This window comes from Algoriphagus sp. A40, assembly GCF_002002735.1.
Taxonomy (GTDB): domain Bacteria; phylum Bacteroidota; class Bacteroidia; order Cytophagales; family Cyclobacteriaceae; genus Algoriphagus.
In genome coordinates this window covers 1-115,343 of sequence record NZ_MUNY01000035.1, presented here as the reverse complement: position 1 = coordinate 115,343, position 115,343 = coordinate 1, and the positions used below count along the sequence as shown (strand labels likewise).

Here is a 115,343-nt window from a genome sequence, read left to right as displayed (position 1 = left end):
TGATTTTTCCGAAAAAGGTTTGGGATTGGGCTTTCAGCTCCGCAAGTTCTTCCTCCAGCAATTTAAGTTCTTCGGAATCATCAGAAAGCTTCAATTCCAATCCCAAAATTTCCAACAGAGCTTGGCTCAGCCAGTTTTGAATTCGGTTCAGGTTTTTGGTTTCCCCAGACTGAAACGTCAGATAAAGGGTCTTTACAGGATTTGGAAGCTGATTTAAAGAGGCTTTGAGCCGGAGGATCAGTGCAAGTTGGTCACCAGAATGAAAGTTTTTGGAAACAATTTCCTTCCACTTTTTGAAATCAACTTGCGTAGGAATCAATTTTCGGAATTCCTCAATTTTGAGCAAGCTTTGGTAAATTCTTCCAAAATCGGCAGGCTCGACTTCAGCAAATGACAGCCTATTTTCCCAAAAACTTCCCATGAATTTTTGGGAATAGGCATGATAAACCCTGAAATTCTCTTGAAATCCAATGGATTCGCCAGCGTCCAGTTTGAGAAGTTGTGAAGAAGCCTTTAAAGCCGGAGATTCAAGATTGGCATGGAGGTACATGGCTTTGATAGGCATTCCAGCGGGCTTGTCATCAAAAAGTTCTTTCCTCAACCCTTCAAATTTCTCTGAAAGCACACTGATTGTCCCTGAAAGGCGGGAAATCTCCCGCTCCAGGTGGATGGAATCAATGCTCCGATTTTGATCCAGATACGTATCTACTGCTTCGATCTGGAAGCGGATTTTTTCGAAAAGCAATCGCTGATCAGCCCTGAAATCATGAACCAAGGCCAAAAAATCCCCAAAACCCGCTTTTCCCATCCGCTCATACACCACGTCAAGGGCTGCACGTTTTTGGGATACGACCAAGACTTTTTTTCCTCGAGCAATGTAATCCGAGACCAGATTGGCGATGAGTTGGGATTTGCCCGTACCAGGAGGCCCCTCCACCACCAGACTTTTCCCTTGCCTGACTTTCACCAAGACATTTTCCTGGGATGCATCCAGCGGAAAAACCGGAAAAAGCTGTTCTTCCCGTGGTATTATCCCGGACTCATCAGGTGCAAAAAACCGCAGAAACAAGTCCTCAAGTGAATAATCACCAAATTCTGAAATCAACTCTTCATACTCCCGAAACAAAAAACTGTCTTTTTGAATATACTGCCCAAGGACCGCATAGGATTTCAGGGACAGCCTGCCATCTTCAAAACGGCTTTGGTCTAAGATGATTTGGGAGTGGGGGAAAGGATTGATTTGATCTTCGAAAAATGCCGAGCTAAGTTGAATGGAGAAATTTTCGGAAAGGATTTTGGTGAGCTGGATTCGGACTTCAGTCGAATCCTCAGACAAATCTTGAAGCGCTTCCTCAAGAAATTCCAAGTCAAGTTCCTTTCCATAGGCATGTCGGTAAGCCAGCAAAAAGGCAGGGTTCCATTGCCAGGAACTCTCAGATTTCAGGCACCATTGGCCATTTTTCACTACCAAGCCAACTGGCCTGAGCAGGATTGGAGCCCTTAAAAGTTGGCTGTTGATCAATTTCCCTTCCAGAAAGGGCCAGGCCAGATAAAGGTTCTCCGCGCCGGTTTCCTCCCGAATCAATTCCTCCCGAAAACTTATTTTTGAAAGGCTCCTTGAAAGTTGATTGGTCTCACCGATTCTCGGATCGGTCTCAGGAATCAAGGAAACCAGCTTTTTGCCCTGAATTACTTTTCGAAGAATCTCAAAAGCCGGCTCTCCATTTAAAAAATCAAACTCCCGGATATCCAACATTCCCGCTCCTTCCAACTTGGGCAAATAGAGAGACCGGTTTTTTGAAGAAAGGTCTGTCAGTCTGTTTAGGTAGGTTTGAAAGACGGATTCTACCATTTATCTGAAAGGAGAGTCCTTTTCTTTGGCCATTTCGCGGTATACTACCCCATCCATGATCCCGGGAATCCACTTGTTCAATAGCACAACAAGCTTACCTTGTTTGGTCAAAACAAGGTCTCTTTTCCTTTTGAGGGATGCTTTCAAGATTTCTTGGGCGACTTCTTCGGCAGTCATCATTTTAGCCTCGTCTCGGGGGGATTCTCCCTGGGTTTTTCCATCAGCTGTCAAGGCGCTGTTTCGGATATTTGAAGCAGTAAATCCCGGAGCCACCACCATCACATGCACTCCCTGATTCATGATTTCGGTGCGAAGGGATTCAAAAAAACCGTTCATAGCGTATTTGCTGGCCGTATAGGCCGTGCGTGCGGGAGTACCTCTGAATCCATTGATAGAGGAAATACCGATTATAGACCCTTTGGATTTCAAAATTTCCGGCAGGCAATATTTTGTTGCATAGACAGTCCCCCAAAAGTTGGTATCCATTACTTTGTGGAAAACCTCCAAATCCAAGTCCTCAAAAAGTGCTCGCATAGAAATCCCGGCGTTGTTGATCAGGATGTCTATTTTACCAAATCTGGCAAGCGATTCCTCGGCTATCTGCTTATTGTCCTGCTCTGACGCAGCATCTGCCAATACAGACAAAACCTCAATTCCATTGTCTAGTAACAGTTTCGAACTTCGGTTAAGTTTCTCTTTATTCCTTCCGGTAATGACAATCTTAGCTCCCTTTCTTCCAAAAATAAGTGCGCAAGCCTCTCCTATTCCTGAGGTGGCACCAGTAATGATCACTACTTTGTCTTTGAGATTCATGGGTCTACTTTCACCTGCTAAGATAGGAATTTGAAAATTTATTGGCCGAAAATATCGGTGTTCTATTCGGATAGAAATTGACAGAATTTAAATCCCAAAATGCGGTCTTCCCATTTTTCCCTAATTTTGCGGCCATGTCGCGAAAAATGAAAAACAAGGTCGTCACCAATCTCACAATTGAGCGGATCGCTTCCGAAGGAAAATGCGTCGGGCATCACGATGGCAAGGTCGTGTTTGTAGCCAATGTCGCTCCGGGAGACGTGGTGGACGTACGAATTACCAAAGGAAAAAGCTCGTTTATGGAAGGAGAAGCCATCCATTTCCACGAATACTCTAAAGACAGGATCGAACCCTTTTGCTCACATTTTGGAACTTGCGGTGGGTGTAAATGGCAACATATTCACTATGATCTTCAAAAAGAATATAAGCGGCAGCAGGTGGTGGATCAGTTTCAGCGGATCGCCAAAGTACCCATACCGGAAGTAATGCCGATTTTGGGCTCCTCTAAAACCCAGTACTACCGAAACAAGCTCGATTTCACCTTTTCCAATTCCCGCTGGTTGACACGCGAGGAAATCAACTCCGGGGCGGAATTCGAACGAAACGCTTTGGGCTTTCATATCCCAAAGATGTTTGACAAGATCATCGACATCGAGCATTGCTACCTGCAAGGCGGAATTTCCAATGAAGTAAGAAACGACCTCAGAGCTTTCGCAAGAGCTAATCAACTCAGCTTTTACGATATCCGAAATCAAAAAGGGTTGTTGCGGAACCTGATTATCCGTTCGACTAGTACCTCACAAACAATGGTAATTGTTCAGTTCGGAGAAAATGACCCAGAGTCAATTCAATCGGTAATGGAGTTTTTGAATAAAAAATTCCCCGAAATCACCTCCCTACTCTATGTGATCAACACCAAAGGAAACGAGACCTTCAACGATTTGGAGTTAGTAACTTTCGCCGGATTACCCTTTATCCAGGAAGAAATGGAGGGACTTCGGTTCAGAGTCGGACCTAAATCCTTTTATCAAACCAATTCCCAACAAGCGTACGAACTCTACAAAGTTGCCCGTGATTTTGCGGACTTGCAGGGTGATGAGGTAGTCTATGACCTTTATACCGGGACAGGTACTATTGCTAATTTTGTCGCAAAAAAGGCCAAACAAGTCATAGGGGTAGAATATGTCGAAGCGGCAATCGAAGATGCCAAATTGAATTCACAAATCAACGGCATCGAAAACACGCTCTTTTATGCCGGAGATATGAAGGATATTTTGACCGAGGAGTTTGTGGCAAGCCATGCCGCACCGGATGTGATCATCACTGATCCACCACGCGCCGGAATGGATGAAAAGGTCGTCCAAATGCTACTCCGATTGGAAGCTCCGAAGATCGTTTACGTCTCTTGCAATCCAGCCACCCAAGCAAGAGATCTTGCACTTCTGGGAGAGAAATATCAGGTTGAAAAAGTCCAGCCTGTGGACATGTTTCCACAGACCTACCATGTCGAAAACGTCGTACTCTTAACTCTTAAAAAATGATTTCAGACTTCAACGATCCGGAACTGAACGGAAAATATCTTGGCACAATTACCAGTGATTTCGTGAAAATTTCCGACCTCCTAAAAGAAGCCTCTTACCAAATCCGCACCCGGGGATTTTCGGATTTTCCTGTTTTCCCCATTTCTAAAGAGATGCAGCCAATCGGAAAAATCTTTATTGGAAAGGCCGAAAAAGACCTCGATTGGAATTATTTCATCACCTATTTGGATGAATTTATCCAAAGGAAATTGATCCCGGAGGAGGCAAGGGAAGAGTTCAAAAAGACTTACAAAGACCCTGATGAGTTTTGTTGCCTGTTTGTCATGGACGGTGCGTTTACCCGATTTGTCTATATTCCGTATCCCAATGATTGATCAAAATAAAGGCTTTATCTAAAATTAAGTTACATCCTTTATTTTAACTGAAAATCAATAGTTTAAATTACATTAAATCAAGTAATAGAATACCTAGAATTCTTAACCAATTCATTCATTTTATTACTTTTTAAACTTCTTCCCGAAGCGGTAGCCGATCAAAAATTGGTAGCGATATCCTATCCCCAGGACGTCGATTTTACCGGAGCTGTCCAATTCTTTGTCGTCGAGCAAATCGTCCAATCCCGGAAATTTATCAATCAACCCCTGCAAGATCTCATCTTGAACATCTTCAGGATCAAATTCAAAATCACCTTCCAGTCTCATGTTTGCATTATATCTGGTCAGGGAGGGGCCAACTAAAACTAGATCCAATGACCACCTGTCATTGAACACAAACTGGTATCCCAACTGGAGACCAAGACTGTACAGCCGAAACTTCGCATTATAGCTTGCATCCTCAGGTGTCTCTCCGCCGGTATAGGTAATGTCCCGTGAGGTTTTAAATCCTAAGGATGTAAAATATGGACCAATATAAACTCCACGTGGTGCTGAAAATTTATTTTCCTTCTTGAGGTAAAACCGGTACTCCGTACCGAATTTATAGCCTCCACTGTCATTTTCCCTTTTTCCCTCGATATTCTCTCCCAAATTGAAAATTTGGGGAAATTCTTGATATCCGACCGTAAATCCCAAAGTCTGATTCTGCTTTGTAATCCCCTCCCAGGATAAGTTAACCGCATTTCGATAAATCAAGTTGTGGGTCAAATCCAACTTGATCGTATTTTTCCTGTAAGCGGTCTGGAGGCTATCCTGAGCAAAGGCCGAAGGGATAATGACCATTAAAATCAGGTAAAAAAAGATAGTTTTCATAGGTCTTGACATTAGTTGAAATTTTCGTTGGATATCCCAAATTTCGGCCTTTCCTTACTATTTCTTTGAAATCCAAATCTTTATCAGGCATGATTAATATCATATTTCGGCCCAGGAAGAATTTCAATTCTTTGATTCAATGAAGTTCTCTATTTTTCAAGAAACAAAATCCCGTGCCGGCTAGCGAAATCCTTTTTGAAATCAAATCTGCAAAAGTTCTCCAGAGTGGAATCCAACTTTTTGACAACCTGAATTTCACCTGGAAAAAAGGCCAGCATTGGGCAATCATTGGAAATTCCGGAGAGGAACTTACAGCCTTTTTAGAAACCCTGAGAGGTCATACCATTGTATCCTTTGGCGAAATCTCCCGCGAATTTTCCAAAGAGTATACCCTCCAAAAAAACACAGATGGTCAGGTTCACAGTTTTCGGGATTTGATTGCCTATGTATCTCAGAAATATGAATTAAAAAACAGATCCAATCTGCAAAACTTCTACTTCCAGCAGCGCTTTAATTCATCAGAATCTGAGCAAACCTCAACTGTCCATGAATCCCTTAAACAGATTCAGGCAAAAGTTTTGGGACCTTGGACTGTTGAAAAAGTTGCGAAAGTTTTGAACCTTGGTCATTTGTTGGGTCAATCACTTCTGAAGCTATCCAATGGAGAAACACGAAGGTTGGTTTTGGGCTTAGGTCTGATGAGGCAACCTTTGATTTTCCTGATGGATCAGCCAATGACAGGCTTGGATGTGAAAAGCCGTTCTGAGTTTGGAGAGATTTTAAAAGTAATGATTTCCGAAGGGGTCCATGTGCTGCTAACAACTTCAGCATATGAAGTCCCTGAAGGAATTACCCATGTGGCTAGGTTAGGAAATACCGGAATCAAAGAAACTTGGTTGGTGGAAGACTTCCATTTGACAGCCAAACATGAGAAAAAGTTGGCGTATGACTGGGAGTTGTTGGATTCTCTTTTGCCAAAAATAAACATTGGAAACACCGAGGTAATCCGTCTGGAAAATCTCACGATCAAATACGGAGAAAAGCTGATTCTTAAAAGCCTGAATTGGGAAGTGAGATTAGGAGATCGCTGGCTACTCAAAGGTGCCAATGGCTCCGGAAAATCCACCTTGATCAGTTTGCTAATCGGAGAAAATCCACAGGCCTATTCCCAGAATCTTTGGCTTTTTGGCCGCAAGCGTGGAACTGGCGAAAGCATCTGGGATGTGAAGCGACCCACAGGTTTTGTGGCGCCGGAACTCAGCCGGTTCTTTCCTGCCAACCAAACTTGCCACAAAGTGATTCTTTCCGGGCTTTTTGATACGATGGGCTTGTTCAGAAAAGTGACAGAAGAGCAAGAAAATCTGGCTAAATCCTGGTTGAAGTTATTTCACTTGGAAACCGTGGCAGACATTCCTATCAACCGTCTCTCCCTAGAAAATCAACGCTGGACCTTGCTTGCCCGTGCGCTGATCAAACAACCAAAATTATTGATCCTCGATGAGGCTTCTCAGGGTATGGACGAGTTTCAGCGGAGACTGTTCAAAGACACGGTACAGCAAATCTGCGAGCGAAGCACTATAACTCTGATCTATGTAAGCCATTATGCCGAGGACGTGCCGGAAGCAGTGGTGAAGGTGATGGAGTTATCATAGCTTCTATCCAAATACACCGTAATCAGGCAACAAGCTGCATTTACCTATCCTTTTTTTTGACCTCAGAAATCAAATTTACCAATCAGATTGTGCCCAATCCTGCGATAAGCCTAATCTTCTTTTGCCTAAAGGCCGAAAGCCGATGACGGAGGGGTAGCCCAAATACTAGTGTTTGCCGGACTTTCTAATTGCTTTTGCCTTCTTCTGGATAAAAGCGAATATTCATCCTAACCGATCAGGTATTGTATTAAGGAATTAATTTTCTGTCAAAAATTGAAGATGCTTTTCATTGTGAATTATTCATTGTCAACCCCCAGCAGGGGATATCGTAAAGGCATTTCCAGGAAGAAATCGTACACAACAAAATCCGCCCGAGTGGATTACAAAGTTGCAGATCACATATTAGAGGTCTAGAAATTGATCTTATACATGGAAATTTCAATTTCCATGACTAGTTTAGTGCAAATGAATAAATTTTTAAATTCAATTTTTAGTATTTTAATTTCATTATTTCAGAAGCAAAATATGATTAAGAACTTAATTTTTGTCTTTTTTGCAATTTGCTTTTGCCACACTGTTTCGGCTCAAGGAAATTACCTGTCTATTGGAGTTGGACCTTCAATGATTTATGCAGAAAATTCTGGCCACTACAAAGAATTCAAATTTAAGATAGAACCCGCTATCACCCTTTCGGTCAACAAACAATTAAATGAATTTATGGGAATTAAAGGTTCAATTGGAGCCCAAAGCTTCAATAGTGGTGGTTATGATCCCTTGAACTCGAAGTATGTAATTAATTGGGGAAACAACGATCAAGCGTTTGATTTTAAAGGAAGGGGCTATTTTGCTGACTTAATGCCTGTATTAACCACTAATCCTAATGCAGCCGGTATGCTTATGTCTTCCGTTCAATTTTATATTGGATTAGGTTTTGGAGTTATTTTTGTTGAAAGAGAACAGGAAACCTTAAAAAATGGCGTTCTTAAAAATGGTCAATTGGTCGAAGGAGAAATAATTACAACAAATGAAACCAGTACTCATCCTTATATTCCTGTAAGAACCGGAGTAAGTACTAATTTAAGCGGGGATTGGGATTTTGCCTTGGAATTTGTTTTAATCACCACAACGAATTCCGAATTGGATGGAAATAATTTGAAATTCAAACTGATATCCCCTGATATGTCAGGTCAAATCCTAATCACCGCCAAGAGGTATTTTGGAAAAGCCTGGTAAATAGGATATTTGGCGCGCAAATTCTGATTTTCTTTAATAATGGATACCTAGGTGCCATTTTAGAACTTCCATTTTTTGAAAAGTTTCAAACTTCGGTTTTTGGAAATAATTCGATGTAAATTTATTTAATACCTATTCACCTTTACATTCTTAAACATCACCTCATTGTCACTAAGCCTTAGCTCTTTTCCGCTGGAAATGGTCACATTTTTAAGGCTTACTTCTTTGGTTAAGACATAAGGAAACTTTTCCTTATAAGACTCATTGTTTCTTCCCGGATTGAAATTTCCGAATAAAGCTGGCCCTTGATAATTCTCAGGATGATTTGAATCATCGATTTTAAGATTTTCTATTATGATCTGTTCCGGCATAAAGCAGGTGTAGCCGAAGTCATGTTGGCCGGAATTGGATCCGTTGATCATCGAGGCGCTGATTGCTTTGCCGCCTGCGGGCACAAACATACAATCGCGGATAATTAATTTTCCCTGCCAGGTACTGCCGTAGTCTGAGCGTAGGTTGATCAGGCTTCTGCCTCGGATCTCGGAGTTCTCCACAGTAAATGTTCCACTGCCAATCGCATTGATCCCCATGTGTCCAAGTGTTGAATTCCGAATAGTAGCATTGGCTACGCCCATGTGAGCATCAAAACGGGACAGGGTACAGTTATCGAAAAGAAGATTTTTGCTGAAGTTAGAGCCCATTATTCCCCAAAAAGTATTGTCATCGATGCCATTGGTCTGAGTGCAGTTGATAAAGGAGACGTTTAAAGCCCTGTTCACAATGATATCGTAAGAACCCATAGAAACTTTCGTGCCTGCACTCCCAATAGTTTGATAGGTCTTGTGGCCTGTCAAGACGGTGTTTTGAACCCTGACATTCGTGCTGTTGCTGATATTGAGGAATCCGTTATAGGGAGCTCCCTGGTCACCTTCGCTGGTGATCCGATGCTCCAGGCCATCGACGATGACATTGGATCGCTGGATTGAAATATTTCTGCTGTAATAGTTATACCTCGATTCATCTCGGTTGGCAATGGTGGTAAAACGGCCTCCTGTTATTTTCAAGATTTCCTCATCAATTGGCCGCACAGATATTTCCGTGATCTGATCAAAGTCCCAAATGATCGGGGCATTTCCATCCACATTTCCATTTTTATCGACCAGAAAAATATCAGTTTGGGACGCACCATTGTTTTGGTTGGGACCAAACCGAATATATCTTTTCGTATTTGAATCAGTGACAGTGATCAATGCCGGGCCGGACAATTCGAGGTCAACTTTATTCTGGTCTTTCTTCAGTGATTTGATTCCTTCCACTTCGTAAGATTCAAGACTGGAACTGACCAAGAAAACAGGCGCGTTCCTGTTTTCTACTTCGGTATCGTCAATCAGGAAGTTTGCCGTACCAAAATCTGTATCTGTCTTAATGATGGCTGTGAGGTCCTTCCCTCCGATGAAATAAGTGGCTCCTTCGTCGGCTTTCACGGGCAGTTCTTGCGCATTGGCAAATTCATGTGCTGCTACGATGGCCTTCATATCATCCGTTTTTCCATCGCCTTTGGCTCCAAAGTCACTGTATTGAACCTCACCAGCTGCGATAAGTTTTGAAGCAAGTTCAGCATTGAAAATTGAATGCCCCATAGCTTTTATCTCTTCCCCTGAAAGCCAAAGCAGGGGAAATCTTACCGGCATATTTCGGATGACTTCTGGCGTATCGAAGTTGGCATCAAGCGTATTCCAAAGCGCTAGGTATTTTTCCTGACCAAAGGCAAGCCCACCAAAAAGCAGAAAGGAATGCCGCACAGGCCACTTATCCCAATACATCACATCCTTTTGATAAGGCCAAGATTCCTTGTCCGCAACAAATGGATAGAGAAATGAAATCCCTTTTGCCAATGATTTCCCATCGGGTGTTTGATAGGTGAACAGGTTCTCGGCATCTCCAGAATAAACCTGACAAAGTGTAGCCATGGCATCTAAGGTGAAAAGAGAATAGCCGTAAGGTTTGGTGCGCTTGCGTTCCAAAGGAAAGCTACCATCCGTAGCCATTTGCTCAGGAAGAAGCACGGTTTTATACATTTCTTTGCAAAAGTCAAGCATCTCCTGATTTCGGACTAGCTGGGCAAAAACAGCCGCCTGCATCGCCCAACAGACGCTGTGGTTATTGCCATGATCCCGCTCATCAATCCCATTAGGATGCGTAGTAATCCAAGTGAGGTAGGCTGCAAACCAGTCTTTCATCTGCCGGATTTCCGAATCGGAAATCACTCCCGATCCCTCCACTGCTTGTATCGCTTTGGCTACTTCCATCAATTGAATGGTGTCGATGATCCCAATCCCACGCCCGGTTACTTTGCCTTTGATCGCTTGTGCATAGAGCAGGTTTGGATTCATCTTCGTGTCTTCATCGACAAACCAGGCTCTGAAATGTGGTGCTAAAGCTGTGACATATTCTTCGTCTTTGGTTACCAGATAGGCTGAAGCCAAAGCTCCGGAAATTTGGCTAAATCGGATCATCGCTTCACGATGCGCTGTGAAATTGTCCGGATTAGTCAGTCCATCCCGCTGGATGTAAGGCTCATCTGGATTTGTCGGATCCGGCCACCAATAATCTCCTTCCGAATAAAAATCATGGATTCCCCCGGCACTTCTGGGGCTACTTGCTGCTGTTACAGTGATTGGTTTTAGACTTTTATATTCCTCCGCCAGACGCACTACTCTTGCCCTTTCCTTTGCAAATAGGTCTGTTTCATTGAGTTCAATTTTTTGCACAATAGAAGAAAATGAGCTAAAAACAAAAAGTAGAATTGAGATATACTGGATCATTTTGGGTTTTTAAGAATAACTGGAACGAGGTCTTTTAAGATGCAATTTATTAAAGTGAATTGAAAGTCCAGAATTATGGCAATTACCCTCCGGTTTTTCCTGTTGCCTTGAATACGAATCCAGTCAAGTGAATAGGAAAGGTTTTACGAGCGAAACCAGGCGACTTTGAAAATTTGGATCCTTCAATTCAGGATTGGAGGATTTTTCGGAACCCAGGAAAAGCGCTAATTTTTTTTGAAAAAATTACATTAGTCACCTTTGAATTTCTAAATTCCAGTCAGTCCTTTTTCCAGAATTACAACTATTTCCCTTTCCAGCATGAATAGCAGGCGTCAATTTATTCAGAAACTCGGGGCGGGGATCGCTATTCCAAGTCTGGTTTCTTTCATATCTCCCAATGGATTTGACACGAATTGGATCGATTCCTCTATTAAGGGAGAAGATTTCTGGACTCAGGTCAGAGCCCAGTTTCCTCTGACCAAAAACCGGGTTTACATGAACAACGGCACTTTTGGACCGGCTCCTTTTCCTGTTCAGAAAGCAATGGTGGAATCACTTCAGGAAATCAATACCTCCGGAGAATATGGAATCACCGATCCGGAAAGAGAAAAATTGGCTGCTTTTCTCGGGGTCAAAACTGCCGAAATAAGCCTTACCCACAACACTACCGGAGGAATCAACATCATGGCTTGGGGAGTTTCTTTGAAAAGTGGAGATGAGGTCATTCTCACCAATCATGACCATGTTGGAAATGCCTTGCCTTGGCTCAACCGTGCAAAACTTCATGGAATTGTGCTTAAACCATTTACTCCAGCTTCCAATTTTGAGGAAAACCTGGATTTGATCAAAAGTCTCGTTACTCCAAAAACCAAAGTCATCGCCATCCCGCATGTCACCTGTACCACCGGGCTTGTATTTCCCATCAAGGAAATTTCAGAATTTGCCCGAAGCAAAGGAATAATCACTGCAATCGATGGGGCCCACGGCGCCGGAATATTTGACTTGAATTTAAAAAATCTAGGCTGCGATTTTTATGCGGGTTGTTGCCACAAATGGCTTCTTGGACCGAGTGGAACAGCTTTTCTATATGTCAGAGAGGACATGTTGGAAAAACTTCAGCCTTTCCATGTAGGTGGAGGAAGTGACTTGGGATGGGATTTATTCAGTGACCCACCGATTTTGAATGGCTATGCCGCCTCTGCACACCGCTACGATTATGGCACCCAAAGTACCTCTTTGATGAAAGGCGTGTCTGCCGCTTTAGATTTTCACCTGGAAATCGGAAAAGGGAAAATCGAAACCCGGGTTAGGGAATTGAACCAATACTTGTTCGAAGGGCTTTTGGACTTGGGAAGCCAAATCCAACTCCTAAATTCTGAAGATCCCCGATCGCGCATTTCTATGGTGACTTTCCAGCCAAAAAACACCACTTTTCAATTACTCGGAAATGAGCTTATGAAAAGCGGATTTAGAATCAGGCAGGTTCCTGAAGGCAACGTAAATGGAATACGGGTTTCCACCCATATTTATAATTCAAAAGAGGAAATTGACCTGTTTCTTCAAGAACTCAAAGTTATCCTTGACTAGGATTTCTTCTTTTTCTTTGGCTTTGCCTCCACTTCAAAAAACCGGAATTGAACAATATCAGCTATCAAATCCAGCGGCAATGGCCGATCATGAGGAAACTGGATTGCACCCTTGCTAGTCTGGTAGGATTCCAGTTCTTTTTTGAATTCGCTAACTCCACTATTGGTCGGGTATAGGCCGATGTGATTTTTGGCAACGGCATAATAGACCAGTACCTCGGAAGTCTTTATAGCTGGCATACTGTAACTGACAACTTCCTTGGCATTTGGCACCTCCTTTTTCAATAATTCCCGGATGAGTTGAAGGCGTTCTAGGGTTTCGCCCGAAAACCAGCTAAAATATTCATCGACCGATTGGGGTTTTGGATTCATCATCTTGGTTTGGATTTAGATTCACATGAAACTCGGTGAAAATTTGAATTTTATTCCTCAAATTATTATAAACCTTAAGTTGAAATTTTTCCGTATCTATTCCATTCATGCTTTCAAATTTTACAATTCAATACTCCTGAAAATCAGATTATTTAAGCAAAAATCAGAACCTCCTAACCAATTTATTCTTGAAAAACATTGGGTGTTCACCGAGGAAATTTATAAAATAAAATGACTTTAATCATGTATTTCAATTCATTCAACTACTTACTTTACCATATCAAATCCAATAAAAAATTGTAAAAAAACCTACACAATGATGATTAAAAGAAATTTTTCAAGGCTTCTCCTTACTATGGTAAGTGGCCTTGCACTCTGGGGCTGCTACCCTGATGGAGCAGAGTATTACGAGGATACAGATGTTATTTTCACTCAATATGATGTTGATTTTGATTTTGGATCCAGAAATACCTACGCCATGCCCGACAAAATCGTCGTGGACTTAGAAATTGAAGATGGCGACACCACTTTTGTCTACATGAAAGACATCTATGCAACGCCTATTCTTCAGGCTATTGAGACAAACATGTCTAATTATGGCTGGACAAAAGTTGCCATCAGTGCAAAACCTGATATGCTTCTTACCCCAGCTGCTATGAAAAATACGACGGTATTCTACAGCTACTGGTATGATTGGTGGTACGGCGGCTGGTACGGTGGCTGGGGCTGGTATTACCCTCCATACTACGCGGTCTCAGCATACACCACAGGTACAGTGGTCATCACCATGGCTGATCCCAATGTAGACAATGCTGTCAATCAATCTGAACTTTCTTGGCTGGTAGTAGGAAATGGGCTGGTTTCCGGAGCAAATAATGTAAGTAGAGTAACATCCGGAATTGATCAGGCTTTTGAACAATCTCCATACCTGAAAATCAACTAATAAACTGACGAAGCGATGAAAAAATTTATAGTTATATCCGCCTTTTTGGTGATGGTGATTGCTACACAGGCTAATTCTCAAAGTATGACCACTATTTCCTATTCTATGGGATTAGCCACCGGTGATCTTGGAGATTATGTTTCCACATTTAGTGGAAGAGGGTTTACCATGGATTACCGAAAAATGGTACAACCCAACGTAGGTGTGGGATTTTATACAGGATGGAATGTTTTCTTTGATGAAAGGCCATATGACACTTATACTATTGACAACAGATCCTTAACAGGTAAGCAGTTTCGAACTGTAAACAGCTTTCCGATTATGTTTGCAACAGATTATTACCTGAAACCAGGCGAGGATTTGAATCCTTTTATCGGATTGGGTGTAGGTACAATTTATACCGAACGAGCAACAGACATGGGAATCTATAGGCTGACTCAGGATGCCTGGAGTTTTGCATTCACGCCTCAGGTTGGTTTTTATTATTCAGTCAACCGCTATTCCGGTATTTCTTTGGCAGCAAAATACAATTTAGGTTTGGCAGGGGGTGATTTCGACACCACTCAATCCTACTTGTCCTTCAATATAGGATACATGTTCATGGGAAATTAAATTAGGTTAGAACTTTTATTTTCAGAGGATGGTCAATGGCTATCCTCTGATTTTTTTTACCCATAAACATTCCCTTAAAAATGAAAAAAACCATTATTGTCTCCTTTATGATTGGTGTGGCACTCACACTATATTCCTGTGGCACCATCATGCAAACCTACTCCTACAAAGCCAAAGGAGTGGATCTAGACAATTACAAAACCTATGCTTGGGTCAATCTGGAGCATTTTGTTGACGAAAATAAGGAAGGGGAAAAACGCTATGCCCGATACATTCTGGACTTAGCGAATGAACAACTTTTGAAAAAAGGCTTCAAATTGGATGTGGAAAATCCTGACGCGGTGTTTCAGTTTGATACCAAAATCGAAAACAAGTTGAAGTACACCCAATCTCCTACTGTCAGTGTTGGAGTCGGGTTTGGTGGGCCAGGTTACTATGTCGGTGGAGCTGTGCCGGTTTCAGGTGGGCAAGTTTCGGCTTATCAATACGAAGAAGGGGTATTGTCCATAGAAATGCTGGAACCAAAAACAGGAAAGTTGATCTGGAGAGGCTGGGCCCAGGAGGAAATTTCATTTGAAACAGACATAGAATCTGACTTGCAAATGGCCGTAAAAAATATCTTCATGAAATTGCCTGTGAAGCACAAGGAGAAGTAGGAAGTTGGGAGGTTGGAGGTTGGAGGTTGGAGGTTTTTGTAAATCGTAAGTAGTAAGCAGGTAAAGGCCAATCCTAAATCATTTAACTCTACTGTTTGATAGATTGGATTTCCGATGCATAGGCGACGATAATCTGAAGAACTTCGTTTCTTTTTCCGTGAAATTCTTTGGGCAAAAATTTAGCATTGCAAATCAAAAAGCCGGATTCGCATCCGGCTTTTTGCTATTTTTTTGACTCTCCAGACAGCGGGACAAACCTCGCCGTCAGATCCGGATCTGCCATATCCTTGTCCAGAGGAAACATCGGTCGGTGGATCCGCTTATAGCCAAGCCGCTCCAAATCCTGATCCACGCCTCCAGGTGTCTGGGCCATAACCCAATCACCCCGCATGTCATATAATTCCGGAACCAGATAGCCGATCTTAACGACCACGATATCCGCTTCTCTTGGCTTCAGATCCAATTCGGTGAAGTCACTTTCATTATGGTAGGGCTTCCGCTTTTTTGTCACGATCACACGAACAGAGCCTACTTTCAACACCACTTCGACCTCGGCTTCTTCATCTCCCTCTTTGATAGCTTCCACAGTTCCTTTCAACATCACCGGCGGGGCAAATCTGTTGTCTATGGCAGCACCAACAGTACCTTCAACCTTTCCTCCTACGCCGGCAGCAATCGCTTTCTCGACCAACTCGGGGCCCGGGATCGACGCATAGATTAAGGTCGGGCCATTTTCGGTTTTGAACTCCGCTCTTTTGAGGATTTCTGTCAAAGTCCAGGTCACGTCTCCGGCACCACCGGCAGTGGGATTATCACCCATGTCACTGATCATAAACGGCTTTTTGTCGCTGACAATCGCCATATCAATACTCTCATCTAATGAAGCGACAGGAGCGACAAATTCAAATTCATTTCGTACGTCCCAAAAGCTCTTGGCAAGTTCTTCGGCGGATTCTTTGACCGCTTTCTCGTCATCACCGGTCACCATCACAACAGCGTGGTTTCGAGGTTCGTCAGCCCAGGCATACCCTATCCAGATCGCAGCATCGATAATTCCCTCCTTTTTGGTCATAGGATCTACTTTTGCATAGAGACTCTTTCCCGGGTCAATTCTCGTGCTGGTCTTTTCGCCGGGAAGCAAGATCGGAACCGGGATCCAGGCTTTGTAGGCAGGTTTTCCTTTTCCGCTTTCCAGTCGATCCAGGAGGTTTTCTACAGCCCTTTGTTTTGACTCCAAGGCATCCTCGTGCGGAGCCATGCGGTAGCAAGTGATCAGGTCGGAGTTTTCCGCAAGGATTAGGGAAACATTGCCATGCAAATCCATCGAGGTGGAAATCAGGGTTTCAAATCCCACCACTTCACGCACTTTTGTGATAAAATCTCCTTCCGGATCGTCCAATCCCTCCACGCTCATCGCACCGTGAATGTCGAAAAAGAGACCATCATAAGGAAGGTTGGCTCTAAGCATTTCCAAGGTTACACCCACAAGTGAATCGTATGCAGGACGCGTCACCATACCACCGGGAATCGCATGGCCCCTCAATGTGGGAAACCAGTTTGCCCGAGCTCTGTCCGCAGCCGCAGAATCCAGAAAGGGATAATAGGAAAATATTTCCTCCCCAACTCTTACTCTGAATGAGGCAGTAGTAGATCGGGCTGGAGAAAATGTACTTGATTCGATCGCAAGTCCGGCTATGGCAATTCTTGGAAGTGGCTTTTTCTGCTCCTTCTCAGAACAGGAGAGTAAAGCCAAAAAAAGAAAAATGAACAATGGGTAGTTTTTCATTTGGTTGGGGTTTGATTCTTGAATTAACTTAGAAATCCCTTTGGGCCAAAATAAGAATTGGAATTCCTTTAGTCTTTCGCGAAGAACGGTCAAAAATCAATGTCTTTGCAGGCGCGAAATCACTTAATCCTTCTTTTCCTGAAGCTAAATCACCGCAACTATGACGAAAACTGAAATCACCCTTTCCGAAGCCCAAACTCAAGTTGACCAATGGATTAAGACCGTCGGCGTTCGATACTTCAACGAACTAACCAACATGACAATATTGATGGAAGAAGTCGGGGAATTGGCCCGGATCATGTCTCGAACTTATGGAGAACAATCCTTTAAGGAATCAGACAAAGGCAAGGATTTAGGCGATGAAATGGCAGATGTACTTTGGGTACTGATTTGTCTTGCCAACCAAACCGGAGTGGACCTGACTGAAGCCATGAAGAAGAACTTCGAAAAGAAAAATATCAGGGACATCAACCGCCATCGGGAAAATGACAAACTGAAATGAAAAAGCAGGAATCCCCGGCCTTTTCTCTCTTAGTATTCTTTCAGAAACTTATAAATCTCGTCTTTGAGCCGGAGTCTGGCTATCCGAAGCTGATTGGCAACTTCATCCGAGGAGGGTTCTACATCTGACTCAACTCTGTATATATGGTGGTCAACTTCATCGTATTGGTCATACAGTTTTTTAAAATGGTCATTTTCGACTTTCAATGTGAGGATTTTCTCTTCAAACTCTGGGAATTCTTCGGAGAGTGGATGCTTCCTGTTCATGTTCTGGGTTGTTTTGTCTTTGCACAAGACTACCTCAAAATCCACCCAAAAAATATGACCAGGATCAGAAAGGTTCAGGATATTTGTTTGGAAATGAATTAAGTACTGAAAGCAATTGCCCCTCCAACTGAACCAGAAGAGTTTTCTAGCTTCAGAGCTATCTTTTAGAAAGAAAAATTTAGGATAAAGTAACGGGGAGCATTTTTCCCTCAATCCAAAGTGGATTCTGCTCGGGCTAAACTTTCACCAAAAATCCTCTCTCATCCACTTTCACCACAAAATCATACAAATCCAGAGTCAGACAAAAATCGATGTCCCGTTCGATTCCGTGATTTTGAAGCCGCTTTGCATGGGAAGCTTGGGAAAGAAAATCCTTGAGTTGGTGACCCGAGTGCTCGAAAAGGGATTTCATGGCCAAAGCACCGTCTTCTTCAGCATGATGGGAGGACTCCAAAGCTTTGATCAAAGCTCCCGCAAAAATCGAATCCTCGAGATTGAAGTGGCCTTTCCAACCCGCACAATGAATCAGGACATCTTTGTCCTGCGCCTGGATGTAAGAAACAGAAGCCTGTAGATTCGGAAAAGCACCGATTAGGATCTCATCGGCACCTTTGGATTTTTCGATGGCTTGCGTTCCGTTGGTCGTGGTCATGGCTAGTTTTCTGCCAGAATGGTCACTGTTGAGATAGGCAATGGGCGAGTTACCCATTTCAAAACCCGGAGCAGTCAGACCATTTCGCTCTCCACCAATCAAGTAGCCTTTCTCCTTCATCAAGCGGCATTCTTCCAAATCAGCACAGGGGAGAATTTCTATTATTCCATTTGCCAAGGCGGCAACCATGGTGGAAGTGGCACGGAATATATCCACTACCACCACAGTTTTACCAGTTAATTCATGCAAGTGAATAAGTTCGGGACTGAAGCAAACTTCTACTTTTCTCATCAAGCTTTGAGCAGGGGAAGTTTTTCGATTTGGGCCTTGAGGTTTTTGTTTCGGATCTGGATAAAAATCTCCGTTCCGGGTTTGCTGAATTCGGTCTTCACATAACCCATCCCGATCCCCACTCCCATGCTTGGAGATTGAGTACCCGAAGTCACCTCTCCGATCACCTCACTAGCAGCGTCTACGATCGGATAATGTCCTCTTGGAATACCTCTTTCCTGCATCACAAAACCAACCAATTTGCGCGACACGCCTTCTTCTTTCTGCTTTTTCAAGGCCTCGGAATTGGTGAAATCTTTGGTGAATTTGGTGATCCAACCTAGCCCGGCTTCTATTGGGGAAGTGGTATCCGTGATGTCATTCCCATAGAGACAATAGCCCATTTCAAGTCTTAAAGTATCCCGAGCACCCAAGCCGATTGGCTTGATTTCAAAGTCTTTTCCTGCTTCAAAAATCGCCTTCCAAACCGCTTCGGCATCGGCGTTTTTCACATATATCTCAAACCCACCAGCTCCTGTGTAGCCAGTTCCGGAGATGATGACATCTTTTACCCCAGCAAATTCACCTACTGTGAAATGGTAAAACTTAACTTCGGAAAGATTGACAGGCGTCAGGGATTGAACCGCCTCAATGGCTTTTGGACCTTGTACTGCAAAAAGTGAATAGTCATCAGAGACGTTGGTAAGCTTTGCTCCCATCGTATTGTACTTGTTGATCCAAGCCCAATCTTTGTCGATGTTGGAGGCATTGACCACAAGCATATAAGTTTCTTCACCGAATTTGTAAACGATCAGATCATCTACAATTCCTCCGGTTTCGTTGGGAAAGCAGGAATACTGCGCCTGCCCAATTACCAGCTTGGAAGCATCGTTGGAAGTAACTTTTTGGATCAGATTGAGTGCTTCCGGTCCTTCGACCATAAATTCTCCCATGTGGGAAACATCAAAAACCCCTACCCCATTTCTCACACATAGGTGCTCTTCATTGTCGGAACTATAGCGCACGGGCATATTGAATCCGGCGAATGGCACCATCTTGCCTCCGAGGGCAATGTGCAGGTCATTGAGAGGGACATTTTTGATTTGCTCTTCCATATTTGGGGATTTTTTATCGCTGGCAAAGGTAAGGATTGGCTGCAATTTAGGTCAATCAACTTTTAAAAAATGCCCCGACAAACCTCCTCTTCCCGGGGTTTTGCACAGCTTTGATTTATTCAAAATAAAAAAAGCAACCTATTACAGCTGCTTTCAGAGTCGTATTACAGATGAGAAATTTATACCGAGAAGCTTTCCCCGCATCCGCAGGTTCTGCTAGCATTGGGATTGATGAATTGGAAACCTTTCCCGTTCAATCCGTCGGAAAATTCAAGGATTGTTCCAGCGAGATACAAAAGGCTCTTTCGGTCCACCAAGATTTTCACCCCTTTGTCCTCAAACACATGGTCGGTCTCCACGATTGTGGCATCAAATCCCAAATCATACATTAAACCGGAACACCCGCCGCCTTTGACGGAAACCCGTATATTTTCATTTTCGGTGCGGCCTTCCTCTTGTCTGAGTTCGAGAATTCTCTCTTTGGCCTTATCAGAAACGACTATCATAAATTTTACCTTTACTTTAGATGATTGAAGTTAAGTACAAAACAGACCTTCTTCTAAAAAGATTCAGCCACAAAGATACAAAATAAAGGGATGAGGAAAATCGAACATATCGGAATAGCTGTCTCAGATCTGGAAAAATCCAATCAGCTCTTTACCAGATTGTTGGGAAAAGCGCATTTCAAAACAGAATCTGTGGACGGAGAAGGGGTGGAAACAAGTTTTTTTCAAGTGGGTGAAACCAAAGTCGAACTGCTGCAAGCCACACTTCCAGACAGTCCGATTGCAAAATATTTAGAGAAAAAATCAGAGGGCGTGCACCATATCGCCTTCGACGTGGAAGACATCCGTTCAGAAGTACAAAGGCTCAAAGAAGCCGGATTTGAAATCCTGAATGAAACACCCAAACAAGGTGCAGACAATAAATTAGTGGTATTTTTGCATCCCCGAAGCACTAATGGGGTGCTGGTGGAGTTGTGCCAGGAGATTTGATTGGAAGATTTGAAAATTGAAAAATTGGAAGATTGAAGTCCCTTACGATTCCAGCTTAGTGAATCTGATGTATTGTCAGACTGAGCGAAGTCGAAATCATCTCTCGTAAAATAAAACATCGTAAACTACCATGTCAGACGTAAGAACAGAAATCAGAGAATTGGGTGAGTTTGGCCTGATAGATCATCTAAACGAGAAAGTAATTCTTAAAAACGCATCCTCACTCAAAGGGATAGGCGATGACGCAGCAGTCATCGAGGCAGGAGATCATGTCAAAGTGGTGACAACGGATCTGCTGCTGGAAGGAGTTCATTTTGATCTGTCCTACGCGCCTTTGACTCACGTCGGGTTCAAGGCCGTGGCCGTGAATGTCTCCGATATTGCAGCCATGAATGCTATTCCGAAGCAAATTACTGTGAGCATTGCCCTCTCCAATCGTTTTTCTGTGGAGGCTGTGGATGACCTGTATGCCGGCATCAACGCCGCTTGTGAGCATTACGGAGTGGATTTGGTAGGAGGAGACACCACTGCATCCCGGGGTGGATTAGTGATTTCAATCACTGCAATTGGGGAAGCTCAAAAAGATCAGATTACTTATCGATCAGGTGCCAAAGTCAACGACATTCTCTGCGTGACTGGCGACTTAGGCTCAGCCTTGATTGGTTTACAGATTCTTGAGAGAGAGAAGCAAGTCTATCTGGCAAACCCAGACATGAAGCCCGAGCTGAGCAAATACGATGTCGTAACCGGCCGTCAATTGAAGCCGGATGCCCGGATGGACATTATCCACGAATTGCGTGAAATGGGCGTTGTGCCCACCTGCATGATGGACGTTTCCGACGGATTAGCTTCGGAGATCTTCCACATCTGCAAAGCTTCTGGTGTTGGTGCCACAATCTACGAAGACAAACTCCCAATCGACAAGCAGACCTTTGACACGGCTGTAGAACTCAATCTGGACCCAATCACCTGCGTGCTCAATGGTGGCGAGGATTATGAATTGCTCTTCACGATTGATCAAAAAGATTTTGCGAAGCTGGAAAAACATCCCGATATCCACTTCATCGGCCACATGACGAAGGCGGAAGAAGGAAAGTTTTTGGTGACCAAAAGCGGAACTGCGGTGCAGTTAAAAGCCCAGGGCTGGAAGCATTTTTGATTTCGGATTGCGGATTTCGGATTTCGGAACCTTCCGACATCCGAAATCGCAAATCCGAAATATTAAACTTTGTTTTTGCTATCAATCACGATCGTCACCGGACCGTCGTTAACCAAACTGACTTTCATATCGGCTCCGAATTCTCCGGTTCCGATTGGTTTTCCCAATTCTGTTTCTAAAGCCTGAATCATCTTTTCGTACATAGGAATGGCAAAATCCGGCTTGGCGGCTTTGATGTAAGAAGGGCGGTTTCCCTTTTTGGTACTGGCATGGAGTGTGAACTGCGAAATCAGCAAAATCTCCCCTCCGACCTCCAACACACTCCTGTTCATCACGCCATTTTCATCCGGAAAAATCCTCAGATTGACGATTTTTTTGCTCAACCAATCAATGTCCTCCTGAGTATCGGCATCTTCAATTCCTACTAAAATCATCAAACCGACTCCGATTTGAGCTTTGATTTTTCCCTCGATTTTCACCGAGGATTCTGATACACGCTGGATGACTGTTATCATTGAGTTAAGTCTTGCATTTCACCGGAAGAAATAATTTCCACAGGATGGATACTGGTACCCAACCCCTTTTTCACCATTGCTTTGGCTACTTGATGGTCATGGATAGGTCGGACGTTTTTTGCCAATTTCAGCCAGACGAGTGGCTTCATGAAAATGGTGGCGACGAGCTCTCCGAACCTGAATTCGTGACGGTTTCCCAGTAAAAGTGATGGCCTAAAAAGGCCTAAATAACCAAATTGGAAGGTTTTCAGATCTTCTTCGGTCTCCCCTTTCACTTTATTGTAAAAAATAGAGGAAGCGGAATCCGCCCCCATCGCTGAGACGTAAAGAAATTTGGATGCTCCGATTTTCTTTGCCCAACGGGCGAATTCTATCACCAGATCATGGTCAATTGCATAGAATTTTTCCTTTGAACCAGCCACTTTGATCGTTGTCCCAAGGCTGGAAAAAGCATGGATTTCTGCAGTTTTTCCAGAAACAGCTTCAATAAAAGTATGATACTCACCTGCAAGCGACTGGGCTTTCACTTTTTCCTCCCAATCCCATGAATTGATTTTGGAAAGTTCACCGTCGATTTGGATCAATTTCCCGTGCTTGAGTGCGAGTTTTCTCCTCCCTACACTCAGCACTTGGTCGTAGTCTTTGCTTTGCAAAAGCTGATGCAGCAACTGCATTCCTACCAGACCGGAGGTCCCAGAAATTAGAGCGATTTTCATTTAATCATTTGTTTCTCAAATGCCATATAAGCCATCCCGAAATTAATATAGGTGAAGCTTGCCCTGTTTCAATAATTCATATGGAAAACCAAGCTGATCAAATCCTTGTTTTTTCCCAATCCAAAAAATTATCCACTTCATCCTTCACTTTGGCATAAACTGCCAGGACGATGGATAAGTCATCTGCAAACCCAAAGAATCCCAGAAAATCCGGAATCAGATCAACTGGAGAAAGGAAATAAACCATAGCCAATACAATCAAGCCCAGGGTGGAGAAGGCAATTTTATGCTCTCCACTGAAATGCGCTTTGATCATCCGGATAAAAATCTTGACAGGTTCAGTCAACATTTTGACTCTGGGATTTTCAGCGAGTTTTGCCAGTTTTTGACCAACTTTTTGAAGTAAGTCAACAACCTTTTGTTCCTGCTGGATGATCACATCGACTTGCTTTCCAAAAAGTGCTTTGGCTTTATCAATGATTCCTGTTGACTTGTTGGTGTAAGTTTCCATGAGTTTAGAAATGTAGTTGGATTTCTGATTTTACTTTTCGAAGCGCATAGGTTATCGCGTCATTTTTTTGATCCAGAGAATTCGAGAAAATGGCCTTTGCCAATTCCATCCCGCTGGCCTCAGGCCCCAAAGTCTGCCTGCTAAGGTTCAATAAGGTAACCACATCTTCTACAGCGCGTTTCACTGCTTCCCAAGTTTCTTCTGAAAAGTAAACCTGTTGGCTGAAGTTGTGATTAAACTCCTCTCGAACCTCAGCCAAAAGCAGCGGATGCAGCTCAGCGGCGGTAAACTGACTCGGATTGGATCGCCTGACCAAATTATTTGGGGTAATGCGCTCCAGAAGCAAGCACAATCGCTCGGCAGCCTGAAGGCGAATGGGAAGGATCACTTGGGTGTTTTGGGTTTTGAGTTCCACAAGCAGTTTTTCACGATCCTTGGAAAGAAAAGAAACAACTACCAGGTACATTCCATAAAGAACAATGCCCGCAGGCAAAATGATTTTCAACAAATCGAGTATATAGTCCATTGCAATTAAGTGTATTCGAATATCAGCAATTATGACTTGTCAAAAAACCGGCCGATTCGATAATTTTGAACCAACTTGCGAACCAAAATTCCTAATAATTGATTTTCTCCCCATGCTGATTCCCATTTCCATCACCGAAAAAGCCGAAGCTGAAATCAAGCACATCATGGCTAACAAAAACATCCCGGAAGACTATTTCCTGCGGGTCGGTGTCAAGGGTGGAGGCTGTGGGGGTATGTCTTATGCACTGGGATTTGACAAGCCCAAGTCTGAGGATCAACAATTTGAGATCGACGGAATCCGGGTACTGATAGAGAAAAAACATTACATGTTTCTGATAGGGATGCAGATAGATTTCTTTGAAGGAGACGAGGCCAGAGGGTTTACTTTTATCAATCCCGATATCCCCAAGCGCCACGATCTGTAATTTTTTATAACTTCATAGCAACTCCCTAAATACTATGAAGTCATTTGTTTTTATCGCGATTTTTCTGACAATTAGTCATTTTGCCACAGCACAAGTCCGTCAATTGGAACCTGATCAATCTCCCGGCAAAGGAAAAGTGGAAGACCTCGCCTGGCTTGTGGGCTTTTGGTCCGGAAGCGGTCTGGGCGGGGAATGCGAAGAGGTATGGATGCCGGCTAAAGACGGTCATATGATCGGCACGTTTCGATTTTGGAATGAAGGGAAATTGGTCTTCAGCGAATTCATGAATATCGTTCAGGAGGGGGATACCTTTTCGATGAAACTGAAGCATTTCAATCCAGACCTCACGGGATTGGAGGATAAGGAGGAATGGACGACATTTCGGCTGGTTGAAGTTGGTGAAAACACTGTCTGGTTTCACGGCTTGACTCTCGAGCGAAAAGGAGATGAGCTGGTGATCTACCTTGCTTTGTCCGAAAAAGGAGAGCAGAGAATCGAGGAGTTTAGATTTATGCGAAAAGAACTTTGATTAGTGCTCAAATCCCGACTTGAAATTGTCTCCCAGTTGGGTTAAAACGGCTCTATCCATGATCAGCATTTTTTTTCTGAAACCCCAAGAAACCGGAAGTATATTATTCCATTTAAAACAACTTCATGATTATTTTATTCCCGACTTTCAACCATACCCAAAACAAGGAAACAAACACCAATGACGTAAATGGAGTAAATAACACTAGTACCAAAAACCCCTTTATCCCATAAACTGATTCATCATTTAGGTTAACTGGATACAATCCAAACAATGAGAAAAGACCTAAAATTATCATAAAGAATAAATTCCCAAAAAGAAAATTCACATACAATAACTTAAATAGGCTAACCGGTAAACTTGACACTTCTTTCAATTTCATTTTTGTTATTTATTTAATCCTGAGAAACAGCAATACTAACACCCCTTCAGGTGTAGACAAATCATTTGGACTGTGTCAAGCTTATAACTTCATCTTAATCCTATACAAACTACCTAATGCGACTGAAAACTGCGACTGCCCACTGAAAACTAATCCTCAAATACAGGCTTCACATTGTCCCAAAACTCATCCAAGGCGATGATTCTGGGTTTAAGAAAAGAAATGATCTTTGGCCAGTCTTCCTGCTCTATCACATTCACGTCAGGAAGGATTTTTTCGATTTTCGAAACGGTCTGTCCCATTTCATTTTTAGCATGGAGCTTCCAGTCCCACTCTTCGCCTAAGCTGGCTTTCAGGAGATTTTTCAATTCCCGAAACTGGTCAAAAAACAGTTCCTGCATTTCTTCATCAGGATGTCCTATTTCTATTCCGACAGAGGCAAACTCCTGCTCAGCTTTCATCCGGAAATAGACGTTTTTGATCCCGGTGCGGTAGTTGGGCCAATTGATTCTTCGGCCATGGGCGTTGGGAACGGGCTTCATGTATTGCCCAAAAGTGATCCAGAATTCAGTCCTGATTTTGGTGGTTTCAGCTCGGCTGTACATAAAAAATTTCAGGCAAAATCCTCCGGATAACAAACCGTCACTGCCGAATACTGGACAATCCCTCCAAGTGCCGGATGATGCTTTTTAAGAGTGAGCCGGACAGTTTTGACTTTGGGGTAGACTTTCAAAATATCCGTGATAATTCTGTGGCCGAGATGCTCCAAAAGTTTCACTTTCACATCCATCCGGGCTTTGATGAGTTGGTAAAGCTTGGCATAGTCCACCGTATCCTTCAGGCTGTCGTGGAGCATGGCTTCTTTGAAATCGGTTTCCAGTACCAAATCCAGGGTAAAGCGGTTGCCCAGGATGGACTCCTCAGGATAGGCACCGTGGTAGGCGTGAAATTCGATTCCCTCAAGAGCAACTTTTCCCATCAGTCAAACTGGTCAAAGAAAGAACCGGATGATTTTTTGGGATCCTCTGGTTTTGGAGCTTCAGCTTGACTTCTCACTTCAACTTTTACTGGAACCTCCTCCTCTATTTCAATTTCTTCTTCATCTTCTTCTTCCTCAACTGGAATTTCAGCTTTTACAGGCTCCTCTTCTATCACTTCATTTTCCTCCTCTTCCTGCGGCAATTCTCCCTCCTCTTCAAGTTCGTGCTGCAATGCCTCCACAGTTTCCATGGTTTCCTCATCCAAAGTGGCGGTGGACATTTCCTCTTCAAACTGCTCTTCGGGTTCAGCATTTACAGGCGGATCAGCTTGTGTGGCGAGTGCAGAGATATTTCCAACAGTGAAATGACTGGATCGGCTGAGTTCCTCGATTGCCCGCTGGTAAGCCTTGCCATCGATGCGAAAAAAGTGTGCGTCCGAAAGATCAATTTGGTTCAAGGCGTCCTGGGAAAGACGCTTCAGGCTTTTCACCAAAGCCTCCCGCTGCTCAAGCAACCCCTCATAACTTCTTACCAGGCTTTGCATACTTTCCCGGATTTCTTTAATAGTCGATTTGGCCTTTGCTTCGGCAGCTGAAGTAATGATTCTGGCCTGATTTTCTGCGTGTGTTTGAACCTGCTGGGCAAAATTATTGGCCTCTTTGGTTGTTTGTTCAGCGATGGAATTGGCTTCTGAGATGATCTGATCTGCAGCATCGGATGCTTCAGTAATGATACTTGCCCCGGTATCTTCGGCAGTTTTTAGAGTTCGGAAAAGTGAGTCTTCTACATCTTTCAGCCTTTTGGCCTCACCTTCCACCTGCTGGAGTCTGGATCGAAGGTCCAGATTCTCCTGGTTGATCTGCTCCATGACAACACTCATTTCCTCAAGAAATGCAGCAACTTCTTTTTTCTCATAGCCTCTAAAGGCTGTTTCAAATGCTTTTTGCCGGATGGCTGTTGGGGATATCTTCATAGATTTTCTGCTACAATTTGCCAGATAGAAATAGTACGGTCATCGGAAATGGACACGACGTCACCGGAATAAGTACTCCAAAGGACTTTGTTGATGGAGGTGCCATGACCTGCATTTCTAGCCTTATCAATGACTTTCAGTAGTTTATGGTTTACGGCATCCCAGACCTTGATGGATTTGTCCATTGAGCAGGTCACGAGGTACTTTCCGTCCTCATTGAAAGATAAAAAATTAATGGCATACATGTGCGCCACAATGTTTTCGGTCAGGGTATAATTATCCGAATCCCAGAATTTCATATGGGCATCCCTGGCACCTGAAACGAGTTTTTGCTCATCCGGCGAGTAGCTCAACGCAAATACGGAATTGGAATGCCCAGCCAGATTGGCGATGGGTTTAAGGTCGTTTGCCAAATCCAAAATCTTGATCGAATGATCACTCAGACCGATGGCAAGCTGTCTTTTTTCAGGTGCAATGGTCATCACCCGAATGCTTTTTGAACTGAGCTTGATGTGTTTTTTAATAGATCTTTCCTCCGTGTCCACTACCACCAGCACCCCGTCTCCTGTTCCGACCAGAATCTCATTTCCAAATACTTTGATATCAAAAATGGCCTGATCGGTCATTTTCAGACTCCAAATTTCCTTGTTTTCATTGAGATCTATGACGTGGATTCCTTCAAAATTATGTCCGATGACGAGCTGATTTCGCTCTCGGTCCACTGCGATCGCATAGACCGAATGCGGCAATTTGGCGATGAGTTTTCCGTCTTTGGGACGGTCCAGGTCCCATTCTACCACCATGCCGTCTCCGGCACCGGTATAAAAAAATCGGGGATCACTCCCCTCCGCAAGTGCATAAATGCAGTCGTTGTGCCCGGTAAGCGTGTGTAATTTATTTACTTGGATATTTGACATATATTGGACGATCACTCAGCAGCGCCCGTTTGGCTTATGCAAACAAAAATAGAAAAAATTGATTCTTCGTCGGCCCTTGCGGTGAAGATTATCGAGAAGCAAGAAGATCACCGGCTGGATTTCCTGAGTTTTCGAGAAAAACTCTCTTTCGCCAACATTTCACATCCCGAAAAAAAGAAAGAATGGGCAACTGCTAGGCTTGCTATTTACGATGCTTTGGAGGCATTAAAAGTTCCGTATCCAGGCTTTTTCAAGGACGAGCACGGCAAATCACAAACTATGAATGGTCACGGATTTGTCTCCCTTACTCATACGCCAGGGTTCGCCGGGGCCATTTTCCATCGGGAGCAACCTGTGGGAATTGACATGGACTTGATCCGGGAAAAAATCCTCAAAATCGGATTTCGGTTTTTAGATCCTTCTGAGCTAGATTTTTTGGAAAAAGACCCGGCGCATTATACGATGGCCTGGTCGGCAAAAGAGTCGATTTTCAAGTGCCAAGGCAAAAAGGGGGTGTCATTTAGAGACAATATCCTACTTGAGCCCTTTGAAAAAGATGCCAAGAAAATCAAAGGAAAAATTCGGGGAACGGACTTTGCAGACCATCATTATACAGTGGATGTGAGGCGATTGGAAAATGTGATTTTGACCTATACGATTTGGTAACGAAATGAAAAAACTAGCGACAGCATCCCTTTTATTTTTGTGTGTCATTCTCACATGCGCCGCCCAAAATCTCAATGAACTTTCAGCGACTGATGCGGTTACAGGTTCTCCAAAATCACTGGGCTCGATGGTCAATGGAAAAGGAATTGTACTTGTTTTCCATTCCTTGAATTGTCCTTTCACAAAAATGTATGAGGGCAGGCTAAAAGCAATGAAATCAACTTTTCAAAATCAGGGATTTGCTTTTGCCTTGGTAAATCCTGAAGTCGGAAATGCGGAAGCTGACCAACTTCCTTTGAGAACTTTTATTGACCAAACCGGGCTCAAAATGGCCTATCTGATCGATGCCGGACAGGCCTGGACCAAGGCTTTCAACATTACAAAAATCCCGGAGGTGATTGTCCTGGTGAAAGGTGAAAATGGTCTCGAAATTCAATACCGCGGAGCAATCGACAACAATCCTCAGGCTGAATCGGCTGTGAGTGAAAAATACCTGGAAAGGGCTTTAAACCAGATTTTAAGGGGAGAAACTACCACTCCGGGACAAGTCAGAGCTGTGGGCTGCAATGTCCGGACCTATTGATTTTCGAGTATTGCGATCATTTCTCTTACTTCCTCGACCTTATTGGCTTCCCCCAACTTTTCAAAGGCATTCCCCAGATTCCTGAGTGATCTGAGGATAATATCGAGGTGGGCGCAAGGCTCAAAAAAATTGTCCTTGGGCTCAATTTTCAAATGCTCTAGGTAATTGAAAATATCCTGTCTGCTGAAAATCAATCCTTTGTTAAAAGCATTGATATAAAATGTAATTTCAGCCGACTTGTAAGTCAACACAAAAAGATTGGGAAGATTTACGCCGTAAATCGGTAAACCCAACTTCTTAGCTACCAACAAATAAATCGAGCAAAGGCTGATCGGGTTTCCTTTTTTGGTGTCCAAAACAGTAGCTAGCATGCTGTTGGCCGGAGAATGGAAGTTCTTGGTATTGGCAGAAAAGCGAAGCGTGTTGAACAGCACGTTGTTGATGATCCGAATCTGATCGTAGGGTTGCAGGTCGTTTTTGAAAGAAGTCCATACCTCAAAGTAAATCTGATGCATCTCAGCATTCAGCTTCGCAAAATCAAGATCAGGATATTGATACGTATTGAGGATCCAAAGTCCGGTCAGCAGATCCCTGTCTTCGGTATCCCGCCATTCGGCAAATCGAGTTTTTACCAGAGAAAACTGTAAATCGTGAACCAGTTCTTCAATTTCCTTTTGAACTTCCGGATTGAAGCTGGTTTCCCATTTTTGCTCCAAAAAAGGAATGACTTCCGCTCCCAGCGAGATGATTTTGTCACGAACGTGGTTCTTGACCTCATAATCCGGATCGTCCAACAAAGACACTAATGCATCCAACTGCGCTGGGGTAAGTTCACTCATACTTTTTTTCTTGGCTTTCTTTAAGTTAATAAAAAGGATCAGGTCTGAATCACCCCGACATTAAATCTTTCTGTAATCTCTGCGTGGTTGGCCGCTTCGATTCCCATGCTGATAGCTTTTCGGGTGTCCTGTGGATCAATTACCCCATCTACCCAAAGTCTTGCAGCAGCATAGTAGGGACTCAGTTCCTCATTGTATTTGGTGGTTATTTCTTCCAAAAGCTGGCTTTCTTCTTCCGGTGAAATGACTTTTCCGGTTTTCTTGAGCGAGGCCACCTTGATCTGAAGCAAAGTCTTAGCTGCCGAAGCGCCTGACATGACCGCCATTTGAGCTGTTGGCCAAGAAAATATCAGTCGCGGATCGTAGGATTTGCCGCACATGGCATAATTCCCCGCCCCGTAAGAATTCCCCAGAATGATAGTAAACTTGGGAACCACTGAGTTGGCCATGGCATTTACCATTTTTGCCCCGTCTTTGATGATACCGCCATGTTCAGCTTTGGAGCCAACCATAAACCCGCTCACATCCTGAAGGAAAACCAATGGGATTTTGCGTTGGTTGCAATTCATGATAAACCTTGCAGCCTTATCCGCAGAATCGGAGTAAATCACTCCTCCCATTTGCATTTCGCCTTTGGCAGTTTTTACAATTTTGCGCTGATTGGCGATGATTCCCACAGCCCAGCCTTCAATTCTTGCAGTTCCGCAGATCAGCGTTTTACCGTAATCTTTTTTGTATTCATCCAACTCTCCCCCATCGACCAATCCTGCAATTACCTCCAGCATATCATAAGGCTTCACCCTTTCTGCGGGGAAAATTTCGAGCATTCTATCTCCGGAAATGCCGGACTCCTTTTTCTCTATCCGGTCAAATCCGGCTTTTGGATTTTCTCCCAGAGTGGAAAAAATCCTCCGGATGGCATCCAGACAATCCTGATCAGAATCGAATTTATTGTCGGTTACGCCGGAGATTTCACAGTGGGTAGTTGCGCCGCCAAGCGTTTCATTGTCGACATTTTCACCGATTGCAGCTTTGACCAAGAAGGACCCAGCGAGGAAAATCGAACCTGTTTTGTCCACGATCAGAGCCTCATCCGACATGATTGGCAAATAGGCTCCTCCTGCAACGCAGCTTCCCATAATTGCTGCAACCTGCACGATTCCCATGGCGGACATTTTCGCATTGTTCCGAAACTGACGTCCAAAGTGCTCCTTGTCCGGAAAAATCTCATTTTGCATAGGAAGGTAAACTCCTGCGCTATCGACCAAATAGATGATCGGCAGGTGATTTTCCATGGCGATTTCCTGAGCGCGAAGGTTTTTTTTTGCGGTCATCGGAAACCAGGCACCGGCTTTGACTGTGGCATCATTAGCCACAATCACACACATTCTCCCACTCACATAACCTAAACCAGTAACCACTCCTGCGGAAGGGCAACCTCCCTCCTCTTCATACAATCCGTCAGCTGCAAATGTGCCAATTTCCAAAAACCGCGAATCCTTATCGATCAGATAATTGACTCGTTCTCTGGCTGTAAGCTTTCCTTTTTCATGCTCGGAATCAATTCTCACTTGTCCTCCACCAAGACTAACTTCGATGGTTTTTTGCTTAAGCTGATCAAGTAATTCCTGCAAAGTTGGGTTAGTTTTTTCCATTCCGGAGCCAATTATTCAATTTGGGTTTGTAGCTGTTAAAACTCCATTTTTCCAGGAGAAGTTTGAAAGCTAAGATACAGAAAAGCCCTTCTCTTCACAGAAAAGGGCTTAAATGCTTTTGAAGCAAATTGAAAATCAATTGATTTCTACCTGCTCTTTGTATGCCTTGATAGATCTGAAGATTGCCGAGGCCATGTATTCTTTGCCTTCTTGGCTCATCAAGAACTTTTCTTCCTCAGTGTTCGACAAAAATCCCAATTCCACTAGGACGCTCGGCATGGATGGTGTCCAAAGGACATAAAACGGTCCCTGCTTCACCCCGCGACTTTTTCTCCCAACTCGATCCCTAAACTGTGTCTCAATATGATCGGCAAGGGTTAGACTGTTCTCGATGTAAGCTTTGGACATGAGGTTAAACATCATATATGATTCCGGTGAGGTAGGGTCGAATCCTTCGTAGTTTTCCTCATAGTTTTCTTCCAAAAGGATCACCGAGTTTTCCTTCTTCACAATATCAAAATTGGCTTCGAAATGCTTGGTTCCCATCACAAAAGTCTCGGTTCCGAAGGCAGATTTGTTCGCAGCTGCATTGGAATGAATAGAAACAAATAGGTCAGCCTTGTTAACATTGGCAATTTTTGGTCTTTCATAAACTGTCGGAAAACTATCATCCTCCCGGGTGTAGATCACTTCAACATCCGGCATATTTTCCTTAATGTACTTGCCAACGAGAAGAGTAACAGCAAGATTGATATCCTTTTCTTTGGACTTTGAACCGAGATTTCCCGGATCTTTCCCACCATGCCCTGCATCCAAAACGATTTTTTTCATCCTAAATGCCGGCATCATCGTTTCATTGGGGATAAATCCACCAAAGAAAAAAGGAATTGCTAAGAGAAAACTTAAGAGAATTTTTTTGTTATTGAACCGTTCCATGAGGGCAATCGAACTAACTTTACGCAAAATTTTCACCAAATTAATCAAAGCGCAAGCAGCAGTGTCGGGTTTCAGAATCCTTTTTTTGATCGTTTCAGGGCTTTGGATTTTCCCGCAATTGGCATTGGCGCAGCGGCCTGCCCAACCACCGCGGGAAAAAGTCCTGATTGCTCCGGATACTTTGACCCCTCCTTCCCGTAATCTGATTGCTGATTCCCTTGTTGCACAACAAGACACTTTGAACATCTTGGATTCGGCAAAAATTATGCCTACAAATGCCATCCAAACAGATATTCTTTATTTCGCTGAAGACAGTATCATCACCGATTTTGCCGAAAACAAGGTTTACCTCTATAAAAACGCCTGGTTTGAATATGGGGAAATGAAACTCGAAGCGGATCGGATTGTCATCGACTGGAAAAACTCCGAAATCTATGCGACAGGAGTTACCGACAGTTTAGGTGCCATTTCCGGAAACCCATTTTTTACGGATCAAGGAACTTCCTATGAGATCCGCAAGGAGATGAGGTACAACTTCAAGACCCAAAAAGCGATCATCAAAGATGTGGTCACCGAGCAGCAGGACGGTGTCCTCCGCGGAGAAACAATCAAAAAAACCGAGGATGGCAGTATTTATCTAGACCACGGCTACTATACCACCTGTAAGCTGACTGATCCGCATTGGCATATTTCTTCCTCCAAGATCAAGTCCATTCAGGGAAAACAGGTGGTCTCGGGCCCTTTTAATCTGTATTTCAACGGCATTCCAACTCCCCTTGGACTCCCTTTTGGATTGATCCCGGATACACCGGAAGAAAAAGCTTCCGGGGTGATTTTCCCAAGATATGGAAAGGAACAAGTCCGTGGAATTTTCCTGCAGGATTTGGGCTATTACTTTGCTATCAATGACTACATACACGCAAGGGTGACAGGGGACATTTATTCCAAAGGCGGTTGGGGTTTAAAGTCTCAGGCCATTTATACCAAGCGCTATCGCTTCAGCGGAGGATTCAACATTGACTTCCAAAAATTTAAAAGCCCAGAAACAGAACTCAACCCAGCTGATTATAATACCTTCCGGGTTCAGTGGAACCATACCCCTGTAAGCCGGGGAACGAGCCGTTTTTCCGCCTCAGTGAATGCCGGCTCTACCAGCTACTTCAACAATGTGGTGAGCCAAACAAATTTCACCAATAACGTCACGGCAGACCTGAACTCCAACGTTTCATTTTCCAAGACTTTCTCTGGCACTCCTTTTACGATGTCGGCGAATTTCAGACATTCCCAAAGTGTGCAAACCGGTGAAGTAAGGTTGGACTTACCGACAGTTGCGGTGAATATGAACCGGCAAAGTCCATTTAAAAATGTGAAATTCGAGCCGCTGAAAACCCTGAATGTCGCATGGAATTTCAATATGCAAAACACCATTTCTAACCGTGTTCAGCAGCAATTTGGAGTCAACAATCCGGAGATCGGTGATGGTCCCACCACGATTCCTTTCACCCTAGACAACATGGGCTTGCTCTTCAAAAATGCCAATAATGGGGCCCGAAACACCATTCCGCTTTCCTCAAACTTTACGCTTTTCAATTACTTCACCGGCACGGCATCGATCAATTACAATGAGCTCTGGTACTTGCAACGGATCAATTACTATTATAATCCCACAGAGGAACGGGTAGACCGGATTGTCGAAGATGGTTTTAACCGTGTCGGTTTTTACAACAGTTCATTTGCAATGAACACCAACTTCTATGGCTTTTACAATTTCAAGCCGAGTAGTAAAATCCAAACCATCCGTCACCACATCGCTCCTACTTTTGGCTTCAATTATACTCCTGACTTTTCCGACCCATCGTTTGGATATTACCAGCGGGTCCAGGTTGATAAATCGGGAAGAACCCAGCTTTTCTCAAGGCATCAGGGCTTTGTCTATGGCGGAGCACCTTTGGGAGAATCTCGCGCATTGAGCATAGGACTCCGAAATGTTTTGGAAGCCAAAGTGTTGAATGCCAAAGACAGTACCTCCGAAAACGCAACTAAGAAAATTCCGCTTCTGGAATCCTTCAATATCAATACTGCTTACAATTTTGCTGCGGACTCCTTTAGACTCTCCCCTTTTCAGATTTCAGCGCGAACGAGCTTCTTTGAGCGGAAGCTCTCCGTCAACCTAACGAGCAGCATCGACCCTTACGCTGTAGTCACCTCCCAAGGTGAAAACAATACCCTCCTCTACGACCGTGTCAACCAATTTGCTTGGTCTCTGGGTCAGGGAATCGGGACAATCCGCAATGCTTCGCTAAATATGAATGCATCCATAAATCCACGAAGCGGGCAAACACCAGGAGAAGTAAGAGATGAAATCACACAGGATTTCATCCAACGAGGCGGAGTTGTGGATGAATTTGCTCAAAACGAGATCAACCGGATCGTATCAGATCCAAGTCAGTACATCGACTGGGATATTCCTTGGAATCTATCTCTGGGCTACAACCTGGCCTATTCCAAACAACTAGACAACCGGGAAAACATCACCCAGACGATGAACCTGAGTGGAGATTTGTCTATATCGGAAAAATGGAAGATCAACTTCAACACCGGCTTTGACTTTCAGGCTGCGGAAATCACCCAAACCATGATCGGAATTGCACGTGACCTGCACTGCTGGCAGATGAATGTGAACTGGGTTCCTTTTGGAAAATTCACCTCCTACAGCATCGACATCCGGGTCAAGTCGAGCATCCTTCAGGATCTGAAAGTGTCCCGAAGAAGATCATTTTATGATTTTTGAGAGATGCCAGATGACCGATGTGCGATGTTTGATGCCGGATGGTTTATGCAGGAAAACTTATACTCGTGCACGACTAAGCGGCATGGTCATACACCTCGGTCCTCCTAGTCCACGGCTTAATTCGGACGAAGGAATCTCCAAAACCTCCACGCCCATGTTGCGCAAGGCCCGGTTAGTGTGAATATTCCTGTTGTAAGAAATAACCCTTCTCGGCCCGATAGCAAAAACATTTGCTCCGTCAAACCATTGCTCGCGCATCGCATATTCGGTGTTTCCATCGCCTGTGCTCAGGATTTCCAGATGGGGAATTTCCCTTGCCAATACTGTCAGTAGAGACTCTTTCAACACTTCCCGTTTGATGGTCACTTTGTCTCCATTTGACTCTTTTAGGGTATAGAGTGAAGTCTGCAAAACCGAATTCATCGCATCAGGATAAGTCAGAACGAGATTTTCATCCAGTACCGTAAAGACGGTATCCAAATGCATGAATTGACGCTTTTTGGGCAAATGAACCTCATAGACCCGCTTGACCGAACCCTCACCCAAGAGCGCCTTTGCAGCATGGTAAATTGCCTTTTCATCCGTCCTTTCCGAGTTGCCGATGGCCACTGCTTCGTGCGAAAGGATAATGACATCTCCTCCCTCGATACTTGGTGGTGCATCGTGCCCATCGATGGGATAAAGGGTGTTGACATAGGCTTTGAATTCAGGGTGATTTTCGAAAATGGTCCTCAGCAGATCCGCCTCCCGCTGTCTTCCTTCCATTTTCATGGAAGAAAAAATAATCCCCCCGGGGGTCAAAGCCATCGGATCCCGTTGGAAATACAAGTTGGGGCAAGGAGGGATTGCAAAAGCAAAGTCATACAATTCCCCGGCATTGAGGTTGGGAAGCTTTCGTTTCAACTCATGGATTTTCAGGCCTGCGGTCAAAATACCGGCACATTCAGCAGTGGAATACCGCTCCAAAATATCCTCTGCAATATGGGAAAGTCCCGATCGAGTCAGGGATTCCCTCATCAGCCGAAGCAGGATTTCCTCATCATACAGCACCCGGATCAGCAATTCCCGCAATTGATATACTTGTGCCCCGGTCGAATCCCGGACAAGACTCGAAAAGATATCATGCTCTTTCTGAAGTGCTTCCAAATATGGCACATCCTCAAAAAGAAGGAAATCTTTGTTGTAGGGAGTCAATCGATCGATTTCCTTTCCCGGCCTGTGCATCAAAACCGCCCGGAGTGTTCCAAATTCTGAGTTTATTCGAAGATTCATGATTTCTAAAATTTCAACAAAAATGTGATTTCATTATGATATTCAAAATAATAATTTAAAATCATTAATATATTCATAATAAAAAAGCAGTAATACTCAATAATTCAAGATATTAAAAAAAACTGATTTTTGGATAGAAAGAATAGTTTTTGATTACCACAGAATTTTAAATCTTTTTTTAACGCTCAGAAAAAATCTTATGGCACGCTTATTTCGTTGCCTAAGGGAATCACCGAAAAATCAATTTATGCTTTCATTCAAAAGACTTTCCATTGGAATTTTATTCACAGGAGTATTTTTATTCCAGGCAAGTTGTACAACCGCCCAAATCACTGACATTCTAAAACAGGTTAATTCAAACCCCAGTACATCTGAGATTACATCGGGGCTGAAAGAGGCTTTGGAGAAAGGCACAGGGATCAGCGCAGACCGGCTTTCGCTGCAAGATGGCTATCTGAAAAATCTGGATGTCAAAATCCTGTTTCCCGAGGAAGCCAAGCAAGTGGAAAAAACCTTGAGATCGATTGGACTAGGCTCAATGTGTGACCAAGTGATTACGAGTCTCAACCGGGCAGCCGAAGATGCAGCACAGGAAGCCAAGCCGATTTTTACCTCAGCTATCAAGCAGATGAGTTTTCAGGATGTTCAAAAGATCCTCCTGGGCGATAAAAATGCGGCAACGATGTATTTCAAAACCACCACCACGGATTCACTTTCTGCCAAATTCTCTCCCATCATTGATAGCAGTTTGAAGAAAGTGGATGCCACCAAATATTGGAGTGACGTGATGACACGGTACAATAAGATTCCATTGGTAAAAAAAGTGGATACCGATCTGACGGCCTACGTGACACAAAAAGCAATCAATGGGCTTTTCCTTGAAATAGCCAAAGAAGAATTGAAAATCCGGGAAAACATAAGCGCCAGAACTTCACCGTTGCTTCAGAAGGTCTTCGGGTATGCGGAGAGTCAGAAGAAGTAAGTATTTGATAATCAGAAAAAAAAACCGGGCCTCTCAGCCCGGTTTTATATTTTTATAACAAAAAGGAATTAATCCAAAAGAAAGACATTCAGATCGTCTCCTTCTTTAACGACAGAAACAAGACCTTTCTGTGTCAGTCCTTTTATTGACACATCCCACTTTTTCCCGCTTAGTCCGGCTTTTCCTTTCAGGGAAGGCAAAGCTACTGGGGACTCTTGCTTCAATAGTTCGAAGATCAATTTTTCCTCATCGGTCAGTTCTACCGCCTTTTTCTCCGGTCGCATTTGAGGGAAGAACAGCACTTCCTGGATCGTGGTTTTATTAGTCAACAGCATAGTCAATCGGTCAATCCCGATTCCCAAACCGGAAGTCGGAGGCATGCCGTATTCCAATGAACGAAGGAAATCCTCGTCCATCGCCATGGCTTCATCATCACCTCTTGCCGCCAGTTTCAACTGATCCTCAAAGCGCTCCCGCTGGTCAATCGGATCATTGAGCTCGGTGTAGGCATTTGCGATTTCTTTTCCATTGACAAACAGCTCAAACCGCTCCACCAATCCCGGTTTGCTACGGTGCTTTTTCGCCAAAGGCGTCATTTCAATAGGGTAATCCGTGATGTAAGTCGGCTGGATCAGGTGCTCCTCGACTTTGGCGCCGAAGATCTCATCGATCAACTTGCCTCGACCCATCGAATTATCCACCTGGATTCCCAGATTAGCACATACATGACGGATTCCGGCTTCATCCAGTTCACTCACGTCAACTCCTGCATATTCCTTGATGGAATCATACATCGTCAGCCTTCTGTATGGTCCGGCAAAATCAATCTCACGGTCACCGACTTTGACGACTGTCTTGGCATGAATGGATTCGGTCACTTTTTCCAGCAGTTCCTCCACCATTTCCATCATCCAGATGTAGTCTTTGTAGGCTACGTAGATTTCCATTGAGGTGAATTCCGGATTGTGAGTGCGGTCCATGCCTTCGTTTCGGAACATTTTCCCAAACTCATATACGCCTTCAAATCCTCCAACAATTAACCTTTTCAGGTACAATTCATTGGCAATTCTCAGGAAAAGCGGCATGTCCAGGGTATTGTGATGCGTGGCAAAAGGCCTTGCCGCGGCTCCACCATGCACAGCCTGCAGGATCGGCGTTTCCACTTCCAGCCAACCGTGATCGTCGAAAAAGCGACGCATATTGGTTATGATTTTGGAGCGGGTTATAAAAGTCTTTTTGATTTCCGGATTGACAGTCAAATCGACATAACGCTGTCTGTAGCGAAGTTCGGGATCGGTAAACCCATCGTGCACCTTGCCCTCTTCGTCTCTTTTCACAACAGGAAGCGGCTTCACTGACTTGGAAAGAATCTTGATATCAGTGACGTGAAGGGAGATTTCGCCTGTTTGGGTAGTGAAAATGTAGCCTTTCACTCCTACGAAATCTCCAAGTCCCAGCAGCTTCTTGAAAACAGTGTTGTAAAAAGTTTTGTCTTCGTCCGGACAGATATCATCGCGTCGCACATAGATCTGAAGAATCCCTGTAGAATCCTGGATTTCGGCAAAAGATGCAGACCCCATTATTCGACGGCTCATCAGACGACCAGCGATGGAAATGTCCTTGTAATCGGTCTTTCTGTTTTCGTAGTTTCTATGAATGTCCTCCGCAGTGACGTTGATTAGGAAAGCCTCAGCCGGATAGGGATTGATCCCCAAGGCCATCAGTTCTTCCCTGTCTTTTCTGCGTTCGAGTTCCTGTTCGCTCAGAAGTTGCATTTTTATGATTTGATATTTGAAATTCGATATTTGAAATTAGGTCTGTCACCCTGAGCACTTACCTGACGAGAGTCAGGAAGTTCGAAGGGTACTTCTCACCACTCACTTTTTACTATTTACTGTTTACTAAACTGGCCTCTACTCCTGTCACACTGAGCGGAGTCGAAGTGTCAGCCTGACACAATTGACGACTGCCAGCTGCAAACTGCCTACTGATCACTGCCTACTAGCCTTCCTCCTCTTCATCTCTCTCTTGATCAGCTCAAACTCCCTGCTGCTTTGTCCGGCTATTGAGGTATTTTCAGAAGCCCGGCGAGTCAAGTAAGGCATTACTTTTTCGACTGGACCATAGGGTACATACTTAAAAACCCGATAGCCAGCCTTAGCCAGATTAAAGGAAATATTATCACTCATGCCGTACAACTGGGAGAAATACACCCGATCCGACTTGGGATCAATGGCATGCAAGTTCATCAGCTTGGTAAGACTAAGCGCACTTATTTCGTTGTGCGTTGCACAAACCAGGTGAACGCCATTTTCTACGCAAAACTCAATCGCGGCATTATAATCTTTGTCTGTGGCTTCCTTGTTTGGCTGGATCGGATCAGTATAGCCCAATTCCTGAGCTCTTTCCCTTTCTTTTTCCATATAAGCACCCCTTACTGGCTTAGCTCCGAGAAGGTAGCCTTTTTCCAAAGCCACGTCCTGGGCCTTTTTCAGGCGATCAAGCGAATCGTGCCGATACATCTGATAGGTATTATAGACCACACACCGCTCCTTGTTGTACCGCTCCATGGCCTCATAGGTCAAGTCATCGATCACATTTTGAAACCAGCTTTCCTCCGCATCGGACAGGATCTTCAGACCCAAGTCATGCGCTGCTTTACAAAGCCGATCCACTCGGGCTTTCATCCGATCAAAAGCTGCCTGCTCCTCGCCTTCCAGTTTTTCTCCGTTCTGGACTTTGATCATCAGGTGATAATCTCCCAAACCAGTAACTTTAAAAACCCCAAACGGCATGTAGTCGGTTTTTGCGGATTCCACCATGGTCTGGTAAATCTCTTCTGAAGTGGCATCGAAGCTGGCTTCATCACCTTTACCCTCCACAGACAAATCCAAAATCGAGTGAACTCCGAATTTGGCCAAGTGCTTACAAGCCTGAATGCTTTCGGCGATGGTTTCTCCCCCGCAGAAATGCCCAAACATGGTCCGTTTCATGATTCCTTTGACCGGAATCTTGAGTTTGAAGGCCAGATTTGCCAAGCCAATGCCCAGGTCAGAAATCAGATTATTGTTAAGCGTGGCAAAAATCAGGTACATTTTCCTGAGCTCGGCGGTACTTTTGGAAGCAAAAGCTACTTCCAGATTCTCGAAAGAAATATTGGGCAAAACGGGCATATCGCTCAAATAAGGTGGCAAAGATATCAAAAAAACCACTTGGACAGGGAGTTTGTTGCCAGAATTGACCTGAGTTTGGTTGCCTATCTCTTTCCCTTTCAATTAAAAAAGAATCAAACGAAAGCCCAAACTACTGCATAATCTGAAATTTATCCAGATGATTATTCAAAATTCCTTCTATCCTTAAATTAAGGTTCATGAAAGTGACCACAGATTTTCATTCTTCCATTTCAGCTTCCCATATATTTGAAAGAAATCAAAAAAATAATTATCAATATTTAAAGCATGATTTAAATAATAAAACAAAACATACTTCTGTTTCGGTTTTAAAAATTCAACTTTTTGGAGAAAAATCAAGAAAATCAGGCCTTAGTTACTGATTAATCAAAAATCTCTCGAAAAATTAATTTTGTTTTTAAGCTTCCGCATTTTACTTTTGAAACATGTTAATCACAGCAGCGATCTATTTTACCTTCTTTTACTTTTACTTTCGAAGCCAAAATCGAATCGGAGCTGTGTACTGCCTAGCCAAAAACTAAAAGAAAATAAACACACAAAAGCCCGATTCGAAAGAGTCGGGCTTTTTTCATTTCAAACGCTCAGAACTATGAAGCCGCACAAACAAATCAAAGATTGGGGAATGGGATTGACCACCCCGCTGATCATCGCAGGACCTTGCTCCGCTGAAACTCCCGAGCAGATCGAACAGATCTGTAAGGAAATGAAAGAAGAAAACATGATTCCTCAGGTGTTCAGAGCCGGAATCTGGAAGCCAAGAACTAGACCCGGATCTTTTGAAGGTGTGGGTGAAGAAGGTTTGAAGTGGATGGAAATCGTCCGTCACCACCTCAATATCCCGATCACTGTAGAAGTTGGAAACGCTTCTCACGTAGAATTGGCCCTCAAACATAAAATAGATGTGCTATGGATTGGGGCAAGAACTACCGTCAACCCATTTGCAGTGCAGGAAATTGCTGAAGCGCTTCGTGGTGTGGACATTCCCGTGATGGTAAAAAACCCGATGAACCCCGATCTGGAACTTTGGATGGGTGCTTTGGAGAGAATGTACGCTGTTGGCATTGACAAACTTGCGGCTATTCACCGTGGATTCTCTGACGCTTATGACAAGCGATACAGAAACAAACCAAACTGGTCCATGCCGATTCACCTGAAGCGTGAGTGGACTGGAATGGAAGTCATCAATGATCCATCTCACATCGTAGGCCGTCGCGACGGATTGCTGGAAGTAGCTCAAAGTGCCATGAACTTCGGCTTGGACGGCTTGATGATCGAGACTCACCACGATCCAGACAAAGCTTGGTCTGATGCCAAGCAGCAAGTGACTCCTGCGAGACTGAAGGAAATGATCAGCTCCATTGACTTCAAGGAATCTTTGGAATCAATGAAACCAGACGAGAAGCTGCAGGATCTCAGAAGAGCCGTGGATCACCTCGATGATCAATTGCTGGACATTCTTCAGGAAAGATTTGCGGTAATTGACCAGATCGGTGCACACAAGCGTGAGCATCACTTGACTGTATTTCAGTCTGACCGCTGGAAAGATGTGATGGAAAGCCGCACCAAAAAGGGCGTTGCCAAACATCTGAGCGAAAAATTCATGAAGGAGTTGCTTTATTCTATTCATGAAGAATCCGTAAAGCGCCAGGAAAAGCAACTTCGTGAAGGAGAACCTTTGAAAAAATAAATCTGCTCTCAACACCGGAAGGCAGTCCCTCCTGGCGACTGCTTTCCTTACCTTTAGACCAGTATCAAAATCCTACACACTTTGGATCCCGTCATTTTCACCTCCGAGGCTAAACAAACACTTTCCGCAGTTTTAGCACAACTTTCTTTTTCAAGATTGGTCGTTTTGACTGACACAAATACCCAATCCAATTGCCTCCCTTTGATTGGCACTGTATTACCTGAAGGAACGCTTTTTATCAGTGTCACTCCGGGTGAAATTCATAAAAACCTTGAAACCTGTTCCGTTATCTGGAGCAAAATGACCGAAGCAGCCCTCGATCGAAAGGCCCTCATGGTGAATCTTGGAGGTGGAGTGATCACTGATATGGGAGGTTTTTGCGCAAGCATTTACAAAAGAGGAATCCGGTTTATCAATATGCCCACTACTTTGCTTTCTCAGGTAGATGCAAGTGTGGGGGGGAAATTGGGAGTTGATTTCAACGGATTGAAAAACCATCTGGGGGTTTTTAATGAACCTGAGACGGTCCTTATCGCACCGGAATTTCTCGAGACTTTATCCAAAGCGGAGCTTAGATCCGGATATGCCGAGATTTTGAAACACGGATTGATACGGGACAAAGTTTATTTCTCAAGCCTGAAATCAGCCAATTGGGAAGATCAGGATTGGGAAAGCCTAATCTACCATTCCGTCGCGATCAAAAATGCCGTCGTAACAGCCGATCCCAAAGAGGCAGGACTCCGAAAAATCCTGAACTTCGGGCATACTATCGGTCACGCTTTTGAGTCGTTTTACCTAGACACTCCAAATCACCTTCTCCACGGAGAAGCGATTGCATTGGGAATGATCTGCGAAGGGTTCCTGTCTTTTCAAAAAGTCGGATTCAGTTACGAAGAATTGGACCAATTGACCAAAACACTGCTTCAGATTTACGGAAAAGTTGACTTTTCGGTAAATGAACTTGACCCGATTTTGGACCTCTGCTTACAGGACAAAAAAAATGAAGGCAGCACTTTGATGTTTTCCCTGCTCACTTCCATTGGTGATTGCACTTACAATATTCCTGTCACCAGGGAAGAAATCCGGGAAGCCATCATTCACTATCACAATTTAAAAACGGCCTGAGCCTTGACTCCTCAAACCATGACCTTACTTCGCCTAAGCCAAAAAAGCGAATTCAATCCTAGCCGAATACCACTTCCCTCCTCCAAAAGTGAATCCAATCGCGCCTTGGTGATCGATGCTTTGACCGAGGGAGAAAATAAAATCACCAATCTTGCTGAGGCCCGCGACACTCAAACCATGATCCGCTTGCTGAAAAGCAATCCGGCGGTATTTGACGTGCTGGATGCTGGTACGACCATGCGCTTTTTGACGGCCTATGCCTCGGTGACCAATCAGAAAAAAGTAATGACCGGCACAGCCCGCATGTGTGAGCGTCCGATCGGGATATTGGTTGATGCTCTACGGGCTATCGGTGCAGATATCCATTATTTAAACGCCGAGGGCTATCCTCCCCTGGCGATTCACGGACTTCCTGAGCAGAAATCCGACAAAGTAAAAATCCGTGGTGATGTCTCCAGCCAGTATATTTCCGCCATGCTGATGATCGCCCCAATTCTTCCTCAAGGTCTGGAAATCGAGCTGGAAGGAAAGGTCGGAAGCCGTACTTACATTGAAATGACCCTAGAGCTCATGGCTCAGTTTGGAATAAAATATACCTGGGAGGGCAACAGAATCAATGTTCCGCATCAAGCTTATCAGTCTACCACTTTTGCCGTGGAAAGCGACTGGTCTGGCGCAAGCTATTGGTTTAGCTTGTTGGCTTGCTCAGATTCCGGAGCGCTATTTTTGGAAGGTTTGAAAGAAAACAGTTTGCAGGGTGACTCCAAGATCGTGGAAATCATGGACTACCTAGGAGTAAAAAGTACTTTCGAAAAAGGCGGTGTTTTGCTAAAAAAACAAGCCGTAAAAGGGCTGAAAAAATGGGATTTCACCCATTGCCCTGACTTGGCCCAGACAGTTGCAGTGACCTGCGCCATCCTCGGACAAAATGCAATCTTCACCGGACTGGAAAGTCTGAAAATCAAAGAAACCGACAGAATCTACGCCTTGCAGCAGGAATTAGCCAAGTTTAACGCGGATCTGAAGGAAATCGAACCGGAAGTTTTTCAGGTGATACCGTCTGTGACCATGCCTAGAAAAGTCCAGATTCACACCTACGAAGATCACCGGATGGCGATGGCTTTTATGCCACTCTTGACCAAAACAGAAGTCATCATCGAGGATCCTGAGGTGGTGAATAAATCCTATCCAAGTTTTTGGAACCACTGTGAACTACTCGGTATTTCCATCGAAAAACAGACCGGGCTATGAGCTTGAAAATTGCAATTCAGGGCGTCCCGGGTTCTTTTCACCATCAGGTAGCTTTGAAAAACTTCGGCTCCGATGCTGAGATTTTAGCTTTCAATACCTTTGAACCCGTAGCCAAATCTGTCGCGATTGGCGAAGCAGATTTTGGGGTGATGGCTATCGAAAACTCAATTGCAGGAGCTATACTTCCTAATTACGACCTGATCGACCGGTACGAGTTGAACATTCGGGATGAGTTTTATTTGCCGATTGCGCATCAGTTTATGGCCTTGCCTGGACAACAGATCGAGGATATTCTTGAAGTTCGATCCCACCCGATGGCGCTATTGCAGTGCAAGGCTTTTTTTGCGAAGCATACCCATATCCAACAGTTTGACGATGTGGATACCGCTTCAGTAGCCAAAAGGATCGCAGATGAAAAACTGACCGGAATGGCCGCCGTCGCAAGCGAAATCGCTGCGGAAATTTACGGTTTGGAGATCTTGGCCAGAGACATTCAGACTGTCAAAGACAACTTCACCCGCTTTATTATTTTACAAAAAGAAAAACCAGTTCAGGATATCGTTCCCAACAAGGTTTCCTTTAAAATCACCATCCGAAATCAAAAAGGCGGATTGGCAAAGCTACTCACTATGTTCTCTGACAAGGATCTGAATCTGAGCAAAATTCAATCAATTCCGGTTATTGAAAAACCATGGGATTATGCATTTTTTATCGACGCGGAATTTGATAATTACGGGCAGTTTCAGGAAGCAATGGAACTTGCGATCAGGGATTTTGGCGACTTAAAAATTTTCGGAGAATATACCAGTAGAAAGGCATGAAGGGATTTGCACAACGAGTGGACACTGTCCAGGAATATTACTTTTCGGCCAAATTGCGAGAGGTCAACCAATTGATTGCTGATGGCAAGCCTGTGATCAATCTTGGAATCGGAAGTCCAGACTTGGCTCCTGATAGGATGGTTATCGATGCTTTAAAAAGCGCAGCTGAAAATCCAAAGGCCCATGGCTACCAAAACTATCAGGGAATTCCCGAATTGAGGATTGCAATGGGGGAATTTTATGCCCGCGAGTACAAAGTCCGGCTCAACCCAATGAAGGAAATTCTTCCGCTGATGGGTTCCAAGGAAGGGATTATGCATCTCAGCATGACGTTTTTGAATCCCGGAGATCAGGTGTTAATTCCAGATCCAGGTTATCCGACTTATACTTCCGTGACAAGTCTGCTCGGCGCTGAACCGGTATTTTATGGATTGGATTTGGAGAAAAAAGGAAGGCCAAATTTCGAGGAGCTTGAAAAACTCGACCTCAGCCGGGTCAAGATCATGTGGATCAACTATCCCCACATGCCTACCGGAGCTGCAGGAAGTAAGGAAATTCTGACTGAACTGGTTTCTTTTGCCAAAAAACACAGCATCGTATTACTCCATGACAACCCCTACAGCCACATTAGCAATCCCGAGCCTCTGAGTATTTTGGCTATTCCCGGAGGAGAAGAAGTGGCTTTGGAATTGAATTCGCTTAGTAAAACCTTCAACATGCCGGGTTGGAGAGTGGGAATGCTTTGCGGAAGGGCAGACTGGATCGAGGCAGTTTTGAAAGTGAAATCCAACATGGATTCGGGAATGTTTCTAGGAATTCAAAAAGGAGCAATAGCAGCATTGAGTTTAGGCAAAAACTGGTTTTCAGATCTGGACGAACTCTACCAAAACCGCAGAAAATTGGTCTGGAAAATGGCAGACCACCTGAATCTGAGCTATCCAAAAGACTCTGCCGGACTATTCGTTTGGTGCAAAGTTCCTGAAGGAAAAACAGCCGACGAATTGGTCGATTGGCTGCTTTACGAGAAAAACATCTTTATCACTCCTGGAAAAATCTTTGGCCCAGCCGGAGAAAAATACGTTCGTATTTCTCTCTGTATGCCCGAATTTAAAATCCTGGAAGCTATCAATCGCATCAAACCTTAACCCTGTTATGCAAAAAATACACATCATCGGACTCGGACTTTTAGGAGGTTCTTTTGGCTTGGGAGCCAGACAAAAATTCCCCGAACTAATCATCACCGGGACGGATACCAACGCCCAAAATTTGAAAGATGCTTTGACTTTGGGAATCATCACCGAAGCAAAAGAAACTCCGGATGCAGATACAGATTTGGTGATTTTGGCCACACCAGCGGATACTTTGGGGAAAATCCTCCTGAGCACCTTGGATCAGATCGGTGACAACACCCTGGTTTTTGATGTGGGTTCGACGAAATCCAAGCTTTGTGCTTTGATGGCTGAGCATCCAAAACGAAACCAATATCTCGCCGCGCACCCTATCGCCGGTACCGAATATTCCGGTCCAAAAGCCGCTTTTGTCGACCTGCTGGATAGAAAAGTCCTGATCATCTGTGAACTTGAAAAAACTGATTTACACCTGAAGGAAAAGGCCTATCAACTGTTTGAGGCTTTGAATCTAAAGCTGAGGTTCATGGATCCGGAAGAGCATGACCGGCACTTGGCTTTTGTCTCGCACCTTTCACACATCACGTCATTTATGCTCGGGGAAACCGTCCTTCAGAAGATGGCAGACGAGAAAAACATTTTCGATATGGCCGGTTCTGGTTTTGCTTCCACAGTCCGTCTGGCCAAGTCCAGTCCAGCGATGTGGGCCCCGATCTTCACCGAAAACAAGGAAAATATCCTCAATGCATTGGATGGCTATATTGCTAATCTGACAGCTTTCAGAAACAAAATAGAGGCGGAGGACAGCAAAGGTCTTTTTGACGAGATGGCGGAAATCAATAAGATTCGGGAGATTCTCGACTTGGGGAAATGATTTGAAATTTGAGATTCGAAATTTGAAAACCACGGAGCAATTCGTGGTTTTTCTGTTTAATCTTTACCCCTGCAGATAGGTACAAAAAATTGCAGAGTACGCTGACTATCTCTGCGATAATCTGCGCCCTTTTCTGCGGTTATCGTCGGGAAATTTATTTTCTATGGATTTATTTAACTTAGTTCAAATGAAAATCCAATAGCCATGAAAAACCTAATCTTTACTTTTCTGTTCCTTTTTAGCCTTCCGGCCTTCTCCCAAGACTCCTGGACTATCATCCAACCCAAAACTGAAGCCACCCCCCGCCATGAAAGCTCCTTTGTGGAGTGTGACGGCAAGCTCTATGTTCTTGGTGGACGCGGGGAAAGACCGGTGGAAGAATTTGACCCAAAAACCAATTCTTGGACAAAACTTGCTGATGCTCCGATGGAAATCAATCACTTTCAGGCAGTCGCCTTCCAAGGTGAGATTTGGATATTGGGTGCCTTTACCGGTGGTTATCCGCATGAAACTCCCATTCCCAATGTTTTAATCTTTAACCCCAAAACCAAAACATGGAGAGACGGCCCCGCGCTCCCAGCAAATCGCGTTCGGGGATCTGCCGGTGTATTCGTCAGAAACGACAAAATCTATATGGTTTGCGGAATCCAAGACGGTCATTGGGACGGGTTTGTAAGTTGGTTTGACGAGCTCGATCCCAAAACCGGGAAATGGACTTCTTTGACCGACGCTCCACGAGCAAGGGACCATGTAAGTGCCGCCATGGTTGGGGACAGATTGTATTTGGCAGGAGGACGAACATCCAACGCCAAAATCGGTAAAGTCATCGACACCACGATTAAAGAAGTGGATTATTACGATTTCAAAACCCAAACCTGGAATACCATCGAATCAGGAATTCCGACAGAAAGAGCCGGAAACTCCAATGTGGGAATCGGTCCATACCTAGTAGTGCTCAATGGTGAAAGCGGAGTTCAGGTTCCTGCCCATTCTGAAGTGGAAGTCTTGGATACCCGAACCCACACCTGGAGCAAGTTATCAAACCTAAATCAAGGCAGACACGGAACAGGAGTAGCATTTTTGGATGGTAAAATCTACGTGGCCGCAGGTTCAGCCAATCGCGGCGGCGGTCCAGAGATCAATATGATGGAAGTGTTGGAATGGAAAAAGTGATTTCGGATTTCGGATTTCGGATTTCGGATTCAGAATGATATTAGTGTCCAAACTTCAAAATTTGAAATTCGATGTTCGAAATTTTAAAACTTCCATTCTACTCGCTACTTCAAGAGTATTCTTGCCCTCGTATTTCGTAAATCGTAATTCTTAAATATTGTAAATTCTTCCTAACTCAAATGGATAGAATGTAGCATCTCCATTTCTGGTTCGTCTTTTGACAAGTACTAATTGAAACTAAACTGAGATCACCATGAAACGAATCCTGATTTTATTCCTTGCGGTTGCGATGGCTACCCCTGTTTTTGCGCAGCAAATCCAGCAAATCCCCCTGATCGAAGTGGAGGGATATGCTGAGCGAAAAATCGCGGCGGATGAGGCGGTTTTTTCCATCAATCTTGAAGAAAAAGCCATGAAGGTAAATGATGCCGTCAACGTATTGAATAAGAAGACGCAGACTCTTGCAGATGCCTTGAAAAAGGCAAGAATAAAAGACTACAAGTTGGTAGCTGATAATTATTCTGTGGATGTTAATCGTGTTTACCAAAATGGAACCTCCAGTGACAATGGATATGTGGCGAGGCAAAACCTCCGAATCGTCACTTCGGCGACCAATGAAGATTTGCAAAAAATCGTTGACGCCATCCAGACTTCCGGTGACATGAGCTACAACCTTCATTTTGGAATTTCAGAAGCCACTCAGAAATCTTTGGAATCCGCACTGTTGACTGATGCGTTGAAAGATGCTGAAGCTCGGGCGATGCTGATCGGTAATACATTGGCGCTCCGTGGTCTTCGGGTTTTCAGTGTGACGATGGAGCCCAACTATCGACCACAGCCGATGTATAGCATGAACGCAAAAGTAGCCACTCAAGAATCCGCAGACATGCTGGTAGAAACTGATGATCAAACTCTCACCAAGCGGGTTTATGTGAAATACACATATTAAATACCCTGATTTACAATAAGAAAGCCACTCAAAAAGTGGCTTTCTTATTTAAAAAAAGAGTCTGACAGTTAATTGCTTTCTTTGATATACCCCCACCCTTGCTGCTGCTTTTGGATGATTTCCAAAATTCCGTCCGGCACCATGATTACGCCGGGAATCAGCTGATTTGAGGCAACATTCTTTCGTTTCATGGTTTGCTCACAAATCGCAAAAGAGACATTTTTATTGGGGGACAAGGCTTGTATTTCCTTCAAAACCGAAGATTTTTCACTGACTACCATATCGATTGACCCACCATACAAGACCACTTCAAACATGGAATTGGGATAATTTTTGGCCATTTCAGTGACATGGCGAAGGGTAGCCTCATGGACTGCCGGATCTGCGCTGGTGACATCAAAGACGATTTTCACAGGTTTTTCCTGAGAAAAGACCTGGGTAGACCAAACAAAAACCAACAGGAAAATCAGATAATTTCTCATTGTTTTTTTTGTATTTGTTTCAAACTCAGCCTCCCGCGAAAATATAACCGCATCCAGCTTTTTGTGCTCTGCTCAATGCCCAAACCCCAGATGGTACAACCTGAATACCCGGAAGAACAGCATCAAGCCAATCCTTATATACAACTCCGGGGCTCAACCCGGCTCCATTTGCAACTACCCCACTGTAGACAGTCAAGGCCAAATTGCAAACACAAAACATCGCTCCTCTCGATTGGAGATCCTTGATCCCCTGAATCGTGGCAATTGGAAAATCCCCTTCCTTTGGTTCATAATAGGGATTTCGAAGTGAAGGGGCCTTAGTGGATTTGTCAGTCACCGAAAAGACCTCGCCCAACTTGTACTTCTCCCAAACACTGCTGTTAAGGGCAAAAGGGATAGCGGAGTGCCGTAGCACAGTCATGGCGGTCATGTCTCCATCTGTAACTCCGGTTTCATTGTTGGTATAATAAAAGGCCCAATTCCAAATGATCGGAAATCCATCATGGGGTGTCGAACCGTCATAAACTACCCGGTGAGTCCCTTTGATTCCTTCAAACCATTTGTCTGCTTCGTGTATAGATTCTGGATTAGAATCCGCCGGATTTACAATCGGACTTGTAAATGCTGATAAACTTCCGGTAGCTGTGCCTAAGGCCAGAGCACCGAGAAAATTCCTTCGTGAATTACTGGTATTTGGTTTCATACGTGTTTTGGATTAGGTTGATTTAAAAGAATAAACGCTACTATATACGCCAAACACAATTGCCAGGATAAGTTAAAAAATTACAGAGCCAAAATCCATAAGTTATTGATTTTTAATATTTTATTCCTAAAATCAAATCAATAATCTTTTCATTCCTGAAATGGAAAAATCAGCTTTTTCAGAGGATTCAGTTCAAAGAAAGTGCTGAATTAGTTTGCTTTATTTTCAGATTCCTTGGTATATCTCTCTTTCGGAATCAAAAAATAATTAGATGAATGGTTTCACGGATACCGCGCCATTTCAGCAAATTAGCTCACCAAACAATTACCCAAAATGAGACCCATTCTATTCCTTTTTCTGATTGAACTGTTCGGCTACTCTTGCTCCCAAAACGATCCTTTAGTGGGGCAAACTGAAATCACAAAGTGGCAGGGAAATAAAAAAGGAGCAATTTCAGTCACTTATGACGACGGCATCATCAATCAGCTGACCATCGCCAAGCCCATAATGGACAGCCTTGGGCTTCCTGCCACTTTTTACATTATCACAGGAAAAGTGGATGGATCTGGCGAAGGAAAATTCATAGGGCGAAATCCACAGAATATCATTGACGAAACAGCACACATCCGGACCGACTCCACCAACTTTTTTGAACGGGCATCCCTGATTGCATTTACAGGCACCAGCGAAGCAGAGGATTACCATGCACGGGCAGGTTCTCTTTTTGAGCAGGGAAAAGTTTCCGAAGCTCATACCCTAATCGATGAAGGCTATGCCAAAATCCGCAAAGGCACTATGAAAAACACCGAGGAGGTGGTCTTTCACAACAATGTAGAAGACACGACTACATGGGAGCAATACCGGTCCTATTCTGCTCAAGGACACGAAATCGCATCGCATACTGTCACACATCCCCGTTTGGCGGCTCTGGACGAAGCCAACTTGTTGTATGAATTGGAACAAAGCAAAGCAGATCTTCTCAAGTTTATCGGCCCGGAATCAACCTTCAGCGCTGAGGGACCTTATGGCACCGAAAACGAACGGGTGATGGAATATGCCCATAAAGTCTACCCCTCCCTCCGCAACCGAATGCCTGAAGAATGGCTGGAAGAAATTAACCGCGGCAGCAAAATGACTCCCGGTGAGTCCTCCAAGGAATACGTCCAATGGCAGCGTGGTCCTGTCACCCGCATCCAACTAGATCAGATGAAAGCCTGGGTCGATACGGTGATGAACCATGACAATACCTGGCTCGTCCTGGTTTTCCACGGAATTGAAAACTTGGGCTGGGAACCCAAAACCCGTCCGGAACTTGTGGAATATTTTTCCTACATGAAAGCGAATGAAAAGGATCTCTGGATTGCCACTTTCCGTGATGTGACCAAATATCTTAGGGAGCGAAAAGCTACGGAAGTGAGCACCAAAGTAGAGGGAGAAGAAATCACCATTAGCTTGGTTTCAAACCTTGATTCGGAGATTTATGCAGTTCCATTAACTTTGAAAACTTACATACCAGCTGATTGGACTTCTGCTAAAGTCACTAAAAATGATGAAATCCTATCTGTAGAAATTCAAAAAGACGAGCGAGGGAACTTTGTAGTTTATGACGTAAAGCCGGGAGTTGGTATAGTGAAATTAGGAATGTAGGATTCGCTTTTCTTCTTCCTGAAAATAATCCAAAAATACCCTCAATAGGGTATTTTTTCAGTTTTGGGAAATCAGCAAATTGCCCGCTAAACATGAAGAAAAACTCCCAACTCGGAATCGAGAATTTGAGCAAAATCCGGGTTAAACAAAATTCAACTAGTCAAAATGATAGAAATCTACAAACATCTAGCTACCAGTGGTGAGCGATTAATTGCCTACTTAATTGACATCCTCCTGATCGTTGTCATTGTCACAGGATTCTTTTATTTCTTCTTGGGCTTTGACGGAGTGCTTGAGAATTACTTCAGTCAAAAAGGAGATCTATTAGCAAGAATCGAGTTTTTGAAGCAAAGAAACTGGATCAGGAATATTTCTTTCATTGCCTGGATTCTATATTGTATTCCTCTGGAAGCATCGCCAACCCAAGGTACACTTGGAAAAAGGTTAATGGGTATCAGAGTAGTTGATGAGTTTGGCAACAGAATGGATTTAAATAAATCGGCGAGGAGAAATGTTAGCAAAACAGTCTCTATCGCGATTTTTTCCCTAGGTTTTATTTGGATCCTATTTGACAAGAAAAAGCAGGGCTGGCATGACAAACTGAATAAAACTTTCGTCGTTGACAAAGGCTTCACATCCTTCAACATTGAATGAACAGCACTGAAATATATGATCCGGAGTTCGTGAAGGGCATGTTTGACAGAATGTCAAAAACAAATGGTTTTGCCAATATCATCACTTCATTTGGCTTCACAGAAAGATGGTGAAGACAATGCATCGGCGAACTTCCATTTTCACCTTATCCCCCAAACTCCTCCCTCATCACCACCCTGAAAGTCGTTCCTTTTCCAAATTCACTTTCAACCAGAATTTCGGCACCGATAGTCTCGGCAAATTCCTTGCTCAGCATCAGACCGATGCCGGTTCCGGATTCACCTTCTGTGCCTTTTTGGGAATTGATCCGGTCAGAAAAAAGCTTGGAAACCATCTCCGGCGTCATGCCTTGCCCACTGTCCGTGATTCGGATTTCTCTGCAATTCGGGTAATCAACGGAAAGCTTCCCTCCTCCCGGGGTAAATTTGATGGCATTCATCAGAATGTTTCTGAGAATAAAACTCAGACGCTCCCGATCAGAATTCACTTTCAACCCGGATTTAATTTCATGGGTGAATTCCAGATTTTTCTGGCTGACTTGAGGCATAAACAGCTCGGAAATGTCATTTACGAGGTCTCCCAAATCAAAGTCACTCAGTTGAACTTCGTCAGCACCCAACTGCGATTTTGACCAGATAAGCAGGTTATTCAGCATTTGGGAAAGGGAATTGGTTTCTCTGGCAATCAAGGGCATGACTTCATGCAGTTCCTCTTCGGAGAGCATGTTTTTATCCCAAAGCTGAATGATACTATGAAGAGAAGAAAAAGGAGATCTCAAGTCATGGGAAATCACTGAGAAGATTTTGTCCCGAAACTGGTTGGCTTGCATTAAGGCCAAGTTTGTGATATTAAGTCGATCAGCTTGTTGCTGTATTTGGGCATTTTGGCTTTTCGCTAACTGATGGGCTTCCTCAAGTTGGTCATGCGCGAGTTTGAGTTTTCTATGATTCTGTCGCTGACCCCAAAACAAGGCGATCAAAATGCCTATCAAAACAGCAGTTCCGAGTAGCAATTCATTTCTTCTCTGAATGGAAAGATCCAGGAACTCTTGTTCCTGAATCAGTCGCTGGTTCTCGAGTTCTTTGGTTTCAGTCTCGAATTCTATCAGCAGCTCTTCGCGGATTTTTTGGCGATTGTCATTAAAGACGGCCCGGTCAGCGTCATTTTTTATCACCAAATATTCGTAGGCACTTTTAAAATCATTCTGACCCAAGGCTGATTCTACCAAGTACTCAGCAGAAACAGAGACATAGAAGTGTGATCCTGCACCTTTTGCAATTCTATATGCCTCCAAAGCGTATTGTTGGACCAAAGCGAAGCTTTTTTCCTTCAGGTAATAGTTGCTTAGCTCATTCAGGACCGAGAGCTTGTTTTCAATATCCTGATTGGCCTCTGCTATATTCAATGCCCGAATCAGGTAACCTTTAGCTTTTTCCGGATCCTCTTCAAGATAAAGTTCTGAGAGCTGGGTCAAAGTTTTGACCAAACCATTGTTGTCTTTTAATTCCTCCTTGATTGCCAGGGATTTTTCAAGGTAATCCATCGCCTGGTTATAATCCTCCTTCTTTTTGGTTTGAGCCCACAAGTCTTTGTGATAGTTTGCCAGATTGTTGTAGATCATGGATTGGCCTCTGAGATTTTTGGTTGCCAAACCATAAACAAGGGCTTTTTCATACATCGTTGCCGCTTTTCCCATTTCGCCGTTGCGGTAATAGACGTTGCCGATATTCAGGTTTGACTCCAGCATCCCTGTGGAATCCTTCAGATTTTCCCGGATTTTGAGCGCATGAAGGTGGGTTTTCAAAGCCTCTTCATAGTCTGACTTGATCAGTAAAGCCACCCCCATGATATTGAGGGCATTTGCTTTGACCTTTTCAAGTCCCAGTTTTTCGGCTAGTTCGATCGACTTCTGGGCATAGAGGATCGAGGTATCCTGTTCGTAACCATAATAATGCTTTCCCAAGTCGTAGTAAAGTACGGCCTTTGCAGAATCACTTTCGGTAGTTGAGATAATGTGTCGAATGCTGTCAGGAAAAGACTGGGGTGCCTGAAAACTCGTCCAGATTGTCAAAAAAAGGGTTAGCATTAAATAGATCTGATTTTAGGTAATATGGGTACAGGGTAAATATGCACCCTTAAAGTATTTATCCAAATACCGTTCAGAGGAAATTGGGCTGTCTGCACTGGAATCAAATTCAAATGGGACAAAAAATTACTATTTCTCCGATTTCACTCAGCCAAACCCAATTTTAGGAGAATATTCTCTAATTAGCCTCAAAGGGATTAAAGCACTAAAAACCCGATAAAAATCAAAATCCCAAGAGCCAGTCCAAGGACAAATACCTCATAGGATTTACGGATTAATTTGTATTTACGATCCAATACCTTTCCCTGATAATAAAGTGAAATGGACATATGATCCTGAATGGTCTCTTTTGCACCCAACATCTTTCTCGACTCTTCCAGGTAATCCTCCATCGAATACTTTGAGCTTTCCCCAAAAAACATCAAACTGGATTTGGGCTGGATTGTCCCGCTTTTGGCTTTTCCGATTATGGAAGGCTTTGCTGCCTGAACTGCCAACATGGTGGAAGTAAGAATAACAGCCAAGAATAAAACGATTGGTCCTATCGTAAATCCAGAATTGATGGAAATCAAATGGGACATCGACCCATAGCCTAGGATCGCTATTGTGGAAGAGATCACCAGCGCGTTGATACTGATGATGATATTGGCCTTGTTGTCAGCGATTTGAAGCAAATTACAGTTGTTTTTGAAAGTAACACGGTAAAATGTCTGTCGCTCACGCTCCGTTTTATCCTTTTCTTTCTTTTTTTCTGTAATTGAATTTTCCATTTTTTGACGTATTTACCTCCAATTTAGGCATTATTTAAACCTCTTCAGCCTCCTGTTCATTTGCAATTTGGGAAGCTAAGAGTTTTTTTGAGAGTGATTTTAAGGTCTATCGATATTTTGTAACTGAAACCTTAAAAACATTCTTGATTTTCAATAATTTGGAAGGCAAACCTGCCTTTTTATGCAAAAAGATTCCCACTTACGGACCCAGTTTGGGTTGATTTCTTTCCGCTTCGCTTTTATCTACTACCTCATCTACTTCAATCCCTTGTCCATATTGGGTGGCATTCCTTTTTTGACTTGGCTTCCTGCACTGATTACGATTCCTTTAGATGCGTTAGTTTATTTTTTGAATGACCATTTGCTTCAGATCCGGCCCACTCTTGTGCCAATGGGAGGCAGTGGTGATACCAGCTTTGGATGGGCTCAACTCTGCACCTACCTGATTTTAGCAGCTGTTGGAGCCCTGATCTGGACAATTTTTGACCGAAAAAAAACCGCCTACCCTGTTCTGCATTATTGGCTGTGCCTCATTGTCCGGTATAGTCTTGCAGGGATTGCATTCAGCTATGGCATCCTGAAAGTATTTGCCATGCAGATGTATTTCCCCAATCTGAGTCAGCTTGCCACACCACTTGGAGATTACCTGCCGATGCGGTTTTCCTGGATGTTTATCGGCTACAGCGAACCTTATCAAATTTTTTCCGGGGTAGCGGAGGTGACGGTTGCTCTGCTGTTGATATGGAGGAGAACGGCACTATTGGGAGCCTTGTTGGCAATTGGGGTATTTGCCAATGTAGCTATGCTCAACCTCAGCTATGATATTCCTGTAAAAATTTATTCCCTCAACTTGCTCATAGCGAGCATTTTCCTGGTTTGGCAGGAAAAGGATCGGCTTATTGCCTTTTTCATTCAAAATAAAGCCGTTTTACCTTCTTCACTTTTTGAAAAAAGATTTGAAGAAACTTGGCAGAAAACTGGCAGGTTCGTCCTCAAAGCTTTCTTTATCCTGATGAGTTTTGGCTTCACAACTTACAATTACTACAACTATTTCGTGCAATACCACGCTGAAAACTCCCGGACCTTGGAGCCGATAAAACCCGGAATGTATCATGTGGAACTTTTTGTAAAAAACGGCGACACCATCCCTGAAAGTCTCGCCGATTCGCTGCGTTGGAGAGATGTGATTTTTGATTACAATGGGGCTGGGAGCATCTCAGCCAATGATTCGAGCCTAAGAATGCGCTATGGCCGCGCTCATTTCAATTACAAACCAGATAGCTTGGGAAGCCAACTCGAATGGAGATTAATGGGTTGGGACAGCCTACCGTTGGTAACTTTTGACATGGTGATCCCAGAGGAAGGGCGGATGGTATTGAAGGGGAAAAAGTCGGAGGATTCACTCCATGTTGTTTTGAAAAAGCTGAACCGGCATTTCCCGCTTACAGAAAGGCAATTTCACTGGATCAGTGAATCGAATCGATGATTTGATTTCGGATTTGCGATTTCGGATTTCGGACTTCGGATTTCGGATTTCGGATGCTTCGACAAGCTCAGCACATGTTTCGGATTTCGGATTTGGCAAAGCCTAAATTTTGAAGGCAATAGGTTTTTCCCTGATTCTGTTTAGAGAAAAATTGCCTTTTCTTTTCAAGACCTGACCATTTTCAAAATAGTCCCCAAATTCTTTTCCGGGATTTCTTTTTACACCAAAACTTTGAAAAAATGGCTCAAAGTCTTGAAAAAACAGCTGTGGTTTGTCGTATGTCGTCCGTTGACAATTTAAAAAACCAACAATCCGTGTTCCTTCAGGATTTCCCAAACTTCAGAATCCAACATGGCATCGAACTCTCCCAATTCCTCCTCGTATTTTAGCCGGATTGGTTTAAGAGTTTTCAATTCCTGGATATAGCTGACTTCAGCCAAAAGCCAATAAACCCATTCCCCAAGCTCCATAGGAAGCTCAATGGCAAAGTCTTCCTTTTTCCCAGAGAAGATCAATTCACATAAGCCTGGTTCGGTTTCCTGAAGATCCGGAAGTGAACCTATCCAAAGGATGCGGTTTTGATCTTTATATGTTGGCGCAGGTTCACTATGGATTTGATTTTCAATGTATTTTTTGGGAATGGAGGTAGGTGGCACCTTGACATCGAACCAGTTTTTCAGCGGAACCTCAAATCCTACCCCATGCATGTAATTGAACAGGGATTTTCGAAGTCCTTCAGAAAAAAGCGTATGGTCCACTCCTACCGAATCTTCAAAATCCAGTTCATTGTTGGCGAAAGTGCCCTTATCCAAATTTGTTCTTTTAACTCCAAAAGCCATAGGATCAATTCCCACTGGACTATGGGCAGTCATGGCAAAGCGGTGCCAAAATCCCGACTGCAGGACTCCGACCTCAAAAAGCTGACGGACCATTTCCAGTGAATCAATCGTCTCTTGTGCCGTTTGTGTCGGATAACCATACATCAGATAGGCGTGAACCATGATGCCCGCTTGGGTAAAATGACTGGTCACCTGTGCAACTTGAGCGACCGTCACGCCCTTTTTGATCAAAGCCAAAAGCCGATCCGAAGCCACTTCCAATCCTCCTGAGACCGCAATGCAACCCGAAGCCCGAAGCAAACGGCACAAATCTGCCGTGAAACTGCTCTCAAAGCGGATATTGGTCCACCAGACCACCACCAGTTCTCTTCTCAGGATTTCTATCGCCAAATCCCGCATCAAGGCAGGTGGCGCAGCTTCATCGACAAAATGAAAACCGTTGGTACCGGTTTGTGCCATGATCTCTTCTATGCGATCGCAGAGAATAGCCGCATTGATCGGTTCGTAGCGTCCGATGTAATCCAAAGAAATGTCGCAGAAAGTACATTTTCCCCAATAGCAACCATGCGCCAAAGTCAGCTTATTCCATCGACCGTCACTCCAAAGCCGGTGCATGGGATTGGCCACTTCGATCACCGAGAGGTAATCCTGAAGCCTCAAATCGCTGTAATCAGGCGTACCTACTTCCCGCTGAGGCAAGTCTTTTATTGCGTGATTATTCAGGAACATTACCTGCCCATTGAAGCGCACAAAAGTCCTTTTAAGCTCAGAAAGAGGAATTTTTCCTTCCAAATGCTCCAGCAGCAAACGAACCGGCGCTTCTCCGTCATCTAACGTAATAAAGTCCACGTAATCAAAAACTCGTGGCTCCTTCAGTGAGCGGAGTTCCGTGTTGGGGTAGCCTCCACCCATCCAGATTTTGATCCCGGGATGGTATTTCTTAAGGTATTGTCCACACTTGAGCGCTCCATAGAGATTGCCGGGAAAGGGAACAGAAAACGCGACCGATTCGGGCTGATAGGCCTGAATTTTCTCCTCCAATAGCTCCAACAAAATCGAATCAATCAGACTCTGAGGTTGATTCAAGGCCTCCTCCATTTCGTCAAAAGTCAAGGCAGACATTCCCAACCGTTCGGCATAGCGACTGAATCCAAAATGCGGATCGACGGCCTCTGTGATCAGATCCCCAATATCCTCGAGGTAGAGTGTTGCCAAATATCGGGCTTTGTCTCGGACACCCAGAGACCCAAATGCCCAATCCAGGTCATCCAACTGCTCAAATCGGCCAGCTTCGGGAAGGAAATCTCCTTCAGCAATACGGTAGGCCAAGGTTGGATTTTTGTCCTGGAAAAAATCAATGACAGTTCCGATCGTTTGCAGGTAAGAATCTTTCATTCTCAGGATTCGGGCAGAATTTTCCGAAAGTCCGTCTGACTTTTGAGCAGCAATTTCAAAAACCTGAGTCAACCCTTTTTTCGAGAAAAGCCTCAAAATCACCTCGATTCCCAAATCAGCCTGCCTGGAAGGAATCTGAAGGGTATTCAGAAAACCTTTTAGATATGCCGTAGCCGGATAGGGAGTATTGAGCTGGGTAAAAGGCGGAGTGATGAAAAGGACTCGAGTGGGCACGAAATCGATGGTTTTGACTTTCCAAAGATCGGATTATTCACCTCAAAGAAAAACTCACCGTACTTGAGCGGAGGTCGAATAGATTTATTCACCGCAGAGTCGCAGAGAACGCAGAGAAAAATTAAAGATTGTTTGCTATACGTTTGACTCCATCGATCAATCTTACAGAATTAAAATTGATTAATAATCCAAGTTTAAGTTTTGTCAACTTTAAGTAGGTCAACAGCTGTGCTGTATGGATTCCATCAAATTGATCGACTGATTTGATTTCGATGATTACCCTGTTTTCAACCAAAAGATCGATTCGATACCCAATTTCTAATTCAACTTCCTTATAAATTACTGGAAGTGGAATTTGAGATTTTACGGTCAAACCACGCTGTTTTAGCTCATATAATAGGCAACCTACATAGCTACTCTCTAACAAACCAGGACCGAGATGCTTATGCACCTCTATTGCAGCACCAATGACTTGAGCAGAAATGTCATTTTCAAGCATGAAAAAGAGGGTAAAAATTAGATAAAAAGGACTGATATTAAATTTAGTTCATTTTCAATAATTCTTGAAACTTTTTGAAAATCAATTAATTTTATCGAAAAATTATTCTCTGCGGTCTTTGCGACTCTGCGGTGAATTTAAAAAGTGAAGCTTTTTTCTGCGCCACTGCGGTGAGTTATATATTTGCAGTCATGAGCAACAATGACATCCTTCGCACCCTCCGCTATACCTTTCACTTTCATGACCACAAAATGTCCGAGATTTTCGCCCTTGGCGGTGTACAACTTTTTGCAGAGGAAATCGCACACTGGCTCAAAAAAGAAGACGAGCCCGAATTCAAAAAGCTCTACGACAAGGATTTGGCTGCTTTTCTCAACGGACTTATTATCCACAATAGGGGCAAAAAGGATGATCAAATCCCCGTAGCCGAAAAATCCATCAATAACAATATGATCCTCCGCAAACTCAAAATCGCACTCAACTTCAAGGAAGAGGACATGCTGGAAGTCTTTGGCTTGCGAGATTTCCGCATCAGCAAACATGAACTCAGCGCCTTTTTTCGTAATCCCAGCCAATCGCAATTCCGTGAATGCAAAGACCAAGTCCTGCGTAATTTTCTGATGGGTTTGCAGATGAAATACCGTCCAGCTTAATTTTAAAAACTTCCAAGACAAAGCGCTTGGGAAGTTCGATCTTGCTGTGTCTTTTTTCACCGAATCCAATACCACAAATAAAAAAACCTGCCTGGAATGAATTCCTGACAGGTTTTTTCTTTTAAAGTAATTCAAGTGAAATCCGGAACTTATACGTTTTCCGGAACCTCAAATCCCTTTCTATAATTCCGGCTCAGCATAGCATCTGCCTCAGGATCATTTACAAACTTCTCTGATTTAGGGTCGAAATTCAACACTCGGTCAAGTCTGTAGGCAATATTTCCCAAATGAGCCAGTGCAGAGGACAAGTGGGCTGTTTCAACCGGTCCGTTTAGGATTGAGCTGTCACGGGCACGAACGGCATCGATGAAATTGGCAAAGTGGCCGTCTGTTCCACCCAAACCACGATCGACACCTGCAGCGCTTGGTCCACCGTCTTCTCCGGATAGACCCGGAGTTCGGTCATTACCCAAATAGGTCTTGAACTTGTCGTATCCATCGATCACCAGGACACCCTTATCACCATAGAAGATATTACCCACAGTAGCTCCTCCTTCGTCATTGGTATGCCAAGGTCTTACTTCAAATTGGATGATTTTTTCTTCCTCAGGGTAATGATAGATAGAGGTCAGCAATTCCGGGGTTTCCTTGCAGTCTTTCCAAAGGAATTTTCCACCCATTGAAGTGATTTTGGTAGGCAGTCCTACATTCAATCCCCACTGGCACATGTCTGTTTCGTGGATACCCTGGTTTCCGACATCACCGTTGCCATAATCCCAGTGCCAATGCCAGTTGTAGTGAACCAGATTTTTGGTAAAAGGACGCTTCGGTGCAGGACCGGTCCACAGGTCGTAATCAAGACCTTCCGGAACTGGAGAAAATCCTTTGTCACCGATATCTCCTCTCATTCGAAACACCAAGCCCCGAGCCATGTAAACTTTGCCGATATAACCCTCACGCATCAATTTGACTGCTTCCTGAACTGCCGGAGAGCTTCTCAATTGTACGCCGTGCTGGACAATTCTATCGTATTTGTAAGCCGCTTCGATCATTTTGCGACCTTCGGCAATGTTGTGTGAACCCGGCTTTTCCACGTAGACGTCTTTTCCGGCTTGGCAAGCCCAAATGGTCGCCAATGCATGCCAATGATTTGGCATCGCAATACTTACCACATCGATGTCCTTGTTTTCAAGGACTCTGCGCAAATCCTGCTCCAGCGCAACGTCTGCATTGTACTTTGACTTGAAATCACTTTGTTTTTTTCTTAGCAGATCCATGTCCGGGTCGCACAGGGTCGTCACTTGGACATTCTTTTGCGCCATCAAGCTGGAGATATGGCTTCCGCCTCTTCCATTTACACCCAAAACTGCGGCATTGATTCTGTCGTTTGCCCCGAAAACTTTGGAAGAAAGAATGGTTGGGGCAAAAATTGCCGCTGTCCCGGCAAGCGCAGTTTTTTTGATAAATGTTCGTCTGGTTGGTTCCTTTGACATTTTGTTATGGTTTTATTTTGAGATTAAAGTTTTAATTCAGACTTTATTTTTTATTTGTTCGCCTGATTTCCAGACCTGGAATTAATATGCGTTCTATGATGAAATTTGAAGGTATGCCATTCACAAAGGCATCAATTAAAGACTGGGCAATTGGTATTGAAACCTGTTTCGGACCAAGGATATTATTTTTGGTTTTAGAGGTTGATCAAGATACTTCATTCTGTGAACACATATTTTTTCCCAATATTCTAATTTAAAGAACCTAATCGCACCTAGTAATTTTCCGCTACCTAGCAATATTTTTCCCTTTTTGAATCAATCATACTATGGTCCCGGGTAAAAGGGGGACTTTTTACCAACTACACGATCGTAATACTCTAAATTGAGGGTGGAAGGACTACTCAAAACCGCAGAAATCAATGAGAAGGCTAATACCGAAATGCAAGTTTTTGGAAACACCAGGAAAAGTGGATCAGATAGCAAGTTAAGTGTTCCCAGAAATCTGCCATTCTATCGGTTTAAATTATCTTTTCGGTCTTTTTAAATAAAAAAGCATGTTGGAAGGTTGTGGAAACAGATTTGTAAATTCCATTTTTCCAGCCAAGTTCAAGGCCTTAAGCATCCTGATTTCAAAACTTATAGAAAGCATCTGAACTGTTTCCAATTCCATCTTGACCATTTGCCAAAATAATAGACCGTCATTACCTATTTCATTTTTTTCATCTTGATTTTGAATAACTTATTCATACTAACCAAACCGATAAAATGGAAAAACTCAAAAAAGAGGATATTCCTCAGGAAGTATTTGATCTCTATGATTACTACTGTCACAACCGAATCGACAGACGGACTTTTGTGGAAAAGCTATCTCTCTACACTGCCGGGGGGATCACTGCCGCTGCTCTGATGAGTGCCATGATGCCAGACTATGTCAATACCCGCACCGTCGAACCCAACGACGAGCGGATGCAAAGCTCCGACTACGTCATGTATGATTCTCCCAAAGGTGGCGGTCAAATCAAAGGTTTACTTTCCAAACCAGCTGGAAACGGAAAATTCCCCGGAATCGTAGTCATCCATGAAAACCGTGGCCTCAATCCATATATCGAGGATGTGGGAAGACGCTGTGCTGTAGACGGATTTATCTCGATAGCACCCGATGCATTAACTCCACTGGGAGGCTATCCGGGAAATGACGATCAAGGTCGGGAAATGCAGTCCAAACGAGACCGGAACGAAATGCTTGAAGACTTCATCGCCGCGTACGATTACCTCAAAAAACATCCGGATTGTGACGGCAACATCGGAGCAGTTGGATTTTGCTTTGGTGGCTGGATTACCAACATGATGGCTGTCAGGATTCCCGATTTAGGAGCCGCGGTGCCGTATTATGGCGGTCAGCCGCCCGTAGAGGAAGTTTCAAAAATCAATGCTCCCTTGCTGGTGGTATATGCCGAATTGGATGAGCGTGTAAATGCCGGATGGCCAGCGTATGAGGAAGCACTTAAAGCCAACAACAAAAAGTACGAAATGGTCAATTATCCCGGGGTCAACCACGGGTTTCACAACAATACCACACCTAGATTTGATGAAGCAGCCGCCAAACAGGCCTGGGACAAAACCATCGCCTTTTTTAAGGCAAATCTCAAATAAAAGAAGGGGGCGACAGCCTCCTTTTCTTTTTGAACACAGTGTTTTCCCGCCTTTTTATTTATAAAAATTCGACCAGTTTAAGGCGCTTGCATCTAACCTTATAATTCCGAATATTTGATGGGCCTTTTTGAAAAATTCGCAACAAATGAAACACATCATCCCTTTTAAATCTTTTCAGGAAGCACTTGAGGCTTTTGACAACGGTGGTAAATTCTTCAATCTCTTTAGCCATGCTCATGACGGAGTAGTCTCCCCCGCGGAATTGGGCAAGGTCGCCGGAGCGGCCAACGACAAACAGGCAATGATTCTATTCTTGATCATGTCTATTTCCCAGCTGGACAACCGATCCAGAGAACGAGTGCTCGCAAGACTTGATACCCAACTTTTTGATCTGTATGAAAAATACCGGCCTGTTCACATGAGTTTGGATCAAATGGCCGAGCATGGCAAAGCCGGAATCAGTACCACTTTATTGGGAACTCCAAAAAAAATCAGCACCTCCACAGAATTTGGCGGAACAATCCTTGTCCCTGTGGTAGTGGGTGCCGTGACGAGTTTTACCATGGTACCTATAGTCACTTCCTATGAAGTTTACGAATTAAGCTCTGAGGATTCTGATTCAGTGGTACTGATAGCCCACCAAAAAGATAGAGACCCACTTCCTGAAAGAAAGCTGAGGATTGGAGGCATGCTCACTGCATTAAACCATTCTGAAGACCAACCTGAACAGGTGTTTTTGGAGGTGCAATATTATATGGAAGAGGATTAAATGGACTTCCACTTCCCTATTTGCTGAATTTTGGAAACATTAATTATAGATCAGGATTCCTTCCAGCTTAGCCAGGGAGATTTTATCATCCGATTGCTTGTAGCAGTTGGGATAGGTTCAGTGATCGGCCTGGAGCGGCAATACACGGCCATGAAGGAGAAATCCCAAGGCTTTGCGGGCATCCGAACCTTTGTCTTTTTGGTTCTTTTGGGATTTGTAGCAGCCGTATTTAATTTTTTGTTTTCTCCTTGGGTTTATGTGGCGATTTTCTTGGGAGTAAGTATCATGATTGCGTCTACTTATTGGTTTACGGCTTCACAGGGTGACCGGGGCTCTACGACAGAATTCAGTTCACTTTTGGCATTTGTACTGGGATCTCTGACTTTGATCGGTCTGATCGAAATAAGTCTCATGATCACAGTCCTGACCGTTTTGGTGCTTTCCTCCAAATTCCGGATCAGAACAATCGTGGGAATGATCACGGCGGAGGAAATGTATGATTTCATCCGATTTGTGGTGATTGCCCTTTTGATCTTCCCCTTTTTACCGGATCAAAACTTTGGACCCTACAATGTCCTAAACCCAAAAGAAATCGGCTGGGTGATTATCCTGACTTCGGGGCTTGGCCTAGTTGGCTATATTTTGACCAAATTCCTTGGTGCTAACAAGGGAATTCTTCTTGGCGGAATTGTGGGTGGACTTGTATCAAGCACGGCAGTGACTTGGGTTTATGCCAAAAAAAGCAAGGAAAACGAAAGTCTTTCTGCCAGCTGTGCCACTGCCATACTCGCTGCTTCTTCGATCATGTTCATTCGCGTTTTGATTTGGACTTTCATTTTTAACCAAACGCTTTTCAACCGGCTTCTTCCGGCAATAGGATTGGTTTTCCTCAGCGCTATCGGTATAACGCTTTTCATTTTTTTCAAAAGGCAAAATCAAAAAAATACCGAAACAGAAATCCCTCTGAAAAAGCCTTTAGATCTGAAAAACGCCTTGGTTTTTGGGGTGATTTACTCTGTGATTTTACTGGTGGTGAGTTACGCAAATGAAAATCTGGGGGAAAGCGGCACTTTAGTTTCCAGTGCTGTTGCAGGTTTTTCGGATATAGATGCCATTACGATTTCAATCTCCAAAATGACAGGTGTCAAATTGGATCTGGGAATTGCAGCTCTGGCAATTTTGATTGCTTCTATTTCCAATACCCTGGTAAAAATGGGGATCGGCATCTATGCAGGTAGCAAAACTCTTCGAAAAAATCTCCTAATCGGTTACGGAACAATGTTTCTAACAGCCTTGGCTACCTTGATTTTTCTTATTTGATTACTAACCGCCACCATGAAAATTTGCCTTCAACTTAGTTTTTTAGCACTTACACTCTTGAGTTTTGCCTGCCAGGAAAAGATATCTACCTCCACTGCTCCAAGATCCGAACTCATCGCGGAGTCCTATCTCTCATGGAACGGGGACTCTCTCCCTGCTTATCCGGAGGGGAAACCGAAAATCACGATCATCAAAGTCACCATCCCTCCCCACTCCACGCTTCCCAACCACTATCACCCGGTGATTAATGCCGGAGTATTGCTAAAAGGGGAATTGACTGTAGTGGATGTTGAAGGAAATGTGCTGGAAATGAAAGCCGGTGATCCGATCATCGAAGTGGTCAACACGATCCATCATGGAGTTAACAACGGGGATTTACCCGCCGAAATCCTCGTTTTCTACGCCGGGGCAGAAGGAAGGGAGATCGTGGTTAAGGAATTAATCCAGAAATAAAACTCCTATTTTTGACTGATCCATCAATCAAACCTCCATGCGCTCACACAAGGCCACCTTTCAGTTTATCAGTGAACCCGGAGACGTCAACTTCGGTGGAAAAGTCCACGGAGGGTCCGTGATGAAATGGATCGACCAGGCCGCCTACACCTGTGCCCGAACCTGGGCTGAAAGCTATTGTGTGACAGTCTATGTTGGCGGGATCCGCTTCTACAAACCGATCAGCATAGGTGAATTGATCAAAATTGATTGCCAGGTGATCCTGACCGGAAGCTCAAGCATTCACATCATGGTAGAGGTCTATTCTAGAGCTTTTTCGGAAAAAAAGTTTGAAAAAAAGACCCACTGTATCATCATTTTTGTAGCTGTAGATGAAAATGGCAATCCTAAAACAGTCAAGTCTTGGGTGCCAAAAACCGAGCAGGAAAAGAAACTGGAAGAATATGCTGAAAAGCTGAAAAAACTCCGGGGAGAAATCCACGAGGAAATGCGGCCGTTTTTTAATGAGTAAGGCTCTTCAGGATTTGCAATCGATGTTCTTCAGGATTTGCAATCCTGAAGCATTGTTTGGGGATTTGGAATCCCCCTAGTCAAAAAGTCGGATTGAAAATCCTAAATCAGAACCTCGGAATTACAAATTCCGCGGAACATGACTCACCCAAATTGACTTAATTCCAATTTGCCTTTTCGGGTTCCATAAAAATCCGCTGCACTGCTGTATATGTATTCCTCCTCCTTCTCTACAATTTTTGTCCTTATAGGATTCAAATGGATGTAATTCGCTTTTTGATCGAAAAACTCAGAGGCAAAAATCTCCTCTCCATGATAACCTTCTTCCCAGAACCAAATTTTATCCTCATAACTGAGCAGCATCTTCAACCACTCTTTTCTACTTTCAACAGGATTTTCACAAATTGCCTTGTATATCTGTTTGGCAGTATACTTTTTAAAATCCCTGATGATGTCACTTAGATTTTCATTTTTCGCCCTCAAAATTAGATGAGCATGATTACTCATGATTACCCATGCAAAAATCTCCAATCCCTTCTTTTCTTGACAATACTTCAAACTGTCAATAAAAAGATCGCAATAATTCGACCTGGTAAAAACATCAACCCATCTTCTGACTGTGAAGGTTACAAAATGAACAGCACCTTGATCTTTGATTGAATACTCAAAAGCCATGATGAAAAAGATTAAGTTAAAAATCAATTTAAGTTACTGAAAAAAACGGTTTGAAAAACCTACAACAAGTCCTCGGAATTGCAAATTCCGAGGACCCAGAAGCAGCGTTCTTCAGGATTTGCAATCCTGAAGCCTTGTTTGGGAATTTTTAATTCCACTAGTCAAAAAGACGGATTTGAAATCCTAAAACATGTCCTCGGAATTTCAAATTCCAAGGAACCAGAGGAACCAGGAGCATCGTTCTTCAGGATTTGCAATCCTGAAGCCTAGTTTGGGAATTTGTAATTCCCTCTTCAAAGAGACGGATTGAAAATCCTAAAACAGAACCTCGGAATTGCAAATTCCGAGGAACCGAGGTCTTACCTCTTTAATTACCTCATCACTTATCCAACCCCTTCACCTTCTCCAAAAACAAGCCCTCCACATAAAACTGCCAGTCTGAAAAGTTCAACGCCTGATTGGCCAAATGGACGTGGTGATCCTGATCCAAAACGTAGTCAGATGGTTTGTTGAGCTGTCGGGTTTTGCCATAGATTGTTTCCAACTGGCTTTGAATTGCTTTCCACTCTTCTTCCATTCCGGCAAGTTTCGCTTGAGCCAGACTTCTTTTCTCTCCACTTGGTTCATCCAATTCGGCAAGCGTCAGGATCGCCCGATTGGAAAATTGGGCTGCCTGAGCTACTTGTTCATACACTTCCAGAGTGTAGGTGTTTCTGACTGCAAGCTTTTTAGATTCTTGGATGAGCTGTAGCACCGAGTCCACTCTCGCCAGATTGGCCTCCGCAGCCGCAATTTTGTCCTGATATTTTGCAGTCCAAACTCCGGCGGAGTCTGGATTTGGAAAAGGAATTACCCCCTCTTCCATCGGATTTTCCAGTTTTCTCAGGCGGTTTCTGTCCCGTTTTTTATCCAACAGGGCATTTTTCCAAAAGGCTACAGGTTCTTCAAGTTCATTGATGAATTCCATTTCGGCTCCTGACAATGCCGGTCCAAAAGCCCGCTGTCTGTAAGCAGCGTGGAGTTCTTCTGTATTTCGCTTTTCTCCCGCCCAAGTATACTCTGCGAAAATCGAAATCCCTCTTTGGTACAGTTCAAAATGCGGAGAATCATCATCCCAAAGTGTCAGGAGCAGGCCATCCGCTTTATTCCGGATCGAGATCAAAGCAAAATCCCGGATATTGTTGGTATTGCTTTGATCTTGAGGAAGGAGGTTCCATCGTGTTTGCCCGGCGGTTGCGCCCATGACTTTGAAACCGTTGTCTGAAAACCACTTCATCGCCCGGATATTCCCGGGAGATTCTGGCATATCATAGTTCCAGCGCATGTAAACGCAGTTTTTGGGGAACATATCGACATACTTATTAAGGTTTTCCTCGTTGGCAGTCCAGATGCTATCCACTTGTGAAGCGGTCAATTTACTGTCGTAAATAGACCGATAGACGCCGGCATTTTGCAGGGGCATATCGTCCCAAAAGATCGGTGTCAATCCCTTTTGTGCTGCATACTCACTGACCCGGTTGAGCCAAGTCAACTGAAGCTCCAGTGGAGATTTACCACTGTTTCGTCCTGTCGTATGGACTTCGTCACCGCCGACGTGAAGGTAATTGGCATGGGGAAATGCCTTCAAAGCATCCTCATACAGATCAAACTGAACTTTATACGTTTCTTCATTCAAAGGATTGAAAGCCCAATCGCTCTCAGGATCGTCTCTTAGCGGCTTGTATTCTTCATGCTTCAGGATGAAAGATGCATGACCCAAACCTTGTACGAGCGGACTGATCCGGATATTTCTCACCATGGCGTAGTCGCTGATGGCTTTCCAGTCGGAGATCGAAAAAGCATCCGATGAACCCACTTTAGGCTGCAACTCATAACGTAACTTATCTTCGATTTCGACGATCACGGCATTGATTTTCTGCTCAGCAAAGCGATCCATCAGTTCGTAGTAGTATTCCTTTTTTTCCAAATGGTGCTTCACGTCCAGATGAACCGCACGATAAGACAAGGCTGGTGAATCCGAGATTTTACAAATGGGAAGCGGGGCAGTTTGGTCCTTGGCATCTTCCAAAAGCTGGCCCAATGTCATCAAACCGTACCAAAGACCTGCTTTTGTACTGGCTTGAATTGAGACCATTTCATCCGAAATCTCCAATTCATAGCCTTCCGGTTTGATTTCAAGGCCTGGATTAATGGTAAAAGATAAAATCTCATTTCCCAACTCAATGGTATCCTTGCCGGAAACAAACAGTTCTTTGGCGAGATTAAATGAATTTTCGACTTCTGTAATATCCAGTCCGGAATCTCCGGTAATCTCAAAAGAGCTGGGGCTGGGCAAAATCACGAAGCGGGCATCTGATTTTGGCTTGGGTCCACAGGACCAAACCGAGAAAAAGAGGAACAAAACAGTGGAAAGATGAAAGAAGCGCATGGGTTGGGTTTAATGTTTCCCAAAAAAAAGGAAAATCCCGAAGATTAGTGCTTAAAAATTCTGTTATCCAGAGTAAATCCATGATTGGCCTTTGATATTCCTCTTTTTTACCTAATTTTTAGATTCTCTGGAGTTGAAAAAAAATCAGACCGGAAAATATTAACCCCAACTAACCCAAAATGCTGACACTCCTTATCATCCTGGTCGCCTTGGCACTGATCCTGATTGCCATTGTCAAGTACGACATTCACCCATTTCTGGCACTTTTTGTTGGCGCAATCTTATATGGTCTGATGATGCGAATGCCTTCGGAACTGATTGTAAAATCGATCTCGGAAGGATTTGGAGGAGTAATGGGCAGTGTTGGTCTGCTGATTTTGTTGGGAGTGATCATGGGTACTTTTCTGGAAAAAACCGGAGGAGCCATTGTCATTGCAAACCGAATCCTGAAGTGGATAGGTGAAAAGTCAGTCAACCTTTCTATGATGCTCAGTGGCTGGGTGCTGTCCATTCCTGTGTTTGGGGATAGCACGATCATCATGATGAATCCCATCGCAAAATCACTGGCTGCAAAAACCAAGATTTCTTATGCCGCAACGATTGTTGCACTTTCTCTGGGTGCAATGGCCAGTCATGCCTTGGTGCCTCCCACGCCCGGACCGATCGCAGCAGCAGGGATCCTGGGTGCTGATTTAGGTCAGGTGATATTTTGGGGCTTAATCGTTTCTCTTATCGCATTGATTCCACTTTACTTTTTTGTCAACCATTTCGTGGTAAAAATCCCCCTGGAAGCTCATTTGGTCGTTGATGAAAAATCCCTGGACAAAAAGCAGCTTCCCTCTTTTTTCTCAGCTTTGACTCCCATTCTTATCCCCTTAGTATTGATCATCCTTGCATCGATTGCCAATTATCCTACCAAGCCTTTTGGGGAGGGGCAATTCTTCAAAATTGTCCAGTTTATCGGTTCACCAGTGATTTCCCTACTTTTGGGAGCTCTCCTGTCCTTCACTTTACCCAAAAAATTTGATGTAAAACTACTCTCATCTTCCGGCTGGATAGGTGAATCCATTTTGCTGGCTGCCCCGGTTATTCTGATTACAGGTGCAGGATCAGTATTTGGAAAAATGCTTCAAAACTCAGGAGTCGGTGACTTGGTGACCTCAAGCATGAGCGATGCGAATTGGGGAATCTTCCTCCCATTTTTGATTGCCTTTGCATTGAAAACCGCGCAAGGCTCCACTACAGTTGCCATGATCACCACAGCATCCATCATTGCCCCAATTCTTGGTCCCCTGGGATTGGACTCAGAAACAATGAAAGTATTTACAGCATTGGCTATCGGATCAGGTTCACTGGCTATTTCCCATGCCAACGACAGCGGTTTCTGGGTGGTGACACAACTCTCGGGCATGAGCATCAAACAGGGAAATATGTCGCACAGTCTCGGAACAGTCATAGCGGGTGTGACCTCGATTGTGGTGATTTATGTACTGACAATGGTGGTTAGCTAATACTTCTTAAAAAATTAGACTTGTAGATTAGAAGTTGAACTTCTAGTCTGCAAGTAAATTTGGTTGTATTCAACACACTGTGATTCAGTCTTCATTTTTAACTTTTAAACTTTTCAGTTTAATTCATTACCTCGCTGTCCAGCCCCCATCCACAGTCAGCATCGATCCCACCATATAGGTTCCTGCATCAGAGGCCAGAAAAATCGCCGCACCCTGGATTTCTTTCATCTCGCCCCAGCGACCCAAAGCCGTTGCACCCACGACAAACTTCTTCCCCTCTTCTGTATCGGCAATTGGCAGATTCATTTCTGTCAAAAATGGTCCCGGACAGATCGCGTTCACGGTGATGCTCCACGACGCAAGCTCTAGGGCCAAAGACCGCGTCATCTGCACTACCGCCCCTTTGCTGGAGGCATAAGGCGTCCTGTTGGACAAACCAACCAAGCCCAAGGTACTGGCCAGGTTGATGATCGCACCTTTCTTTTTATCCTTCATGTAGGGAGTCACAGCGCGACTTGCAAGCCAGGTTCCGGTCACGTTCACGTCCATCACTTTGGTAAAATCTTCGTAACTCAGCTCGTCAATGGCTCCGCGAATATTGATTCCTGCAGAATTGATCAGGATATCAATGCTGCCGAAAGCTTCAAAAGCAGTTTTTGCCATCTCCTCCATAGCTGATTTGTCTACAACATCAGCGGCAAAAGTCAATGCCTTCACACCGTATTGCGCTGCGATTTCAGCTGCCGCCGCGTCACCGTCGGAAGCACTTCGACTCACAAGCATCACATTCGCACCTGCTGAAGCAAGTCCGGCCGCCATCGCCAAACCCAGGCCTTTGGTGCCGCCTGTGATGATGGCGGATTTTCCTTTAAGTGAAAAAAGATTGATTCCAGGAAGTTGGGAGAAGTCGAGTTGGGACATTTTTTTTTATTTGTTAGTTTTTTTGTCAACAGACGACGGACGACAGTCCACAGCCGATGGTAGGAGGCATTTCAAGTAAGCAATTCCGACTGGAGTTCCAAAATAACCCGTATTTCGTAATTCGTTTTTCTAATTTAAGACAAGAGTTCTTTTCGAGAATAAGAAAGACACTTCACCACATTTTCTTCCTCAAAGGCCAACCGCTGTTCGGGATCCAGGTTTTTCACTTCGGGGAGTGCATTTGGGTAAGTCTGATCCCGAACCATACGGAGGATTTTGGCCAAATCCTGAGCAGTAGGATTCTCGAAAGTCGCCCAATAACTATCCTCAAGACAAGGGATCTCCAAGGGATCGCGGGTGATCATCTCCAAGCTAAAAGTAACGTTCGGGTTATGCTTTTGACACAAAGCTACCGCTTCTTTCAAATCGACAATCCCAGTGCCTAGCTCCACTTCGGAAAGCAAAAAGCCTTTTTCGAAGGGTTTTACTCCCATATCCTTCACATGAGTGGAAAACGCAAACGGGGCCAAAGTCCGGATCACCTCCATGGGTTCTTCGAGCAGGGAAACATTGTTTCCAAAGTCCAGGGTCACCCCCACCCACTCGCTTCCCAGATTTTGGATGATTTGTGCAAGTTCGATTGCTTTCCAGTCCTTGTGATTTTCGATTGCCAATTTTACTTGGTGCTTTCGCGCGATTGGCTCTGCCAATTGAATGGATTTCATGGAATTTTCACGAAAAGTAGCCCATTCCGCTTCGGATTTGAAGTTTTCATAGCGCCTCCCGCTCAGACAAACCGTTCTCAGCACAGATACTCCGGCTTCTTTTGCCGCCAAGACCTCCTTTTCAAACCGGGCTACATCCTCGGGATTCTTCGGCATTCCGATACTGCCTTCCAGATACATGTCTAGCTTTTCCCGCTCGTCTCGCACCTTTTTCACAAAATCCTCTGCCCAACCTCCAACGGTGGTCTGAATTCCTCCAGCCCCAATTGAATGACAATGACGCATCAGATCGAGGGCATCTTTGAACCCTGGATACTTCTGACTTTCTACTTTGGAACCTGATCGGATCCCGTAGGAATGGACCACAACACCCATCGGGACGCCTTTTAGACTTTCCGGCAAAGCCGAAAATGGAAATGAAAGAGCAGCCGCAGCTAGGCTGGATTTTTTTAGAAAATCTCTTCGGGATTCAAGGTTTAGCGGGCGATTCATCGGATTGATTTTGGGTTAGGGTTTAGGAGCAGAGGCTAGGTTTTCCATGTGTTTTTTCAATTCTACAGCTGACCAGGGATAAACTCTTCCCTGATTGAGATGACGTGTCGAGCTGACAGTTCTGCCGGTTACAGGTGGAGCTTGATTTCCCCATTCATTTCGGATGTAAGTAAGAATCGCCGCAATGTCACCATCATCCATCGTGGAGTGAGAGGGCATCACCGGAAGGATTTCCGGAGCATCATACTTTTTCCCTGAAACCTCGATCGGGCCTTCTATGCCATGTAAAAGAATCAAAGCAAGCCGTATTTCATTTCCCAGAACCCATTCTGACCCTACCAAAGGTGGGCCCATTCTGGCTATTCCTTTACCATTGCTGCCATGACAACCAGCACAGGAAACCATATATTTCTGCCGACCGTTGGCGAATTGCTTCATGGCTTTTTCATCGAGATTTCCCGCCAATGCAATCGTGCTCGATGGCTGATGTCCGGGCCAAGAAAAAAGTCTTTTCAGCATTTCTACCCTGTTTTGTTCTAATGGAAGATCGGATCTGCTGAAAATCTTTGGACTACTTTTCAAGCTTACCAGCCCAGGCGTCTCGGCATCTGCGGCTTTGATTGCCATACCAGTCAAGATCACAGTTTCTTTCCAGCCCATTTCCGGCTCATCAGCCAATGTCAAAAGCCCGCTGATTTCTTCGGAATTCCCGTTGTTGACTACAGCAGTGGTGAGCATTTCTAAAAAAATCTCTTTGTCAGAACTTGCTTCCTTCCAAGATTTTTCTGCTGCCAATTTTTGCAAAAAGTCATATTCCTGTCCTTCCAGACTGCTCAAAACTGCATCCCGGATCAGTGCTAAGTTCCCGTATTTTTCGATGATTTGAGAAAGCAAATCCACTTTGGTTTCTTTCCCCAAGACTTCGGCACTCAAGGCCAGCTGAAGTGCTAAATGCTCAGAAAAGTTTTCTGACAGCTCCGAAATGACTTTTTCCAATCGAAAAAGAAGAACTGAATCAGAAAGCGCTGGTTTTTCTAGCTGTCTCAAGGCCGTGGTCTGGAGCAAGTTTGAACCGCTTTTCAAAACTTCTAGCAAAAGGTCCGGATTGACTTTACCCATCCCCTCGAGCGACCACATTGCGTGAAATTTGCCTAATTCGGATTCTCCATTTTTGATCAATTCAATCAATTGAGCTACGGAAGCAGGATCTTTTCTTTCCACTAAAATCTGCTGTGCCATATCCCGAAACCAACCGTCTTGATGTGAAAGGTACTTCACCAATTCCAAATAACTGGCATGAGAAAGTTTAGGGAAAGGTTTTGGATCGAACCCTTTTGGTACCACTCTCCAGATTCGGCCCATATGGCCGGGGGAATCCAAACCTCTCTTTTTGGTTTGCTCCTTCAAGTAAGGCGTCATGTACGAACCGTGCTGGACGATTCCCTGGTACATATCCACCAGATACAATCCCCCATCCGGGCCGACTGTGGCATGGACAGGCCTAAACCGCTCGTCTGTGGAGGCCAAAAATTCCCTTCCCGGATTGGGATCCTGGGCTTCCAGCAAGATCCCCTTTTCAGTCACCACGTTGCGCTTGACCAGATTACCGGCATTTTCCATCACAAATACATTTCCCAGATATTCCTTCGGAAAAAGATGACTCCGATAGACTGTCGGGGCCGATGCTGAGGTAAACTCCAGCAAACGTCCGGCAGAATCCAGCGTCCCCGGAATGTACCCACGGTTGACGGCCGGATTAGTACGGATCGGGAAAACTTTCCGGTCAATGGTAAATCCATGATCTATACCGGTAGAAGGTTTGTGGTTCTTATTTCGGGATAAATAATTGGCGGGGACTAGGTCTCCATGTAGTTGTGACCAATTGTAATTGTAAATCAAGCGACCCTGATCGTCCTGGGAAATTCCCCATTGCCCGCGGAATTCGGTGGAGTCTCTGATCCAAGTCCCCTCTTGAAACCGGTACCGTAGGCTTGACTTGGCACTGTAATACCAGTTGTCCACGTTTCTGACAAAACCGTTGTCAGAATGCTCAGGGATTCCATTGGCCGCATAAGTAGAGTCGAGTAGAATTTTAGAATCAGCCTTCCAGTCTCCATCCAAATCCTGAGTGATCCAAAGCGCATTGTTCTCGGCAATCAAGGCACCAGTTTTGAAAAGTCCCAAAGCCCTCGGCATGATCAATGAATCCAGGTAAACCGTGCGCTTGTCCATTTCCCCATCTCCATCCGTGTCTTCCAAAATCGCCACAGAACCAACAGGCTGTTTTTCCTCAGATCCTTCCATGTCATTCATGTAACCGCGCATCTCCACGACCCAAAGCCGTCCGTCTTCGTCAAATTGAATGATCACAGGAGACTCCACTAGAGGTTCAGAAGCCACAAGTTGAATTTCAAATCCAGGTTCAATCTGGAAAGTCCCGGCCTCTTCTTCAGCGGTTCGGGTGGGGCTATCGGGAGTTTCGGGAAGTGGCCCCGGCTCCTTGCAGGCAAAAAAGAACATAAGCACGACCGCACAACAAAAGAAGCTACTTCGAAGCATGGTTACTCAGGCATTTTGGGTTTGGTCCGGCGACAAAGCAAAAGCCTTGTCACTCAGCAGGGTTTTTCTAATTTGGTTTTAATTCGGCTGATTTACAAGGTCAATCTTTCGGAAGGATCATTTGGGGACTTATATGGTAAAGCAAGCCAACTCTACCCAAAAAAAGGCAGCCTTTCGCCTACTTCTCCTAACTTTGTCAAAAATCACCCAATATGAATTTTTCCGATTTAGGACTGACCAAAGAATTGCTCCAGGCGATCGAAAGAGCCAAGTACGAAAGCCCCTACCCGATCCAGAATGAGGCAATTCCTGCTATCCTTCAGCAAAGAGATCTGCTTGGTTTGGCTCCTACAGGTTCCGGAAAAACAGCCGCCTATATCCTGCCGATACTTCAGCGCCTGCTTCAGAAAGAGGCCCCAAAAGAGCGCTTTGTGCCTGTTTTGGTTCTTGTCCCTACCCGGGAACTGGCGGTGCAGGTGGCGGAAGTTGCGGAAAATTTCAGCCGCTTTTTACCCCGAAAAATCAAATCAATGGCCGTGTTTGGGGGAGTTTCCATTAATCCACAAATGATGAAACTTCATGGAGTTGAGATCTTGATTGCGACTCCCGGACGCCTGATCGACCTGATCGGAAGAAACTCAATCGGTATTTCCCGGATTCACACACTGGTCTTGGATGAAGCCGATAAAGTCCTGAACATGGGCTTCCGGGAAGAAGTGGAGCATATTCTGGAACTTTTGCCTGGCAAAAGACAGAACATCCTCTTTTCGGCAACCATGGATTCTGAGGTGGAATTATTGATCCAAAAACTATTGAAGGAACCGGTGAGAGTCCAGGTGGAAGCCGACAACTTCACGCCAGAACTAATTGACCAAAAAGCCTACCGGGTCAGTCCCGAAAACAAAGGACCTTTCTTACGGATCTTAATCAATTCAGGTGATTGGAAGCAGATTTTGGTCTTTGCTTCCTCGATCAGAACTGCGGATAATGTGGCTGCCAAGCTTAGCAAAAACGGAATTGATGCCGTAGCTTTTCACGGAGATAAAAGTCAGGGAGCTAGAACTGAGGCTTTGGCCAAGTTTAAGTCCGGAAAAACCCGGGTCTTGGTAGCTACCGATCTTGCTGCCAGAGGGATTGACATCCAGTTTTTGCCATTGGTGATCAATTATGAACTACCCCGGTCTCCAAAAGACTACGTCCACCGAATCGGAAGAACAGGGCGTGCCGGAGCCGAAGGAGAAGCCATTTCCTTAATCACTCCGGAGGAACTGCACCATTTCAAAGTGATTCAGAAGAAAATGGGAAAACGGGTAGAATTACTGGATTCGGAGGATTTTGAAAAGACGACCACCTGATTTGAGATTTTTGATTTACGATTTACGGATACTTGGCTGAATTGAGCCCCAAAACTCTAGAAATATCGAACACCGAATATCCAACGCCGAATACCGAAGTGGTACAGCCCACATCCTACCTCCAAACTTCCAAACCTCCCTGCTCTACAAAAACTCATACACACTTCGGTAGGCTCCTTTCGCTTCGAAATACCTTAAAAGCGAATCGAAAAACGGGTTTTGGGCCAAAGTACCACTATCGCCGATCAGGATAAGTTTGCGCTTGGCTCGGGTCAGAGCCACGTTCATCCTGCGGGTATCTGAAAGGAATCCAATCTCTCCCTTGTCGTTGGATCGGGTCAGAGAAATCAGCATCAGATCCCGCTCCTGTCCCTGAAATCCATCCACCGTATCGATGGTTATCAAGTCTGCAAAGGCCTTTAGATTTGGAAATTCATAGGTATCAAAAATCAGGTTTCGCAGCATTCTGACCTGAGCAGAATAGGGGGCGATCAATCCGATTGTCAAGTTTTCCTGCTTGAATCGAGCAAAGCCGATTCGCTTGATCGTGTCATTTAAATACGTGCAAGCAAAACGGGCCTCATCGGGATTGAAGGTACTCAAACTCTCAGCTTCAACTTGATCTGTAAATCCAGAACCCGCCGTATCAATCCACTCAAGAACTGGCTCATCAGGAGAAAAAGCATGCGTTTTGGTATTTTCCGCCGCCTGCAATTTTCCTTCATAAAACCATCCATTGGAAAAGCCCATGATATCCTCAGGCATCCGGTATTGAACCTGAAGCATTTGGGCAGTCTGTGGTTGACGCTGGATGATTTTCTCAAAAAGCGTGACCGAAAGTCCAGCCTTGGAAGCCTCAAAAGACTTGATCGTCGGTGGCAACTGGCAATGGTCACCGGCAAACACCACTTTTTTTGCTTTCAAAATCGGGATCCAGGTTGCTGCTTCCAGACCTTGTGCAGCCTCATCTATAAACACCACATCGAATAGCATTCCCTTCAGGTGAAAAGAAGATGCCCCCACGAGCGTACAGGCAAAAACTTGAGTTTTCTGAAAAATATCCGAACGGATGTAATCTTCCAGATGTCCGGCAGCCTCACGGCTTCGGGAAACTTCCTGATACATCAATTTGCGTTGCGCACGCTCTTCAGGACCAAAGTGCCGCTTGTATTGTTGGGCGATTTTGAGGTAAGCTTCAGTTTCCTTTCGGAGTTTTTTCAGATCCCGATAGCTGTCATGGAAAGCGATTTTTGCGTCCAAGGTCTGGTTGAGAATCTTTTCCTCAACCCTTGCAGGATGACCGAGACGAAGGGTGGAAATGCCAGCGTCCACCAACTTTTCCACCATCAAATCCACAGCTGCATTGCTGGGCGCAGTGACCAAAATACTCAACCCTCTTTCTACTGCCTGAGAAATGGCTGCAATTAGCGTAGTCGTTTTTCCAGTCCCCGGAGGACCGTGAACAATGGCAAAATCTTGTGCCTCGGCAATTTTCTGACAAGCCAGATTTTGAGAAAAGTTTAAGCCAGTAAGTTCAAGTTGAGGTAATTCCCTGAATTTTGGACTTTTTTCCCCTAAGGCAATATCCCGAAGTTCTGCAAGCCTCGGATTTTCACCTGCAATAACCTTCTTCAAAGCCGACTCCATCTCCCGATAACTTGCCTCGTCAAACAACAGGTCCACTCCCAATCGGGTGTCCTGCATCCATTCAGGAAGCTCATCCGCCTGTAGAGTCACGACCATAGAATCTTTCTTTGCCTGATTCACCACGCCGTTCACTCGGTTTTCGGCCCCTTGATATCCCTCGTGTGTGGAAAAAAAAGTCACCGATTTACCCGAGGAAAAGGCCGAAGGATAGTTGGAATCCAAGCGCTCCACTTCCACTAAAAGGCGCTCACCCATTCCTATCTTGCTCTTTTTAAGCTGGATGGGATGCCAGGTGATCCCTTCTTTTTTCTTGTCGGCAAGTGAGGTGTTGAGAAACTTCTTCTTGTACTGAGCCAGATCCTCTGACCATTCGAGTTTGAGAAGTTTGAGACCTTGCTTGAGTTCTTCGATGATATTCGGCATCAATCCTTATTTTAGGGTACAAACTAAGCAAAAGTCTTAGGGTTTATCCATCTTAACACAACATGAACTTTCTCGCCCACGCCTATCTCTCTTTTGGTCAGGAAGGAATCCTGTTGGGGAATTTCGCCGCCGATTTCATCAAAGGAAAAGACCTATTGCAGTATCGGTGCGAAATAAAAAACGGAATTTTACTTCACCGGGAGATCGATATGTTTACAGACTCGCATCCATTGGTTAAAGCCAGCCAGTCCTACCTTAGACCCAAATTCAGGCATTATTCCACGGTGATTACGGATATATTTTTTGACTACTTTCTGGGGAAAAACTGGAAAAACTATTCTGACATTCCCTTGGAAAAATTTGTAAACGAGACCTATGAAACCATAGAAAAACATTTGAATGTGCTTCCTCCTTCGTTTGTGGAAATGTTTTACTGGATGAAAACCCAGAATTGGCTGTATCATTATCGGGAAATATCCGGCATCCAAAAAACCCTGAACGGTCTCACCCGCCGGACAATTTTTGATTCCAAAATGAATGAGGCCACTGAAGTGCTGCTGGAAAAAGAAGCAGAATTTGAGGTGATTTTCTTCGCTTTCTTCAGGGAATTGGAGACTTTTGCGCGAGAAAAACTCACCGAACTGCAGCGAATTCATGGTAGCCATTAAGCCAAAAATCTCCACCTACATCTCCTTAAGTTTAGTATTGCTGGTCCTGATTGTAGGATTGGTGCTTTTGATGCGGGATTTTACTTACAAAGGTTCATTTGGCCTTTGGTTTTATCTGATTTCATGCTCTCTGATCACAGTGGTCATCCTGATGCTCTTGGTGAAAATGATGGCGGGATGGAGATTTATTACAGCCGGAAAAGATCATATTATCGTCAGGCTTCCTCTGAGAAGAATGACAAAAGTTTATCCTGTAACTGAGATTTTAGCCTGGGAAGAAGAAACTGTCCTGGCCAACAAAAAGGAATTTAAACAGGTGACTATTGCTTTTTCCGATAAAAACTCGATTTCGGTTTCCAACCACGAGCACGAGGCCTATACCGAATTGATCAATTACCTCAAGAAAAAAGCTGCTAAGCAGATGCTCAAAATGAAAAAAGCCTGATTACTCAGGCTTCGGGTTATTTTCTTGTTCTGAAATTCTTGTCGTAAAGTTCTATGCTTTCGCGGATAATCCGCATGGCATCTTCTTTTCCGAGAAAGTCCTCGACTTTCACTTCCTTATTTTCCAGTTTTTTATAGTCTTCAAAAAATCTGTGAACCTCTTTCATCAAATGAGGAGGAAGTTCGTCAATGTCATTGATATAATTAACAGACTGGTCACCGGCAGCAACAGCGATGATTTTATCATCCGCTTCTCCGCCATCAATCATGCGCATGACACCTATGACTTTGGCGGGCACCAGGGTCATGGAAGGAATGTCGATCTGCGAAATAATCAAAATATCCAAAGGGTCATGGTCCTCGCAAAACGTCTGCGGGATAAAGCCATAGTTTGCAGGATAGTGAACGGCCGAAAACAAAACTCGGTCCAGCATCAGCATGCCGGTTTTTTTGTCGAGTTCATATTTTCCTTTCGAACCTTTTGGAATTTCAATAACGCCCATTACATATTCAGGAGCATTTTTCCCGATATTGACGTCATGCCAGGGATTAATCATAGTTGTTCTTTTTTGATAAAAAATGGCCTCTTGCCGGCGCAAAGATACAATCCCGCCGCAATTTTCAGCCTTTAAAGCGATCCTTTATTCAAGGTCGGGAGGGTAACCGTCATAGTTGTCCCTTCATTCAATTCAGAATCCAATTTTATCTTACCTCCCATTTGTTCCACAGCCTCTTTGACCATATAAAGGCCCAATCCAGTGCCTACATTCTTCTGGGTGGCTCTTGCAAAAAGGTTGAATACTTCCTCTCTAAAACGCTCTTCGATCCCAATTCCATTATCTTCCAGAACGATGACTGCCTGATCTTCGATCACATCAACGGTGAGGCTGATGCGTTTTTGACCAGAATTATCCTTTTGAAATTGAACAGCATTGCTAAAAAGGTTATTGAGTATCACGCGGACTTTGGCATCATCCGAATAGAACCCATTTTGTTGGTTGACTTGGACTTCAATATGGAAATGAGTCAGGTCAAACTTCTCCCTATAGGCAATCATCTGCTGATTGATAATGTCTTTAAAATCAATTTGTGTGATTTTATGGTCGATTTTAGTAGACCGGTAAAAGTCGAGCATCTTGTAAATGAAGTCGTCCAATTTTCCTGTGGCAGAATCAATCATTTCGAAATATTCCAGGACATTAGGCTCGTTAATTTCCATTTTCGCCAGTTTTGAAACCCCTGAAATACTCATCAAAGGTCCTCTGAGTTCGTGGGAAAGGCTATAGACGAACTGGTTCATTTCGGAATGCAATTTTTGAAGCTTGAGGTTTTTCTCCTTGAGCTCCCGTCTCATGAAGTAAATATCCGCGGCGTTTTTGATGGAATTTTTGATTTGCTCAATATTCCAGGGCTTGTCAATGAAGCGGTAAACTTCCCCTTTGTTGATCGCATCAATCACACTTGCTATATCAGAATAGCCTGTAAGCAGGATTCTGATCGGATCGGGGTTGATTTTGACCATCCGTTCAAAAAATTCAGTACCTGTCATTCCCGGCATCCGCTGATCGGCAATGACTACATGTACTTCCTCTTCCTGAGCTATTCTTAGCCCCTCTTCAGCGTCGATCGCAGTAAAAATTCTGAAGTCCTTTCGCAAGGTAGCCCTAAATGACTTGAGGTTATTATCCTCATCATCGATATAGAGCACGTGAATTTTATCACTCATACTTTGGGGCATTTTGGTATATCGGAAGTGAAATTATAAAAGTAGTACCCTGACCTTCCTCGGTGTTTACCTCCAGGGTTCCTTTGTGATTTTCAATAATAGAATAAACTATGGAAAGCCCCAAACCTGTACCCTTTCCAACTGGCTTTGTTGTAAAAAAAGGTTCAAAAATCCGCTGTTTGACATTCTCCGGCATACCCTGGCCATTGTCTTCAATTTCCACTACCACATGATCAGTAAAGGCCTTTGTCCGGACTGTGATTTTGGGATCAGCTATTTTATCCAGGTGGTCAGCCAATGCATGGACAGCATTGTTTAAGATATTCATAAAAACCTGGTTGATCTTACCGGCCAGACATTCCACCATTGGCAATTCACCGAAATCCCTGACAATTCTGATTTTGCCTGGAATCGTACTGTTCAACAAAATCAAGGTGCTGTTGATGCCATCGTGAAGGTCCACTTTTTTGACATCTTGTTCATCCACTCGGGAGAAAATCCGGAGACCTTTTACAATTTCAACTGTCCGCTTAGCTCCATCATCCATGCCTTTGAGCAATTGCTCCACTTCTTCAAGCACATAGTCAAGTTCAAGATCCTCTTCGAGCTTTTTTGCTTCCTTTTTGGTAGATGCCGTAAACTCTCTTTCACCTGAATTCCTGTAAAACTCGATGACCTCCATGATGTCTTTTATGTCCCTCTTAAGCGGAGTGATATTTGAACTCACAAAATTGATCGGGTTGTTTATTTCGTGTGCTATTCCAGCTGTCAACTGACCCAAGGAAGCCATTTTTTCTTGATTCACGAGTTGGCTTTGGGTATTTTGAAGTGTCCTCAGCGCCAATTCCAGTTCATCTGTCCTGATTCTGACCTTTTCCTCCAGCATGTTGTTTTGCTCACGGATCAAGTTCTCATTTTCTTTGAGTACCTGCAGTTTTTCGGCTTGCTCTTCTTCTTTTTCCTTTTTAAGAATATTGATTTTATCTGCCAGGGCAAAAGAAAGCAACACAACTTCCAAAGCAGAACCTAATGGCATAATATAAGCCGTCAGGTTATTGGTAGGGATGATTCCCATCTCACTCAATACGAAAAGGAAAATACCGATCATGAAAATTGACCAGGCCAAAAGATAATACCGGGCGGGACGATAGCCCATTTTGAGTGTGGCCCAAGCCACAAACAAAACATATAGCACAACCACAGACTGCGTCACAAGGATCACCTGGTAACTCAGTGTGGTAGAAAAAATTATTGCATTGCTCAGAATAAACAAGTAGACGACATAAATGAAATTGAAGCCCAAATCAAGTTTCGGAACAAAATGCTTGGTCTGCAGGAAAATCCTCAAAAACCAAATCCCTACAATGCTTACGAGTGAGGAAAAAATAACAATGGATCGGGAATTCATCCAATCCCATTCCGGCCAAAACAAAACTTGTGTGAAACCCAGGATCGAAGCCTGCGCCATCCATACCAGCAACGTATGTAGCACATAAACCAAATAAATCTTATCCCTGACTGAAAAGTACAAGAAGAGATTATAGAAAAACAAACCAACAAACACACCGGTCAACAACCCAAACAGGATGTTTTCAAAATCTATGATGGATTTAAAATGGGAGTCCTCAGTCAGGTATCCGGTAAATATTTTTTTATCTGTATTTTCAATTTTAAGGAGTAAATAATCTGCTTCCTTTTCTGTTTCAGAGAGCTGAAAAACAATCTTATGTGAATTGAAATATCTTTTTTCAATGCCTGTCAGTCTACCACTCACCAATTCTCTTTCAGCTTCTCCAGATTTTACCGGATATAAATAGACATAATCAAGTGAGGAGGAATTCAACACTAGGAGCGGATTTGAAAATCCGGATATGTCCTCGGTTTCAATTTTTATCCAAACTGCCTGTTTGTTGATTCCAAAATTATATTCCGAACAATTATTATATAAAAACAAGTCAGTTTCCTTCAGAACCTCTGTGACACTGATGTCCTGTTCTTTTAGCAAATAGGAAAAGCATTCAATTTTACTTGTCGTTTCTTCAAGAAAAAATTTATTGGGAACAAAAAGTAAGAGACTAAATAATATCGCAAATGTTTTATACATCTTTTCTCCATTCAGGATTTGAAAGTACTAAGTCGTATTCAACCAAAAATTCTCCTTTTGGTCCTGTTTCAATTTTAGAGCATTGCAAATTATTCCTTAAATCTTGAATAACATCCCTCTCAATTGGATCTGCATTCGGCAGATTATAGGGATCTTTCATTACTATAGAAGTGGCTACCAAATCTAATTTGGGATAAAAAAAAGTCCCGGAATTTCCAATTCCCTCCTCGATTTCAAACCCCTTTTGAAGGGAAGGTTTCAGGGTATATTCGGCCACCAAAGCCAGGAGTGATCCCAATTTTAACTGAGTGACGATTGCAATTCCCGCACGGATCAACAACACTGCACCTACTCCATATCCTGATATAGATTTGGAATTCCAAAGTCCCGAAACCTCCCCGGTACCTTCCAAAGAATAATCTTTAACAAGTCCAAAAATCTTATGATCCACCTGTGAAACTGCCATCTCCATTGGCAGAGGGTAATCGGGATGGGCTATGTGTATTCTTAGCCCGCTCACTACTTCTTCTGTATCTTTCAACTCCACCGTCACCACATATACAAATGGATTGGTGGTCCAATCGTTGTTCGAGGAGGTTACTTTGGTTACGCCGTATTGTTTCAATACATCTGCATGGCCTTTTACAAATTTTTCACACCTGTCCGGTTCCTCAATTGCCCTAAATGCTTTGAACTTAAACATTGTCAAACCAGAATTAAGGTTTCTTCCACATCGCGGCGATAGGCCCGAACACTTGGTTCTCCAGCCTTGTTTAGCCTAAACATAAACAAATCCTGCATCCCCAATTCTCTTTTGAAGAGGCTGTCAAACTTAATTTTCAATTTTTTGATTTCCTCCGCTTCATTCTTAGTAAATCCGTGGTCCGTCTCTTTGAATACTTTTTGGAAAATGAATAGCATTGCCGCAACGGGTTGTACGCTAATCCCCATCATATTTGCCTTTATCCAGATTCTTTGCAATGCCTTACCTCCTTCAAGATAGCTAATGGGAGAAAATTCATTCCCCTGTAGCAACATAATTGCGGATGAAGTAGTGAGGGTATCTTTAGATATTTTGGTTAGTCCATATCCCATCAAAAATTTCCTGAAAAACCGAACCGTTCTCGGATCTTTCAACAAGCCCATGGCGGCCCTTTCGGTTGCTGACATTTCTAGTGTCGCAATATCTATCCCATCCTTGGATTCAATGGCATCTTTTTCCGTCCATCTCACTTCTTTGATGAAATCCATCAGTCCCTCTTCGTGGAAAAACCTCATCCTATCCATACCGCCAACAACTTCGGCCAGGCTTTCGAGATCTTTAGCATCCTCGGTGATTTTGAGGGAAATCCCGTTAGATTGAGCCAAAGAACTCAATTCCTGCAATTGCGCAGAATCGAGCAATTGTCTGCCTGTGTTTTTTCTGTTGGTACAACGGAGGGTAATCCCCGCTGCAAGTTCTGAGAAAGGCACCTGAAGAGGGCTTTTGAATTTTGCCACAAAGCGAATTGAACAGATCAGGTCCTGTTCAAATTCACGGATATGGTTGATGATTTCGATCTCAATTCCTTCTCTTGCAGTGATTAGCCTTAAATTTTCTAGTGCAGCACCAAATGCGATCAAAGATCCAGTCCCTTTAAAATCCAGCATTGAGCGGCTCCTTTTCTGGTCGTGAAAAAGATGCAAGACACCCTTGCGGTCAAACACCCAAATCCATGGCTGAATGTTTCCCCCAGAGGGTGCCATATTGGCAAAGGAAAGGATCATTTTTAGCTCTTCAGGTGAAAGAATGTAACCAGACTGAAGAATATGACCCGGCACTTGATCCAGAATCTTCTTTGAAATCTCTGAAACAGGTTGGTAATTAGGAAGGACCGCAAATTCTTGGGGCTGGTCGATTTTGACCAGGTCGTCAAAGTCGACGTAAAACCTCCCGGATGGAACATGGTCACCCAAAAGCAATCTTCGGCCAACATGGGCCACAGATGCACCGCCTAAAAAAACGCCGGAAGCGAGCTGGGGCCATGAAGTGATCGTCGAACCAATCTCCAACAAAGATGCTTTCATCCGGAGAGAAAGGGTCTCCAAACCGGTGATTTTCAGAACAATAGCTACACGCTCTTTATTGGAAAGGCTGGCCAGCTCCGCTTTATTAATTCCTTCGACCATTCCATGGAAAAGTGGTCTATCCGGTTCGATATCAAACCGCTCCACGTCTAGCATTCCCCGATCCGAGGTATCCATCATCACCGGAATACCCACCTTTTTTGCTTCTTCCCGTAACAGCAATTTGACATCTAAGCTGTCACATTCGTCCACTAAAAGGTCAAGTTTCCCGCTCTTAAGCAAGAAATCACCTATGTTTTCTTCATTAATTCCCTCCCGGAACAGGGTGACTTTCAAGTACGGATCTATTTCAGAAATTTCACGGGCTGCAATCACCACCTTTTCAATGCCAAGACTCGTTACGCCTGCCTTTAGCCTGTTTAAATTGCTAAGTTCAAGGGTGTCAAAATCTGCAAGTCTCATTTCGCCACAGCTTCTTTCCAAGGCCATAGCGAGTGCAATACTCTGGCCGACAGAAAGACCCACTATGCCTACTATTTTAGTCCCTAAATCTTTTTGTTCGGATGGAGTAATTTTATAATTGTTTCGAAGGGTTCTTACCCGAACAAATTCCATTTCGGGCAAAATATGGACTAGTGTATTTTTCCAAGGATAAAACACCCAATTGCCAAATCGGTCCTTTTCAATTTCACTGAAAAAGTCATTGAGTTTACCTGCAATTTCACTTTTGGAAAGTTGAACTTCAGGGTTTTCAGCTTTAATCAAATCACATACTTGGCTATCGATTTCGTCGACAACAAGTACATAATCATTTGTTCGAAGTTCTTGTATTTCTTCCCAATCATATAAATTTTTTGGGTTGAAAATTAAGGGATGGGTTTGATTTTGGAGACCAATCCTGGGTTTGGTAAACATAGATTGACTTTAGGGTGATAAAGCTGGGTAAAGTTAATTTTTTCACAATGAAGTCAAATTAATTAGTACTTAAATTTGCATCAAAAAAGAACTAAAAACTGCCTACTTTAGCGAAAGTATTGACTAGATAATCTTTCAAGTTTGTTTTTTATCCGAAAAACAGATTATTTGGAGTGACAAAAACAGCCCCTTTAAGGCCCCTTTGGATGGAAAATCAGCCGGAAGAAAAAATTAAAATACTTTACGTAGACGATGAAGAAAACAATCTTCAAGCCTTTAAAGCGACTTTTAGAAGGGATTATAAAATATTTCTGGCTATTTCTGCAAAGGTTGGAGAGGAAATTCTAGAGAAAGAGGAAATCGATATCATTATAACTGACCAGAGAATGCCGGAGAAAACCGGCGTTGAATTTTTGGAAAGCATCATCCCTATTTACCCTAAACCAATCCGCCTTTTATTGACCGGATACACTGACATCCAGGCCGTTATTGACGCTATCAACAAAGGTCAAGTTTATCATTACCTCACCAAACCCTGGGAGGAGGATTACCTAAGGACAGTCATTAAAAATGCTTTTGAGGTCTACGCACTTCGGAGAGAAAATGAAAGACTAACCTCGGCATTGCTTAAAGCCAACGAACAGCTCGAATTTTTACTCCGGCAAAATCTCCTTTCCTGATCAATACCTTGCAGCCAGCAATAGCTGAAGTTCCTTGTGATTCAAGCCAAATTTTCTCGCTAAAAATGCATTGGTGAGACTTCCCCTGTAAGTATAAACACCCCGGAGAAACCATTTGTAATTGAATATCATTTCCTCCGCACCTCCCAAATCCGACATTTGCAGAATTATCGGCGTGAAGATATTGCTTAAAGAATAAGAAGCCGTACGGGCCACCCTTGAGGCAATATTGGGTACACAATAATGGATGATATCATGGATCAGGTAAACCGGCTCATCATGGGAGGTCATCCTGGCCGTTTCGATGCATCCGCCCTGATCAATCCCCACGTCAATGATGATGCTGCCATGTATCATATTGGCAACCATTTCCTCGGTCACCACGATTTTGTTTCTACCCTTTTCTGCCCGCAATGCCCCAATGACCACATCCGCTTCTGCAAGGGCTTGGCCCAAACTGTAATTATCAATCGTGGAGGTATAAATCTGCTGGCCAAGCAACTGCTTGATCCTCCTTAGTTTGTAAATATGATTGTCAAAAACCTTGATATTTGCTCCCAAACCCAACGCAGTTCTGGCGGCATACTCTGCCACTGTACCAGCACCAATGATAACCACTTGGGTTGGAGGCACTCCCGTCACCCCGCCCAAAATCAAGCCTTTCCCTTCGTTGACACTTGAGAGGTATTCTGATGCGATGAGCATTACGGTACTTCCTGCGATTTCAGACATGGCCCTGACAACAGGCATCCCACCGACTTTGTCCTCCAGGTATTCAAATGCTACAGCAGTTATTTTTTTCTCATTCAGGGCTTTGATAAATTCTGCATCCTGTTTTTCAAGCTGCAATGCTGAGATTAAGCAGCTTCCAGGTGACATTTCTGCAATTTCCTCAATGGTAAGTGGATCGACTTTTAGGACGACATCAGTTGAGAGCACTTCCTTTCGGGAGTAGGCAATTTTGGCACCTGCATCCGAATAATCCTGATCTGAAAACTTTGCATCCAGCCCGGCTCCAGTCTCCACTACCACCTGAATGTCATTGTTGCTCAGTAATCCTACCGCTTCGGGAGTTAAAACAACACGTTTTTCCTGGGTAGAAACCTCCTTTGGAAGTCCAACATGAAGTGGTTTTGGCCCCTTTTTCACCTGCATAGGAGATTCTTTTGGTACCAGCCCTACAGAAGTGAGTTCTGTTAATTCAGTCGGCATTTCGGGAATGTTGAAGTGTGATTGTTCTGTTGATTTCTGATTCAGGCTTGATCCTGATCAGGAGAAATGAATCTGGGAGAAACTGGGCTATTTTTTCAGCCCATTCAATCCAGCAATAATCCCCACCATAAAAATACTCTTCTATTCCGATATCCAATGCCTCGGTAGGATCATCCAATCTATAAAAATCGAAATGGTAAATTTTTGCTCCGACGGACGACTCGTACTCATTGACAATGCCAAATGTGGGACTGCTCACCTGATCTTTCACTCCCATTTCCTTGGCGAGGGCTTTGATCATTGTCGTTTTTCCGGCACCCATTTGGCCCTGAAAAACCCAAATTCTATCCTCCCCCGCTTCTGCAATAATCTGGCGGGCAGCCTCTTGAATTTGATCTAATCGGTATTGAATGGTAAGCAAGGGCAATTTAGCGTTTGGAGGAAAGGTGAACCAATGGCACAATCATTTCCTCCAAAGATATACCACCGTGCTGAAAAGTGTCTTTATAATAGTTGACATAATAATTGTAGTTGTTGGGGTAAGCGAAAAAATAGTCTTCCACTGCAAAAACATAAGAAGTTGACACGTTCAGTCTGGGCAGTTTGGCATCCTCAGGTTTTTTGATTTCAAACACTTTGCCGTGCTCGAAATTCAGGTTTTTCCCCTGCTTATATCTGAGGTTTGTTGTCACATTTTTGTCTCCGATAATTCGGTAGGGTTTGTTCACTTTTTTGGTGCCATGATCCGTGGTGATGATCACATCCGCACCGGCATGTTGGATTTTTTTGCATAAATCAAACAAAGAAGAATGCTCAAACCAACTCCTGGTCAAAGACCGATAGGCGGATTCGTCCGGTGCCAATTCGCGGATCATTTTCATATCGGTGCGGGCATGAGACACCATATCCACAAAGTTGTAAACCAATACATTCAGATCGTTTTGAAGGAAAGTATGAAACTGATCCAAGACTGCCTTGCCTTGGTTTGTCTGAAGGATCTTATTGTAGGTGAATTTGGCGGAAAGTCGGTTTTTGACCAAATTGATCCGGATCCATTCCTCTTCAAAATTATTTTTCCCTTCATCCGTGTCTTCATCTTCCCAAAGATTGGGGTATAGCCTTGCCATATCCATCGGCATCATCCCGCTAAAAAGAGCATTTCTGGCAAAAGCAGTAGTGGTCGGCAGAATGCTGAAATAGGTATCCTTTTCTTCCACATTAAAGTAGGGATTCAACAAACTCTCCAAAATTTCCCATTGATCCAGCCGGAGATTGTCTATGACAATCAAAAACACCGGTTTCTTATTTTTCAATAGCGGAAAGACTTTTTCTTTCAAAACCTGGTGTGACAACAGAGGCTTATCAGCATTGGCTTGATCCATCCAGTCCAAGTAATTTTCTTTGATAAACCGGGCAAATGAGGAATTTGCTTCCGCTTTTTGGTTTTCGAGTACCTCCAGCATGTTTTTGTTTTCCGTAGAATCAATCTGTAATTCCCAAAAAGTCAGCTTTCGGTATAACTCCGCCCAATCCCGATGATCACGGGCATCTCCCAATGCCAGGCTGATTTGCATAAATTCCTGCTGATAACTCTGAGTCGTCTTGGTGTCTATCAGTTGCTTATTTTGAAGGATTTTCTTTACAGAAAGCCAAATCTGATTCGGATTGAGTGGCTTGATCAGGTAGTCGGCGATTTTTCCTCCGATCGCGTCATCCATGATGTGCTCCTCCTCACTTTTGGTTATCATCACCACTGGAATCTGAGGTTTGATCTGCTTGATTTGCTGAAGCGTTTCCAAGCCTGTCATTCCCGGCATCATTTCATCCAAAAAAATCACATCAAAATTCCGTCCCTCGACTTCCTCGATAGCATCTATTCCGGAATTGACCGTAGTGATCTCATAGCCTTTTTGTTCCAAAAAAAGAATGTGCGGCTTGAGCAGGTCGATTTCATCGTCGGCCCAGAGGATTGTTGATTTTTGAGACATTTGGGTTTCCCTTTCTTTTAAAATTATAATTACTTTTGAGTCAATCAAATGAGCGCTGATTGAAAAGCCAGAAAATACTCAATGATCCGGTTTACGGATTCATTACCATTCCCAGTGAGTTGATTTTCACGATCATTGACCATCCTTATTTCCAGAGATTACGCCGGATCAAGCAGTTGGGTTTGACCGATTTTGTTTATCCCGGAGCACTTCATACCCGATTCCACCATGCCATCGGAGCCATGCATCTGATGAGCATAACATTGGACAATCTACGAATTAAAGGCACCGAAATATCCGAGGAAGAATATGAAGCGGCCCTGATTGCAATTTTGCTTCATGACATCGGTCATGGCCCTTTTTCACATGCTTTAGAATACAGTCTCCTCAAAGGCGTCCCCCATGAGGAACTCTCGCTCCTGACTATTGAACTCCTTAATGAAGAATTAGGTGGCAAATTGGACCTCGCTTTACGAATTTTTAAGAATCAATATGACAGGAAATTTCTAAATCAACTGGTTTCCAGTCAATTGGACATAGACCGTCTGGACTATCTTCAGCGGGATTGTTTCTTTACGGGAGTTTCGGAAGGTACCATTGGAGCTGATCGCATCATAAAAATGATGGATGTCAAAGACGGTCAACTGGTCATCGAGGAAAAAGGGATTTATTCCATCGAAAATTTCCTGAGTGCGCGCCGGTTGATGTATTGGCAGGTTTACCTTCATAAAACGACCGTAAGCGCTGAAAAAATGCTCATAAATCTCATCCAACGCGCAAAATATTTGGCACAGTCTGGGATGAGTTTCACCGTCAGTGAGGAATTTGAGTTTTTTATGAAAAATGATTTCAGGCTGGAGGATTTCAAAAAAGACAGGAGAATACTTGAAAACTTTTTGAGCCTGGATGACTTTGATATCTGGGGGGCGATCAAACTTTGGAAAAGACACGAGGATTATGTCCTCAGAAATATTTCCCAAATGTTTTTGACCCGTAACCTTTTCAAAATCAACCTAGTAAATGAGCCTTTTTCTCTTTCAGAAATTGAAGACATGAAGGCGAAAACCCGAAAAAAACTCCAGATTCCGGAAAACGACATCGACTACTTTTTTTGCTCTGGGACTGTAAGCAATTATGGATATTTGGCTAAAGACCGCATCAATATCCTCACCAAAAAAGGAAAAGTAATGGATGTGGCCACTGCAGCGGACCTACCGAATATCAAAGTAATGAGCAAGATCGTGGAGAAACACTACGTTTGTAAAGCCAAAAACCTAATTTTAACCCAATAAATCCATTAGCCGACTATGGAATTCACTTTAGGCCAACTTGCTGCACTTTTAGAGGGAAAAGCAGAAGGAGATCAAAACCAAAAGGTAAACCGTCTGGACAAAATCCAGGAGGGAAAACCAGGCGGGATCAGTTTTTTGGCCAATGAAAAATACGAATCCTTCCTATACGAAACGGAGTCAACTGCGGTGATCGTTTCCGAGGATTTCATTCCATCCAAACCTTTCAAAACCACCCTGATCCGAGTAAAAGACGCTTATTTGGGTTTTACTAAACTTTTGGAAGCCTATTCCCAATTTACCAAAGCCATGCTGGTTGGCGTGGAGGAGCCAAGTTACATTCACTCCAGCAGTACTATCGGAGATAACTGCTACCGGGGAGCCTTTTCATACATTGGTAAAAAATGCCATATCGGAAATAATGTAAAAATCCATCCTCAGGCTTTCATTGGTGATAATGTAAGGATAGGTGACAACTGCATTATTCATTCCGGAGCCAAAATCTGCTCAGACACCCAAATCGGTAACAATTGCGAAATATTCCCAGGAGCTGTAATCGGTGCAGATGGATTTGGCTTTGCACCACAATCAGATGGGACATATAAGGCTATTCCTCAAATCGGGAATGTGATATTGGAAGACAATGTGAGCATCGGGTCCAACACCACAGTGGACTGTGCCACCATGGGTTCGACCATCATCCGAAAAGGTGCCAAAATCGACAACCAAGTTCAGATCGCCCACAATGTGATCATCGGGGAAAATACCGTAATCGCTGCACAAACTGGCATTTCAGGTTCGACCGAAATCGGGAAAAATTGCGTAATAGCAGGTAAAGCCGGAATTGTCGGACACATAAAAATCGCTGATAACACCACGATCGGAGCTAATACAGGGATCAGCAAATCCATCAAAAAACCCGGTGAAACACTGTTTGGTTACATGGCCATGGAAGGGAAGGATTTTTTGAGATCATATACCTTGTTCAAAAATCTGGATGCACTGGAAAAGCGAGTCAAAGAACTGGAAAAAAAGGGCTAATTTTGCTGCCCTGAAATTCCGCAAGGAAAACCAAACATGAAATCGAGCGTCGCTAACAGTCACACACTAGAATGATTGTCAACCATGCGAGATTCCATATGGCCTCTAAAGGGCAAATTATAATCATATGAAAGTAAAACAGCATACCATCAAGAAACAGGTGGAACTATCCGGTGTAGGATTGCACACCGGAGTAGTTTCTAATATGACTTTTGTTCCTGCCCCTCCTAACCACGGCATTAAGTTCCAGCGTGTTGACCTCGAAGGAAGACCGACTGTTGATGCAGATTGCGATTTGGTAGTGGACGTATCCCGCGGGACGACCCTGGAGCAAAATGGAGCACGAGTTTATACTGTTGAGCACGTATTGGCGGCCTTGGTGGGACTGGAGATTGACAATGTATTGATTCAATTGGATGGTCCTGAACCTCCAATTATGGATGGCTCTTCTATTCAGTTTATTGAAGTTTTGGAAGAGGCAGGTTTTGAGGAACAAAATGCCCTTCGCAGATTTTTTGAAGTTCAGGAAAGCATCCAGTACAAAGACTCCGCCCGTGAAGTGGAAATGGTGGCTTTGCCTACGGATAATTACCGTGTGACCGTAATGGTAGATTACAATTCCCCTGTCCTAGGAAGTCAACATGCTTCAATCACAGATATCAGTCAGTTCAGGACAGAAATTGCTTCTTGCAGGACCTTTTGTTTCCTCCATGAGTTGGAGATGCTATACAACTCCAACCTGATCAAGGGCGGGGATTTGAACAATGCCATTGTCGTAGTGGATCGGATAGTGGAGAAAGAAGAATTGGCCAACCTGGCCAAAATGTTCAATAAGCAGACTGTCGAGGTCAAAAAAGAAGGAATATTGAATAATGTCGATCTCCGGTACAGAAATGAACCTGCACGTCACAAGTTGTTGGATGTGGTCGGAGATTTGGCTTTGGTGGGAAGGCCTTTAAAAGCTCAGATTTTGGCAGCCCGTCCTGGGCACGCAGCCAATGTGGCTTTTGCGAAAAAGCTTAAAAGGGCCATGGAAAAAGCTGGTGCATCGCATATTCCTCACTACGATCCAAAGCTCCCTCCTGTGATGGACATCAACCAGATCAGCAATATTTTACCTCACAGATATCCTTTCCAATTGATTGACAAAATCATTTATCTGGATGAAACAGTAGTTGCTGGAGTGAAGAATGTCACCATGAACGAACCATTTTTTATGGGTCACTTCCCTGGAAATCCGGTGATGCCTGGGGTCCTTCAGGTAGAAGCAATGGCCCAAACCGGAGGTATTTTGGTATTGAGCACAGTGGAGGATCCTGAAAATTACTGGACTTATTTTCTCGGAATCGAAAATTGCAAATTCAGAAAAATGGTATTGCCAGGCGATACCCTAGTTTTTAAATGTGAACTTTTAGCTCCAATCCGCAGAGGCATTGCAAAAATGAGAGGCGAGGCCTATGTTGGAAATACACTTGTTTGTGAAGCCGTAATGACCGCCAGCATAACCCGAAAAGAATCATGATCAGCCCCATGTCTCAAATCGATCCCAAAGCGCAGCTGGGGAGCAACGTTCATGTGGACCCATTTACCATGATTCATGGTGATGTGACCATTGGAGAAAATACCTGGATTGGCTCCAATGTCACCATATACCCTGGCGCAAGAATCGGCAAAAACTGTAGGATTTTCCCTGGAGCTGTCATTGCAGGTGTCCCTCAGGATCTTAAATTTCAGGGCGAAGACTCCACTGTAGTCATCGGAGATAATACCACGATAAGGGAATGTGTGACCATCAGTCGTGGAACTGTTGATAAGCAAACCACTGTGATCGGAAGTAATTGCCTTTTGATGGCCTACGTACACGTAGCGCATGATTGCGTGATAGGAAGCAATGTGATCATTGCAAATTCTGTTCAGATCGCCGGCCATGTTTCCATTGACGATTGGGCAATCATCGGTGGATCAAGTGCTGTCCATCAGTTTGTTAAAGTAGGAATGCATGCCATGATTTCTGGCGGATCTTTGGTCCGAAAAGATGTCCCCCCTTTTACCAAAGCAGCCCGAGAGCCGCTTTCTTATGCGGGGGTTAATTCTTTGGGATTAAGAAGAAGAGGTTTTTCCAGCGAATCAATTTCGCATATCCAGGAAGTGTATCGATACCTTTTTCTTAACAGCATGAATAATAGCCGGGCTTTGGAAGAAATTGAAATCAACTTGCCTGCCACCAAAGAACGGGACGAAATATTGAACTTCATTCGTTCCTCTGAACGTGGAGTGATGAAAGGATACATCAACTGATATGCTAAAAATCCAGTTGCATGAAGCTTCCAAGCGGTTTCAATACGAGTGGATTTTTAAAAATCTAAGCCTTCAACTTGCCCAGGGAGATTCATTGGCGATCACAGGAGGAAATGGCTCCGGGAAGTCCACTTTGTTGAAGTGTATTTCCGGAGCCATTCCCATTACATCCGGCGACATCAACTTTGAACATGAAGGTTCGCCTGTCCCGGAGTCGGATTGGTATAGATTCTTGGCAATATCAGCCCCTTACTTGGAGCTTCCGGAGGAATTCAATCTTTTGGAACTGATTAATTTTCACTTCAATTTTAAAAATCCACTAAATCAAATTCAGCCAAAGGAACTGGTTGAATTTCTCTATCTGGATCAACATTTGACCAAACCCGTTTCCCATTTTTCCTCGGGAATGAAACAAAGGCTAAAACTGGGATTGGCGCTTTTTTCAGAAGTTCCACTCATTTTGCTGGATGAACCCACATCAAATCTGGACAAAAAAGGAATTGCTTGGTACCTCGATTTGATAGACAAATACCAGAATAACCGGATCCTGGTCGTCTGCTCCAATGAGCCCCGGGAATATGAGTTTTGTTTACAAAAACTCTCACTGGAAGATTTCAAGTAGAAATTACACTTTGATCATTCAGCGATATCCCTAATTTTACACTATTCTAATTAAGTTTTTATGAAATGCCCATGAGAAGTCTTCTCACATAGAGGAATGATTATCAAGGACATTCCATATGGCCTTTGAAATGCAAATTATAATCATATGAAATTGAACTTGTGGAAATTCGCCTTAGTGGCCTTGGCAATAGTGGGAATGCAAGCTTGTGGTGATGACCCAACACCCACACCTCCCAAAACCCCAGAGCAGATCGCCACAGAAGCCTTGACAGGTACCGGTACACAGGCTTGGGGAACAGCAGGAGGCGGAAAGGTAACACGAGGAGGTACTGACGTCACGAACCTTTACGCCACCTTTGAATTGATCCTCAATTCCGGAACTTCAAAAACTTATACTTCCAAAAACAGCAATGACCTCTTTGATGCCAATGGGAATTGGGCTTTTGCAGGAACTAACTTTGATAAATTTACCCTGGCTGGCACTAAGCCTGCAGCGACGAGAGAAATCTCTTTCACCCAATCAGGCAGCAACCTTAAATTAATGTTTTCAATTCCTGCTCCGGGTGCCAGGATCAATGGACAACTCGCTGTAGCTGGAGATTATGTCTTTGACCTGATCAAAAAATAATTAGAAATCAACGAATCAAAAAGGGAGCTTTGAAGCTCCCTTTTTTATTTCATGGTTACCAATGTGACTCCAGGGCCTCCACGATCTGCATGCTCGTCTTCCATCTTGCCTACCTGGGGCATATTCCGGAGCAGGTTTCGGGTAATTTCTCTGAGTATTCCATCCCCTTTTCCGTGGACGATTCTAAGATCCTTCACACCTAGCATATATCCTTCGTCGATGAAAGTCTGGATCAAAGGCAGGATCTCCTCTCCCCTTTTACCTCTTAGGTCAAGATTTGGGGAAAAGTCCATCATCTTTTCGTTGGTATTGTAATTCCCTCTTCTCTCTACAGCTTTGAGCTCCTTTTTGACCTCAGTTTTTGAAATCTTTTCGAGACGGGAAAGCTTCACGTTGGATTTTAGATCCCCGATCGTCACATCCACATCCTTGTTTTTAATTGCGACGACTTCAGCTACGGCTCCGTTATCTTTTAACCTCACCCAATCTCCCGGTTCGATTTTTCCACCGATCACCAGAATCTCGGGATCTTTGATTGCTGTTTTCTCCGGCTTCACTTCTTCTTTGAACTCAGCCAATTGCTGCCTGACCTGCTTGGTCACTTCCTTTTCAGCCTTTCCTTCACGGATTTCCCGGATAGTAGCCTCGATTTTTTTATTGGTCTGATCCAACAAGGCCTTCGCTTCCTGTTTGGCTTCCTGGATATAGCGTTTCTTGGTCAATTCCAAGGTTTCCTTGAGTTGGTTGTATTCTTTCAATCGGGATTGAAGAAGCTTGTCTTTCTCCTTAACCTCTCTTAGCAAACCTGAATATTGGTTTTTTTCATTTTCCAACTGGGTCAGAAGTCGGTCATACCTCACTCGTTCTTCTCCAATATGGTCTTTAGCATAAGCCAAAATTTCCTTGGATAGGCCAATTTTTGAAGCGATTTCCAAGGCAAAAGAGGACCCAGGTTTGCCGATTTCCAATTGATATAGGGGCTCAAGCTGATCAACATCGTACCGCATTGCCCCATTGACAAGTCCCTGATTTTTGTTTGCGACTTGCTTCAGATTGCCATAGTGCGTGGTGATTACACCAAAAGCTCCTAGCTTATTCAGAGAAAGCAAAATGGATTCTGCAATTGCTCCACCAAATTGAGGTTCAGTCCCAGTTCCAAATTCATCTATAAAAAGTATTGTCTTTTTGTTTGCAAACTGGGTAAAGTGTTTCATGCTCATCAAATGGGAGCTGTAGGTACTCAGGTCATTTTCCAGATTTTGCTCATCACCAATATCGATGAAAAAATTATCAAAAAGTGAACTTTTGGAATCCGGATGCACCGGAATCAACAACCCACATTGAAGCATGTATTGCAGCAGAGCCACTGTTTTCAAAGTCACGGATTTACCTCCCGCATTGGGTCCGGAAATCACCAAAAGCCGTTCGTGGCCGCCAAGTCTGATGTCAAGCGGAATAATCTTTTTCCCCTGAGCCTTCAGCGCCATTTCCAATATCGGGTGTCTGGCTCTATTCCAGTTAAGTGTTCTTTCTTTAACCAGTTCTGGTTTACAGCTATCCGTTTTCTGGGCAAATCTGGCTTTGGCACGGATAAAATCCATCAAACCGAGGAAATTGGTAGCTTTTCTCAAAGCGGGAATCGCAGGTCTAAGCTGGTCTGATAATTTGGTCAGAATTCGGATAATCTCCCGACGCTCCATGTATTCCAGGTCCCGGATTTCATTGTTGATATCCAGGGCTTCTTCGGGCTCCATAAACACGGTTTGGCCCGTGGCTGATTCATCATGGATAAATCCACGGAGTTTCCGTTTGTTTTCGGCAGCTACCGGTATAACCATTCGACCGCCTCGGATCGTCATGGAAGCATCTTCAGGAGTCAGGCCTTTAGCCCTGGCATCCTTAAAAATCCGCTCCATTACTTTTCTCAGCCTGCCTTCCTCATACAAAAGCTGAGTTCTGATCAATTGGAGTTCTTTGCTGGCATTGCTGCGGATTTTGCCTTTCTCATCAATGATCAGGTCGATCGCTTTGAGCAAATTCATATCCAAGTCAAGAAGCAAGCCCAAAAGCGCACTTAGTGTTGGGTAATTTTCTCCGTACTTCTGAAAAAAGGTAACACAGCTGCGAAGCGTTTGGAGGGCAAGTTTTACCTCGTAAAATTCCTCCTGATCCAAAAATGCGCCTTCAAGTTTGGCTTTTTCCAGGTAAGGATTCAGGTTGGTAAAGTTGGAATTGGGGAAAATCTCTCCTGAAATGAGAATTTGTCTGAATTCCTCTGTCTGATCTAGCAGCCTCTGGACCAGATTGAAGTCCGAGGAAAAAGAAACTTTGTCCACATAGTCCTGCCCCAAGGTAGAAGTACATTCTGCTTTCAGAAGGTCTTTGATTTTGACAAAATTGATCTTTTGATCAAGGTTGTATGGGTACAGCATCAGAATAAGTCCATTTCATTTCCCGGAATGGATTCATGGACCGTCAGGGAATCAATTACCCTGGAATAGATTAGGTTCATTTTCCCGGCATCTTGGAGGTAGAACAACATACTTTTGGTGAAAACCGAATCTTCCACAGCGTGTTTAATAAAAACATCTTTCTCCATCAAGGCATAAAGAGCCTGGGAAGAGTCATAGGGAATGGGAAGCGAACTTGCGATTCCCTCAGTCAATTGGATATCTATCAGGACTTTGACCATTTCGTCCTCAGACAAAATCCCCGGTGGTGGGGAATTCCGGTCGCAGGATCCAAGGAAAATCAGGAAAAGTAATAGGGTAAGAATTCGTTTCACGCTTCAAAATTAGGTTTTTTTAACTGATAATGTCCGGACCGATTACTGAACTCAAATTTTATAATTCAGTTCAAGACTTTAACTTAGCCCGCTCAAATCTCCCTCATGGATCAGCTGTTCAGTAAGCTAAGGAAGTACGAAATTATGATCAGAAAGGTGGCCAACAACCACCTGCAGGGAGAATATCAGTCGCTGTTTAAAGGTTCAGGCCTTGAATTTGACGACCTGAGGCCTTATCAATACGGAGATGACGTACGGACGATCGAATGGAAAGTTTCCGCAAAAGGCCACGGAACCTTTGTAAAGACCTTTCGGGAGGACAAAGAACAGTCGGTTTATTTTCTTTTGGACATCTCCGGCAGTCAGGACATCGGCCAACAGGACAACAAAAAAATCGATAAGGGTAAACTCATCGCTGGTGTTTTGACCCTGGCTGCAGTGTATGAAGGCAGCCAAATTGGCCTGATTTCTTATACAGACCAACAAGAAAAACTGATTCTCCCCTCCAAAGGGAGCAAACAAGGCGTCAAAATCATTCGTGGAATCTTTGACCACAAAAACAAAAGTTTGAAAACGGACCTCAACGGAATGTTTTCTTTCTCCCTAAACCTGATCAAAAAACGTAGCATTATCATCGTGATCTCTGACTTCATCGATCTGGATTACGAGCGCTCTTTTAGAGCCTTGGCAGAGCGTCATGATCTGGTTGCTATCCAACTGACTGATCCCCGAGAATCGGCACTGCCCTCCTTGGGTATTATTCCCATCTATGACAAGGAAAGAGGGAAAACTACCTGGGTGAATACTGCATTTGGAAGTTTTTCTAAAAAAATAGCCGAAACCTTTACCATTGAACGGGAATATTTAAAGGAGCTTTGCAAAAAAAATCAGATCAACTATTTGGCAATAGACACCACTCAGGACATTGTTGGGCCATTGATCGACTTATTTAAGTACCGAAACAAAAGAATGAAACGTGGGTAGAATCGGTATTTTTCTTCTTTTCCTGGGATTGAGTTTTTCTTCTTTTGCCCAAAATGTGCAAGTGGAAGGCTATTTCACCCAAGATTCTGCCCGATTGGGAGAGCGTGTTGGATTTGTGCTCAAGGCCCGGTATCCGGAGACCACCCAACTCTTATTCCCGGATTCGACTTATGATTTTTCTCCACTGGTTTTATTGGAGAAACAAACTTTCATTTCCCAAACCTCGGAAGGAATCACTTTGGATAGTACGGTTTACTTTGTTTCCAACTTTTCGCTGGAGCCAAGTATCTATCTATCTCTTCCAGTTTATGAATTGAGCCGATATGACAGCATCACCTACTTTTCCAATGAAGCCGAACTGAAGTTGAAACTGATGCTGGACTCAATTCCCGAGCAGCCGATTTTTCAGGAAAACAACGTTTACCAGCCTTTGGAAAAGAATTTCAACTGGCTTTTGGCTGCTTTGATCACCGGTGGAGTGATTATCCTTCTAGGTGGATTTGCTTTGCTTTTCTTGAAGCGAATCAAGGCAATCTTCTGGAAAAACCGGGAGAAAATCAGGTGGATGCAATTTGAGCGCAAGTATAAAAAACTGGCTGGTCTCCTCGCACAAAATCCTGCGCTGGAATTGGCAGACGAGGTCATAGGTTTGTGGAAAGGATATTTGGAATCCATCACAGACCTTCCCTTCCAGGAATGGACTTCGAGTGAAATTGCTGAAGCTTTGGATGACAAAGAAATTTTCAAAGCATTAAGAGCCATCGATATGATCATCTACGCAGGTAAAGAAGCCAAAACAGAAGAAACTACAGATTATCTGCTCGAAGTGGCGAAGACAAAATATCAGGAAAAACTAAACCAAATCAGACATGAGAGAGCAACTCACTGAGTTCTTTAGCTGGTCTTGGTTTTTGCCAGAGACATTTAAAACGTATGAATGGGAAAATCCCATTCTACTCAATCTACTCTGGATTATTCCTGTTCTGATTCTGATCCGGAAGGCCATCAAATTCCTGAAAAATCCAGTTTTAGAACTTTCCCTTCCAAAACGTGTGGCCAGAGGAAATCCATGGACTTACCTTCGGCTGATACCCACCGGGTTCTTCTTCTTAGCTTTGATTTCCATCGTCATTGCACTAGCCCGACCTCAGCGTAGCAATGAGCGGGTGGAGCAATACACTGAGGGAATTGACATTCTCTTGGTAATGGATATTTCAGAATCCATGGACTTGCAGGATTTCACTCCAAATCGACTGGAAGCAGCAAAAAGCACAGCAATTGAATTCATCAACGGACGCTTTGGAGATCGGATAGGCATGGTGGTTTTTGCCGGAGAAGCCTATTCTTTGGCGCCCCTGACCAACGATTACGAATTGTTGACAGCCATGATTGCGGACATTTCCTTTGAGATGATTGAGCCAAAAGGCACAGCCATCGGATCAGCAATCGCAGCCGGCACCAACCGGATGAAAGAAAGTGAAACTCCCTCCAAAGTGATGATCCTTCTATCAGACGGGGAAAGCAATGCAGGAAATGTAGACCCGCTTTTTGCAGCTCAACTTGCCTCTGCTTTTGATATCAAAATCTATACGATTGCAGTTGGAAAAGACGGAATGGTACCCTATGGCACCGACTTTTTTGGAAGACCTCAGATGGTAGAAAGCTATTTGGATGAAACTACCCTCCGGGAAATCGCCCGGATAGGCAACGGGGAGTTTTACCGGGCATCTGACGGAAGTACTTTGCAACAGATTTTTGAACGGATTGATAGCTTGGAAAAAGCCGAAATCCTGGAAAACCGCTACAAGGAAACTGCGGATTATTACCGGATTTACCTTTTTTGGGCGATGCTGTTTTTCCTCATTTGGTTGGGATTGAAGAGTACTTTCTTCAACAATTTCCTGTTGGATTAACCTGATTTGACTATCAGAATTCTAATAGACAAAAGTCTGATATTAATCAGGTCTGTAGAATAAATAGATCACATAAAAACCTCCAAAAGAAATCCACCTTTGGTCAAAATACCGATCAATGGCACTATCAGCCGAACTAATCCGAAAATACAATCAGCCTGTCCCAAGGTACACTTCTTACCCTACCGTTCCCCATTGGGAAAACAATCTCAACTCATCGGATTGGGAAAAATTGGTAAAACAGGCTTTCCAACTAATCGGGAAAAAGGATGGAATTACACTATATATCCACTTGCCCTTTTGCGAAAGTCTCTGTACCTATTGTGGCTGCAACAAGCGAATCACAAAAAATCACGGAGTGGAAGATCCTTATCTGGAGGCAATCTTCCGGGAATGGTCCCACTATTTAGGGCTTTTTGAAGAAACTCCAAAAATTGCAGGAATTCATTTAGGGGGTGGAACTCCTACTTTTTTTTCAGCCCAAAATCTGGAGCTCTTGATTTCAAAAATTCTGAAATCAGCCGAAGTCCTTCCAAATCCTGAATTCAGTTTTGAAGGACATCCCAACAATACCACTTTCGAACACCTTCAGGAATTGGCCCGTTTGGGATTTGACCGGGTGAGTTATGGCATCCAGGATTTTGACATCAATGTCCAAAAGGCAATTCACCGTCTTCAGCCTTTCGAAAAAGTGAAAGAAGCCACAGAAAATGCCCGAAAACTCGGCTATAGCTCTATTAATTTTGACCTGATCTATGGCCTTCCACACCAAACTTTGGAGACGTTGGAGGAGACTTTCGAAAGGGTGGAAGAACTTAAACCGGAAAGGATCGCCTTCTACAGTTATGCGCATCTTCCCTCAGCTTTCCCTGCCCAAAAGAGTTTCGAATCATTTCTTCCCAATGAACAGGAAAAAAGAGCATTGTATGAATTTGGGAAAGAAAGATTGATCAAAATGGGATATGAAGAGGTCGGGATGGATCATTTTGCCCTACCGAATGACCCGCTGTGTGAAGCAAAAAGAAACGGAAATCTCCACCGAAATTTCATGGGCTACACCACCTCACCTTCAGAAATGCTTATCGGATTGGGAGCTAGCAGCATCAGTGATATCGGTTTGGGATTTGCCCAAAATGAAAAAAACATTGAGGCCTATCAGGAAATTCTTAAAGAAAACAGGCTACCCATCTTTAAAGGACATATCCAGATCGAGGAAGATTGGATCGTTAGGAAGTTAATCCTTGATCTGATTTGTCGCGGCAAGGCTGATGTTCCCTATTCAGTTTGGGAAAAATTACCCCTGGAAAACCTCCAAACATTTTTTCAGATGGAAGAGGAAGGTTTAATTAATAGGTCAGACCTTTCTATTAGTATCACAGATGAAGGAATGGCTGTGGTCCGAAATATTTGTGCGTTGTTTGACTTAAGGATGATTCTTTCAAAATCAGAAAAGGCAACTTTCAGTAAATCATTCTGATCAGTGGCACATGGTGATTTCCACCTGTTGGGTACCATAATCAAAAACCGCCAATTCGGGACTAAAGCCCGGTATTCCAAGTCCCAAGCCACGGAAGACCATCAAAACCCCGATCAAAACTCCTAGGTATGGGATGGCTTTTTGGAATTGCTGCCGTCGGATCACCGGCAAAAGACTTCCCGAAACCATCAATCCAAGCAACATAGGAATCGTCCCCAATCCAAAGAAAAACATATAGGCAGCACCCAAAACTGGGCTTTGCATTCCGATTGCAACTACCAAAGCCATATAGACCATTCCACAAGGAAGTAGCCCATTCACTAGACCGGTTGAAAAAAACGCAAGTTTGCTTCCGGATTTGAGGTATTGGGAAAGGTGGCTTTTGATCCACTTAACCACACCGGAAAGTGCCGGGATTGTCAAAAACCTGTCTGCCTTTTTATAACTGAGAGAAAAAAGAACGATCAACAAGCCCATTGCCACAGAAACACCCTGCTGTATTCCGGCTAGAGAAAGCGAGAATCCAAGACTGCCGACTACCAAACCAAGTCCGGCATAGGTAAGACTCCGACCAAAATTGTAGATGATTTTGTTGAAGAGGAAAGTCTGTCCGCCTTTTCCACCGACCGCCAGGGCAATAGGACCGCACATTCCCACACAATGGAATGAACCTAAAAATCCCAACACCAAAGCAGTCCAAAGCATCAGAGGCTGATTTTCTTTTCCTGGTAAAACTCAACGCCGTTTTCGGTCCAGGTCAACTGAACTCTCCAATAGCCTGATTTCAATTTATCCAGGGGAACTGTCGTTTTCCCCAGCTCGGTGATGTCCAGGGCCAATTCCTGATCCAATCTGGCATCAGATGGCCGAAACAGTTGGAGGTTTCCCTTTGCTCCGACCGGGAGATCCAACAGCATGGATTTGCTCTCCGAGTCAAACACCAATACTTCCCGGTCCAGTCCTGCCGCGGATTTTTCCCGCTCGATCTGATCCTGATATTTGATTTCCTTTTCGTAATAATTCTCAGTGACCAAATGGATATCATCCTGCCTCACCGAAATCACAACCAAAGTCAGGATAAATCCAACGAAGGCGATGATGGTCAATAAAATTCCTTTTCCCCAATCCATCCTGTTTTATTGTTTAGCGGCACCCACGGGCGCCATAAAGTTTGTTTGTATCTCATCAAATTCTTCACCTTCACTCGAAAGCTGAAGCATGACTTTCTCCTGGGGAACTTTCACTTCATCTGAATTTCTAACCAGGAAAAACCGGCCTTCAAACTTCGTCTGAGGCTCCAAAACCCACTCTTTTGCCCCAACAATTTCCACATCCATTCCCTCAACAAGAGCATTAATTTCCACACGTTGGGGCTCGAAAGTCTTATTAATCAGTGTGATGTTATAAAGATTGGATACTCTTCCCGCTTCCCTCTCCTGATAGGTCATCCCCGGAAAACGCGTGATAGTACCCTCCATATCTTCCCTGGTGGCGATCAAGGCAATAAATGCTGCCACCAAGACTACCAAAACAACCGAGTATCCTTTAACTCTTCCGGTAAATAACTTTTGAAATCCCTCTTTTATGCTGTTTTCGGAGGCATATCTGATCAGTCCGGTTGGCCTTTCGACTTTTACCATGACCTCATCGCAGGCATCGATACAAGCGGTGCAGTTCACACATTCCATCTGGGTACCGTTTCGAATGTCAATTCCTGTGGGACAAACCTGAACACAAAGTCCGCAATCTATGCAGTCTCCCTTTGGACTCTCTTCCACTACATTCTTGCGGATCGGAGAGCGGGGTTCTCCTCTGACATAATCGTACATCACATTGATGCTGTTGTTGTCCAAGAGAACGCCTTGAAGCCTGCCGTAAGGACAAACGACAATGCAGGCTTGCTCTCTAAACCATGCAAATACAAACATGAAAATGCCCGAAAAGGCAATGAGCCCAATAAATCCGGCCAGATTCTGAGTTGGTGGTTGGCTGACAATTTCTTTCACCTGATCAACTCCGACCAAATAAGCCATGACAAGATGGCCAATCAAAAGTGAGAAAAAAGCAAAAATGGAATACTTAAGTCCTTTTTTCCAGATTTTTTCTCCAGTCCAAGGGCTATCGTTCAAAGCTCTTTGCTGATTGGCATCGCCTTCGATTAGGTATTCGAATTTTCGAAAAACCATTTCCATGAAAAGGGTCTGAGGACAAGCCCATCCGCACCATACCCTGCCAAACACCACCGTGAATAGAATGATGAAAACGAAGAAAATGAGCAGTAGGAATAATAAAAGATGGGTGTCTTGAGGCCAAAAAACCGCTCCGAAGATGATGAACTTTCGCTCAAAGATATTGAAGAGCATGTAGGGCCGACCATCCACTTTGATAAAAGGACCTGCGAACAAAACAGCCAGCAGAATCCAAGAAAGGTAGGTTCGATACTTATAGAAAAATCCTTTGATCTTTTTGGGATAGACCCAATTGCGTTTTCCATCTTCCCGGACGGTGGCCAATGCATCGCGGAAGGTCTCCGGATTCAGATGTGGATTTTGGTTCTTCTTGGCCATTGGGTGTAAGCGTAATTCTGCCGGAGGTAAATCCCCCGGCAGTGATGAATTTACTCAATAGAAGCGACTACAGCAGTACTATCTTTCACAGGTGCGGCCTCAGCAGGTGTCTCTGAATAGGGCTCACCTTGTGGGGCTTTTGGGTTGGCTGGAGTTGTGCCTTTCAAAGTCAGGATATAGGAAGAGACCTGTTGCATTTGCTCGGGGCTCAACTGATCCTGCCAGGGAATCATCCCTTTTTCTAAAACACCGAATTTCACTACAGTAAAGACTTCCTTGATGGATCCGCCGTGAAGCCAATACTCATCCGTCAGGTTTGGGCCAACTCCCCCACCTCCATCGGCCGCATGACATGCCGCACAATTGGTTTCAAAAATGGTCTTACCTGCACCAAGAGCAGCAGCAGATTCATCAAATACTACCGTGTTTTCATCTATTCCTGCAGCCTGATTGGCCTGTCTAACTTCCGCCGCAATAGCTTCGATTCGGAGCTCCTCTTCGTATTCTTCAACACTGGTTGGTCCATTTCCCAGGACTGAATAGTTTACAAAATAGATTACTGCAAATATGACCGTTCCAACAAAAACCCCTTGGAGCCAAGGAGGCATAAAGTTGTCCAGTTCAGAAATCCCGTCATAGGAGTGATCGGCCATCAATTTTGCCTTTTCTTCTTTTCCTCCGACCTCGTCAACTTTTCCGGTTACAAAACGCTCCTTGAAATTATCCCACCAAGAAGGTTCATCTGCAAGACTTGGGTTCTCTTTGCGCAGCACTACCGACAAAAATGACATCAAATAAACCATCAAAATCAAAAGCAGAATGATCACCAGCAAGACTGCTCCCAGGATAAAGAGAAGCGTCAATTGGCTGGAATCCATTGCCTGCAGTTTGGTATACCAATTGGATTCTTGTGTTTGGGCCAAAACCGGAATTGAGGTAAAACCCAGAAGAGCAAGTATTGAAAATAACTTTTTCATGGCTGGTGGGAGGTTGAATCGTTTTCGTCAAAAGGAAGAGATTCCATATGTCTGATGTGATCTTTGGGGGTTTTCACCACCCAAATAAACATTCCTATGAAAAACAGCAGAAAGATGATCAGGGAGAGGATCGGGTAGATCTCTATGTTATCAATAGATCTTAGAATTTCTTTATACATGGCTTCAGGAATTATTGGTTATCAGCTGTTGGCTTTTGCTTAATATCTGTTCCCAATCGCTGGAGATAGGCAATCAGGGCCACGATTTCGGTATTTGGGGCTACTTCGACGCCCGCATCTTTCAGATTTGCAACCACTTTGGCAGCTTGCTTTTCATACTCCGCAGTGGCTTGCTGATCAAACCCCTCTGCATAGGGCACACCCAGTTTTTGAAGTGTTCGAATTTTGGCAGGCAAATCAGAAATATCCAGTTCATTGGTAGTCATCCATGGGTAGGGAGGCATAAGAGAGCCCGGTGACATGGAAGAAGGATCAACCATGTGGTGGTAATGCCAACTATCCGGGTATTTCCCTCCTACACGATGCAAATCCGGTCCGGTACGCTTTGATCCCCAAAGGAATGGTCGGTCATACACATACTCACCGGCCTTGGAATACTCCCCATAGCGCTCAGTTTCAGATCGGAATGGCCGGATCATCTGGGAGTGACAGCCCACACAGCCATTGGCGATGTAAAGGTCCCTCCCCTCAAGTTCAAGTGGAGTATATGGCTTCACTGAACTTATGGTTGGCACGTTCGACTTGATCAAAAGTGTTGGGATAATCTCAATCGCACCACCGATTGCGATGGCAATAGTGGCCAAAACGGTGAAGAAAATGGGCTTTCTTTCCCATGCTCTGTGCCAAAATTCCCCGCTGGGATTGTAGGCTTTTGCCAATCCAGGGGCCTGATCTTCCTCAGTTTCCTGGAATGAACCCTGCTTGGATGTCATCCACATATTGTACATCATAATCACTGCACCACCCAGATAAAGTAATCCACCCAAGGCTCGGAGCATGTACATCGGTACAATTTGAATCACTGTCTCCAAGAAGTTTGGATACGCAAGACGGCCAGCTTCATTGAATTCCTTCAGCATCAGGAATTGTGTCAAACCAGAAACGTAAAGTGGAAGCGCGTAGAAAATGATACCCAAAGTCCCCAGCCAGAAGTGCGTATTGGCCAGTTTGGTGGAATAGAGTGTGGTTTTGAAAATTCTTGGCCACATCCAATACAGCATCCCGAAAGTAAAGAAGCCGTTCCAGCCCAAGCCTCCGATATGCACGTGACCTACAATCCAATCTGTATAGTGAGCAATTGCGTTTACATTTTTGAGGGAAAGCAATGGGCCTTCGAATGTCGCCATCCCATATGCAGTTACGGCAACTACAAAGAATTTCAGCACAGGTTCATTTCTGACTTTATCCCAAGCCCCTCTTAAAGTCAACAATCCGTTGACCATACCACCCCAAGATGGTGCTACCAGCATCACGGAGAAAACTGTCCCAAGAACTTGTGCCCACTCAGGCAAAGCGGTGTAAAGCAAATGGTGTGGTCCTGCCCACATATATAGGAAAATCAGGGACCAAAAGTGGACGATCGAAAGTTTGTAGGAATAAACCGGTCTGTTTGCGGCTTTGGGCAGGAAATAATACATCATTCCCAGAAATGGAGTAGTTAGGAAAAATGCCACCGCATTGTGTCCGTACCACCATTGTACCAGTGCATCCTGTACACCGGCATAAGCTGAGTAGCTTTTGAAAAATGAAACAGGAAGCTCAAAGGAATTGAAAATGTGCAATACCGCAACCGTAACAAATGAGGCCAAGTAAAACCAGATCGCCACATACATGTGCCGTTCCCGTCTTGTGATCAGTGTTCCGATCATGTTGGCTCCAAAGGCAACCCAAACCAACGCAATTGCAATATCAATCGGCCATTCGAGTTCAGCATATTCTTTGGAGGTGGTAAGTCCAAGAGGAAGAGTAATCGCAGCCGCGACAATGATCAATTGCCAGCCCCAGAAGTGAAACCAGCTGAGCATGCTGTTCCACATCGGAGTCTTCAGCAATCTCGGCATGGAGTAATAAACCCCTGCAAAAATGGAGTTACCCACAAATGCGAAGATGACTGCATTGGTATGCAGCGGGCGAATCCTGCCGAAAGTCGTGTAAGGATTTCCCAAATTAGCTTCAGGAAGGAACAGTTGTGTGGCGGCCAATAGCCCCACCAGCATTCCAACCAGGCCCCAGATTATCGTAGCAGCTCCGAAATACTTGACAATTTTGTTGTCGTATTCGAACCGTTCCAAGGTAGAATCATTCATAGGATTTGGTTTTTTTTGGTTGGTCTTTAATTGATTTTTTAGGCTGATTTTCGAATAAAATCCGGACAGAGGGGGTGTAGTCATCGTCAAACTGCCCATCTTTCATCGCCCTTAAGAAGAGGAATAAAAACGTGCCTGCGAGAAGGAGACTTATCCCGATGAGGAGAAAAATTACTTCCATGTCATTGCTTGTTTTGGTAAATGAGTCCCTTCCGAATACCCATGTAATTGGTAGCCAAAGTGGTAAAAACCACCACAGAAATGCTGCTTAGCGGCATAAGAATGGCACAAAACACCGGACTCAATAGTCCCTGAACTGCCAGACTTAATCCCAGAATATTGTAAAGGAAACTTAGCCCAAAACTGGTTTTGATGATCAGACGACTGTCCTTGGCGAACGCCAGAAAGCTTGGGATTTTGTCAAAAGATTCCACATCTAAAATGGCGTCGCTTGCCGGAGAAAAATGGCTGACCCTATCAGTAATAGCTATTCCAACCTGGCTTTCCTGAAGGGCGCCGGAATCATTGAGACCATCACCAAGCATCATGGTATTTTTACCCATGGAATTGAGTTCCTTCAGGTAATTGAGTTTATCAACTGGACTTTGGTTGAAATTGAAGCGGATTTCATTAGAAAGTTGCTGGCCCAGGGTTACTTTTTCGTGAGCTTGATCTCCGGAAAGAACATGTAACTCAAAATCGCAGGAAAGACTTTTCACCACCTCGGGAGCCCCTTCCCGCAAACCGGACTGGATATGAAATTGGCCTAAAGCTATCCCTTCCAAACTAAAAAACACATGGTTTCCAACTTTGGAAAGGATCTGTTCATTTGATCCTGTAAAGTCTTTTGACCCAAGTCTGAACTCCTGATCTTTATATTCAGCAAGTATTCCAGCTCCTTTGATTTCCTGGACTTTTCCAAGCTTGATCGGATCGACTTTTCCCAACCAAAGATTAATCCGATTGCTCAGCGGATGGGTGGATCGCTCCACCATTCCTTTGATTATAGACTTAGATTCCGCCGAAAGTGCTACCCCAAAGTATTCAATCGAGGCAATTGCAGGGTCAGTCAGTGTTCCAGTCTTGTCGAATACTAACGTATCAACCAAAGCCAGTCTTTCCACTACAGAAGCATTTTTCAGATAGAATTTCCCTTTTCCAAAAATTCTCAGGGTATTTCCCAAAGTAAAAGGAGTAGACATGGAAAGTGCACAGGGACAAGCCACGATCAAGACTGTCGTAAACGCTTTCACTGCAATGGAAACGTCTTTACCAATCCAAAACACAAAAGCTACAACAGCAATTGTCAAAACTGTCCAGGTGAATACACCACTTATCCGGTTGGCCAATGGCTCGAGGAGCCGTTTGTTGGATTTTTCGAAGGATTCATTGTTCCACAAATCTGTCAGATAGCTTTGGGAAGGGGCTTTTTGGATGGTCAATAATACAGCATCTCCTTTTTGCCTTCCCCCGGCATAAATCAACTCTCCTTTTCGCTTGGGAACTGGCACCTCCTCACCGGTCACAAAACTGTAATCAATATTCGCAAATTCACTTAGAAGCAAGGAATCCGCCGGAATCAATTCCTCATCCCGAACCAGCACAACATCACCCACCTGGAGTTTGACTAAAGGAATAACTTCCTCCATTTCTTTAGCCATTCGGGTCACTGCAATGGGAAAATAGGCTTTGTAGTCCCGATCAAATTCTAGTGTTGCAAATGTTTTTTGCTGGTAGACTTTTCCCAGTAGCAGAAAGAAAAGAAGACCGCCCAGGCTATCCATGTATCCGGCATTTCCCTGTGAAAAAATTTCCCAAAGGGAATAAAAAAAGAATGCAATTATTCCCAGTACAATGGGCACATCCATATTCATCTTTCGTTGGCGGACAGCATTCCAGGCAGACAAGTAATAATCACTGGCTGCATAGAAAACGATTGGCAATGAAAGAACCACATTGAGGTAATCAAAAAGCCCTTTAAATCCCTCACCTAGGAGTTCTGCTTCAGAAAAATACTCAGGCATGCTGAAAAGCATCATGTTCCCAAAGCAAAATCCTGCCACTCCAAGCTTGGTCAAAATTCTTCGATCGATTGTACTCTTGGAATTGTGATCAAGGTCTGAAAGGTTGATTTTGGGTTCGTAACCCAAGGTAGAAAGAAGGCTAACCACTTCCTTTAAGCTTATTTTATCGTGAAGAAATTTGATTTGAGCTTTCTTCTTAACAAAATCTACGCGGCTTCCTAAGATTGCAGAATTGATCTGAAACAGATTCTCAAGCAACCAAATACAGGATGCACAATGGATTAATGGAATATAAAAAGTGATGTGGCTTTCCTGATCGTTTTGAAAATCAAGCAATTTTCGGCTAACCTCAGGATCATCCAGGTAATCAAACCTGTTTTTAAGTTTTGAACGCTCTTTTTGGCTTTTCCCTGGGCTGGTTTCCAGTTGGTAATATTCGCAAAGGTCGTTTTCAGCCAACACTTCATACACAAGTTTACAGCCTTGGCAGCAGAATTTTTTGTTATCGAAACTGACAGATTCCAACTCACAATTTTCCCCACAATGGTAGCATTTCGCATGAGTTTGGGTGGGAAAAATCTGTTTCATGTCTGAGATTTTTTATAAAATTATCCCGTATGAAAACGGAATATTATGATCAAAATCATTTATTAAAATGACTTACATAGCTAGGTAAAATGAGAGGGGGCCACTCCAGACTTTCCCATTGTAAAAATGAAAAAGAACCTTTGCTAACTCGGTTTGGTAATTTTTGGTTGTTACCAAAAGGGTGCAGTTATGCTTGACTCCATAAGACCAAAAATCCCCGATTCGTGAAAAATTAAATTTGATAAAACTGGTTTCCTTGGTGAAGGAAGAGACAAGATGAATTAATTCCTGTTCTTCTTTTATTTTGGATTTTGGAATGAAGCTTGGAGAAATGATTGTGGCTTTGCTTTCTTTGATAATGCTCCCAAAAAGCAATATGAAATTTCTAATAAGATCTGCAGAATTGGGAGATCCGTCGTAGTGAAATAACAAATGCTTCGTGGAGAAATCGGGAACGTAAAGCAAAACTGGAATTGCACAAACCTCTTTTTCAAAAGGCCTTGGAAAATCGTGGTCATGCAACCAATTCAATATTTTGAATAAATCAATGGTGAAAAGTGTAGGTTCCTCTGTATCATGACAAATACTGCTTACAGGGTTGGACGGAAGGAATGAATCCCTTAACTCATGACAATAAAACTCCTGAAGTACGTCTTCGGGGAGTTCAAATTTCAAGGCCTGTGGTGATTTTAGCTCCATGATCAAAATTTATATTCAAAGCTAATTTTTGAATGCTGGAGCAAGCCTGACAGATGCGGGTATGGGATATGATATATATCAGGAATGATGGATTTTAATAAGTTGAAAATTTCCAACCTGAATACTCTATAATTTTGAAAATAGAGTTATTTAAAAAAGCATGCTTTCAACAAATCAGGTTTAGAACTCTTTCAGATGGATTGAGGAGTTCAGGATCAGTTATCTCCTTGCCTTATGTCCCACAATCCCAAGCAAATTCTCTTTCCAGTTGGAGTTGAGGAGTTAAACCTCTCTGCTGGGTATAAACGCAAAAAAGCCAGCTGTTTAGAGCTGGCTTAGGAATAATGTGGCGGCGACCTACTCTCCCGGGTGTGACCCCAGTACCATCGGCGCTGCAGGGCTTAACTTCTCTGTTCGGGATGGGAAGAGGTGGGCCCCCTGCGCTAGGCCGCCTAAATCTTA

106 protein-coding genes and 1 rRNA gene (1 of these 107 running past the window's edge) are annotated in these 115,343 nt (G+C 43.8%); 50 read left to right on the top strand and 57 right to left on the bottom strand.

Annotated elements, in window-relative coordinates; translation table 11 throughout:
• Together B0E43_RS03160 and B0E43_RS03155 are read right to left on the bottom strand one after the other, a co-directional pair.
• A protein-coding gene (locus B0E43_RS03160) for an AAA domain-containing protein (RefSeq protein WP_077346658.1) crosses the window boundary here: on the bottom strand, positions 1-1,852 show its start. 2,039 nt of this gene lie to the left of the window's left edge; 1,852 of the gene's 3,891 nt are visible here — the first part of the coding sequence; it begins with the start codon at positions 1,850-1,852; its stop codon lies off the left edge, out of view.
• The gene (locus B0E43_RS03155; RefSeq protein ID WP_077346657.1) at positions 1,853-2,665 is read right to left on the bottom strand and encodes an SDR family oxidoreductase; all 813 of its coding nucleotides are present in this window, start codon (positions 2,663-2,665) and stop codon (positions 1,853-1,855) included. It abuts the gene before it with no gap.
• 134 nt (positions 2,666-2,799) lie between these two features.
• On the opposite strand from B0E43_RS03155, the gene rlmD reads away from it, so the two are divergent.
• Together rlmD and B0E43_RS03145 are read left to right on the top strand one after the other, a co-directional pair.
• Positions 2,800-4,206 carry a 23S rRNA (uracil(1939)-C(5))-methyltransferase RlmD gene (gene rlmD / locus B0E43_RS03150; RefSeq protein ID WP_077346656.1) on the top strand — a complete coding sequence of 469 codons (1,407 nt, stop codon included), beginning with the start codon at positions 2,800-2,802 and terminating at the stop codon, positions 4,204-4,206.
• The gene (locus B0E43_RS03145; protein ID WP_077346655.1) at positions 4,203-4,580 is read left to right on the top strand and encodes a hypothetical protein; all 378 of its coding nucleotides are present in this window, start codon (positions 4,203-4,205) and stop codon (positions 4,578-4,580) included. The genes rlmD and B0E43_RS03145 overlap by 4 nt, the downstream gene beginning before the upstream one ends.
• Positions 4,581-4,703: 123 nt before the next feature.
• Here the strand turns inward: B0E43_RS03145 and B0E43_RS03140 are convergent, their stop codons facing one another.
• Positions 4,704-5,453, bottom strand: coding sequence for a DUF3575 domain-containing protein (locus B0E43_RS03140; protein ID WP_168171880.1), 750 nt, complete (start codon positions 5,451-5,453; stop codon positions 4,704-4,706).
• 173 nt (positions 5,454-5,626) lie between these two features.
• On the opposite strand from B0E43_RS03140, the gene B0E43_RS03135 reads away from it, so the two are divergent.
• Together B0E43_RS03135 and B0E43_RS03130 are read left to right on the top strand one after the other, a co-directional pair.
• Positions 5,627-7,105 carry an ATP-binding cassette domain-containing protein gene (locus B0E43_RS03135; RefSeq protein WP_077346653.1) on the top strand — a complete coding sequence of 493 codons (1,479 nt, stop codon included), beginning with the start codon at positions 5,627-5,629 and terminating at the stop codon, positions 7,103-7,105.
• 429 nt (positions 7,106-7,534) lie between these two features.
• A complete protein-coding gene (locus B0E43_RS03130; RefSeq protein ID WP_254423348.1) occupies positions 7,535-8,338 on the top strand; it encodes a hypothetical protein in 804 nt (267 codons plus the stop codon).
• A 125-nt stretch (positions 8,339-8,463) separates the two neighbouring features.
• Here B0E43_RS03130 and B0E43_RS31360 read toward each other — a convergent pair whose 3' ends face one another.
• The gene (locus B0E43_RS31360; RefSeq protein ID WP_371454339.1) at positions 8,464-11,163 is read right to left on the bottom strand and encodes an alginate lyase family protein; all 2,700 of its coding nucleotides are present in this window, start codon (positions 11,161-11,163) and stop codon (positions 8,464-8,466) included.
• Between the two features lie 318 nt (positions 11,164-11,481).
• Between B0E43_RS31360 and B0E43_RS03115 the strand changes: the two genes are divergently transcribed.
• Positions 11,482-12,750: an aminotransferase class V-fold PLP-dependent enzyme gene (locus tag B0E43_RS03115; protein WP_077346652.1), complete on the top strand. Its 1,269-nt coding sequence runs from the start codon at positions 11,482-11,484 to the stop codon at positions 12,748-12,750.
• Here B0E43_RS03115 and B0E43_RS03110 read toward each other — a convergent pair.
• On the bottom strand, positions 12,747-13,124 hold the full coding sequence (locus tag B0E43_RS03110; RefSeq protein WP_254423347.1) for an iron chaperone: 378 nt from the start codon (positions 13,122-13,124) through the stop codon (positions 12,747-12,749). The two genes, B0E43_RS03115 and B0E43_RS03110, sit on opposite strands and share 4 nt — an antisense overlap.
• A 313-nt stretch (positions 13,125-13,437) precedes the next feature.
• Between B0E43_RS03110 and B0E43_RS03100 the strand changes: the two genes are divergently transcribed.
• From B0E43_RS03100 to B0E43_RS03090, 3 genes are all read left to right on the top strand, one after another.
• Positions 13,438-14,064, top strand: coding sequence for a DUF4136 domain-containing protein (locus B0E43_RS03100; RefSeq protein ID WP_217349131.1), 627 nt, complete (start codon positions 13,438-13,440; stop codon positions 14,062-14,064).
• A 15-nt stretch (positions 14,065-14,079) separates the two neighbouring features.
• A complete protein-coding gene (locus B0E43_RS03095) occupies positions 14,080-14,676 on the top strand; it encodes an OmpW family outer membrane protein (protein WP_139352645.1) in 597 nt (198 codons plus the stop codon).
• Between the two features lie 80 nt (positions 14,677-14,756).
• Positions 14,757-15,332 carry a DUF4136 domain-containing protein gene (locus tag B0E43_RS03090; protein ID WP_077346649.1) on the top strand — a complete coding sequence of 192 codons (576 nt, stop codon included), beginning with the start codon at positions 14,757-14,759 and terminating at the stop codon, positions 15,330-15,332.
• A gap of 223 nt (positions 15,333-15,555) precedes the next feature.
• Here B0E43_RS03090 and B0E43_RS03085 read toward each other — a convergent pair whose 3' ends face one another.
• Positions 15,556-17,118, bottom strand: a complete 1,563-nt coding sequence (locus tag B0E43_RS03085) for a M81 family metallopeptidase (protein WP_077346679.1) — start codon at positions 17,116-17,118, stop codon at positions 15,556-15,558.
• Between the two features lie 160 nt (positions 17,119-17,278).
• Here B0E43_RS03085 and B0E43_RS03080 point away from each other — a divergent pair, with 160 nt between their 5' ends.
• Positions 17,279-17,620 (top strand): nucleotide pyrophosphohydrolase, encoded by a 342-nt coding sequence (locus B0E43_RS03080; protein WP_174567125.1) that lies wholly within the window; start codon positions 17,279-17,281, stop codon positions 17,618-17,620.
• 29 nt (positions 17,621-17,649) lie between these two features.
• Here B0E43_RS03080 and B0E43_RS03075 read toward each other — a convergent pair whose 3' ends face one another.
• The 4 genes from B0E43_RS03075 to B0E43_RS03060 form a co-directional block, all read right to left on the bottom strand.
• Positions 17,650-17,886 (bottom strand): YdcH family protein, encoded by a 237-nt coding sequence (locus B0E43_RS03075; protein ID WP_077346648.1) that lies wholly within the window; start codon positions 17,884-17,886, stop codon positions 17,650-17,652.
• 235 nt (positions 17,887-18,121) lie between these two features.
• The gene (locus B0E43_RS03070; protein ID WP_077346647.1) at positions 18,122-18,829 is read right to left on the bottom strand and encodes a 2-phosphosulfolactate phosphatase; all 708 of its coding nucleotides are present in this window, start codon (positions 18,827-18,829) and stop codon (positions 18,122-18,124) included.
• Positions 18,829-19,923, bottom strand: a complete 1,095-nt coding sequence (gene gcvT / locus B0E43_RS03065; protein WP_077346677.1) for a glycine cleavage system aminomethyltransferase GcvT — start codon at positions 19,921-19,923, stop codon at positions 18,829-18,831. The genes B0E43_RS03070 and gcvT overlap by 1 nt, the downstream gene beginning before the upstream one ends.
• Positions 19,924-20,102: 179 nt before the next feature.
• Entirely contained in the window at positions 20,103-20,429 is a 327-nt protein-coding gene (locus tag B0E43_RS03060; protein ID WP_077346646.1) for an iron-sulfur cluster assembly accessory protein, read from the bottom strand.
• Positions 20,430-20,519: 90 nt separating this feature from the next.
• On the opposite strand from B0E43_RS03060, the gene mce reads away from it, so the two are divergent.
• On the top strand, positions 20,520-20,918 hold the full coding sequence (mce, locus tag B0E43_RS03055) for a methylmalonyl-CoA epimerase (protein WP_077346645.1): 399 nt from the start codon (positions 20,520-20,522) through the stop codon (positions 20,916-20,918).
• Between the two features lie 130 nt (positions 20,919-21,048).
• The gene (thiL, locus tag B0E43_RS03050) at positions 21,049-22,077 is read left to right on the top strand and encodes a thiamine-phosphate kinase (protein ID WP_077346644.1); all 1,029 of its coding nucleotides are present in this window, start codon (positions 21,049-21,051) and stop codon (positions 22,075-22,077) included.
• Positions 22,078-22,139: 62 nt separating this feature from the next.
• Here thiL and dtd read toward each other — a convergent pair whose 3' ends face one another.
• The 4 genes from dtd to B0E43_RS03030 form a co-directional block, all read right to left on the bottom strand.
• Complete coding sequence (gene dtd / locus B0E43_RS03045) at positions 22,140-22,592, bottom strand: D-aminoacyl-tRNA deacylase (protein WP_077346643.1); 453 nt, start codon at positions 22,590-22,592, stop codon at positions 22,140-22,142.
• Positions 22,589-23,308 (bottom strand): NAD-dependent epimerase, encoded by a 720-nt coding sequence (locus B0E43_RS03040; RefSeq protein ID WP_077346642.1) that lies wholly within the window; start codon positions 23,306-23,308, stop codon positions 22,589-22,591. The genes dtd and B0E43_RS03040 overlap by 4 nt, the downstream gene beginning before the upstream one ends.
• Before the next feature lie 97 nt (positions 23,309-23,405).
• Positions 23,406-23,819, bottom strand: a complete 414-nt coding sequence (locus B0E43_RS03035; protein ID WP_077346641.1) for a YkvA family protein — start codon at positions 23,817-23,819, stop codon at positions 23,406-23,408.
• Between the two features lie 4 nt (positions 23,820-23,823).
• Positions 23,824-24,345 carry a hypothetical protein gene (locus tag B0E43_RS03030; protein ID WP_077346640.1) on the bottom strand — a complete coding sequence of 174 codons (522 nt, stop codon included), beginning with the start codon at positions 24,343-24,345 and terminating at the stop codon, positions 23,824-23,826.
• 112 nt (positions 24,346-24,457) lie between these two features.
• Here B0E43_RS03030 and B0E43_RS03025 point away from each other — a divergent pair, with 112 nt between their 5' ends.
• Both B0E43_RS03025 and B0E43_RS03020 read left to right on the top strand, forming a co-directional pair.
• The gene (locus tag B0E43_RS03025) at positions 24,458-24,772 is read left to right on the top strand and encodes an iron-sulfur cluster assembly accessory protein (protein WP_077346639.1); all 315 of its coding nucleotides are present in this window, start codon (positions 24,458-24,460) and stop codon (positions 24,770-24,772) included.
• A 34-nt stretch (positions 24,773-24,806) separates the two neighbouring features.
• Positions 24,807-25,301 carry a DUF6265 family protein gene (locus B0E43_RS03020; protein WP_077346638.1) on the top strand — a complete coding sequence of 165 codons (495 nt, stop codon included), beginning with the start codon at positions 24,807-24,809 and terminating at the stop codon, positions 25,299-25,301.
• Positions 25,302-25,832: 531 nt separating this feature from the next.
• On the opposite strand, the gene B0E43_RS03010 is transcribed toward B0E43_RS03020, so the two are convergent.
• From B0E43_RS03010 to B0E43_RS02995, 4 genes are read right to left on the bottom strand one after another with little or no spacing between them, the layout of a single operon-like run.
• Positions 25,833-26,288, bottom strand: a complete 456-nt coding sequence (locus B0E43_RS03010; protein WP_077346636.1) for a DUF4268 domain-containing protein — start codon at positions 26,286-26,288, stop codon at positions 25,833-25,835.
• 8 nt (positions 26,289-26,296) lie between these two features.
• Entirely contained in the window at positions 26,297-26,662 is a 366-nt protein-coding gene (gene folB / locus B0E43_RS03005; RefSeq protein ID WP_077346635.1) for a dihydroneopterin aldolase, read from the bottom strand.
• Complete coding sequence (locus tag B0E43_RS03000; RefSeq protein WP_077346634.1) at positions 26,662-27,636, bottom strand: DivIVA domain-containing protein; 975 nt, start codon at positions 27,634-27,636, stop codon at positions 26,662-26,664. Before B0E43_RS03000 ends, folB begins: the two co-directional genes overlap by 1 nt.
• On the bottom strand, positions 27,633-28,553 hold the full coding sequence (locus B0E43_RS02995; RefSeq protein ID WP_077346676.1) for a WD40 repeat domain-containing protein: 921 nt from the start codon (positions 28,551-28,553) through the stop codon (positions 27,633-27,635). The genes B0E43_RS03000 and B0E43_RS02995 overlap by 4 nt, the downstream gene beginning before the upstream one ends.
• Before the next feature lie 36 nt (positions 28,554-28,589).
• On the opposite strand from B0E43_RS02995, the gene B0E43_RS02990 reads away from it, so the two are divergent.
• Together B0E43_RS02990 and B0E43_RS02985 are read left to right on the top strand one after the other, a co-directional pair.
• Complete coding sequence (locus tag B0E43_RS02990) at positions 28,590-29,219, top strand: 4'-phosphopantetheinyl transferase superfamily protein (protein WP_077346633.1); 630 nt, start codon at positions 28,590-28,592, stop codon at positions 29,217-29,219.
• Between the two features lie 4 nt (positions 29,220-29,223).
• Positions 29,224-29,802: a redoxin domain-containing protein gene (locus tag B0E43_RS02985; RefSeq protein ID WP_077346632.1), complete on the top strand. Its 579-nt coding sequence runs from the start codon at positions 29,224-29,226 to the stop codon at positions 29,800-29,802.
• On the opposite strand, the gene B0E43_RS02980 is transcribed toward B0E43_RS02985, so the two are convergent.
• From B0E43_RS02980 to B0E43_RS02970, 3 genes are all read right to left on the bottom strand, one after another.
• Complete coding sequence (locus B0E43_RS02980) at positions 29,796-30,641, bottom strand: transglutaminase family protein (RefSeq protein WP_077346631.1); 846 nt, start codon at positions 30,639-30,641, stop codon at positions 29,796-29,798. The genes B0E43_RS02985 and B0E43_RS02980 overlap by 7 nt on opposite strands.
• A gap of 38 nt (positions 30,642-30,679) precedes the next feature.
• Complete coding sequence (locus tag B0E43_RS02975) at positions 30,680-32,296, bottom strand: acyl-CoA carboxylase subunit beta (RefSeq protein ID WP_077346630.1); 1,617 nt, start codon at positions 32,294-32,296, stop codon at positions 30,680-30,682.
• A 135-nt stretch (positions 32,297-32,431) separates the two neighbouring features.
• Positions 32,432-33,232, bottom strand: a complete 801-nt coding sequence (locus tag B0E43_RS02970; protein ID WP_077346629.1) for an N-acetylmuramoyl-L-alanine amidase — start codon at positions 33,230-33,232, stop codon at positions 32,432-32,434.
• Between B0E43_RS02970 and B0E43_RS02965 the strand changes: the two genes are divergently transcribed.
• A complete protein-coding gene (locus B0E43_RS02965; RefSeq protein WP_371454327.1) occupies positions 33,231-36,023 on the top strand; it encodes a putative LPS assembly protein LptD in 2,793 nt (930 codons plus the stop codon). The genes B0E43_RS02970 and B0E43_RS02965 overlap by 2 nt on opposite strands.
• 57 nt (positions 36,024-36,080) lie before the next feature.
• Here B0E43_RS02965 and B0E43_RS02960 read toward each other — a convergent pair whose 3' ends face one another.
• Positions 36,081-37,295 (bottom strand): arginine deiminase family protein, encoded by a 1,215-nt coding sequence (locus B0E43_RS02960; protein ID WP_077346628.1) that lies wholly within the window; start codon positions 37,293-37,295, stop codon positions 36,081-36,083.
• Between the two features lie 247 nt (positions 37,296-37,542).
• On the opposite strand from B0E43_RS02960, the gene B0E43_RS02955 reads away from it, so the two are divergent.
• Positions 37,543-38,277, top strand: coding sequence for a DUF4197 domain-containing protein (locus B0E43_RS02955; protein ID WP_077346627.1), 735 nt, complete (start codon positions 37,543-37,545; stop codon positions 38,275-38,277).
• Between the two features lie 68 nt (positions 38,278-38,345).
• Here the strand turns inward: B0E43_RS02955 and lysS are convergent, their stop codons facing one another.
• Both lysS and B0E43_RS02945 read right to left on the bottom strand, forming a co-directional pair.
• Positions 38,346-40,052, bottom strand: a complete 1,707-nt coding sequence (gene lysS, locus B0E43_RS02950) for a lysine--tRNA ligase (RefSeq protein WP_077346626.1) — start codon at positions 40,050-40,052, stop codon at positions 38,346-38,348.
• Positions 40,053-40,268: 216 nt separating this feature from the next.
• Complete coding sequence (locus tag B0E43_RS02945) at positions 40,269-41,450, bottom strand: proline dehydrogenase family protein (protein WP_077346674.1); 1,182 nt, start codon at positions 41,448-41,450, stop codon at positions 40,269-40,271.
• Positions 41,451-41,647: 197 nt separating this feature from the next.
• Between B0E43_RS02945 and B0E43_RS02940 the strand changes: the two genes are divergently transcribed.
• The 9 genes from B0E43_RS02940 (at position 41,648) to B0E43_RS02900 (ending at position 50,475) form a co-directional block, all read left to right on the top strand.
• Positions 41,648-41,830: a hypothetical protein gene (locus tag B0E43_RS02940; RefSeq protein ID WP_077346625.1), complete on the top strand. Its 183-nt coding sequence runs from the start codon at positions 41,648-41,650 to the stop codon at positions 41,828-41,830.
• 227 nt (positions 41,831-42,057) lie between these two features.
• Positions 42,058-43,155 (top strand): chorismate mutase, encoded by a 1,098-nt coding sequence (locus tag B0E43_RS02935; protein ID WP_077346624.1) that lies wholly within the window; start codon positions 42,058-42,060, stop codon positions 43,153-43,155.
• Positions 43,156-43,236: 81 nt separating this feature from the next.
• Positions 43,237-44,280 carry a 3-dehydroquinate synthase gene (aroB, locus tag B0E43_RS02930; protein ID WP_077346623.1) on the top strand — a complete coding sequence of 348 codons (1,044 nt, stop codon included), beginning with the start codon at positions 43,237-43,239 and terminating at the stop codon, positions 44,278-44,280.
• Between the two features lie 18 nt (positions 44,281-44,298).
• Positions 44,299-45,531: a 3-phosphoshikimate 1-carboxyvinyltransferase gene (locus B0E43_RS02925; RefSeq protein ID WP_077346622.1), complete on the top strand. Its 1,233-nt coding sequence runs from the start codon at positions 44,299-44,301 to the stop codon at positions 45,529-45,531.
• Entirely contained in the window at positions 45,528-46,352 is an 825-nt protein-coding gene (locus B0E43_RS02920; RefSeq protein WP_077346621.1) for a prephenate dehydratase, read from the top strand. The genes B0E43_RS02925 and B0E43_RS02920 overlap by 4 nt, the downstream gene beginning before the upstream one ends.
• Positions 46,349-47,497 (top strand): pyridoxal phosphate-dependent aminotransferase, encoded by a 1,149-nt coding sequence (locus B0E43_RS02915; RefSeq protein ID WP_077346620.1) that lies wholly within the window; start codon positions 46,349-46,351, stop codon positions 47,495-47,497. Before B0E43_RS02920 ends, B0E43_RS02915 begins: the two co-directional genes overlap by 4 nt.
• A gap of 7 nt (positions 47,498-47,504) precedes the next feature.
• On the top strand, positions 47,505-48,353 hold the full coding sequence (locus tag B0E43_RS02910; RefSeq protein WP_077346619.1) for a prephenate dehydrogenase: 849 nt from the start codon (positions 47,505-47,507) through the stop codon (positions 48,351-48,353).
• A gap of 204 nt (positions 48,354-48,557) precedes the next feature.
• Positions 48,558-49,526 (top strand): kelch repeat-containing protein, encoded by a 969-nt coding sequence (locus tag B0E43_RS02905; protein WP_077346618.1) that lies wholly within the window; start codon positions 48,558-48,560, stop codon positions 49,524-49,526.
• A gap of 253 nt (positions 49,527-49,779) precedes the next feature.
• Positions 49,780-50,475: an SIMPL domain-containing protein gene (locus tag B0E43_RS02900; RefSeq protein ID WP_077346617.1), complete on the top strand. Its 696-nt coding sequence runs from the start codon at positions 49,780-49,782 to the stop codon at positions 50,473-50,475.
• A 68-nt stretch (positions 50,476-50,543) separates the two neighbouring features.
• Here the strand turns inward: B0E43_RS02900 and B0E43_RS02895 are convergent, their stop codons facing one another.
• Together B0E43_RS02895 and B0E43_RS02890 are read right to left on the bottom strand one after the other, a co-directional pair.
• Positions 50,544-50,957, bottom strand: coding sequence for a DsrE family protein (locus B0E43_RS02895; protein WP_077346616.1), 414 nt, complete (start codon positions 50,955-50,957; stop codon positions 50,544-50,546).
• Positions 50,958-50,982: 25 nt separating this feature from the next.
• A complete protein-coding gene (locus B0E43_RS02890; RefSeq protein ID WP_077346615.1) occupies positions 50,983-51,660 on the bottom strand; it encodes a twin-arginine translocation signal domain-containing protein in 678 nt (225 codons plus the stop codon).
• 333 nt (positions 51,661-51,993) lie between these two features.
• Between B0E43_RS02890 and B0E43_RS02885 the strand changes: the two genes are divergently transcribed.
• Positions 51,994-53,307: a polysaccharide deacetylase family protein gene (locus B0E43_RS02885; RefSeq protein WP_077346614.1), complete on the top strand. Its 1,314-nt coding sequence runs from the start codon at positions 51,994-51,996 to the stop codon at positions 53,305-53,307.
• Positions 53,308-53,472: 165 nt separating this feature from the next.
• Positions 53,473-53,961, top strand: coding sequence for an RDD family protein (locus B0E43_RS02880; protein ID WP_077346613.1), 489 nt, complete (start codon positions 53,473-53,475; stop codon positions 53,959-53,961).
• A 145-nt stretch (positions 53,962-54,106) separates the two neighbouring features.
• On the opposite strand, the gene B0E43_RS02875 is transcribed toward B0E43_RS02880, so the two are convergent.
• On the bottom strand, positions 54,107-56,047 hold the full coding sequence (locus tag B0E43_RS02875; protein WP_077346612.1) for a tetratricopeptide repeat-containing sensor histidine kinase: 1,941 nt from the start codon (positions 56,045-56,047) through the stop codon (positions 54,107-54,109).
• Positions 56,048-56,244: 197 nt separating this feature from the next.
• The gene (locus B0E43_RS02870) at positions 56,245-56,817 is read right to left on the bottom strand and encodes a Pycsar system effector family protein (RefSeq protein ID WP_077346611.1); all 573 of its coding nucleotides are present in this window, start codon (positions 56,815-56,817) and stop codon (positions 56,245-56,247) included.
• A 181-nt stretch (positions 56,818-56,998) separates the two neighbouring features.
• On the opposite strand from B0E43_RS02870, the gene B0E43_RS02865 reads away from it, so the two are divergent.
• On the top strand, positions 56,999-58,303 hold the full coding sequence (locus B0E43_RS02865; protein WP_077346610.1) for a hypothetical protein: 1,305 nt from the start codon (positions 56,999-57,001) through the stop codon (positions 58,301-58,303).
• 296 nt (positions 58,304-58,599) lie between these two features.
• Here B0E43_RS02865 and B0E43_RS02855 read toward each other — a convergent pair whose 3' ends face one another.
• Together B0E43_RS02855 and B0E43_RS02850 are read right to left on the bottom strand one after the other, a co-directional pair.
• Positions 58,600-60,771, bottom strand: coding sequence for a radical SAM protein (locus B0E43_RS02855; RefSeq protein ID WP_077346608.1), 2,172 nt, complete (start codon positions 60,769-60,771; stop codon positions 58,600-58,602).
• Between the two features lie 121 nt (positions 60,772-60,892).
• Entirely contained in the window at positions 60,893-61,270 is a 378-nt protein-coding gene (locus tag B0E43_RS02850) for a GxxExxY protein (RefSeq protein ID WP_077346607.1), read from the bottom strand.
• A gap of 191 nt (positions 61,271-61,461) precedes the next feature.
• Here B0E43_RS02850 and B0E43_RS02845 point away from each other — a divergent pair, with 191 nt between their 5' ends.
• Positions 61,462-61,923: a DUF1456 family protein gene (locus B0E43_RS02845; RefSeq protein ID WP_077346606.1), complete on the top strand. Its 462-nt coding sequence runs from the start codon at positions 61,462-61,464 to the stop codon at positions 61,921-61,923.
• 149 nt (positions 61,924-62,072) lie between these two features.
• Here the strand turns inward: B0E43_RS02845 and B0E43_RS02840 are convergent, their stop codons facing one another.
• On the bottom strand, positions 62,073-63,416 hold the full coding sequence (locus tag B0E43_RS02840) for a Gfo/Idh/MocA family protein (protein WP_077346605.1): 1,344 nt from the start codon (positions 63,414-63,416) through the stop codon (positions 62,073-62,075).
• A gap of 765 nt (positions 63,417-64,181) precedes the next feature.
• Between B0E43_RS02840 and B0E43_RS02835 the strand changes: the two genes are divergently transcribed.
• From B0E43_RS02835 to B0E43_RS02815, 5 genes are all read left to right on the top strand, one after another.
• The gene (locus B0E43_RS02835) at positions 64,182-65,069 is read left to right on the top strand and encodes a dienelactone hydrolase family protein (RefSeq protein WP_077346604.1); all 888 of its coding nucleotides are present in this window, start codon (positions 64,182-64,184) and stop codon (positions 65,067-65,069) included.
• A gap of 145 nt (positions 65,070-65,214) precedes the next feature.
• Positions 65,215-65,838: a hypothetical protein gene (locus tag B0E43_RS23055; protein ID WP_174567124.1), complete on the top strand. Its 624-nt coding sequence runs from the start codon at positions 65,215-65,217 to the stop codon at positions 65,836-65,838.
• A 30-nt stretch (positions 65,839-65,868) separates the two neighbouring features.
• Positions 65,869-67,158: an MgtC/SapB family protein gene (locus B0E43_RS02825; RefSeq protein WP_217349130.1), complete on the top strand. Its 1,290-nt coding sequence runs from the start codon at positions 65,869-65,871 to the stop codon at positions 67,156-67,158.
• 15 nt (positions 67,159-67,173) lie between these two features.
• Entirely contained in the window at positions 67,174-67,611 is a 438-nt protein-coding gene (locus tag B0E43_RS02820) for a cupin domain-containing protein (RefSeq protein ID WP_077346602.1), read from the top strand.
• Between the two features lie 37 nt (positions 67,612-67,648).
• The gene (locus B0E43_RS02815) at positions 67,649-68,122 is read left to right on the top strand and encodes an acyl-CoA thioesterase (RefSeq protein ID WP_077346601.1); all 474 of its coding nucleotides are present in this window, start codon (positions 67,649-67,651) and stop codon (positions 68,120-68,122) included.
• A gap of 143 nt (positions 68,123-68,265) precedes the next feature.
• Here B0E43_RS02815 and B0E43_RS02810 read toward each other — a convergent pair whose 3' ends face one another.
• Together B0E43_RS02810 and B0E43_RS02800 are read right to left on the bottom strand one after the other, a co-directional pair.
• On the bottom strand, positions 68,266-68,796 hold the full coding sequence (locus tag B0E43_RS02810) for a transposase (protein WP_077346600.1): 531 nt from the start codon (positions 68,794-68,796) through the stop codon (positions 68,266-68,268).
• Positions 68,797-69,175: 379 nt separating this feature from the next.
• Entirely contained in the window at positions 69,176-71,224 is a 2,049-nt protein-coding gene (locus B0E43_RS02800) for a family 20 glycosylhydrolase (RefSeq protein ID WP_077346598.1), read from the bottom strand.
• Between the two features lie 179 nt (positions 71,225-71,403).
• Here B0E43_RS02800 and B0E43_RS02795 point away from each other — a divergent pair, with 179 nt between their 5' ends.
• Positions 71,404-72,735, top strand: coding sequence for a GntP family permease (locus B0E43_RS02795; RefSeq protein WP_077346597.1), 1,332 nt, complete (start codon positions 71,404-71,406; stop codon positions 72,733-72,735).
• 126 nt (positions 72,736-72,861) lie between these two features.
• On the opposite strand, the gene B0E43_RS02790 is transcribed toward B0E43_RS02795, so the two are convergent.
• From B0E43_RS02790 to B0E43_RS02780, 3 genes are all read right to left on the bottom strand, one after another.
• Positions 72,862-73,656 (bottom strand): SDR family NAD(P)-dependent oxidoreductase, encoded by a 795-nt coding sequence (locus B0E43_RS02790; RefSeq protein WP_077346596.1) that lies wholly within the window; start codon positions 73,654-73,656, stop codon positions 72,862-72,864.
• Positions 73,657-73,790: 134 nt separating this feature from the next.
• Complete coding sequence (locus tag B0E43_RS02785) at positions 73,791-74,873, bottom strand: sugar phosphate isomerase/epimerase (protein ID WP_077346595.1); 1,083 nt, start codon at positions 74,871-74,873, stop codon at positions 73,791-73,793.
• Positions 74,874-74,888: 15 nt separating this feature from the next.
• The gene (locus B0E43_RS02780; protein ID WP_077346594.1) at positions 74,889-77,432 is read right to left on the bottom strand and encodes a c-type cytochrome; all 2,544 of its coding nucleotides are present in this window, start codon (positions 77,430-77,432) and stop codon (positions 74,889-74,891) included.
• A gap of 212 nt (positions 77,433-77,644) precedes the next feature.
• On the opposite strand from B0E43_RS02780, the gene B0E43_RS02770 reads away from it, so the two are divergent.
• Positions 77,645-78,787: a DEAD/DEAH box helicase gene (locus tag B0E43_RS02770; protein WP_077346592.1), complete on the top strand. Its 1,143-nt coding sequence runs from the start codon at positions 77,645-77,647 to the stop codon at positions 78,785-78,787.
• Between the two features lie 144 nt (positions 78,788-78,931).
• On the opposite strand, the gene B0E43_RS02765 is transcribed toward B0E43_RS02770, so the two are convergent.
• A complete protein-coding gene (locus B0E43_RS02765) occupies positions 78,932-80,857 on the bottom strand; it encodes an AAA domain-containing protein (RefSeq protein ID WP_077346591.1) in 1,926 nt (641 codons plus the stop codon).
• A 62-nt stretch (positions 80,858-80,919) separates the two neighbouring features.
• On the opposite strand from B0E43_RS02765, the gene B0E43_RS02760 reads away from it, so the two are divergent.
• Both B0E43_RS02760 and B0E43_RS02755 read left to right on the top strand, forming a co-directional pair.
• On the top strand, positions 80,920-81,525 hold the full coding sequence (locus B0E43_RS02760) for an ACP phosphodiesterase (protein ID WP_077346590.1): 606 nt from the start codon (positions 80,920-80,922) through the stop codon (positions 81,523-81,525).
• Entirely contained in the window at positions 81,512-81,970 is a 459-nt protein-coding gene (locus B0E43_RS02755; RefSeq protein ID WP_077346589.1) for a hypothetical protein, read from the top strand. The genes B0E43_RS02760 and B0E43_RS02755 overlap by 14 nt, the downstream gene beginning before the upstream one ends.
• Before the next feature lie 16 nt (positions 81,971-81,986).
• Here the strand turns inward: B0E43_RS02755 and B0E43_RS02750 are convergent, their stop codons facing one another.
• The 5 genes from B0E43_RS02750 to B0E43_RS02730 form a co-directional block, all read right to left on the bottom strand.
• A complete protein-coding gene (locus B0E43_RS02750; protein WP_077346588.1) occupies positions 81,987-82,526 on the bottom strand; it encodes an inorganic diphosphatase in 540 nt (179 codons plus the stop codon).
• A 71-nt stretch (positions 82,527-82,597) separates the two neighbouring features.
• Positions 82,598-83,695: a hybrid sensor histidine kinase/response regulator gene (locus B0E43_RS02745; protein ID WP_077346587.1), complete on the bottom strand. Its 1,098-nt coding sequence runs from the start codon at positions 83,693-83,695 to the stop codon at positions 82,598-82,600.
• Positions 83,688-85,799, bottom strand: a complete 2,112-nt coding sequence (locus B0E43_RS02740) for a 7TM diverse intracellular signaling domain-containing protein (protein ID WP_077346586.1) — start codon at positions 85,797-85,799, stop codon at positions 83,688-83,690. The genes B0E43_RS02745 and B0E43_RS02740 overlap by 8 nt, the downstream gene beginning before the upstream one ends.
• The gene (locus tag B0E43_RS02735) at positions 85,792-86,502 is read right to left on the bottom strand and encodes a hypothetical protein (RefSeq protein ID WP_077346585.1); all 711 of its coding nucleotides are present in this window, start codon (positions 86,500-86,502) and stop codon (positions 85,792-85,794) included. The genes B0E43_RS02740 and B0E43_RS02735 overlap by 8 nt, the downstream gene beginning before the upstream one ends.
• Positions 86,503-86,504: 2 nt before the next feature.
• Positions 86,505-88,781 carry an Rv1355c family protein gene (locus B0E43_RS02730; protein ID WP_077346584.1) on the bottom strand — a complete coding sequence of 759 codons (2,277 nt, stop codon included), beginning with the start codon at positions 88,779-88,781 and terminating at the stop codon, positions 86,505-86,507.
• Between the two features lie 206 nt (positions 88,782-88,987).
• Here B0E43_RS02730 and B0E43_RS02725 point away from each other — a divergent pair, with 206 nt between their 5' ends.
• Positions 88,988-89,461 (top strand): response regulator, encoded by a 474-nt coding sequence (locus B0E43_RS02725; protein WP_077346583.1) that lies wholly within the window; start codon positions 88,988-88,990, stop codon positions 89,459-89,461.
• Here B0E43_RS02725 and B0E43_RS02720 read toward each other — a convergent pair whose 3' ends face one another.
• From B0E43_RS02720 to B0E43_RS02710, 3 genes are read right to left on the bottom strand one after another with little or no spacing between them, the layout of a single operon-like run.
• The gene (locus B0E43_RS02720; protein ID WP_077346582.1) at positions 89,462-90,673 is read right to left on the bottom strand and encodes an alanine dehydrogenase; all 1,212 of its coding nucleotides are present in this window, start codon (positions 90,671-90,673) and stop codon (positions 89,462-89,464) included.
• Positions 90,663-91,094 (bottom strand): tRNA (adenosine(37)-N6)-threonylcarbamoyltransferase complex ATPase subunit type 1 TsaE, encoded by a 432-nt coding sequence (gene tsaE / locus B0E43_RS02715; protein WP_077346673.1) that lies wholly within the window; start codon positions 91,092-91,094, stop codon positions 90,663-90,665. Before tsaE ends, B0E43_RS02720 begins: the two co-directional genes overlap by 11 nt.
• Before the next feature lie 7 nt (positions 91,095-91,101).
• Positions 91,102-92,661, bottom strand: coding sequence for a bifunctional response regulator/alkaline phosphatase family protein (locus B0E43_RS02710; RefSeq protein WP_077346581.1), 1,560 nt, complete (start codon positions 92,659-92,661; stop codon positions 91,102-91,104).
• 59 nt (positions 92,662-92,720) lie between these two features.
• Between B0E43_RS02710 and B0E43_RS02705 the strand changes: the two genes are divergently transcribed.
• The 6 genes from B0E43_RS02705 to B0E43_RS02680 all read left to right on the top strand — a co-directional run bounded on the left by B0E43_RS02705 (position 92,721) and on the right by B0E43_RS02680 (position 98,541).
• A complete protein-coding gene (locus tag B0E43_RS02705) occupies positions 92,721-93,953 on the top strand; it encodes an HD domain-containing protein (protein ID WP_077346580.1) in 1,233 nt (410 codons plus the stop codon).
• A gap of 15 nt (positions 93,954-93,968) precedes the next feature.
• Positions 93,969-94,991, top strand: a complete 1,023-nt coding sequence (lpxD, locus tag B0E43_RS02700; protein WP_077346579.1) for a UDP-3-O-(3-hydroxymyristoyl)glucosamine N-acyltransferase — start codon at positions 93,969-93,971, stop codon at positions 94,989-94,991.
• Between the two features lie 127 nt (positions 94,992-95,118).
• Positions 95,119-96,513 carry a bifunctional UDP-3-O-[3-hydroxymyristoyl] N-acetylglucosamine deacetylase/3-hydroxyacyl-ACP dehydratase gene (locus B0E43_RS02695; RefSeq protein WP_077346578.1) on the top strand — a complete coding sequence of 465 codons (1,395 nt, stop codon included), beginning with the start codon at positions 95,119-95,121 and terminating at the stop codon, positions 96,511-96,513.
• Positions 96,510-97,289: an acyl-ACP--UDP-N-acetylglucosamine O-acyltransferase gene (gene lpxA, locus B0E43_RS02690; protein WP_077346577.1), complete on the top strand. Its 780-nt coding sequence runs from the start codon at positions 96,510-96,512 to the stop codon at positions 97,287-97,289. Before B0E43_RS02695 ends, lpxA begins: the two co-directional genes overlap by 4 nt.
• 1 nt (position 97,290) lies before the next feature.
• Entirely contained in the window at positions 97,291-97,911 is a 621-nt protein-coding gene (locus B0E43_RS02685) for an ATP-binding cassette domain-containing protein (protein ID WP_077346576.1), read from the top strand.
• Positions 97,912-98,058: 147 nt separating this feature from the next.
• Positions 98,059-98,541 (top strand): hypothetical protein, encoded by a 483-nt coding sequence (locus tag B0E43_RS02680; protein ID WP_254423346.1) that lies wholly within the window; start codon positions 98,059-98,061, stop codon positions 98,539-98,541.
• A 44-nt stretch (positions 98,542-98,585) separates the two neighbouring features.
• Here B0E43_RS02680 and B0E43_RS02675 read toward each other — a convergent pair whose 3' ends face one another.
• Positions 98,586-100,973 carry an endonuclease MutS2 gene (locus B0E43_RS02675; protein ID WP_077346575.1) on the bottom strand — a complete coding sequence of 796 codons (2,388 nt, stop codon included), beginning with the start codon at positions 100,971-100,973 and terminating at the stop codon, positions 98,586-98,588.
• The gene (locus B0E43_RS02670) at positions 100,973-101,326 is read right to left on the bottom strand and encodes a DUF4296 domain-containing protein (RefSeq protein ID WP_077346574.1); all 354 of its coding nucleotides are present in this window, start codon (positions 101,324-101,326) and stop codon (positions 100,973-100,975) included. Before B0E43_RS02670 ends, B0E43_RS02675 begins: the two co-directional genes overlap by 1 nt.
• 105 nt (positions 101,327-101,431) lie before the next feature.
• On the opposite strand from B0E43_RS02670, the gene B0E43_RS02665 reads away from it, so the two are divergent.
• The 4 genes from B0E43_RS02665 (at position 101,432) to hemN (ending at position 105,700) form a co-directional block, all read left to right on the top strand.
• A complete protein-coding gene (locus B0E43_RS02665; protein ID WP_077346573.1) occupies positions 101,432-102,310 on the top strand; it encodes a DUF58 domain-containing protein in 879 nt (292 codons plus the stop codon).
• Positions 102,303-103,199, top strand: a complete 897-nt coding sequence (locus B0E43_RS02660; protein ID WP_077346572.1) for a hypothetical protein — start codon at positions 102,303-102,305, stop codon at positions 103,197-103,199. The genes B0E43_RS02665 and B0E43_RS02660 overlap by 8 nt, the downstream gene beginning before the upstream one ends.
• On the top strand, positions 103,180-104,223 hold the full coding sequence (locus tag B0E43_RS02655; RefSeq protein WP_077346571.1) for a VWA domain-containing protein: 1,044 nt from the start codon (positions 103,180-103,182) through the stop codon (positions 104,221-104,223). Before B0E43_RS02660 ends, B0E43_RS02655 begins: the two co-directional genes overlap by 20 nt.
• Positions 104,224-104,341: 118 nt before the next feature.
• Complete coding sequence (hemN, locus tag B0E43_RS02650; protein WP_077346570.1) at positions 104,342-105,700, top strand: oxygen-independent coproporphyrinogen III oxidase; 1,359 nt, start codon at positions 104,342-104,344, stop codon at positions 105,698-105,700.
• Here the strand turns inward: hemN and B0E43_RS02645 are convergent, their stop codons facing one another.
• The 10 genes from B0E43_RS02645 to rrf form a co-directional block, all read right to left on the bottom strand.
• Positions 105,701-106,405: a sulfite exporter TauE/SafE family protein gene (locus B0E43_RS02645; protein ID WP_077346569.1), complete on the bottom strand. Its 705-nt coding sequence runs from the start codon at positions 106,403-106,405 to the stop codon at positions 105,701-105,703.
• Positions 106,405-106,830 carry a FixH family protein gene (locus B0E43_RS02640; RefSeq protein WP_077346568.1) on the bottom strand — a complete coding sequence of 142 codons (426 nt, stop codon included), beginning with the start codon at positions 106,828-106,830 and terminating at the stop codon, positions 106,405-106,407. Before B0E43_RS02640 ends, B0E43_RS02645 begins: the two co-directional genes overlap by 1 nt.
• A 6-nt stretch (positions 106,831-106,836) precedes the next feature.
• Entirely contained in the window at positions 106,837-108,267 is a 1,431-nt protein-coding gene (gene ccoG / locus B0E43_RS02635) for a cytochrome c oxidase accessory protein CcoG (RefSeq protein ID WP_077346567.1), read from the bottom strand.
• Positions 108,268-108,317: 50 nt separating this feature from the next.
• On the bottom strand, positions 108,318-109,244 hold the full coding sequence (locus B0E43_RS02630; protein WP_077346566.1) for a cbb3-type cytochrome c oxidase N-terminal domain-containing protein: 927 nt from the start codon (positions 109,242-109,244) through the stop codon (positions 108,318-108,320).
• The gene (locus B0E43_RS02625; protein WP_077346565.1) at positions 109,241-109,423 is read right to left on the bottom strand and encodes a cytochrome C oxidase Cbb3; all 183 of its coding nucleotides are present in this window, start codon (positions 109,421-109,423) and stop codon (positions 109,241-109,243) included. Before B0E43_RS02625 ends, B0E43_RS02630 begins: the two co-directional genes overlap by 4 nt.
• A gap of 11 nt (positions 109,424-109,434) precedes the next feature.
• Positions 109,435-111,570, bottom strand: coding sequence for a cytochrome-c oxidase, cbb3-type subunit I (gene ccoN, locus B0E43_RS02620; RefSeq protein ID WP_077346564.1), 2,136 nt, complete (start codon positions 111,568-111,570; stop codon positions 109,435-109,437).
• The gene (gene ccoS, locus B0E43_RS02615; protein ID WP_077346563.1) at positions 111,563-111,751 is read right to left on the bottom strand and encodes a cbb3-type cytochrome oxidase assembly protein CcoS; all 189 of its coding nucleotides are present in this window, start codon (positions 111,749-111,751) and stop codon (positions 111,563-111,565) included. The genes ccoN and ccoS overlap by 8 nt, the downstream gene beginning before the upstream one ends.
• 1 nt (position 111,752) lies before the next feature.
• Positions 111,753-114,182, bottom strand: a complete 2,430-nt coding sequence (locus B0E43_RS02610; protein ID WP_077346561.1) for a heavy metal translocating P-type ATPase metal-binding domain-containing protein — start codon at positions 114,180-114,182, stop codon at positions 111,753-111,755.
• A gap of 72 nt (positions 114,183-114,254) precedes the next feature.
• Complete coding sequence (locus B0E43_RS02605; RefSeq protein ID WP_077346560.1) at positions 114,255-114,881, bottom strand: hypothetical protein; 627 nt, start codon at positions 114,879-114,881, stop codon at positions 114,255-114,257.
• Positions 114,882-115,225: 344 nt separating this feature from the next.
• Positions 115,226-115,337, bottom strand: a 5S ribosomal RNA gene (gene rrf, locus B0E43_RS02600).
• Positions 115,338-115,343 lie beyond the last annotated feature (6 nt).

What these genes read in the sequence shown, in the direction of transcription:
- B0E43_RS03155 (WP_077346657.1), bottom strand. Translation starts at nt 2,665, where the DNA reads ATGAATCTCAAAGACAAAGTAGTGATCATTACTGGTGCCACCTCAGGA.
- rlmD (WP_077346656.1), top strand. Translation starts at nt 2,800, where the DNA reads ATGTCGCGAAAAATGAAAAACAAGGTCGTCACCAATCTCACAATTGAG.
- B0E43_RS03145 (WP_077346655.1), top strand. Translation starts at nt 4,203, where the DNA reads ATGATTTCAGACTTCAACGATCCGGAACTGAACGGAAAATATCTTGGC.
- B0E43_RS03140 (WP_168171880.1), bottom strand. Translation starts at nt 5,453, where the DNA reads ATGAAAACTATCTTTTTTTACCTGATTTTAATGGTCATTATCCCTTCG.
- B0E43_RS03130 (WP_254423348.1), top strand. Translation starts at nt 7,535, where the DNA reads ATGGAAATTTCAATTTCCATGACTAGTTTAGTGCAAATGAATAAATTT.
- B0E43_RS31360 (WP_371454339.1), bottom strand. Translation starts at nt 11,163, where the DNA reads ATGATCCAGTATATCTCAATTCTACTTTTTGTTTTTAGCTCATTTTCT.
- B0E43_RS03115 (WP_077346652.1), top strand. Translation starts at nt 11,482, where the DNA reads ATGAATAGCAGGCGTCAATTTATTCAGAAACTCGGGGCGGGGATCGCT.
- B0E43_RS03110 (WP_254423347.1), bottom strand. Translation starts at nt 13,124, where the DNA reads ATGATGAATCCAAAACCCCAATCGGTCGATGAATATTTTAGCTGGTTT.
- B0E43_RS03100 (WP_217349131.1), top strand. Translation starts at nt 13,438, where the DNA reads ATGATGATTAAAAGAAATTTTTCAAGGCTTCTCCTTACTATGGTAAGT.
- B0E43_RS03095 (WP_139352645.1), top strand. Translation starts at nt 14,080, where the DNA reads ATGAAAAAATTTATAGTTATATCCGCCTTTTTGGTGATGGTGATTGCT.
- B0E43_RS03090 (WP_077346649.1), top strand. Translation starts at nt 14,757, where the DNA reads ATGAAAAAAACCATTATTGTCTCCTTTATGATTGGTGTGGCACTCACA.
- B0E43_RS03085 (WP_077346679.1), bottom strand. Translation starts at nt 17,118, where the DNA reads ATGAAAAACTACCCATTGTTCATTTTTCTTTTTTTGGCTTTACTCTCC.
- B0E43_RS03080 (WP_174567125.1), top strand. Translation starts at nt 17,279, where the DNA reads ATGACGAAAACTGAAATCACCCTTTCCGAAGCCCAAACTCAAGTTGAC.
- B0E43_RS03075 (WP_077346648.1), bottom strand. Translation starts at nt 17,886, where the DNA reads ATGAACAGGAAGCATCCACTCTCCGAAGAATTCCCAGAGTTTGAAGAG.
- B0E43_RS03070 (WP_077346647.1), bottom strand. Translation starts at nt 18,829, where the DNA reads ATGAGAAAAGTAGAAGTTTGCTTCAGTCCCGAACTTATTCACTTGCAT.
- gcvT (WP_077346677.1), bottom strand. Translation starts at nt 19,923, where the DNA reads ATGGAAGAGCAAATCAAAAATGTCCCTCTCAATGACCTGCACATTGCC.
- B0E43_RS03060 (WP_077346646.1), bottom strand. Translation starts at nt 20,429, where the DNA reads ATGATAGTCGTTTCTGATAAGGCCAAAGAGAGAATTCTCGAACTCAGA.
- mce (WP_077346645.1), top strand. Translation starts at nt 20,520, where the DNA reads ATGAGGAAAATCGAACATATCGGAATAGCTGTCTCAGATCTGGAAAAA.
- thiL (WP_077346644.1), top strand. Translation starts at nt 21,049, where the DNA reads ATGTCAGACGTAAGAACAGAAATCAGAGAATTGGGTGAGTTTGGCCTG.
- dtd (WP_077346643.1), bottom strand. Translation starts at nt 22,592, where the DNA reads ATGATAACAGTCATCCAGCGTGTATCAGAATCCTCGGTGAAAATCGAG.
- B0E43_RS03040 (WP_077346642.1), bottom strand. Translation starts at nt 23,308, where the DNA reads ATGAAAATCGCTCTAATTTCTGGGACCTCCGGTCTGGTAGGAATGCAG.
- B0E43_RS03035 (WP_077346641.1), bottom strand. Translation starts at nt 23,819, where the DNA reads ATGGAAACTTACACCAACAAGTCAACAGGAATCATTGATAAAGCCAAA.
- B0E43_RS03030 (WP_077346640.1), bottom strand. Translation starts at nt 24,345, where the DNA reads ATGGACTATATACTCGATTTGTTGAAAATCATTTTGCCTGCGGGCATT.
- B0E43_RS03025 (WP_077346639.1), top strand. Translation starts at nt 24,458, where the DNA reads ATGCTGATTCCCATTTCCATCACCGAAAAAGCCGAAGCTGAAATCAAG.
- B0E43_RS03020 (WP_077346638.1), top strand. Translation starts at nt 24,807, where the DNA reads ATGAAGTCATTTGTTTTTATCGCGATTTTTCTGACAATTAGTCATTTT.
- B0E43_RS03010 (WP_077346636.1), bottom strand. Translation starts at nt 26,288, where the DNA reads ATGTACAGCCGAGCTGAAACCACCAAAATCAGGACTGAATTCTGGATC.
- folB (WP_077346635.1), bottom strand. Translation starts at nt 26,662, where the DNA reads ATGGGAAAAGTTGCTCTTGAGGGAATCGAATTTCACGCCTACCACGGT.
- B0E43_RS03000 (WP_077346634.1), bottom strand. Translation starts at nt 27,636, where the DNA reads ATGAAGATATCCCCAACAGCCATCCGGCAAAAAGCATTTGAAACAGCC.
- B0E43_RS02995 (WP_077346676.1), bottom strand. Translation starts at nt 28,553, where the DNA reads ATGTCAAATATCCAAGTAAATAAATTACACACGCTTACCGGGCACAAC.
- B0E43_RS02990 (WP_077346633.1), top strand. Translation starts at nt 28,590, where the DNA reads ATGCAAACAAAAATAGAAAAAATTGATTCTTCGTCGGCCCTTGCGGTG.
- B0E43_RS02985 (WP_077346632.1), top strand. Translation starts at nt 29,224, where the DNA reads ATGAAAAAACTAGCGACAGCATCCCTTTTATTTTTGTGTGTCATTCTC.
- B0E43_RS02980 (WP_077346631.1), bottom strand. Translation starts at nt 30,641, where the DNA reads ATGAGTGAACTTACCCCAGCGCAGTTGGATGCATTAGTGTCTTTGTTG.
- B0E43_RS02975 (WP_077346630.1), bottom strand. Translation starts at nt 32,296, where the DNA reads ATGGAAAAAACTAACCCAACTTTGCAGGAATTACTTGATCAGCTTAAG.
- B0E43_RS02965 (WP_371454327.1), top strand. Translation starts at nt 33,231, where the DNA reads ATGAGGGCAATCGAACTAACTTTACGCAAAATTTTCACCAAATTAATC.
- B0E43_RS02970 (WP_077346629.1), bottom strand. Translation starts at nt 33,232, where the DNA reads ATGGAACGGTTCAATAACAAAAAAATTCTCTTAAGTTTTCTCTTAGCA.
- B0E43_RS02960 (WP_077346628.1), bottom strand. Translation starts at nt 37,295, where the DNA reads ATGAATCTTCGAATAAACTCAGAATTTGGAACACTCCGGGCGGTTTTG.
- B0E43_RS02955 (WP_077346627.1), top strand. Translation starts at nt 37,543, where the DNA reads ATGCTTTCATTCAAAAGACTTTCCATTGGAATTTTATTCACAGGAGTA.
- lysS (WP_077346626.1), bottom strand. Translation starts at nt 40,052, where the DNA reads ATGCAACTTCTGAGCGAACAGGAACTCGAACGCAGAAAAGACAGGGAA.
- B0E43_RS02945 (WP_077346674.1), bottom strand. Translation starts at nt 41,450, where the DNA reads ATGCCCGTTTTGCCCAATATTTCTTTCGAGAATCTGGAAGTAGCTTTT.
- B0E43_RS02940 (WP_077346625.1), top strand. Translation starts at nt 41,648, where the DNA reads ATGAAAGTGACCACAGATTTTCATTCTTCCATTTCAGCTTCCCATATA.
- B0E43_RS02935 (WP_077346624.1), top strand. Translation starts at nt 42,058, where the DNA reads ATGAAGCCGCACAAACAAATCAAAGATTGGGGAATGGGATTGACCACC.
- B0E43_RS02925 (WP_077346622.1), top strand. Translation starts at nt 44,299, where the DNA reads ATGACCTTACTTCGCCTAAGCCAAAAAAGCGAATTCAATCCTAGCCGA.
- B0E43_RS02920 (WP_077346621.1), top strand. Translation starts at nt 45,528, where the DNA reads ATGAGCTTGAAAATTGCAATTCAGGGCGTCCCGGGTTCTTTTCACCAT.
- B0E43_RS02915 (WP_077346620.1), top strand. Translation starts at nt 46,349, where the DNA reads ATGAAGGGATTTGCACAACGAGTGGACACTGTCCAGGAATATTACTTT.
- B0E43_RS02910 (WP_077346619.1), top strand. Translation starts at nt 47,505, where the DNA reads ATGCAAAAAATACACATCATCGGACTCGGACTTTTAGGAGGTTCTTTT.
- B0E43_RS02905 (WP_077346618.1), top strand. Translation starts at nt 48,558, where the DNA reads ATGAAAAACCTAATCTTTACTTTTCTGTTCCTTTTTAGCCTTCCGGCC.
- B0E43_RS02900 (WP_077346617.1), top strand. Translation starts at nt 49,780, where the DNA reads ATGAAACGAATCCTGATTTTATTCCTTGCGGTTGCGATGGCTACCCCT.
- B0E43_RS02895 (WP_077346616.1), bottom strand. Translation starts at nt 50,957, where the DNA reads ATGAGAAATTATCTGATTTTCCTGTTGGTTTTTGTTTGGTCTACCCAG.
- B0E43_RS02890 (WP_077346615.1), bottom strand. Translation starts at nt 51,660, where the DNA reads ATGAAACCAAATACCAGTAATTCACGAAGGAATTTTCTCGGTGCTCTG.
- B0E43_RS02885 (WP_077346614.1), top strand. Translation starts at nt 51,994, where the DNA reads ATGAGACCCATTCTATTCCTTTTTCTGATTGAACTGTTCGGCTACTCT.
- B0E43_RS02880 (WP_077346613.1), top strand. Translation starts at nt 53,473, where the DNA reads ATGATAGAAATCTACAAACATCTAGCTACCAGTGGTGAGCGATTAATT.
- B0E43_RS02875 (WP_077346612.1), bottom strand. Translation starts at nt 56,047, where the DNA reads ATGCTAACCCTTTTTTTGACAATCTGGACGAGTTTTCAGGCACCCCAG.
- B0E43_RS02870 (WP_077346611.1), bottom strand. Translation starts at nt 56,817, where the DNA reads ATGGAAAATTCAATTACAGAAAAAAAGAAAGAAAAGGATAAAACGGAG.
- B0E43_RS02865 (WP_077346610.1), top strand. Translation starts at nt 56,999, where the DNA reads ATGCAAAAAGATTCCCACTTACGGACCCAGTTTGGGTTGATTTCTTTC.
- B0E43_RS02850 (WP_077346607.1), bottom strand. Translation starts at nt 61,270, where the DNA reads ATGCTTGAAAATGACATTTCTGCTCAAGTCATTGGTGCTGCAATAGAG.
- B0E43_RS02845 (WP_077346606.1), top strand. Translation starts at nt 61,462, where the DNA reads ATGAGCAACAATGACATCCTTCGCACCCTCCGCTATACCTTTCACTTT.
- B0E43_RS02840 (WP_077346605.1), bottom strand. Translation starts at nt 63,416, where the DNA reads ATGTCAAAGGAACCAACCAGACGAACATTTATCAAAAAAACTGCGCTT.
- B0E43_RS02835 (WP_077346604.1), top strand. Translation starts at nt 64,182, where the DNA reads ATGGAAAAACTCAAAAAAGAGGATATTCCTCAGGAAGTATTTGATCTC.
- B0E43_RS23055 (WP_174567124.1), top strand. Translation starts at nt 65,215, where the DNA reads ATGAAACACATCATCCCTTTTAAATCTTTTCAGGAAGCACTTGAGGCT.
- B0E43_RS02820 (WP_077346602.1), top strand. Translation starts at nt 67,174, where the DNA reads ATGAAAATTTGCCTTCAACTTAGTTTTTTAGCACTTACACTCTTGAGT.
- B0E43_RS02815 (WP_077346601.1), top strand. Translation starts at nt 67,649, where the DNA reads ATGCGCTCACACAAGGCCACCTTTCAGTTTATCAGTGAACCCGGAGAC.
- B0E43_RS02810 (WP_077346600.1), bottom strand. Translation starts at nt 68,796, where the DNA reads ATGGCTTTTGAGTATTCAATCAAAGATCAAGGTGCTGTTCATTTTGTA.
- B0E43_RS02800 (WP_077346598.1), bottom strand. Translation starts at nt 71,224, where the DNA reads ATGCGCTTCTTTCATCTTTCCACTGTTTTGTTCCTCTTTTTCTCGGTT.
- B0E43_RS02795 (WP_077346597.1), top strand. Translation starts at nt 71,404, where the DNA reads ATGCTGACACTCCTTATCATCCTGGTCGCCTTGGCACTGATCCTGATT.
- B0E43_RS02790 (WP_077346596.1), bottom strand. Translation starts at nt 73,656, where the DNA reads ATGTCCCAACTCGACTTCTCCCAACTTCCTGGAATCAATCTTTTTTCA.
- B0E43_RS02785 (WP_077346595.1), bottom strand. Translation starts at nt 74,873, where the DNA reads ATGAATCGCCCGCTAAACCTTGAATCCCGAAGAGATTTTCTAAAAAAA.
- B0E43_RS02780 (WP_077346594.1), bottom strand. Translation starts at nt 77,432, where the DNA reads ATGCTTCGAAGTAGCTTCTTTTGTTGTGCGGTCGTGCTTATGTTCTTT.
- B0E43_RS02770 (WP_077346592.1), top strand. Translation starts at nt 77,645, where the DNA reads ATGAATTTTTCCGATTTAGGACTGACCAAAGAATTGCTCCAGGCGATC.
- B0E43_RS02765 (WP_077346591.1), bottom strand. Translation starts at nt 80,857, where the DNA reads ATGCCGAATATCATCGAAGAACTCAAGCAAGGTCTCAAACTTCTCAAA.
- B0E43_RS02760 (WP_077346590.1), top strand. Translation starts at nt 80,920, where the DNA reads ATGAACTTTCTCGCCCACGCCTATCTCTCTTTTGGTCAGGAAGGAATC.
- B0E43_RS02755 (WP_077346589.1), top strand. Translation starts at nt 81,512, where the DNA reads ATGGTAGCCATTAAGCCAAAAATCTCCACCTACATCTCCTTAAGTTTA.
- B0E43_RS02750 (WP_077346588.1), bottom strand. Translation starts at nt 82,526, where the DNA reads ATGATTAATCCCTGGCATGACGTCAATATCGGGAAAAATGCTCCTGAA.
- B0E43_RS02745 (WP_077346587.1), bottom strand. Translation starts at nt 83,695, where the DNA reads ATGAGTGATAAAATTCACGTGCTCTATATCGATGATGAGGATAATAAC.
- B0E43_RS02740 (WP_077346586.1), bottom strand. Translation starts at nt 85,799, where the DNA reads ATGTATAAAACATTTGCGATATTATTTAGTCTCTTACTTTTTGTTCCC.
- B0E43_RS02735 (WP_077346585.1), bottom strand. Translation starts at nt 86,502, where the DNA reads ATGTTTAAGTTCAAAGCATTTAGGGCAATTGAGGAACCGGACAGGTGT.
- B0E43_RS02730 (WP_077346584.1), bottom strand. Translation starts at nt 88,781, where the DNA reads ATGTTTACCAAACCCAGGATTGGTCTCCAAAATCAAACCCATCCCTTA.
- B0E43_RS02725 (WP_077346583.1), top strand. Translation starts at nt 88,988, where the DNA reads ATGGAAAATCAGCCGGAAGAAAAAATTAAAATACTTTACGTAGACGAT.
- B0E43_RS02720 (WP_077346582.1), bottom strand. Translation starts at nt 90,673, where the DNA reads ATGCCGACTGAATTAACAGAACTCACTTCTGTAGGGCTGGTACCAAAA.
- B0E43_RS02710 (WP_077346581.1), bottom strand. Translation starts at nt 92,661, where the DNA reads ATGTCTCAAAAATCAACAATCCTCTGGGCCGACGATGAAATCGACCTG.
- lpxD (WP_077346579.1), top strand. Translation starts at nt 93,969, where the DNA reads ATGGAATTCACTTTAGGCCAACTTGCTGCACTTTTAGAGGGAAAAGCA.
- B0E43_RS02695 (WP_077346578.1), top strand. Translation starts at nt 95,119, where the DNA reads ATGAAAGTAAAACAGCATACCATCAAGAAACAGGTGGAACTATCCGGT.
- lpxA (WP_077346577.1), top strand. Translation starts at nt 96,510, where the DNA reads ATGATCAGCCCCATGTCTCAAATCGATCCCAAAGCGCAGCTGGGGAGC.
- B0E43_RS02685 (WP_077346576.1), top strand. Translation starts at nt 97,291, where the DNA reads ATGCTAAAAATCCAGTTGCATGAAGCTTCCAAGCGGTTTCAATACGAG.
- B0E43_RS02680 (WP_254423346.1), top strand. Translation starts at nt 98,059, where the DNA reads ATGAAATTGAACTTGTGGAAATTCGCCTTAGTGGCCTTGGCAATAGTG.
- B0E43_RS02675 (WP_077346575.1), bottom strand. Translation starts at nt 100,973, where the DNA reads ATGCTGTACCCATACAACCTTGATCAAAAGATCAATTTTGTCAAAATC.
- B0E43_RS02665 (WP_077346573.1), top strand. Translation starts at nt 101,432, where the DNA reads ATGGATCAGCTGTTCAGTAAGCTAAGGAAGTACGAAATTATGATCAGA.
- B0E43_RS02655 (WP_077346571.1), top strand. Translation starts at nt 103,180, where the DNA reads ATGAGAGAGCAACTCACTGAGTTCTTTAGCTGGTCTTGGTTTTTGCCA.
- hemN (WP_077346570.1), top strand. Translation starts at nt 104,342, where the DNA reads ATGGCACTATCAGCCGAACTAATCCGAAAATACAATCAGCCTGTCCCA.
- B0E43_RS02645 (WP_077346569.1), bottom strand. Translation starts at nt 106,405, where the DNA reads ATGCTTTGGACTGCTTTGGTGTTGGGATTTTTAGGTTCATTCCATTGT.
- B0E43_RS02640 (WP_077346568.1), bottom strand. Translation starts at nt 106,830, where the DNA reads ATGGATTGGGGAAAAGGAATTTTATTGACCATCATCGCCTTCGTTGGA.
- ccoG (WP_077346567.1), bottom strand. Translation starts at nt 108,267, where the DNA reads ATGGCCAAGAAGAACCAAAATCCACATCTGAATCCGGAGACCTTCCGC.
- B0E43_RS02630 (WP_077346566.1), bottom strand. Translation starts at nt 109,244, where the DNA reads ATGAAAAAGTTATTTTCAATACTTGCTCTTCTGGGTTTTACCTCAATT.
- B0E43_RS02625 (WP_077346565.1), bottom strand. Translation starts at nt 109,423, where the DNA reads ATGTATAAAGAAATTCTAAGATCTATTGATAACATAGAGATCTACCCG.
- ccoN (WP_077346564.1), bottom strand. Translation starts at nt 111,570, where the DNA reads ATGAATGATTCTACCTTGGAACGGTTCGAATACGACAACAAAATTGTC.
- ccoS (WP_077346563.1), bottom strand. Translation starts at nt 111,751, where the DNA reads ATGGAAGTAATTTTTCTCCTCATCGGGATAAGTCTCCTTCTCGCAGGC.
- B0E43_RS02610 (WP_077346561.1), bottom strand. Translation starts at nt 114,182, where the DNA reads ATGAAACAGATTTTTCCCACCCAAACTCATGCGAAATGCTACCATTGT.
- B0E43_RS02605 (WP_077346560.1), bottom strand. Translation starts at nt 114,881, where the DNA reads ATGGAGCTAAAATCACCACAGGCCTTGAAATTTGAACTCCCCGAAGAC.